The organism is Staphylococcus lloydii, assembly GCF_015775975.1.
GTDB lineage: Bacteria > Bacillota > Bacilli > Staphylococcales > Staphylococcaceae > Staphylococcus > Staphylococcus lloydii.
The window spans coordinates 1-115343 of record NZ_CP064056.1 but is presented as its reverse complement, the minus strand read 5'-3'; the positions used below and the strand labels follow the sequence as shown (position 1 = coordinate 115343).

Annotated in this window: 106 protein-coding genes, 2 tRNA genes, 2 pseudogenes, 1 riboswitch and 1 other annotated feature (1 of these 112 running past the window's edge); of the genes and pseudogenes, 35 read left to right on the top strand and 75 right to left on the bottom strand. The window is 32.5% G+C overall.

What is annotated here, in order from left to right; translation table 11 throughout:
* The 5 genes from ISP08_RS00530 to ISP08_RS00510 all read right to left on the bottom strand — a co-directional run.
* Positions 1-113 carry the 5' end (the start) of a DEAD/DEAH box helicase family protein gene (locus ISP08_RS00530; RefSeq protein WP_195718940.1) on the bottom strand. Its footprint begins 1948 nt before the window's first position, so the window shows 113 of its 2061 coding nt (coding positions 1-113); it begins with the start codon at positions 111-113; its stop codon lies beyond the left edge, outside the window.
* The gene (locus tag ISP08_RS00525) at positions 114-3134 is read right to left on the bottom strand and encodes a sigma factor-like helix-turn-helix DNA-binding protein (protein ID WP_195718939.1); all 3021 of its coding nucleotides are present in this window, start codon (positions 3132-3134) and stop codon (positions 114-116) included. It lies immediately after the preceding gene.
* A gap of 399 nt (positions 3135-3533) precedes the next feature.
* Positions 3534-4409: an HNH endonuclease gene (locus ISP08_RS00520; protein WP_195718938.1), complete on the bottom strand. Its 876-nt coding sequence runs from the start codon at positions 4407-4409 to the stop codon at positions 3534-3536.
* Positions 4402-5862: an AAA family ATPase gene (locus tag ISP08_RS00515; RefSeq protein ID WP_195718937.1), complete on the bottom strand. Its 1461-nt coding sequence runs from the start codon at positions 5860-5862 to the stop codon at positions 4402-4404. The genes ISP08_RS00520 and ISP08_RS00515 overlap by 8 nt, the downstream gene beginning before the upstream one ends.
* 164 nt (positions 5863-6026) lie before the next feature.
* Positions 6027-6371, bottom strand: a complete 345-nt coding sequence (locus ISP08_RS00510; protein WP_244138703.1) for a winged helix-turn-helix transcriptional regulator — start codon at positions 6369-6371, stop codon at positions 6027-6029.
* A 104-nt stretch (positions 6372-6475) separates the two neighbouring features.
* Here ISP08_RS00510 and ISP08_RS00505 point away from each other — a divergent pair, with 104 nt between their 5' ends.
* Positions 6476-7135, top strand: coding sequence for an MBL fold metallo-hydrolase (locus ISP08_RS00505; RefSeq protein ID WP_195718936.1), 660 nt, complete (start codon positions 6476-6478; stop codon positions 7133-7135).
* A gap of 513 nt (positions 7136-7648) precedes the next feature.
* Here ISP08_RS00505 and ISP08_RS00500 read toward each other — a convergent pair.
* Both ISP08_RS00500 and ISP08_RS00495 read right to left on the bottom strand, forming a co-directional pair.
* Entirely contained in the window at positions 7649-8767 is a 1119-nt protein-coding gene (locus ISP08_RS00500; RefSeq protein WP_229294144.1) for a glycosyltransferase, read from the bottom strand.
* A gap of 484 nt (positions 8768-9251) precedes the next feature.
* Positions 9252-11552 carry a CDP-glycerol glycerophosphotransferase family protein gene (locus ISP08_RS00495; protein ID WP_195718935.1) on the bottom strand — a complete coding sequence of 767 codons (2301 nt, stop codon included), beginning with the start codon at positions 11550-11552 and terminating at the stop codon, positions 9252-9254.
* A 375-nt stretch (positions 11553-11927) separates the two neighbouring features.
* Here ISP08_RS00495 and ISP08_RS12925 point away from each other — a divergent pair, with 375 nt between their 5' ends.
* From ISP08_RS12925 to ISP08_RS12850, 3 genes are all read left to right on the top strand, one after another.
* The gene (locus ISP08_RS12925; protein WP_279610845.1) at positions 11928-12053 is read left to right on the top strand and encodes a hypothetical protein; all 126 of its coding nucleotides are present in this window, start codon (positions 11928-11930) and stop codon (positions 12051-12053) included.
* 145 nt (positions 12054-12198) lie between these two features.
* On the top strand, positions 12199-12789 hold the full coding sequence (locus tag ISP08_RS00490) for a hypothetical protein (RefSeq protein WP_195718934.1): 591 nt from the start codon (positions 12199-12201) through the stop codon (positions 12787-12789).
* A 17-nt stretch (positions 12790-12806) separates the two neighbouring features.
* Positions 12807-13253: a hypothetical protein gene (locus tag ISP08_RS12850; protein ID WP_229294143.1), complete on the top strand. Its 447-nt coding sequence runs from the start codon at positions 12807-12809 to the stop codon at positions 13251-13253.
* 729 nt (positions 13254-13982) lie between these two features.
* Here the strand turns inward: ISP08_RS12850 and cntE are convergent.
* The 13 genes from cntE to ISP08_RS12845 all read right to left on the bottom strand — a co-directional run bounded on the left by cntE (position 13983) and on the right by ISP08_RS12845 (position 28807).
* Positions 13983-15173: a staphylopine family metallophore export MFS transporter CntE gene (gene cntE, locus ISP08_RS00480; protein ID WP_195718933.1), complete on the bottom strand. Its 1191-nt coding sequence runs from the start codon at positions 15171-15173 to the stop codon at positions 13983-13985.
* Positions 15174-15184: 11 nt separating this feature from the next.
* Positions 15185-15934, bottom strand: a complete 750-nt coding sequence (locus tag ISP08_RS00475; RefSeq protein WP_195718932.1) for an ABC transporter ATP-binding protein — start codon at positions 15932-15934, stop codon at positions 15185-15187.
* Positions 15927-16742 carry a staphylopine uptake ABC transporter ATP-binding protein CntD gene (gene cntD, locus ISP08_RS00470; protein ID WP_195718931.1) on the bottom strand — a complete coding sequence of 272 codons (816 nt, stop codon included), beginning with the start codon at positions 16740-16742 and terminating at the stop codon, positions 15927-15929. The genes ISP08_RS00475 and cntD overlap by 8 nt, the downstream gene beginning before the upstream one ends.
* Positions 16739-17608, bottom strand: coding sequence for a staphylopine uptake ABC transporter permease subunit CntC (gene cntC, locus ISP08_RS00465; RefSeq protein WP_196931183.1), 870 nt, complete (start codon positions 17606-17608; stop codon positions 16739-16741). The genes cntD and cntC overlap by 4 nt, the downstream gene beginning before the upstream one ends.
* A complete protein-coding gene (opp1B, locus tag ISP08_RS00460) occupies positions 17608-18540 on the bottom strand; it encodes a nickel/cobalt ABC transporter permease (protein ID WP_195718929.1) in 933 nt (310 codons plus the stop codon). The genes cntC and opp1B overlap by 1 nt, the downstream gene beginning before the upstream one ends.
* 15 nt (positions 18541-18555) lie before the next feature.
* A complete protein-coding gene (cntA, locus tag ISP08_RS00455) occupies positions 18556-20154 on the bottom strand; it encodes a staphylopine-dependent metal ABC transporter substrate-binding lipoprotein CntA (RefSeq protein WP_195718928.1) in 1599 nt (532 codons plus the stop codon).
* Positions 20155-20250: 96 nt separating this feature from the next.
* Complete coding sequence (gene cntM / locus ISP08_RS00450) at positions 20251-21549, bottom strand: staphylopine biosynthesis dehydrogenase (protein ID WP_195718927.1); 1299 nt, start codon at positions 21547-21549, stop codon at positions 20251-20253.
* Positions 21542-22360 carry a staphylopine biosynthesis enzyme CntL gene (gene cntL, locus ISP08_RS00445; RefSeq protein WP_195718926.1) on the bottom strand — a complete coding sequence of 273 codons (819 nt, stop codon included), beginning with the start codon at positions 22358-22360 and terminating at the stop codon, positions 21542-21544. Before cntL ends, cntM begins: the two co-directional genes overlap by 8 nt.
* A gap of 9 nt (positions 22361-22369) precedes the next feature.
* Positions 22370-23191 (bottom strand): histidine racemase CntK, encoded by an 822-nt coding sequence (cntK, locus tag ISP08_RS00440; RefSeq protein WP_195718925.1) that lies wholly within the window; start codon positions 23189-23191, stop codon positions 22370-22372.
* A 535-nt stretch (positions 23192-23726) separates the two neighbouring features.
* A complete protein-coding gene (locus ISP08_RS00435; protein WP_195718924.1) occupies positions 23727-24236 on the bottom strand; it encodes a DUF805 domain-containing protein in 510 nt (169 codons plus the stop codon).
* A 141-nt stretch (positions 24237-24377) separates the two neighbouring features.
* On the bottom strand, positions 24378-26171 hold the full coding sequence (locus ISP08_RS00430; RefSeq protein WP_195718923.1) for a solute:sodium symporter family transporter: 1794 nt from the start codon (positions 26169-26171) through the stop codon (positions 24378-24380).
* A 54-nt stretch (positions 26172-26225) separates the two neighbouring features.
* Positions 26226-27533, bottom strand: coding sequence for an LLM class flavin-dependent oxidoreductase (locus tag ISP08_RS00425; protein ID WP_195718922.1), 1308 nt, complete (start codon positions 27531-27533; stop codon positions 26226-26228).
* A 446-nt stretch (positions 27534-27979) separates the two neighbouring features.
* Positions 27980-28807 (bottom strand): poly-gamma-glutamate hydrolase family protein, encoded by an 828-nt coding sequence (locus ISP08_RS12845; protein ID WP_244138702.1) that lies wholly within the window; start codon positions 28805-28807, stop codon positions 27980-27982.
* Here ISP08_RS12845 and ISP08_RS12840 point away from each other — a divergent pair.
* Both ISP08_RS12840 and ISP08_RS12920 read left to right on the top strand, forming a co-directional pair.
* On the top strand, positions 28752-29663 hold the full coding sequence (locus ISP08_RS12840; RefSeq protein ID WP_244138701.1) for a hypothetical protein: 912 nt from the start codon (positions 28752-28754) through the stop codon (positions 29661-29663). The genes ISP08_RS12845 and ISP08_RS12840 overlap by 56 nt on opposite strands.
* 391 nt (positions 29664-30054) lie before the next feature.
* Positions 30055-32505 (top strand): YSIRK-type signal peptide-containing protein, encoded by a 2451-nt coding sequence (locus ISP08_RS12920; protein WP_195718920.1) that lies wholly within the window; start codon positions 30055-30057, stop codon positions 32503-32505.
* Positions 32506-33141: 636 nt separating this feature from the next.
* Here ISP08_RS12920 and ISP08_RS00410 read toward each other — a convergent pair.
* The gene (locus ISP08_RS00410; RefSeq protein WP_195718919.1) at positions 33142-33951 is read right to left on the bottom strand and encodes a MerR family transcriptional regulator; all 810 of its coding nucleotides are present in this window, start codon (positions 33949-33951) and stop codon (positions 33142-33144) included.
* 99 nt (positions 33952-34050) lie between these two features.
* Here ISP08_RS00410 and ISP08_RS00405 point away from each other — a divergent pair, with 99 nt between their 5' ends.
* The gene (locus ISP08_RS00405; RefSeq protein ID WP_195719362.1) at positions 34051-35580 is read left to right on the top strand and encodes an MFS transporter; all 1530 of its coding nucleotides are present in this window, start codon (positions 34051-34053) and stop codon (positions 35578-35580) included.
* Between the two features lie 243 nt (positions 35581-35823).
* Here the strand turns inward: ISP08_RS00405 and ISP08_RS00400 are convergent, their stop codons facing one another.
* Together ISP08_RS00400 and ISP08_RS00395 are read right to left on the bottom strand one after the other, a co-directional pair.
* The gene (locus ISP08_RS00400; protein WP_411847788.1) at positions 35824-36084 is read right to left on the bottom strand and encodes a DUF1643 domain-containing protein; all 261 of its coding nucleotides are present in this window, start codon (positions 36082-36084) and stop codon (positions 35824-35826) included.
* Positions 36085-36128: 44 nt separating this feature from the next.
* Complete coding sequence (locus tag ISP08_RS00395) at positions 36129-37322, bottom strand: hypothetical protein (protein WP_229294141.1); 1194 nt, start codon at positions 37320-37322, stop codon at positions 36129-36131.
* Positions 37323-37573: 251 nt separating this feature from the next.
* Here ISP08_RS00395 and ISP08_RS00390 point away from each other — a divergent pair, with 251 nt between their 5' ends.
* The 4 genes from ISP08_RS00390 to chrA are packed head-to-tail and all read left to right on the top strand — an operon-like array spanning position 37574 to position 40787.
* Positions 37574-37888, top strand: a complete 315-nt coding sequence (locus ISP08_RS00390; protein WP_046207818.1) for an ArsR/SmtB family transcription factor — start codon at positions 37574-37576, stop codon at positions 37886-37888.
* A complete protein-coding gene (gene arsB, locus ISP08_RS00385; RefSeq protein WP_196931191.1) occupies positions 37885-39177 on the top strand; it encodes an arsenite efflux transporter membrane subunit ArsB in 1293 nt (430 codons plus the stop codon). The genes ISP08_RS00390 and arsB (ISP08_RS00385) overlap by 4 nt, the downstream gene beginning before the upstream one ends.
* A gap of 17 nt (positions 39178-39194) precedes the next feature.
* A complete protein-coding gene (gene arsC / locus ISP08_RS00380) occupies positions 39195-39587 on the top strand; it encodes an arsenate reductase (thioredoxin) (RefSeq protein ID WP_046207817.1) in 393 nt (130 codons plus the stop codon).
* A 36-nt stretch (positions 39588-39623) separates the two neighbouring features.
* Positions 39624-40787 (top strand): chromate efflux transporter, encoded by a 1164-nt coding sequence (gene chrA / locus ISP08_RS00375; protein WP_046207816.1) that lies wholly within the window; start codon positions 39624-39626, stop codon positions 40785-40787.
* Between the two features lie 356 nt (positions 40788-41143).
* Here the strand turns inward: chrA and cstB are convergent, their stop codons facing one another.
* Together cstB and cstA are read right to left on the bottom strand one after the other, a co-directional pair.
* Positions 41144-42478 (bottom strand): persulfide dioxygenase-sulfurtransferase CstB, encoded by a 1335-nt coding sequence (gene cstB, locus ISP08_RS00370; RefSeq protein WP_046207815.1) that lies wholly within the window; start codon positions 42476-42478, stop codon positions 41144-41146.
* 28 nt (positions 42479-42506) lie between these two features.
* Entirely contained in the window at positions 42507-43574 is a 1068-nt protein-coding gene (gene cstA / locus ISP08_RS00365; RefSeq protein WP_046207814.1) for a persulfide response sulfurtransferase CstA, read from the bottom strand.
* Positions 43575-43711: 137 nt separating this feature from the next.
* On the opposite strand from cstA, the gene cstR reads away from it, so the two are divergent.
* Entirely contained in the window at positions 43712-43972 is a 261-nt protein-coding gene (cstR, locus tag ISP08_RS00360) for a persulfide-sensing transcriptional repressor CstR (protein ID WP_031869238.1), read from the top strand.
* Complete coding sequence (locus ISP08_RS00355; RefSeq protein ID WP_196931182.1) at positions 43972-44727, top strand: sulfite exporter TauE/SafE family protein; 756 nt, start codon at positions 43972-43974, stop codon at positions 44725-44727. The genes cstR and ISP08_RS00355 overlap by 1 nt, the downstream gene beginning before the upstream one ends.
* Before the next feature lie 555 nt (positions 44728-45282).
* Here the strand turns inward: ISP08_RS00355 and ISP08_RS00350 are convergent.
* The 4 genes from ISP08_RS00350 to ISP08_RS00335 form a co-directional block, all read right to left on the bottom strand.
* Positions 45283-45828 (bottom strand): YdhK family protein, encoded by a 546-nt coding sequence (locus ISP08_RS00350; RefSeq protein ID WP_046207812.1) that lies wholly within the window; start codon positions 45826-45828, stop codon positions 45283-45285.
* Between the two features lie 17 nt (positions 45829-45845).
* A complete protein-coding gene (locus ISP08_RS00345) occupies positions 45846-47909 on the bottom strand; it encodes a heavy metal translocating P-type ATPase (protein WP_196931181.1) in 2064 nt (687 codons plus the stop codon).
* 644 nt (positions 47910-48553) lie between these two features.
* The gene (locus ISP08_RS00340; RefSeq protein WP_231740047.1) at positions 48554-48982 is read right to left on the bottom strand and encodes an antibiotic biosynthesis monooxygenase family protein; all 429 of its coding nucleotides are present in this window, start codon (positions 48980-48982) and stop codon (positions 48554-48556) included.
* Positions 48983-49015: 33 nt separating this feature from the next.
* Positions 49016-50389: a cryptochrome/photolyase family protein gene (locus ISP08_RS00335; RefSeq protein WP_196931180.1), complete on the bottom strand. Its 1374-nt coding sequence runs from the start codon at positions 50387-50389 to the stop codon at positions 49016-49018.
* Positions 50390-50572: 183 nt separating this feature from the next.
* Between ISP08_RS00335 and ISP08_RS00330 the strand changes: the two genes are divergently transcribed.
* Positions 50573-50998 carry a pyridoxamine 5'-phosphate oxidase family protein gene (locus ISP08_RS00330; protein WP_041080228.1) on the top strand — a complete coding sequence of 142 codons (426 nt, stop codon included), beginning with the start codon at positions 50573-50575 and terminating at the stop codon, positions 50996-50998.
* Positions 50999-51173: 175 nt separating this feature from the next.
* Here ISP08_RS00330 and ISP08_RS00325 read toward each other — a convergent pair whose 3' ends face one another.
* The 12 genes and pseudogenes from ISP08_RS00325 to ISP08_RS00270 all read right to left on the bottom strand — a co-directional run bounded on the left by ISP08_RS00325 (position 51174) and on the right by ISP08_RS00270 (position 62643).
* A complete protein-coding gene (locus tag ISP08_RS00325) occupies positions 51174-52679 on the bottom strand; it encodes a phytoene desaturase family protein (protein ID WP_046207809.1) in 1506 nt (501 codons plus the stop codon).
* Positions 52676-53557 carry a phytoene/squalene synthase family protein gene (locus ISP08_RS00320; RefSeq protein WP_002510647.1) on the bottom strand — a complete coding sequence of 294 codons (882 nt, stop codon included), beginning with the start codon at positions 53555-53557 and terminating at the stop codon, positions 52676-52678. The genes ISP08_RS00325 and ISP08_RS00320 overlap by 4 nt, the downstream gene beginning before the upstream one ends.
* Before the next feature lie 55 nt (positions 53558-53612).
* Complete coding sequence (locus tag ISP08_RS00315; RefSeq protein WP_231740046.1) at positions 53613-54656, bottom strand: glycosyltransferase family 2 protein; 1044 nt, start codon at positions 54654-54656, stop codon at positions 53613-53615.
* A gap of 66 nt (positions 54657-54722) precedes the next feature.
* Positions 54723-56213, bottom strand: a complete 1491-nt coding sequence (locus ISP08_RS00310; RefSeq protein WP_046207807.1) for a phytoene desaturase family protein — start codon at positions 56211-56213, stop codon at positions 54723-54725.
* The gene (locus ISP08_RS00305) at positions 56214-56687 is read right to left on the bottom strand and encodes a glycosyl-4,4'-diaponeurosporenoate acyltransferase CrtO family protein (RefSeq protein ID WP_046207820.1); all 474 of its coding nucleotides are present in this window, start codon (positions 56685-56687) and stop codon (positions 56214-56216) included. It lies immediately after the preceding gene.
* Between the two features lie 4 nt (positions 56688-56691).
* Positions 56692-57192: a TspO/MBR family protein gene (locus ISP08_RS00300; RefSeq protein ID WP_196931178.1), complete on the bottom strand. Its 501-nt coding sequence runs from the start codon at positions 57190-57192 to the stop codon at positions 56692-56694.
* Positions 57193-57242: 50 nt separating this feature from the next.
* Positions 57243-58742, bottom strand: coding sequence for an NAD-dependent epimerase/dehydratase family protein (locus tag ISP08_RS00295; protein ID WP_002483583.1), 1500 nt, complete (start codon positions 58740-58742; stop codon positions 57243-57245).
* Between the two features lie 446 nt (positions 58743-59188).
* Positions 59189-59574: pseudogene (gene isaB / locus ISP08_RS00290) on the bottom strand (immunodominant staphylococcal antigen IsaB family protein); the annotation flags it as partial.
* Positions 59575-59889: 315 nt separating this feature from the next.
* The gene (locus tag ISP08_RS00285; RefSeq protein WP_196931177.1) at positions 59890-60255 is read right to left on the bottom strand and encodes a DoxX family protein; all 366 of its coding nucleotides are present in this window, start codon (positions 60253-60255) and stop codon (positions 59890-59892) included.
* Positions 60256-60264: 9 nt separating this feature from the next.
* Positions 60265-61269, bottom strand: coding sequence for an NADP-dependent oxidoreductase (locus ISP08_RS00280; RefSeq protein ID WP_002483586.1), 1005 nt, complete (start codon positions 61267-61269; stop codon positions 60265-60267).
* 3 nt (positions 61270-61272) lie between these two features.
* On the bottom strand, positions 61273-61938 hold the full coding sequence (locus ISP08_RS00275) for an SDR family oxidoreductase (protein ID WP_046207804.1): 666 nt from the start codon (positions 61936-61938) through the stop codon (positions 61273-61275).
* Positions 61939-61959: 21 nt separating this feature from the next.
* A complete protein-coding gene (locus tag ISP08_RS00270; RefSeq protein ID WP_046207803.1) occupies positions 61960-62643 on the bottom strand; it encodes a type 1 glutamine amidotransferase domain-containing protein in 684 nt (227 codons plus the stop codon).
* Positions 62644-62720: 77 nt separating this feature from the next.
* On the opposite strand from ISP08_RS00270, the gene ISP08_RS00265 reads away from it, so the two are divergent.
* Positions 62721-63068, top strand: a complete 348-nt coding sequence (locus tag ISP08_RS00265) for a MerR family transcriptional regulator (protein ID WP_046207802.1) — start codon at positions 62721-62723, stop codon at positions 63066-63068.
* A 128-nt stretch (positions 63069-63196) separates the two neighbouring features.
* On the opposite strand, the pseudogene ISP08_RS12820 reads toward ISP08_RS00265, so the two are convergent.
* Positions 63197-63499 (bottom strand): annotated as a pseudogene (locus ISP08_RS12820) (poly(glycerol-phosphate) alpha-glucosyltransferase); the annotation flags it as partial.
* Between the two features lie 269 nt (positions 63500-63768).
* Between ISP08_RS12820 and ISP08_RS00260 the strand changes: the two are divergent.
* The 14 genes from ISP08_RS00260 (at position 63769) to ISP08_RS00200 (ending at position 74991) form a co-directional block, all read left to right on the top strand.
* Entirely contained in the window at positions 63769-64278 is a 510-nt protein-coding gene (locus tag ISP08_RS00260; protein ID WP_230623012.1) for a Cthe_2314 family HEPN domain-containing protein, read from the top strand.
* A gap of 61 nt (positions 64279-64339) precedes the next feature.
* Positions 64340-65851, top strand: a complete 1512-nt coding sequence (locus tag ISP08_RS00255) for a hypothetical protein (RefSeq protein WP_046207801.1) — start codon at positions 64340-64342, stop codon at positions 65849-65851.
* A gap of 171 nt (positions 65852-66022) precedes the next feature.
* The gene (gene ssb / locus ISP08_RS00250) at positions 66023-66316 is read left to right on the top strand and encodes a cassette chromosome ssDNA-binding protein (RefSeq protein ID WP_031863540.1); all 294 of its coding nucleotides are present in this window, start codon (positions 66023-66025) and stop codon (positions 66314-66316) included.
* Positions 66316-68106 carry a cassette chromosome replicative helicase gene (cch1, locus tag ISP08_RS00245; protein ID WP_196931176.1) on the top strand — a complete coding sequence of 597 codons (1791 nt, stop codon included), beginning with the start codon at positions 66316-66318 and terminating at the stop codon, positions 68104-68106. Before ssb ends, cch1 begins: the two co-directional genes overlap by 1 nt.
* A gap of 62 nt (positions 68107-68168) precedes the next feature.
* Positions 68169-68426 (top strand): hypothetical protein, encoded by a 258-nt coding sequence (locus tag ISP08_RS00240; protein WP_058332293.1) that lies wholly within the window; start codon positions 68169-68171, stop codon positions 68424-68426.
* Between the two features lie 177 nt (positions 68427-68603).
* Positions 68604-69953: a cassette chromosome recombinase CcrA gene (gene ccrA / locus ISP08_RS00235; protein ID WP_196931175.1), complete on the top strand. Its 1350-nt coding sequence runs from the start codon at positions 68604-68606 to the stop codon at positions 69951-69953.
* Between the two features lie 21 nt (positions 69954-69974).
* Positions 69975-71600, top strand: a complete 1626-nt coding sequence (gene ccrB / locus ISP08_RS00230; protein WP_196931174.1) for a cassette chromosome recombinase CcrB — start codon at positions 69975-69977, stop codon at positions 71598-71600.
* Positions 71601-72074: 474 nt separating this feature from the next.
* A complete protein-coding gene (locus tag ISP08_RS00225; protein ID WP_196931173.1) occupies positions 72075-72413 on the top strand; it encodes an SAUGI family uracil-DNA glycosylase inhibitor in 339 nt (112 codons plus the stop codon).
* Between the two features lie 95 nt (positions 72414-72508).
* Positions 72509-72820 (top strand): DUF960 family protein, encoded by a 312-nt coding sequence (locus ISP08_RS00220; protein ID WP_196931172.1) that lies wholly within the window; start codon positions 72509-72511, stop codon positions 72818-72820.
* Between the two features lie 15 nt (positions 72821-72835).
* On the top strand, positions 72836-73342 hold the full coding sequence (locus ISP08_RS00215) for a DUF1643 domain-containing protein (RefSeq protein WP_069995840.1): 507 nt from the start codon (positions 72836-72838) through the stop codon (positions 73340-73342).
* A 20-nt stretch (positions 73343-73362) separates the two neighbouring features.
* The gene (locus tag ISP08_RS00210) at positions 73363-73809 is read left to right on the top strand and encodes a JAB domain-containing protein (protein ID WP_196931171.1); all 447 of its coding nucleotides are present in this window, start codon (positions 73363-73365) and stop codon (positions 73807-73809) included.
* A gap of 169 nt (positions 73810-73978) precedes the next feature.
* A complete protein-coding gene (locus ISP08_RS00205) occupies positions 73979-74518 on the top strand; it encodes a hypothetical protein (RefSeq protein ID WP_231740043.1) in 540 nt (179 codons plus the stop codon).
* A gap of 24 nt (positions 74519-74542) precedes the next feature.
* Positions 74543-74755: a hypothetical protein gene (locus ISP08_RS12815; RefSeq protein WP_229347794.1), complete on the top strand. Its 213-nt coding sequence runs from the start codon at positions 74543-74545 to the stop codon at positions 74753-74755.
* A gap of 56 nt (positions 74756-74811) precedes the next feature.
* Positions 74812-74991, top strand: coding sequence for a hypothetical protein (locus ISP08_RS00200; protein ID WP_196931193.1), 180 nt, complete (start codon positions 74812-74814; stop codon positions 74989-74991).
* A gap of 133 nt (positions 74992-75124) precedes the next feature.
* Here the strand turns inward: ISP08_RS00200 and ISP08_RS00195 are convergent, their stop codons facing one another.
* The 4 genes from ISP08_RS00195 to ISP08_RS00180 all read right to left on the bottom strand — a co-directional run bounded on the left by ISP08_RS00195 (position 75125) and on the right by ISP08_RS00180 (position 76803).
* Positions 75125-75262, bottom strand: coding sequence for a hypothetical protein (locus ISP08_RS00195; RefSeq protein WP_107529391.1), 138 nt, complete (start codon positions 75260-75262; stop codon positions 75125-75127).
* Between the two features lie 13 nt (positions 75263-75275).
* Complete coding sequence (locus ISP08_RS00190; protein ID WP_065865874.1) at positions 75276-76160, bottom strand: permease; 885 nt, start codon at positions 76158-76160, stop codon at positions 75276-75278.
* 89 nt (positions 76161-76249) lie between these two features.
* Positions 76250-76570 carry an ArsR/SmtB family transcription factor gene (locus ISP08_RS00185; protein ID WP_065865873.1) on the bottom strand — a complete coding sequence of 107 codons (321 nt, stop codon included), beginning with the start codon at positions 76568-76570 and terminating at the stop codon, positions 76250-76252.
* An 89-nt stretch (positions 76571-76659) separates the two neighbouring features.
* Positions 76660-76803 carry a hypothetical protein gene (locus ISP08_RS00180; RefSeq protein ID WP_196931170.1) on the bottom strand — a complete coding sequence of 48 codons (144 nt, stop codon included), beginning with the start codon at positions 76801-76803 and terminating at the stop codon, positions 76660-76662.
* A gap of 205 nt (positions 76804-77008) precedes the next feature.
* Here ISP08_RS00180 and arsR point away from each other — a divergent pair, with 205 nt between their 5' ends.
* From arsR to arsC (ISP08_RS00165), 3 genes are read left to right on the top strand one after another with little or no spacing between them, the layout of a single operon-like run.
* Positions 77009-77323, top strand: a complete 315-nt coding sequence (arsR, locus tag ISP08_RS00175; protein ID WP_065865872.1) for an As(III)-sensing metalloregulatory transcriptional repressor ArsR — start codon at positions 77009-77011, stop codon at positions 77321-77323.
* Positions 77320-78612, top strand: coding sequence for an arsenite efflux transporter membrane subunit ArsB (gene arsB / locus ISP08_RS00170; protein ID WP_196931169.1), 1293 nt, complete (start codon positions 77320-77322; stop codon positions 78610-78612). The genes arsR and arsB (ISP08_RS00170) overlap by 4 nt, the downstream gene beginning before the upstream one ends.
* 17 nt (positions 78613-78629) lie before the next feature.
* Positions 78630-79031 (top strand): arsenate reductase (thioredoxin), encoded by a 402-nt coding sequence (arsC, locus tag ISP08_RS00165; protein WP_037538721.1) that lies wholly within the window; start codon positions 78630-78632, stop codon positions 79029-79031.
* Between the two features lie 19 nt (positions 79032-79050).
* Here arsC (ISP08_RS00165) and ISP08_RS00160 read toward each other — a convergent pair whose 3' ends face one another.
* From ISP08_RS00160 to isaB (ISP08_RS00105), 12 genes are all read right to left on the bottom strand, one after another.
* A complete protein-coding gene (locus ISP08_RS00160; protein WP_115347145.1) occupies positions 79051-79392 on the bottom strand; it encodes an ArsR/SmtB family transcription factor in 342 nt (113 codons plus the stop codon).
* Between the two features lie 18 nt (positions 79393-79410).
* Positions 79411-80028, bottom strand: coding sequence for a CadD family cadmium resistance transporter (locus ISP08_RS00155; RefSeq protein ID WP_049426239.1), 618 nt, complete (start codon positions 80026-80028; stop codon positions 79411-79413).
* Between the two features lie 235 nt (positions 80029-80263).
* Positions 80264-80743 carry a 23S rRNA (pseudouridine(1915)-N(3))-methyltransferase RlmH gene (rlmH, locus tag ISP08_RS00150; RefSeq protein ID WP_195718918.1) on the bottom strand — a complete coding sequence of 160 codons (480 nt, stop codon included), beginning with the start codon at positions 80741-80743 and terminating at the stop codon, positions 80264-80266.
* Positions 80744-81280: 537 nt separating this feature from the next.
* Entirely contained in the window at positions 81281-82063 is a 783-nt protein-coding gene (locus ISP08_RS00145; RefSeq protein WP_195719360.1) for an MBL fold metallo-hydrolase, read from the bottom strand.
* Positions 82064-82683: 620 nt separating this feature from the next.
* Positions 82684-84174 (bottom strand): xylulokinase, encoded by a 1491-nt coding sequence (gene xylB / locus ISP08_RS00140; RefSeq protein ID WP_195718917.1) that lies wholly within the window; start codon positions 84172-84174, stop codon positions 82684-82686.
* Between the two features lie 250 nt (positions 84175-84424).
* Positions 84425-85213, bottom strand: a complete 789-nt coding sequence (locus ISP08_RS00135; protein WP_048792857.1) for a two-component system regulatory protein YycI — start codon at positions 85211-85213, stop codon at positions 84425-84427.
* Positions 85214-86554 carry a YycH family regulatory protein gene (locus tag ISP08_RS00130; protein ID WP_195718916.1) on the bottom strand — a complete coding sequence of 447 codons (1341 nt, stop codon included), beginning with the start codon at positions 86552-86554 and terminating at the stop codon, positions 85214-85216.
* Complete coding sequence (gene walK / locus ISP08_RS00125) at positions 86544-88373, bottom strand: cell wall metabolism sensor histidine kinase WalK (RefSeq protein ID WP_048792855.1); 1830 nt, start codon at positions 88371-88373, stop codon at positions 86544-86546. The genes ISP08_RS00130 and walK overlap by 11 nt, the downstream gene beginning before the upstream one ends.
* A gap of 13 nt (positions 88374-88386) precedes the next feature.
* Complete coding sequence (gene yycF / locus ISP08_RS00120) at positions 88387-89088, bottom strand: response regulator YycF (RefSeq protein ID WP_048792854.1); 702 nt, start codon at positions 89086-89088, stop codon at positions 88387-88389.
* A gap of 276 nt (positions 89089-89364) precedes the next feature.
* Positions 89365-89437, bottom strand: a tRNA-Asp gene (locus tag ISP08_RS00115).
* A 6-nt stretch (positions 89438-89443) separates the two neighbouring features.
* Positions 89444-89518 (bottom strand) — tRNA-Glu (locus ISP08_RS00110).
* A gap of 233 nt (positions 89519-89751) precedes the next feature.
* Positions 89752-90270, bottom strand: coding sequence for an immunodominant staphylococcal antigen IsaB family protein (gene isaB / locus ISP08_RS00105; RefSeq protein ID WP_195718915.1), 519 nt, complete (start codon positions 90268-90270; stop codon positions 89752-89754).
* 239 nt (positions 90271-90509) lie between these two features.
* Between isaB (ISP08_RS00105) and ISP08_RS00100 the strand changes: the two genes are divergently transcribed.
* Both ISP08_RS00100 and ISP08_RS00095 read left to right on the top strand, forming a co-directional pair.
* The gene (locus ISP08_RS00100) at positions 90510-90854 is read left to right on the top strand and encodes a VOC family protein (protein ID WP_195718914.1); all 345 of its coding nucleotides are present in this window, start codon (positions 90510-90512) and stop codon (positions 90852-90854) included.
* A 172-nt stretch (positions 90855-91026) separates the two neighbouring features.
* Entirely contained in the window at positions 91027-92229 is a 1203-nt protein-coding gene (locus ISP08_RS00095; RefSeq protein WP_195718913.1) for a macrolide family glycosyltransferase, read from the top strand.
* 72 nt (positions 92230-92301) lie between these two features.
* On the opposite strand, the gene ISP08_RS00090 is transcribed toward ISP08_RS00095, so the two are convergent.
* The 10 genes from ISP08_RS00090 to hutH form a co-directional block, all read right to left on the bottom strand.
* Positions 92302-93591, bottom strand: a complete 1290-nt coding sequence (locus tag ISP08_RS00090) for an adenylosuccinate synthase (protein ID WP_048794393.1) — start codon at positions 93589-93591, stop codon at positions 92302-92304.
* 285 nt (positions 93592-93876) lie between these two features.
* Positions 93877-95277: a replicative DNA helicase gene (gene dnaB, locus ISP08_RS00085; protein WP_048794392.1), complete on the bottom strand. Its 1401-nt coding sequence runs from the start codon at positions 95275-95277 to the stop codon at positions 93877-93879.
* 30 nt (positions 95278-95307) lie between these two features.
* Positions 95308-95754 (bottom strand): 50S ribosomal protein L9, encoded by a 447-nt coding sequence (rplI, locus tag ISP08_RS00080; protein WP_048794391.1) that lies wholly within the window; start codon positions 95752-95754, stop codon positions 95308-95310.
* Positions 95754-97718 (bottom strand): DHH family phosphoesterase, encoded by a 1965-nt coding sequence (locus ISP08_RS00075; protein WP_195718912.1) that lies wholly within the window; start codon positions 97716-97718, stop codon positions 95754-95756. The genes rplI and ISP08_RS00075 overlap by 1 nt, the downstream gene beginning before the upstream one ends.
* A gap of 15 nt (positions 97719-97733) precedes the next feature.
* Positions 97734-98645, bottom strand: a complete 912-nt coding sequence (locus tag ISP08_RS00070) for a DUF2232 domain-containing protein (protein ID WP_048794389.1) — start codon at positions 98643-98645, stop codon at positions 97734-97736.
* A 196-nt stretch (positions 98646-98841) separates the two neighbouring features.
* Positions 98842-99810, bottom strand: a complete 969-nt coding sequence (gene metX, locus ISP08_RS00065) for a homoserine O-acetyltransferase MetX (RefSeq protein ID WP_048794388.1) — start codon at positions 99808-99810, stop codon at positions 98842-98844.
* Between the two features lie 60 nt (positions 99811-99870).
* Positions 99871-99970: riboswitch (SAM riboswitch) on the bottom strand.
* Positions 99971-100079: 109 nt separating this feature from the next.
* Complete coding sequence (locus ISP08_RS00060) at positions 100080-100409, bottom strand: AzlD domain-containing protein (RefSeq protein ID WP_195718911.1); 330 nt, start codon at positions 100407-100409, stop codon at positions 100080-100082.
* Positions 100406-101101, bottom strand: coding sequence for an AzlC family ABC transporter permease (locus ISP08_RS00055; RefSeq protein ID WP_195718910.1), 696 nt, complete (start codon positions 101099-101101; stop codon positions 100406-100408). Before ISP08_RS00055 ends, ISP08_RS00060 begins: the two co-directional genes overlap by 4 nt.
* 199 nt (positions 101102-101300) lie before the next feature.
* On the bottom strand, positions 101301-102587 hold the full coding sequence (gene serS / locus ISP08_RS00050; RefSeq protein WP_048794385.1) for a serine--tRNA ligase: 1287 nt from the start codon (positions 102585-102587) through the stop codon (positions 101301-101303).
* Positions 102588-102646: 59 nt separating this feature from the next.
* Positions 102647-102833 (bottom strand) — a binding site (T-box leader).
* Between the two features lie 66 nt (positions 102834-102899).
* Positions 102900-104402, bottom strand: a complete 1503-nt coding sequence (gene hutH / locus ISP08_RS00045) for a histidine ammonia-lyase (RefSeq protein ID WP_195718909.1) — start codon at positions 104400-104402, stop codon at positions 102900-102902.
* 292 nt (positions 104403-104694) lie between these two features.
* Between hutH and ISP08_RS00040 the strand changes: the two genes are divergently transcribed.
* Positions 104695-105507, top strand: coding sequence for an NAD(P)H-hydrate dehydratase (locus ISP08_RS00040; RefSeq protein WP_195718908.1), 813 nt, complete (start codon positions 104695-104697; stop codon positions 105505-105507).
* Between the two features lie 141 nt (positions 105508-105648).
* Here the strand turns inward: ISP08_RS00040 and gyrA are convergent, their stop codons facing one another.
* From gyrA to dnaA, 7 genes are all read right to left on the bottom strand, one after another.
* Complete coding sequence (gene gyrA / locus ISP08_RS00035) at positions 105649-108306, bottom strand: DNA gyrase subunit A (protein WP_195718907.1); 2658 nt, start codon at positions 108304-108306, stop codon at positions 105649-105651.
* Positions 108307-108341: 35 nt separating this feature from the next.
* Positions 108342-110288, bottom strand: coding sequence for a DNA topoisomerase (ATP-hydrolyzing) subunit B (gene gyrB, locus ISP08_RS00030; protein WP_411847787.1), 1947 nt, complete (start codon positions 110286-110288; stop codon positions 108342-108344).
* A gap of 12 nt (positions 110289-110300) precedes the next feature.
* Positions 110301-111416 (bottom strand): DNA replication/repair protein RecF, encoded by a 1116-nt coding sequence (recF, locus tag ISP08_RS00025; RefSeq protein WP_195718905.1) that lies wholly within the window; start codon positions 111414-111416, stop codon positions 110301-110303.
* Positions 111413-111646, bottom strand: a complete 234-nt coding sequence (gene yaaA / locus ISP08_RS00020; RefSeq protein WP_172458996.1) for a S4 domain-containing protein YaaA — start codon at positions 111644-111646, stop codon at positions 111413-111415. Before yaaA ends, recF begins: the two co-directional genes overlap by 4 nt.
* A gap of 145 nt (positions 111647-111791) precedes the next feature.
* Positions 111792-112487, bottom strand: a complete 696-nt coding sequence (locus ISP08_RS00015; protein ID WP_195718904.1) for a DsbA family protein — start codon at positions 112485-112487, stop codon at positions 111792-111794.
* Positions 112488-112609: 122 nt separating this feature from the next.
* Positions 112610-113740 (bottom strand): DNA polymerase III subunit beta, encoded by a 1131-nt coding sequence (gene dnaN / locus ISP08_RS00010; protein WP_048794377.1) that lies wholly within the window; start codon positions 113738-113740, stop codon positions 112610-112612.
* Positions 113741-113987: 247 nt separating this feature from the next.
* On the bottom strand, positions 113988-115343 hold the full coding sequence (gene dnaA, locus ISP08_RS00005; RefSeq protein WP_195718903.1) for a chromosomal replication initiator protein DnaA: 1356 nt from the start codon (positions 115341-115343) through the stop codon (positions 113988-113990).

The window sequence follows — 115343 nt, the reverse complement described above, 5'->3', positions numbered from 1 at the left end:
CCTGACGCCCTATCATATTTAATTGCATTATTTAAACAAGGCTTATAAAAATGTTCAAATAAATTATCATGACTCGACCTATATTGTAATTTAAACGTTAAACTATCGAACATCTATACACCTCCTTCATTTAAGTAAAAAAAACCTACATTATCAAAAGTAAAATAATCACTTTCTTTAAGTGTGAAATATATTTGATCTGAATTTTGATTGATTAATTCATAACTTTTTAAAAATAATAATAAATTTTCTTCATTATATATATCTTTAAATTCTTCTTTAACAATTTTATATACAAATTCAGCATAAGAATTAAACCTTTCAACTGTGATAATTGGTAATTCATAGGTTGAACCATAATAAGCTTCAAGCAAATGATAACCATTTGTTTTTGCAACATTTGCTATGATTTCAGGAGTAACCATAAGTGAATCATCAAGTTCTATATCTATATCTTGAAGTTGCGACTTATTAATGTATGTTTTATCTTCGAACTTGCACTTTAGTATTTCCAATATTTTTCTTTCAACATCTAATGGAAAACTAAATTTTTCAAGATTCAGAAAATGGTCATTATTATAAGGTATAATTTTATTTTTTTCTATTAATATTTCTTTCGCTTTATAATAACGTTGTTCAGAATATCCTTTTTCAACAACAAAATCGCGTAACGTTTTAAAAGTCGTGATTTTAGGTAATTTAAATACCATAATATCTTCGATATTTCTATATTCGGAATATTTACTATATAAGAACTGGGAATATCCATGCATAAACATGAACTTAGATTTTACAAATTGCGCAAAACTATGAAGATCATTAATATTATATCTATTTATCAATACAGATAACTTGTCATCAAAAGCAACTTTCATATACAAGTCAGCAGTAATTATATATCCATTTTTTATTTCATTATTCACTAAATTATATAGGGCTTGATATTGTACTTCTTCCTCTATACCACTAATTTGAACAATTTCTTGGTTACCATTTACTATGACATCGCCAAGCCTCGGAATCATTTGTTCTAATTTGTTTCTCTTCCATTTTAGATCTTTTATTACTTCATCAATCTTTACAGGCGAATTTCCCCTTAGATAACTGCTCAATATATCTTCTGCAGTTAAATTATTAGAATCTTTTGGATAAATATAAAGTGTGTTTTGATGTCCAACTTTAAAGTCTTCTGAATAAAAATTTTTGATTATGGAATACAAATGGGAATAAGAATAGACATTGTTCTCTTGCATTAATTTTGAATTATACTTATAAATTACTCTAGGATCCGCATACTTACCTTGTGTAAGTTCTTCATTTACAAGTTGTTTAATTTCAACTAAAAACTCCCCATCAATATCTTCAAAATCTTCATATTTATAAGCATTTCTATCTATTAAAATGACATTTTTAGCATCAGCCACTCTTGAAAATAATGCTCTTGAATTAGAATTAATTTCCTTATCAAACAAAGTTTCGACTTGATGTTTTAAGGCTTCATATCCTTCATCATTATTTATAAATATTTTATCTTTGTTTAAATACATAACATACTCTAAGGCTGCTACAATTGTTATATTGGATTGAACAAAATTTTTATTCACTAATTTATAATTAAATTCATTCAACCATTTTGTAGCAAATTCCATGTTTTCTTCATAGATATATTCTAATTCATTCAAAGGTATTACCAAACTGCCATTTGAAACATACCATTCTATTTCATTTTTCATATTTCTATATAATCTATGTGAAATCAAAAGCATATATTCATCGTTTACTAAATATTTCGAATTTTCTTCTAATAAAACAGCAATTATAAAGCTATATTCTAATTCTATACTTAAATATTTTATAATTTGTGATAGTTGAATAATAGATTTCTTTCTAAATTTAAACAAAATGAAATTTATCATTTTACTAAGTTCACTAGAACCTTTCAGATTGCGTTTAGCTTTTACTTCTATTTGTCTTACTCTTTCTCTCGTAACATTAATTTCTTTCGCTATTTCTTCTAAAGTTTTACCTTTATTTCTATTTCTAAGCACTTTTAATTCTCTTTCAGATACAGATTTTAAAATCTCATTCTTAATTTTTGTAAAATCAGGTAATTTCTCTATAAATTCTAAAAGTATCTCAATAATAGCTTTATCATAAAATTCTATTCCTAACTCGTTTACCAATCTCGTTTCATTTAAAAATATATCTGATAACTCATAAAAATTTATAATGTCAGAAATAGGCATATCCTTAATATACATATAATTGACATGATTTTTTAATTCTGTCAATTTAGTATTAAAATTTAATAAATAATGGTCATGTTGTACATTGTTATTTTCGAAAATATCCCATATCACACTTTGTCCATACACATAGGGCCTTTTCGATAATAAATTATCTTCACTAAAATACATATCCATAAACTTCAAATAACTTTTATTATAACTACTTAATAGTTCATCTAATTCTTTATTGTGAAAATTGTATTTTAAAATACTATCATTTTTTATTAATTCTTTTTCAACACAGTATTGGTGTATTTTTTTCCATGTTTTCTTTCTAGTACCTTTTGCATTTTTATATTCTGCCAAGGCTTCATCAATTTCATTAATGGTATAGTCTTTATATTTACAATATTTAATAAAGTGAGAAAATAATTGATTAGGAACATAGTTAGATATATCAAGATCATTATGTGACCTTTTTTCAATAACTTCCTCTTGCTTATAAATTAATTCAAATCCATATTCTTTTAATTTTGACATAAATAACTCTTTTCGTTCGGGTATTATAAATTTATCAAAACCATTAACTGGTACATAATTAAAAAATTCATCTGAATTTATTTTTAAATCAACCACTATTTGTGTTAATCCAAAAAGTTCGAAAGGAAAAGATTTATATCTATCTTTATTATCATTAATGCTAATATATGGGTAAACGTTGTATTCTATACCTTTTAAAAAATTATTTTGCAATTCTTCTCTAAACCCAATGCCTCTAATATGTAATTCTTTCCGAAATTGATTCAACATATTTTTATCTTGTTTATATAGCTCCCTCATATTGTCTATTACCTTATCATTAAAGTATTTAGACATATAGAAGCTGTGCTTTTTAACCTCATCCAAATCAAAATAATCAGGAAAATAAAATATGATCTACACACCCCTTTTTAAAGAGTAGAAATACTATTTTTTTATAAAACAGTTCAAACTATACATTTATAATAATACACCGTGCAATATATTTCTAGATATATTAATGTAAAATTTTCATTTCATATACTATTTATTGTCATTATCAATTATTTATATAAGATTTAGTATATATAAATAATTGATAATCTTACTATATTTTCATTCGAGGCAATTTTTAATTATGTTTAGCACCAAACTAAGTTAATATTAGAATAGTTAATAATAAAATACTTTTACTACATGAAGGAGAGATTAAAAAACAGTTAAACTCTAATAAAATTAGTGCTAATGTCTATAGTATTATTGTAAATATTTCTACTGTACATTAATTTAGAAGTATTTAGTATTATTTAACAAAACATAAAATTCATCATTTTCAGATAATTCTTTATACAATGCAACTTTCCAAATATTTTTACTAGTGTGATTTTTAATGAAACTTAATAGATATTCTTGAAATTCATTTTTACTAGAGCATTGAGCAAAATGAATTAGATTGACAATTTGATCTTCCATTTCTGTAGTTGCTAATATTTCGTAAGTTTTTCCAATGCCAAAAACCTCAAATGTTCTCTTAGTTCTTTTATATAAAATTGGATCTTCAAATGCTAATTTATCTACGTAGTATGTAAAAGACAATGTATCAATATTAGTAATCTCTATGTTTAACCAATTTAAATTTTCTAAATCATCAAAATATAAATGAATTAAATTGTCATACTTAGAATTTGGTATATAATCAATTTTATTCCTATTACATTTACTACATATGGGTATTAAATTGATTGGGTTCAATGATAATACAGGATATTTTGCTTTAGGTAAATAATGATCTAAATTATCAACTTCACTAGTGTGACACATGGGACAAATCCTAAATTCATCATTAAACTTTATAGGACTGCTTGCTTTTTTGCTTTTTTGATAGTTAATAATTTTGTCATAATATAATCTAGCTTTTTCCTTTGGATTTACTAATTTATTTTTATACAATTTTCCAACTATATTTTCCGTTTCTGTATCAATTCTCATGTCAAATTTATGTAAATCATTTTCAATCGCATATTCATCATACTTTTTATAAATATTTTCAAGTTCTTCAATCGAATGACTAATTAAAAGTTTTTCATTCTCTCTTTTCAAGTTATATATACAGTCATGAAATAATTTTTTCACACTTATATCAGGTTTTTCAATTTTAATCATTGATATCGCCCCTATGCTTTATAAGTACTCGTAATATAGACTTGGCTTCTTTGCCTATAGAATCTTGATATTCTTCAACTAATTCTTCATAATTTTTTCCTGCTTCCACTTCTAATAGAAGTTGTTGATAGTATCCTGTTTTTTCAACTTCTAAACCAAAAACTTCTCTAATTAATGAACCGACATTTTCTCCATAAGTTTCAATTCTTGGCTTAGTAATTGTCCTTTTATCTTGAAAGCCTTTTACTATGTTTATACAATCACGTCTTAATTCCTGCATTACAATTGGAGAATGTGTTGCAATAATACCTACCCCATTCTGTTCAATTAACAGTTTAGAAATTGCTCTCATATATGATGCTAGTAAAGGTGGATGTAAATACATTTCTGGTTCATCTATTAATATTAGTGTTTTTTCAACTACATGTTCTATCATTTTCGTTAATGTTAAAATTACAATTTTTTGTCCTGAACTTAGAGCTTTAAAAATTTGTTCAAATTCCTCTTTATCATCCTTTTTAAGTTCATCAATATTACTTAAATTCAACTCAAGTTGCTCAATATTCAATAATTCTACTATTTTATCCCAACGTTCGTCACTACCATCACTTTTTTTTAAGATTTGTTCAACACTTTCACAAAATTCATTAGCCAGTTCCTCGTTACTCTTGTTCAAAAGTTTATCATCATTCCATTTTTGTACACCTATATAATTTAACTTCGTATTCTTATTATTATTTATATGTTTTAAAATATTGGTATTGTCATCAAATATACTAAACGATACTAATAACGCATTAGCAAAGATTAATTCATCTTCTGATTCTTTATTGTATAAACTTCCTGTATCGTTTTTTATGAAAGCTACTAATATATCTTTTAATAGCTTTGTTTTACCTATACCATTATTTCCAATTATCCCTTGTAAATTGGTCTGTGGTTTAGATTTTGGCTCTATTTCAAAATCAATTTTGAATTCATCATTATTAAATGTAAACTCAAATGAAGTCAATTCTACTTTATTTTCAATTATTCTATTAAATTGCCCTTTAATTGTTAGCGGGGAAACCCATCTTAATAATGACTCTTTTGTAATATCTAGATCTTTTATTCTTTCAAACAAGTCTAAATCATATGCAATATCATTCATTTCCTTTAAAATAAATAACTTTTTCTCGTTATTTAGTTTATTTAAATTGAGATAATAATCTTTACCATTACCTAAGCTGAAAACATTTTCATTGTTACCATTAATTAAGTCATTAATGTTAGTTTTTGAATTATTTTGATAATTCCCTATTTTAACTCCACCAATTTCTTTATTAGTTTCTCCATCATAATAATGTAAGACAAATAATGTTTCATAGCCAAAGTCATTCCAATTATCTTTTACCAAATAAAAACCTTCGCCATTACATGGTCCAGAAAAATAACTTCTTTCGTATAAATTCAAACTACTTACCTCCATTTTCATACTAAAATATAAACTATAGCAGCAATCAAATATGCGATACTTATTTTTATATAATTAGTATTTTCAATTTCAAACCTAAACACTGATAATACACTTCTACTTATCGATTAATGTTACAATTATTCAACTTATAAGATTTTTATCTACAAATTTTCATTTATTATATTTGTCATTTCTTGAATAATTGGGAATAGCGACTTTCCCTTTGGTGTTAATGAATATCTAACCTTCTTTTGATAATCATCCATTTCCTCTCTTTTTACAATCTGGAGCAAAATTAAATCGTTAAGTTGGTCCGTTAATGTTTTTCTACTTATCCCTGGTATATCTCTATGCAATGCATTATAAAAATGAGGTTCATGATAAAGTGCACTGATGATGATGCCTTTCCACTTACCACCTAATGCACGTAAGACTTTTTCAATTGGGCAACAGCGTTGAATCACTACGTTACAATCTCTATATTTTGTTTCTGTTTGCATCATCATATCACTCCCCTTAACCAACTAGTTACTTAATTGTGCCTTCTTGTGAAACAACAAATAGAATATTACACTTTTATCATATCAAATCTTATGAAGGAGTGGAAAATTTGGAACTGAAACAAGTATCACAACACATTTATAAATTAACTGTAGAAACAACCGTTGGCATTCCAATTATAATCAATACTTGGTATATCTTGGAGGATGGTAATGTATATATTATAGACACCGGTATGGCTTCTTACTCTAATACACAAATAAAAGTAGCTCTACTACTTGGCGCTCCTCAAGCAATATTTTTAACACATGGACATTCGGATCATATTAACGGTGCAAAACACCTCTCTGAATCTCTTAACATTCCAATATATGCACACGAAAAGGAACTACCATATATTAATGGTACGTTACCTTACCCAAATAAACACGAAATCGATGAAACAGGCGTTGCAAATAAAGTTCAACCATTAAACCTTTCATTAGATATACCTTTCAGCTATTATTTAACACCTGGTCATGCTCCAGGGCATGTTATTTACTATCACAATCAAGATGATGTATTAATTTGTGGCGATTTATTTATCTCAGATTCCAACGCATTACACCCACCAATTAATAAATTCACTTATGATATGATGCAAAATATTAATAGCGGAATTGTCGTTGATACAATTAAACCAAAATTAATTACCACTTCACATGGTGATGACATCGTCTATTCAGAAGAAATATATCCAATATATAAATTTAAATATGAGGTGAAATAGATGATGATGTTCTCCCTTAACAATAGCTCTGATCACTAATGAATTAAATACTTCACACGTATACTTATCATTCAAAAACACCATAAAACAGTATATATTTAATAAAACCACCTATTCTCTAGGTGATTTTATAGCATTATTTTCCAATATAATAAGTTACAAGAATCCAATTAATTGAATTTATATTACAACAGAAAGAAAAGTAAACTTAATTTCTACATATTACATGCACTGTTATACGCTCAAAATACCTTTATAAAGAAAATAAAATCCCCGCACTTATGGTACTTTTCTCCTTATTTGTGAGATTTCTAAAAATAAAGAGATGATAGCCCAAACAATCAAATAATTCGAAAAAGTAAAAGCTAGCCCGATATAAAGGGCTAGCTTTTAACATGTGTATGCGGGCAAAGTATTATTATTTATTTGATTTTATATATTCTTCTAAACCTTTTTCATACTCTATTCATTTTTATATTCCAATGAAGTTAACTCATCAAAATTTAACTAACTTTATTTATTCTTATTAAATGTACTTATCCATTTGTTCATAATATTATCAGGATCAAATTCTTTAAGAACTATTCTTCTTGATTCTTCGCCATAATCAACATATTTAGAATCATCTTTCATTATATCTATTATAGCTTCTGCCATACTTAGGGTGTCTTTATTTGGAATTAGATAACCATTTCTATTGTTAAATACAAATTGAGAAGGTCCATATTTAATATCGAAAGCAATGATAGGTTTACCAGCTAACATGCCTTCTATCATACTTAAACTTTGTACTTCACTTTGAGATGTTGATAAAACACATCTAAAATCACTCAGCGTTTCATATGGATTTGTTGTATAACCAAATAATTTCACATTATTTTCTAAGTTATTATTAATAATCATTTCTTTTATCTTCTCTTTATGACTACCTTCACCATAAATATGAAATTCTATTTCTGGATCTTTGTTTATTACCAATTTAGCTACATTGATAAGTAAATCAAAACCTTTACCCTCAACTAATCTAGATATACATCCTATTATTTTATTACCAGAGGGCTTATGATTTTCTGGTATCTCTTTTATAAAGTTAGGTATTAAATATGAATTTTGAAGATTATATTCAATTTCTACATCATTGATATAATCTTGAGTTAAAAAAACAACACCCGTTAAACTTTCACTATTATTCAAAACATTTTCCTCTACTTTTTTAATCTTACCTTGAGGAGTCTTATGGGTAGTGTGCATAACTGCATATTTTTGAATATGTGAATGGTTAGTACCGATAATTTTATCTAAACTGCCTGTGCCATCACATACAATAATATTATCGCTAGTATCTTCAATCAGGTTACTTAAAAAATAACTTCCTAATTCTTTGTTATTTTTGAAATGTTTATTTTCAGATAGAAGATATATATCTTCTATTGCATTAGTTTCTTCATTAATATTTCTTCTTAAAAAAGGTTGTCCTTTTCTATTATAAAAAACTTCAGCTTTAAACACCTTATTAAAATCGAATTCTTTAATTCTTCTAATCCAATTCCCCTCAGAATAAATTCTCTTAGTTCTATAGTTATTCTCAAATAAGTCTAATATATAATCTACATCGTTTTCTTTATATTTCAAAAGAGCAATTTTCTCACCAGTTGTTGAAGAAAAAATCTCAAACTTATTTTTTCCTTTTTTTACATTAATATTATTATTAAGAAACTGCTCATAGTGGTTATTAATATTATTAGGATTATCTATTAACTTTAAAGATCTTTCTTCAAAAAAATAAAATTGATTATGTACTTCAGTTTTATTATCTAATTTATTTATTTTTCTAAGATCATCAAGGATAACTTCATAGTTACTTTTATAATCAAAAGTAACTATATCCGTTTTTATATTATAATCATTGAAAACTTTTGCTCTTGTTAAAAGTGAAGTGGTTTTACCACCTTTTTTAATATTTAAATCAAAGATAACTAAATATACATGATTGATTTTAAAAACCCCTTATTCTTCATCGTCTACTGAATAATACTCTAATATCTTCTTAATTTCTTTATTTTTAATATATATAACTCCATATAAAACTATCGTAAAAAATAATGCTTTTTTCATATTAATCTCCCAATTTCTCACCAAAAACAGTTTTCACAACTCTTTTAGATGCATTACCATCTTCTAAATAGCAGAATTTTTTATAAAATTCTTCGTATTTATTTTTATATTCTTCATTAACTTTGTTGATATTTTTTATAGATTCTATGACTTCATCGTTTGAAAGTAACAGAGGACCTGGCAATTCCTTATTCACATCTATATAAAAACCTCGTAACATATTTTGATACTTATCCAAATCATATGTGTAGAACAAAATAGGTTTTCTAAGTATAGCATAGTCAAAGAATACTGAAGAATAATCAGTAATTAACATATCACTAGCAATATACAAATCATTTATATCATTATATTTTGAAAAATCATATGCAAACCCTTCATAACCTTTTAAATCCATATTATCTGAAATAAAATAATGCATCCTTAAGGCAATAACGTACTCTTTTCCCACTTCTTTTCTCAATTGATCCAGATCAATTTGTAATTTGAATTTATAATTCCCTACTGAATGGAATTCATCATCTCTCCATGTTGGAGCATATAATATAACCTTTTTTGAACTAGGTAGTCCTAATTGTTCTTTAATCTGCTTTTTATACTCCTCAGTGTGATTAGTTAAAATGTCATTTCTCGGATATCCATATGTAAGTATATTTTCTCTAGGATACATAAAAGCACTTTCAAATATATTTTCGCTGTACTTGTTTGCTGCAATCAAATAATCCCAATTTCTAGATTGATTATAAAAGTCTTTCTTATAATTTCTATTTGCTGAAGTTACATTCTCCATATCGAAAACTAGCCTTTTAAGAGGAGTTCCATGCCAAGTAGATAAAATAACCTGTTCAGCTTTTTTATATAGCCATTTAGGCTGTCTCATGTTTAATACAAAATACTTTGATACAGTTACATAATAGAAGTATTTCCAACTGAACCTGTTAATAATTTTTACATTATTATTTTTAAATTCTGGTTCTTTTTCTACGAGTTCTTTATTATTTAACACCCAAATATGTTTCCATTTGTTCGGTTCATTCTCTAATAAATATTTAAAAATGGACTTAGGGCTATCAGAATAATTTTTGCCTAAAAAACTCTCATATAATATTGTATTATCTTTTATAGGTAACTTAGTGAAAATATTCTTTTGTATTTTCTTTTGTCTAAACCTTTGATTTTTCGGTTTTGAAAATTGATATGTTTTATAACCCAATACTCTTGCTTTGCTTAAGTAGTATGCTTTTTTAAACTTCCCTTTTTTTATTGCACTGATTTCATAATCATGCCTTTTACTTAAAGTAAATTCTGTCGAAGGTCTATTTAATATAGAATTCAACTTTTTATATATTTTTTCTAATTCTGAATATGACTCAGAGAAGATACTACTCTTAACTACTTTATACAAATAATAATTAATAGCTGATAATTTTAATTTTCTAGCTAATCGAAGGTCGTAACAATAATTTAAACCTTCATTTAAAGCAGACATTCTCATTAACAATCGATCATTATGTTCTTCTTGAGTTAAAGATGGGTCATTAATGGTGTCATTGTGTATATATTTATAATAAAGCTTTGTAGTTGTTTGTTTTATGCTTTCAGTTTTATTATAAAGCTCTATTAAAAATGGTATATCACCGTATAAATTATTAGAAGATTTAAAATATAAATAATTATCAGTTAAAAATTTTCTTCTTATAATGAAACTATGTACTCTAAATTGATAATTTAAATCTTGTAGGTATCTACTAGGCTTAATATTATTAAATTTATGATTAATCATTTGTTTTTCAAATAAACCATTAATAATCTGCTTAACCTTTTTCTTATCAACATCGATACTAACATCCCTTAAAATTTCTTCTATTTTAGAAAATGACTCTCCTTCAAAAAAAGCTCTTTTTGACTTACTTAAAGTAGATATCTTATCTAAGTTAGTTTTAGCAATACCAAATTTAAATACATCGTTCTGATTTTCATTTTCTTTAATCATTTCATTTGCATACACTAACGCATTAGGATGTAAATAATCATCTGAGTCCAAAAAGATTACGTATTCACCTTTCGCCTTCTCAATACCTATATTTCTATAATCGGATAAAGTATCCGATTCATTCATATTGATAACACTCGCTTTTAATCCACTCTCGCTAATTATATTTTGAAGCTTTTCTGAGTCATCATGTACAAATATAGCTTCAAAATCAGTGAAGGTTTGCTGACATAAACTATCAACACAATTCTCTAAATACTTTTCTCTATATCCTCCATCTTTAAACGGAATAATAATTGAAAAAAACATAATATCCCCTCTTCCCAAATTTATAATATAATTGTTCCTTTTGCTCTTCCAATTTGTTTTCCTTAACCCTATATATTATAACTATTTTAAAAATTTAAAACAATAGATACTAACAATTTTTAATACAATTAAATATTAAAATTAATATCATAATAATATTTTTATGTATCATAAAAGTTTTCTTTATATTTTTTATTAACCATTATCCTCTCTCATTGTTCTTATGCTCGTTGTTATTCTTTTATATATTTAGCTGAAATAAAACATTTTGTATAAAGTGTTCCTAAATTTAACTTTATATTAACTATTCTGGTATCCACTTATAATCTAATCCATTCTTTAGGACCATATATAACTTTCCAGTTACAAAGACTATTGAAAGGACTACAAGTATGGCTAATGAATAACTTTGATGATATTCAAATAGAAGAGCAATTTTTGGTTTTAAAGAACGAGATTGTTAGTAATACTTTAGATAAACCTGCTGAAGTAAACGAATAAACCACTACAAATGTACAGTATCTAGAGATTCATTGAATTGATTAATACATTCTTGATTAATAATTTAAAAAATATATAGAAAAGCGTAGCTAAATAAATTAATATAATAATACAAAGTAAATATTAAATGAATGGGGAGAATAAATTGAAAAAATTTTTAGCTAGTTTGGGTACGATTTTATTAGTTGCAATATTGGGAGTTGCAGTTGTATTTGCATATGGTAGTTACAAAGATTTAGAACTAAAAAAAGAAAAGACTAAGTTAGCTGATAAAAAGCATAACACCATTGATAAGCAGGACAAGAATAATGATAATCAAACGAATACAAATCAAACGAACGGAAATCAGGAACAAGCAACATCTATAAACAAACAAAATATAGACAATTCATATGATCCGAATAACATTATGAAAAATGATACAAACAGTGATGGCGTTATTACTAGAGATGAAATGACTCCAGAATTAGAAAAATTAGAAAGGGAAGGTAAACTCCAAGTAGCTGTCAAAGGCATTGATACTAATGATGATAGTAATAAAGAAAACCAACCAAAATATACTGCTGAAGATGCTAAAAATATGTCCGATGATGAATTTCTAGAGGCATATAAAGAAGGTATGAGTGAAGAAGAAGCTGCCGCTGTCGATAGTAGAGCTGAAGGCTCTGGAGATTATATTGATTATTTAAGAGGTCAAGTAGAAGCTCGTGCAAATGGTCAAGGTGGAAATTATTAAATTTAGGGGGATAGGTTATGAAAAAATTATTAAGCATAATAACAATAATTGCCATTTTAGGAATATTAGCAGCTGTGGGATTTTTTGGATATACTAAATATCAAGAAGTAGAGTTAGAAAAAGACAAGTTACAATCAAAAGTAGATGCCAACAAAAATGATGAATCTACAAATGAAGAAAATAATGAAAATGATTTGAACAATAACACAACACAAAATACAAGTAATGAAAACAATACACAAGCGCAAAGTACAAAAGAAGAAAGTTCAAATGTAGTGAATCGTAATAATGTATTTGATTATTTATTAGACGATTTTAAAGCTAACGGTGGAGACCCAAGTTTAGTCACTTTTCAAGAACCAACTTACGAAAATGGACATTGGAAAATTTTAGCTAATAATAAAAGTGGTCATGGATCCTATGTTTTTATAGTTGAAGAGGATGGAACAGTTCATGATCAATAAAATACAGAATTGACCTAAATACACAAAATATACAGAAAACATAAAGTTAAATACAAGCAAGGAACTCAAAAGTAAAATATTATAATATTTTAATCATTTATTTTTGGGTATAAAGCAAATAAATTATAGTTTGTGAAAAAATAAATTAATTTTCAAAGACTTAGCTAAAAATCCTAAAAATGGGATATATAAATTAAATATTAAAACACAGAAAAAAGAATTAAACTCAAAGTTTATGCATTAGATACATCCAAAAACAAAAGTATAGTTATTTATAAAACAGTAAAATAATAAAGTTAGCAATTTTTTACACTAATATAGACAAATCATGACTACATTAAAATAGGGCATCCCTCACTCAATAGTAAGGGACGTCCTATTTTAATACATAATTATATTTAATTATCTTAATTTATTTCTTGCAAGGATAAATCATTATAAAAATTTAAACTGAACAACAAGATACACACAAAAATGGTTCTCTATTTGTCTTTAATGGTTTTGATAAGATAATACAATAATAGGCTAAACCCGCATAATTTATGGTACGTTTCCCCTTATTAACTATTTTACTAATAATCTTCCTGGCTCATTCTAAAATTAAGATAAATAACGTATAACACTATTTAGAAATCAATTTTTAGAGGGAAGCTTTGTATAGTCAACTTCATAATTATTATGATAATAATGAAATAAATCAACAAAGTGAAAACTTATTTGAAGAAGGCTTTATAATTTCCCATTATAGTATGCAGGACGTTTCATCACGCTTAAAATCATTACGCAAACTACAAGTAGCCCACAAATAATATACATACCTTTAAATCCTAGTAAATCAGATAGCGGGCCCATTATGACACTTCCTAAAGAAATGCCTAAATCTGCACATGCAATAAACAAACCTAATAACATGTTACGCCCTACTTTAGGTAAGACAAAGCTTAGATAAGACGTTAATATTGGGTATACCAATGCTTGCGTGATTCCGATTAAGATTGCGCTCGCATAGAAAATCACGACGCCTACTTGCGGGCCAAACGCCACAACAAAAGATGCAATCATTAGTAGCGATAATACAGTTACCATAAATTTTGGATGCCATAATCCATCCGAGGGAATATATTTCCTTAAATAAAATCTTGCTGCAACTACTGCTATAGCTTGAATAGTTAGGAATATACCCGAACTGGCAAAGTTATAATTCACAGTGTACAACGGCACAAAAGTACTTACCGCTCCAAAAACTATCGATGCTACAATCATGATTAAACCACTGTTGAACAATTCTTTGTTTTTGAAAACCTGAGCAAATACCGTAACAGCATTAAATGACATTTTTTCAATTTTATTGGATATGTCCGGTTCTTGTTCGGCAATTGTGACACGATAACCAAAGAACGTAGTGGATAACGCAATAAAAATAATAACTATCGCAAAAATAGATATATTATCAGCGTGCCAAATACCAATGGCTATAATAGGACCAATCAAATTAGGGATTGTCGAAAATAATGAATATAACGAAACTCCTTCTGAACGATGCTCTTCTGGTAAGGCATCAATAATTCCTAGTTGTAATGACATCGAGAAAAACGCTGTACATACACCTTGCATCACACGTGCCAAGAAATAGCCTTCTAATCCAGTAAAACCGTATAGAATTAATGCAACTGCATTAATAATTAAAATGATGCGTAATACTTTAATCGGACCTACACTTGCAATAATTTGTCCTGCCCAAGGTCTAAATACCATAGCAGTTAGCATATAAGCACCCATTACAATACCGATAACTGTATTTGTAGCTCCAATATCATGTCCGTGTAATGGTATAAAGACATTCAAAATAGCGTTAGCACTAAAAAACATTAATGTTAGTATATATAATCTCAAAAAAGGCCATGCCATAGCACCTTTCATTGTCTCGCTCCTTAGAATGATAATTGTTTTTCAATCAATGCTTTTGTATAAGCATTAACACTTAGATGTAAATCTTTGGTTGCAATTTGTTCTTCAATTTTACCGGTTTTAAAAATAATTAACTGCTCACACAAGTAAGTAGCAGCTTGAATATCATGAGTAATAAAAATATAACTTAACTGCCTTTTCGAGCGTAAATTTACTAACAAATCTAAAATTTGGATTTGAATCGACATATCTAATGAGCTGATTGCTTCATCAAACAATATATATTTAGGGTTCATGCATATGGCGCGTGCGATTGCCACACGTTGCGCTTCACCGCCGGATAACATATTTGGATATTTGTTCATGTATACTTCCGATAATCCAACTTCTTCTAATAATTCAATCGCTCGTGCCTCCATGACAGTCTTAGATTTATTGTCACACTGGCACATTACTTCTAATAATAGTTCTTTCACAGATTGGAATGGATGTAATGAAGATGTATAATCTTGAAAAACCGCACTTATTTGATGATTTCTTACCTTTTTCTTATACATTGGCTGATCATTCAACGTTACTGAACCTTTGTCAGGCTTCTCAATACCTAAAACCATCTTACTCAACGTTGATTTCCCACTACCGCTCTCTCCGATAATTGCAATTGATTTACCAACTGGACATTCAAAGGATACATCTTTAACAATAGGGTTCATGCTAAGCCGAAACATTTTTGAACGCGAATATGACTTTTCAACATTCATAATCTTAAGCATTTGATTCTCCCCTTAATACAGATTTAAAATAATCATTAACTTTTTTTCTTGTGGATAATAAATACTGAGTATACTCTTGTTGTGGTTGGTATAGCACCGCTTCTTTAGTGCCTTCTTCAATGAGTTGTCCTTTCCTCATCACAACTACTCGATCTGCGATATGGTTAATCACTGTTAAGTCATGTGAAATAAAAATCATGGCGCAATCGAAATTCAGCTTAATATCTTTAAACGCCTGTAACACATCATATTGTGTAATAGTGTCTAAAGTTGTCGTCGGTTCATCTGCAATAATTAGTTTGGGTTTCAATGCCAAAGCTAAAGCAATCATCATACGCTGTAACATTCCCCCAGATAACATATAGGGATACGACTTTAATATTTGTTTAGGCTTGTTTAACCCCATATAATCCATAAATTCTGTCAATGTTACTTCGATTTCTTGAATAGATAGTTGCGTATGAACTTTCATAGCTTCAATCAATTGCTTACCTACTGTAAAAGATGGATCGAATGCACGGCTACCTTGTTGCATAATCATCGCAATATCTTTACCTCTATGCTTCCTTAGCTGCATCTCTGACAAAGTAAGCATTTGTACATTATTAAATGTCACTTTCCCTTCAACACTTAAACGCTTAGGATTTAAACCTACTAAAGCTTTGCATGTAACTGACTTACCACTACCACTTTCACCAATAATACCTAGCACTTCACCTTTATCCACTGTAAAATTCACGTCGTTAACGATGGGCTGATTTGTCCAGCTATCTTTGATAAACAAATGTTGTACTGTTAATAGCGTCATGATTGCACCAATCCTTTCTTCACAGAGCGTAGTTGTTCCTTTGAAGATATTCTTGGATCAATCGCAATTTGTAATGCATCTGATAAAAAGTTAAATGCCATAACTATAATAACGATTGCAATACCCGGAGCAAACATCATTTCTGGGTGAGTAAACATTACTTTTCTAGCTTCATTGAGCATCATACCCCACTCAGCAGTCGGCGCTTTAACACCTAATCCTAAAAATGAAAAGCCAGATATTTGTAAAATCATAGAACACATAGAACTACTTGAGATTATTGCAATATCACCAAGTGTTAACGGCATAATATGTCTGTGAATAATTTTTAAGTCACTCATACCAATTGTCTGGGCAAATTTAACGTGATCTGAATCAGTATATTGCATAACACTTGTGCGAATCACACGGCAAAACCACGCCCAACGCGTTAAAATAAATGCCATAATAATATTTTCAGCACCCATACCAAATAACGCAATCAGTGCAAGTGTAACAACATAGCTAGGAAAAGCTAACATCACATCACACATACGCATGATGAGCGCATCAATATAACCCAGGAAATAACCAGAAACAAAACCTAATATGGCACCCAACAAAACAGAAATAAAGAGCGCTACAAAAACATATAATAAGCTTGGCCTAATTGCATAAATTAACCGCGTTAAAATATCTCGTCCTAAATGATCAGTTCCTAAAAAGTGTTGTAAACTTATGCCACTATATTTGTTAGCTGTATCGATATGATTAGGGTCATGCACTGTTACAAAAGGAGCTGCAAAACCTAACACAACATATAAGATAATAATAGCTAGAGCAATAACGGCACCTCTGTCTCGTAACAAACGTTTTAAAATAATCATCACGATGCCTCCCTTAATCTTGGATTCAAGAGAGCATTAATTATATCTGCCAATGTATTAAACACAACAAATAGTATAGCCACAATTAATACATAAGCTTGTATGACAGGAAAATCATGTTCTAATATGGCTTTCAAGCTTAATTGCCCTAATCCTGGCCAAGCGAATATATACTCGATTACTACTAAACCACCCATAATCATTGGTATAGACATACAGAAGATTGATACGGCAACTTGTAATGCATTACGTAATACGTGCAGCATTAAAGTTGTCGATTTAACACCACATGCTTTCAAATAAAGTACATAGTCTTCATTCAATTGCTCAACAATTGAACGCCTAATAGTTCTAAAGTAAATACCAGCATATGCGATTGTAATAACAACAACTGGCAATATGTAACTTTCAGGACCTGTCATTCCAGAAGTTGGCAATAAATTTAAATTTACAGAAACGTAAATGATTAATATCGAAGCAATCCAATAAGATGGTAAGCCTGTTAGAAAGAAGGCGACAGAACGTATCGCACGATCTGTAAATCGTCCTCTTGTTAAGGCACTGACAATACCTAAAATAATTGATGTAATCATTACCATAATGCTAGAAATAACAGTTAGTTTTAGGGTGTTTAAAAATGCAGGACCAATACGTTCTGCAACTGGATCCCCTGTAATATAACTAGTACCAAAATCTAACTGCAATGCTTGCAATAGCCAATTCATATATTGAATCAATAACGGGTCATTGAATCCGTACTTCTCATTTGTTTCTTCAATTAATTGGGGTGAGACATCCGGTGTGCCTTGCGCATGTAAAATTGTAACCGCCGGATTTTCATCTGTTATATAAGTTAGTAAAAATGTCATAAAACATACTACAATCATAAGTGGAACCATAATCATCATGCGCTTTAAAATAAATTTGAACATGATAAATGCACTCCCTTATTTAAATTGCATTTCATTAAACGGCAATTCATATTGCGATTGTGTAAATGATAATTTCTCTAAATCATTAGGGGCAACGACTGTCATTCTGCCATGTGATATAGGAATGAAAATACCTTCATCATCTACTTGTTTTAAAATGTCTTTATATGCATCAGAACGTTGTTTACTATCTTGAATTTTAAATGATTCATCAATATTGTGGTAAAGCTCATTTTTATTAGTGATACCTGATGTTGCACTTTCATAACCATTACGTGCTTTAAATGCGCTTATTGTACTTTGTGGGTCATACAATAATCCCCATGTTTGATTAAACATCAAGTCATAATCACCAGATGTACGACGTTCTGCAACTTTGTCTGATGTATCACCATTAATTTGTAATTGGACACCCATTTTCTTAAATTCTGCTTGTAAAAACTCTGCTTGTTCTTTTTGACTAGAAGAACCTTTGTCATAATACATAGTCATTGTTAATTCTTTACCATCTTTTTTGCGGATTTTACTATCTGCTGTTTGTTTCCAACCCGCTTCATCTAATAGTGCTTCCGCCTTTTTCACATCATATTTACGTGTAGGCATGTCAAAGTTAATATCTGTTGTATTCTTCGCGAATAGTTGTGTTGCCGGCTTTTCTTCGCCATCTAAAATCTCTTTTGATATTTTATCTCTATTTACCATATGACCGATAGCTTGCCTTACAGTTTTATCGCTCACGGGACTGTCTTTTTTACCAGAATTTGCCACTAACATTTTTGTATTCATGGGTTGGCTATATTTAACTTGATAATCACCAGTATCTTTCAACTGTTTTAAAGCGTCTTTGTCTAAGCTATCTGTACCTCTATCATCTGTGAAAGCAAAGTTTGTCTCACCCTTTTTCATTGATAAAAAGGCAGTCTCACCAGCTGGCATTACTTTTGCTTGTATTTTGTTTAACTTAGATTTTTCGCCCCAATAATCATTGTTTTTATTAAAATCGGCTGACTCGTCTTTTTTATGTTCACCAAGTTTAAATGGTCCTGTGCCATCAAATGATTTCACGCCATTCTTAGTTTCACCGTCTTTAAAATCCTTTGGTGATACAAATACATATGGTCGTGGCATTGCCAATTCTGCTAAAGCAGGCTGATATGGTTCTGTTAACTTAAGTGCAACGGTATATTTGTCTTTCACACTGACATTATCAATTAAAGTTGAAATCTTTAACCATGAATGCAACTTTTTATTTTGTTGAACTGCGTCAATATTTTTCTTAACAGCCTCAGCGTCAAACGGTGTACCATCGTGGAATTTAACATCATCACGCAAATGGAAAGTATACGTTTTACCATCATCTGATACATCCCAACTTTTAGCTAATAATGGCTTGATACCGTCTTTAGTATTACGTACAAGTGGCTCATAAATCATACTTTCTGCAGACATAGATCCACCATAGACATGTGGATTCATATCTCCAATATCTTTCACTGTTGTATACGTTAACTGCTTATTCTTTTTCTTCTCCTCTATGCCTTTATCGTTTCCACATCCCGCTAAAATAGCACCTGATGTAAATATTAATGCAGTTATCTTAGTTAGTTTGTTCATTATTTTTCCTCTTTCTCATTTAAAAATTGTAGTATCACTTATAATCGTGTGGCGCATACCTATTATTTAATATTTTTATATTACAAATCCCTGTCACTAAATCTTACCTTTGGTATCTAAAAACGCTTCTACCAAAGATTTATCATCATTAAATAAGTTCATGTTGAATTGTGATGATAGTTGTTGGTTATGGTTGTGCTTTTTATAGTCCTGACAATATTGTTCATAACGCTTCATAAATGTATCAATCATTGGTGTCTTAACACCCAACAACTTGCCAATATGTTGAATAATTGAAGTACGATAATAATCCTCACTTGGCATACGTGGTATATGAACCACTCCTTGTTCATTTTCATAAAGTTCCTTAATCGGTACCGCCGAAAAATCAAAGTAGCGCCCGTGTTGATCAGGATCTGAAAACGGGTCTATTAATATTGCTGTGTATCTCACATATAGTAAGTATTCTTGATGGATGGCTGGTAACTTTTCAAACTTGTAAACATCACCATCCGCTAATGTCTCAGGCCGCACAGGATAGTTTTCTTTCACCATAAATTCCAAAAGGTTGACTGACGGCACACTAAATTTCGCTAAAATAGTCATCATCTCTTTCCACATTAAACGCATTTCATGAATGAGTGTCATCGTAATGGGACCTTCTGGGAATAACTTATATATATAAACAGGTATCTCTGCCCCTTCAAAAATGACTTTTAATGAAAAATCATTCATAAATAATGGTGGGTGTACATATAAAGAACTATTGCGTGTTTCAGCATGTAGAGGCGTTGGCATATCTTTCAAAACTATGTAAAATTGCTTGAACACATCTTTTAAAAAAGCAATTGTGGCCGAATGATCACGATTAGAACCTACGTATAACTTGGACTTCACCCCAGTTGTTACAACATGATTAGGTTGCTCAGTATCATAGCAACGTGTGTCACCTAGATATGTAGAAAATGATATAACTTCAATGTCTTTATTAAAGTTAGCCATATACTGCGCTACAATCATTTGTGAACCAAATGTAGGTGATACTAACAAGATATGTTTTACTTTTTCTAATATTGCAGTTGATAGTTGTGCCAATGTACTATGATATGCATCTGCAGTACATGCCATAATAATCGTGTCATATATCCCTTCAACATCTTGTATATCTGCATATAAATGGTTAATTTGAAAGCGACCAGCCATTTGTTTATGTGCATCATTTTGTGTCGTGACTTCAAAGAATTTATCTCTTTGATATGCTTGAAGTAATTTTTTTGATTTCAATGAGGTTGAGGCACGACCTACCATATCTATTTGTTTGTCTGTCGTTAGATGGCACAGATTGGCCAATTGAATTGCAACTGGCCCTGTACCTATAATTAATATTTTAGACATCCGCTACACCCACCCCTATTGCTGCCTTACGATATAAAGCAATATCAAAAATTTGATTAGGTTGTATACGTTTATCTACACATTGCCATTTTCCTAGGCTAGTTTCCTTAGAAGGATAATTAAACAGTGCTTTGATGCCATCACCAAATCGCATTGCAACAACTACATTTTCATTCGTTAAATCATAGAGTTGCTCTAATATGTCATATTTAATTGGAATTGTTGAACTAAATATAATATGCGTCACTGTTTTGATATCTACTAATTGATTTACTGTCCGTTCTGTAATCTCTATATCTTCATTTGGTGCTAATACTTTAACAATTCTTTGCCCTAAATCAACCGCCGTTGGATCAATATCAATACCAATAACAGAAGCGCCAGTCTCTTTAGCTACTTGAATGAGCGTCATAGGATATGCCCCAGATCCAACTAACAATAATTTGTCATTTTCAGTTATATGACATTGTCCAAATTCCTCATTAATACAGTGCTCGATGTTATCAAAGTAGCCTGAAGTAGAAGCCTTACCGTCTAATAAACGTTGCGCTCGAATAACTTCTACTTGTTTAACGCATTGGGCTGATATGAATTGAAGTCTCTTCGTAAGATGTGCTTTTATCACTTCATCTTCCCAATCTTCATACAACCTTCTAAAAACTGGATTTAATATAAACTGACTATACTCATCCACTAATGCTTCTAATGCATCAATGCAGTCACTATTTTCTAAGACTTTTTCATATAGTGTTTCAAAATTTAATAAATATTTATGTAATATAACGCTAATCTCTTTCTCTAAATTATTCATTTCAGTCTCCTATTCTATAAATGCTTTTCCTGTTGCGACAGTTGAGACTCGCCCTTTAATGGAAGTTTGGAACCCAAACTTTGGACATTTCCTAGATGTTACTAATATGTTGCCACCTGGCTGATGAACTATAAAATCCTCGCATGCACTTTCAATTTTATAATTTTTAAAAATACCTATCGACGCAGTACCAGAACCACAACTATTTTCCCACACTAAACTTTTCATTTCTGGTATAAAAATAAGTGGTTTAAGAAACTGACGTTGTTCATCAAATAGCATGATACCTATCGTTTTATATTCATTACTCCATGTTTGCTGAAGGACAAATTTTTCAACCTGATGTTGCAATTTTTTAGTCACTTCAGTGACAGGAATAACAAAATGCACATAAGACTCATATACAATTTCTATCGCATTCCATTGTTGCCGATCAATATTAAGCTTTATTGCGGATACGTGCTGTGCTTGGGGCATACTGACTTCATAATGTTGATTGCTATGTACTTCACACTCAACCAATCCCGAACATCCTGAAACTTTTATTGCACATTGCCTTTTTTGTAATATGTTGTTTTCTTGTAAATAATGTATGTATGACATTGTGGCATTACCACAAAATTCATTTCCGCTCATAACTAAATGATAATTTCTATTCAAATCCGTATTGGTGGACTCTATAAATCCTACTTGCTCACAACAAACATGATTCGTTGTCATTAATTGGTTAGCTATGTTTGCATAATCTCTTGAATCATGTTTTGAATGCACGAGTATCGTCATATTCCCCGATGGATTATACTTAGAAAATTCTATAACCTTTCGATTCATATAACTCTCCTTCTATTTAAAATTGATTTATATAAGCCTGCTAACAATGATTTAAAACTTTAAATTATTGCACAGTCAAAATAAATCGAAATAGTTACGATTTGATTAATATAATATATCGAGTTTTTATGCTTGTCAATACAAATGATAATATTTTTCAATTAAGAATTATTTAAAATCTTGATTTACTTTGTCAGCATTTAGTCTAAATTATGAATAAATTTCTTGTATGTTATGTACTTTTTTAGATTTACATAAAAAATAAAGCTTCAATCATTCACTTATACTTAAAAAGTACTGTAAATGATGAAGCTTTATAGATTTTGATTGTTAAATACAATCTATAATATTCTTAGTTAATTAGATTTATCACAGTTGTCATAAATTTACTTGCGCTCAATTATACTTTTCCATATTTGCGAAAAATAGTGACTAATATTTAAAAATAAGATAAATAACATATAACACTATTAAGTAAACAAAAAAGCTGGAACATAAACCCTTTGAATATGTTCCAGCCATCAATATTTAATATTTATTGTTGTGTATATACTTCAATATCAGTTTCGCAACTGCCTCCTGTGCCGTACTTATTTGGTTCTTTATTACCTGCAAGTATCAGTACAAACCAAGTATAAAGTGTGACCAATCCTGCAATTACGGTACCGAAAATACCAGCCATAACTGTAGTGCCGAGCAAACCATGACTTTCTGTATTGGCAACAATAATAATAACACCTATTATAAATAGCGTTGTAGCAATCATTGTAATAAATCCACTAATATAAGAAATGATAGCAAGGATCATAGTACGATTTGTATCATGTAAGCGTCTTACCATCACAGTAAAAGTAGGAATAATAATAACTATTGCAAATAAGCCACTAAGTAAACCACTTGATACAATTCCTAAAACAGAAGATATTAAAAAATTTATCCAGAAAGGATGCCAAAATTCAGGGCGTGTTGACCTTCCATTAACATCAATAAAACGTGTCCAAAATGCCTTGTAACTCTCGATAACTTGATTCTGTGAACTGTCCATTTAAACTCCCCTATAAGTTTGATAATTACAGTGTACTAAAATAAAGTTGTAGATAGCAATCAGGTTTTAAAATATTGTATACATATTAAAAATAATATATATGTTTACAGTCTTAAATTTAGTATAGCTATATAAATCGAATTAACTGTTCTCTCCAGATAACTCACTTTCGTCCAAGTCTCTAAATAATTCTTTATTATACTGTTGCTTTAAGGTTGTTTCGTATTTCTTACTCCATTGTCTTAATCCTATATAATAAAAGGTTACAACAATTATCGCTAATAATACTATAGCTGGCCAAAACCATGACGATACAATATGATGTTGTGCTGCTAAACCAATTGGTGAAAACAATATAAATGTAAAAACAATAGACCCTAACAAGAGAACTGTAACTGGTATTGTATATTTCCATGGCCTCATATCTACTTTAGGGTTTGGACTAAATTTAAATGGTGTATCTAATGGATTTGTCATTCCTATAATCAACATTACTAGCACTTCTATTACAAATAAGAGCCCTTGTATGTATATAAAATTAATCGTCATTTCATATTTAAAGAACATTGGTAATCCCCATATCAATAAATAATAAACAATTACGTGTGAAATAATAATTATTTTAGGTGCAATGGGAGGAACTCTTTTTGCAAATATACCAACCAATACAATCGCTATAATTGGTATGTTGAAGAAACCTGTGAATTGGCGAATGATTGTCCATAATCCTTGTGGAGCATTCATTAACATTGGCGAAATAAAGAAAGTCGTCAATGCCAAAATCACACCAAACCATTGGCTTGCCCTTATCATTTGTCTATCTGTAGCTTTTTTATTAATTAGTATTTTATAAATATCGTAAACAAATAACGTTGATGCACTATTTAATAATGCATTAAAACTAGAAAATACAGCACCTAGTAATACGGCTAAGAAGAAGCCATCTAAAAAGGTAGGAAATACATCTTTTACTAACGTAGGATACGCTAAATCCATATTCTTTAATCGTGACCCATATAAATGATATGCAATGACACCTGGAATCATCATAAGAAAAGGGACTAGTATTTTTAGAAACCCGGTAAATAATGCTCCCTTTTGGCCTTCAGCTAAATTCTTTGCCCCTAATGTTCTTTGAATAACATATTGATTAGTGCCCCAATAGAATAAATTAGCAAATATCATTCCTGTAAAAATCGAACCAAATGGTACATCATCTTTGTTAGAACCAATGGCATTTAATTTTTCAGGATGATCTGTCGCAATTGTCTTCATACCTTCTAACAAACTACCATTACCCAATGCAATAAAACCAAGTACTGGTACTAAGACGCCCACTATCAAAAGCCCTATACCATTTAAAGTATCTGAAATAGCAATAGCTTTTAAACCACCTAAAATAGCATATAACATACCGATAATGCCGATAACCCAAACAATAACCCATATAGATTGCTCGTATGTTATATGAAACATGTTTGGTATATCAAATATTTGTAATACAGCTAAAGAACCTGAATATAGTACAGATGGTATAGTTATGAAACCATAGCCAACCATAAACAACAAGACAATTAATAAGCGAGTCTGTTTATCAAAGCGATTATTTATAAATTCTGGAAGTGTGGTAAATGCACCACCCAAATATTTTGGTAGTAAAACTGCAGCTAATATAATAACAGAGAAACCTGCTGTAACTTCCCAACCCATACTAGATAAATTGTTTTGATAGCCCTGTCCATTTAAACCTATTAACTGTTCTGCAGATAAATTAGTTAGTATTAATGCACCTGCAATAAAACCACCTGTTAACCCTCGACCTCCTAGGAAGAATCCTCCTGAACTACTAATAGTATTTTTAGTCTTATAATAGGAATACCAAGCTACGATACCAATAAAAAATGCACATGATATTAATGTAAATGCTATATACATATTTCTCCCTACCTCCTAAAGTATTCACTCCATCTTAATTGAAAAGACCACAGGTTAACTATGAGCTTTATTAGTGTTTAATCCTAACTTTTCTCTTAATGTACCTGCATTATATTCCGTTTGTACTAAACCTCTTTCTTTTAATATTGGAACAACTTTATTCACAAATAGTTCAAATTGCGTAGGGTTTAACGGAGGCATTATGTTAAATCCGTCAGCGGCACCGCGGGTAAACCATTCTTCCATCCTGTCTGCCACATCTTCAGCCGTTCCTACTATGATATGATGGCCTCTTGCGCCAGCAACATGTTTCATTACATCCTCCAACGTTGAATTATTTTTCTTAGCTGTGTCCTTAATTAGGTCTACGCGACTTTGAATATTATTACCTCTATCTATATGAACATTTTCAAATGGGGTACTTAACTCATAACCGCTTAAATCTGTGTCACCTAAATAAGAAGACAATAATTCTAATCCCATCTCTGGAACTATCAAATCTTGTAATTCTTTATAGTGGGCTTCAGCTTCTTCTCGTGTTTCTCCAACAAATGGGAAAATACCTGGCATAATAACAATTTCTTGTTCTAGACCCCGTTTTTCAGCAACTTGCTCTTTTAAATTATGAGCAAAAGTAACTGAATTATCGATATCATTTTGTGCTGTAAACACAACTTCTGCATGTATTGAGGCAAATGCAGTTCCCTTTTTAGAAGAACCAGCTTGAACCAGAAGTGGATAACCTTGAGGTGATTGTTCTATATTTAATGGTCCTCTAACACTATAAAAATTTCCTTCATAGTTAATCGGTTCAGGTTTTTTTTCATCAAAGAACCCTCCAGCAGAGTGAAGTCGCTCTGGGCTGACATCTCTCCATGAATCCCACAATTGCTTAGATATATCGACAAATTCTTCCGCTTGATCGTATCTTAAGTCATGATCCACGTTATTTACTCCACTAAAATTTTTAGCTGTATTATTAATACCTGATGTCACAATATTCCACCCGGCTCTGCCATCACTGTAATGATCTAAAGATGAAAAGACTCTAGCTAAATTGAATGGCTCTGAAAAAGAAGTAGAACCCGTCACAATTAGACCAAGATTCTTTGTTTCTCTAGCTATAATCGACATTAACGAAATTGGCTCGAAAAATGTAAACATATCTGGATGTGTTTTCTCATCAAGATATAAACTATCTGCCATAAATAGAAAATCAAATTTTGCTTGTTCTAAAAGTTTTGCTTGTTCAATTGTCTTCGTTAAATTCATTCCTCCATGTGCTAATGCATCTGGATGTCTACTGCTTGCAACATGGTGACCAAAGCCCGTTAAAAAGTATCCTAATTTCATTCTTTTCATCTTTACCCCTCCATAATTTATTATTCCGATTGGATTAATAAGGATTATAGTATCATTATATTTTTATAGAGTCAATTTACAATTTTAAAAAATAATTATTTCAAAAGTAAAATTTACCTATAAAATTTGTTGATAATTTTAATGGGTATTTTATATAAATATGTGCTAATTAAAAAACTGTTGATGCAACAAATATTGTTTCATCTTCATACTCATATCAAGAATGGAAAAAATTAAATAACATTGCTGATACATTCTCTACATAAAAAAACACCTTCGAATAAATTCATTTTATATTATGAATTCAACGAAAGTGTTTTTATTTTATTCTGAGAAAATGAGGGCACCACAATAAATACGCATTGAGGTCCTTATCTTATTAAAAGAAGTCTGCTTATTGAAATTAAAAACTTGAGACGTGCTACTTTATCAATAAATCCAATGTATTATCCTTGGTTTTCTGGATAGACTTGTTTGATTGCAGCATTAAGCGCTTCAGCAAAGTCATACATAGTGGTAGTCCAATTTTCTATTTTTTTTCGTGATGCTGTGCTCGTGTCTTCATTTTTGAAAAATGCTTTTCTTAAAGCAGTCGTTAGCTCTAATTGAACGCCTGTGCTTTCCTCTACTTTATTAATAAAATTATTATTACCCAGTCCACCAAGGTATTCTGGCGGAATTTTCACTACGAATCCTTTAAGTTCAAGTTGGCTTTGGATGGCATCTCTAAGCGATGATTGATAACCACCTAAGTATACGAGTTGTTCTTCCCCTTGGGCGCCATGTATTGAAATTGTAGCTGTTCGATCTTGAATCATGTCATGCAAAGTTGCATCATCATAATTTGTAGATGTTACATGTAACTGAGTATTGTTGGATGGACGTATCGCTTCAAATGAAAAATAATCAAAATCACCATTATTTGCCACTAATTTTGTTAATTCTGAAGTCCCTTGTTCAAGGTTTCCGCCATGTGGTGCCACTATCAATACTGGTTTTCCAACATTTCGCGTATCTTTCTTCCAGTCGATGCCTTCTGTCGTATCATTGTATAATTCTGTCATAGACTTATAATAATCTTGTTTACGCGTTGCATTACCTGTCTCTGTACCCGTTTCTGGAGTTGCTTTTATTGTTCCTTGTGACTGCAATGTATTATCTTGAGTGTTCGTATTTTCGATTTTGGGAGTTACTGTGTTTTGTGGTTCTTCACTTGTCTTGACTGGTGATTTTGTTATTGTGCTTGGTTGTACTGGTGCAGATGGTGTAGGCACTGTCGATGATGTGTTTGGTTTTGTGGTCGGCGGCGTTGGTATTGTATTTGAAGGCTGCGTCTTTGTTGTTGGTACTTTTGTTGTTGTACTCGGATTCGTCGTTGTTGTTGTTGGTACTTTTGTTGTTGTACTCGGTTTCGGCGTTGTTGTCGTCGGCGCTTTTGTTGTCGTGCTCGGTTTCGGTGTTGTTGTCGGCGCTTTTGTTGTCGCACTCGGTTTCGGTGTTGTTGTTGTCGGTGCTTTTGTTGTTGCACTCGGTTTCTTCGTTGCTGTCGTCGGTGCTTTTGTTGTTGCACTCGGTTTCGGTGTTGTTGTCGTCGGCGCTTTTGTTGTTGTGTTCGGCTTCTTCACCGTTGTCGTCGGTGCTTTTGTTGTCGTGCTCGGTTTCTTTGTTGTTGTCGTCGGCGCTTTTGTTGTCGCACTCGGTTTCTTTGTTGTTGTCGCCGGTGTTTTTGTTGTTGCACTCGGTTTCTTCGTTGTTATCGCCGGTGCTTTTGTTGTTGTACTCGGTTTCTTCGTCACTGGTGCTTTTTGCACTATAGGTTTTACTGTTGCTTGTGATTTTTTAGTCGTTACATTTGTAGCTGCTTTTGTTGTTGTGTTTTTTACCGCTACAGGCTTTACTGTTTTCATCGTTGTCGTTGGTTTAGTTGTTTTTGCTACTATTTGTGATTTTACTGTTGAAGTACTCGCATGTGCATTTTCACTTACTAAAGCAATTGTGCTAATCCCAATAACAGTCGTTACAAGCCCTAGCACTAATTTCTTACTAGAAAAAGTACGTATATTCGTATTCATTTTCATTCTTTTCCCCTTAATGTTTTCTATAATTTTAATAATACACAATGCTTTTTAAAAAGCAATATTTAAATTATTGTTTAACTTAAAATTAAGAACTTATAACATTAGTAAAAACATACAGCAACAAAGCAATAAATTACTTATCACAAGTATATTTAAAAATATACTGAAGACACTAAATATATTATTACAATAATAAAAGTTTAAAATGGCTAATACCATAACTACTCATACTCTCATCTATATATTTTTCATATATTTAATGAGACATAATAATATTATTTATTCAACTATCAAAATGTAAAGAATTAGTATCATTTGTTAAAAAATTATAATAACTATTGAAATTTAATAAATGGTGCAAAATTTTGTTGCTTTTTTATTTATCATAGGATATAAATAGTTAAGAAACATGTAATTTTATATTAAAGAATGGGGATGTATATATGAAAAAAGGTAATTTTCAGAGGTTTTCTTTAAGAAAGTTTAAGGTTGGGACAGGGTCTATTTTATTGGGGACATTTTTAGTAATAGGTTTACATAATGAAGCACATGCAAGTGAAACAGATACTTCAACTACGAGTGATCAAACAACAGTTAAAGAAAATACAGTCAATGAAGATGTTTCTGAAGCGAAAGAAACATCAAAACAAAACGACGATGAAACTCCAACTATAAAAAAAGAAATTACAGAAAAAACAGATGATAATGTAAACGATTCAAATGCTACAACTAATGACGAAGATACAGCGTTACAAAATGATACAAATTCAAAAGAAACAAATACAACTGAAGAAACTACAAAAGGTAATGATGAAGTTACAGAAACATCTGATGACAAAGAAGCCGATTCAAATGTTACAACTAATGATGAAGATACATCGTCACAAAATGATACAAATTCGAAAGAAACAAATACATCTGAAGAAACTACAAAAGGTAATGAAGAAGCTACAGAAACATCTGATGATAAAGAAGCCGGTTCAAATGCTACAACTAATGATGAAGATACATCGTCACAAAATGATACAAATTCGAAAGAAATAAATACATCTGAAGAAACTACAAAAGGTAATGATGAAGCTACAGAAACATCTGATGATAAAGAAGCCGATTCAAATGCTACAACTAATGATGAAGATACAGATGAACAAGACAATACAAATACATCTGAAACACCAAGTTATGCTGAAAAACAATATCCAAATCAAAGTACAATTTCAAGTGAAGCTGAACCAAATAGTAACAATGATCAAGATAAAGATGGAAAGCTTACTTACTTTAAAGATCAAAATGGCTATTTACCAGAAACTACACAAACGGTTAAAAAAGGAGTTAAGACATCAGAGAATTGTACTGCTGATGAAGTAACGATTGAATATACAAATAAAGTTGACCTAAATGCAAAAAGTGTTATGGACACTAACTTGGATGACTATTCTAATAATGGTTATATAGAGAAAGTGAAAAATCCAAATAATCATCCTAACGCAACGGATAAAGAAAATTTTGGACCAGGTAATTTAGAGGTACAACATTGGCAAGATGGTCCTAATGAAGCTACTAAAGCACAATATTGGAGAGCTGTATTTGCGACTGACCACGCTATAAATAATGCAGAATTAAGAGTGACTTTACCTTATGAAGATGTAACAAAAGAAGATGTAACAGACTGGGTAGTTAACAGATATTATCCTGCTGTTTCAAATAACGGTACAAGTTATTATACAAAAAAACTCATACCACAAAATATAAGATTTGAAGGTAATGTAGCTATTATTGATTTTGGTGATATAGAAGCCAATAGTGCCTTTGGTATGATATTTACTAAGAAATTTGATACACCACAAAACTTTAGCGACAACTTGCTTTCCACTAGTGCACATGTAAGTGGCACGTGGAATGAAGAAGATCTTCAAAAACAATTAGAACTTAAAAAGGAAACTATGCGCGCACAAGGAATGTCTGAAGAAGTAATTAACAATGCACAATTAGATTATGTGAAAAGTAGTCTATCACCTAAACAAGTTTCCTATATAAATGAAGTTTGTGAGGTACCAAACAATCCGAATAACCCAGATAATCCAAGCAACCCAGATAATCCAAGCAACCCAGATAACCCAAGCAACCCGGATAATCCAAGCAACCCTGATAATCCAAGCAACCCAGATAACCCAAGCAATCCAGACAATCCAGGTAACCCGGATAACCCAAGCAACCCGGATAACCCTAACAACCCAGACAATCCAAGCAATCCAGATAATCCAGACAACCCAGATAATCCAAGCAATCCAGACAATCCAAGTAATCCAGATAATCCAAGCAACCCAGATAATCCAGACAACCCAGATAATCCTAGCAACCCAGATAATCCTAGCAACCCAGATAATCCAGACAACCCAGATAATCCAGACAACCCAGATAATCCAGACAACCCAGATAATCCAGACAACCCAGATAATCCTAGCAACCCAGATAATCCTAGCAACCCAGATAACCCAAGCAATCCAGACAATCCAGGTAACCCGGATAATCCAAGCAACCCAGACAATCCAAGCAATCCAGACAATCCAGGAAACCCGGATAATCCAAGCAATCCAGACAATCCAAGCAATCCAGATAATCCTAGCAACCCAGATAATCCAGGTAACCCAGGAAAATCAGACAATACAAACACGATGGGCAACACAGAAACTACAAATATGACAAGTAATTCTCCAAGCATGATAGCGAATACAAGCGATGCCAAAATGACCAAACCAAAAGATAATATTGATAAATTACCAAGTACTGGTGGCTATAATGAAGATAATTACTCCATATATGGTACTCTTATAGCAATAGTAGGTGCAATACTATTATTATTTAGACGAAAAAAATCATTCAAGAAAGATTAATAGTTACTTAAGTAATTTCAGCATAAGTAAAGTGGTTATAAAAGTGAAAAAATAACTTTTCTTTACTTAATATATGGAGTTTATATTAGCGAGTTTTTAATAAGAGAAATGTGAATATTTAATATATTTTGTCGGTTTTTATCAATAATGAAGAGCAACCTCTAGACACAGAGGTTGCTCTTTTAAGTTAAAAGTTTTTGCTTCTAAGTCGGTTCCTTTATATTGACGAACAACTTAGTCGTAATACCTTTAATCTTTGTTTATTATGTAAACTGACAATATGATTATCTACAATGCTATTACCTCTAAGTGAAGCAATTTATTAATAAAGGGTTTGAGCTCTATAAACATTTTTACCATGAGTGATAACCTTGTCAAAAACCTCATCATTTGTGATACGCTTCCCCTTATTAGTTAATTTGCTAAAAAACTAACTGTTCATTATTCAGTTAGTCTTTTTTATAAATCAATTATTTTCATTAGGTGTATATTTATATATCAATGTACTTAGTGTTTCTGCTTCTTCAAAAACTATTTCTTCTATTTTAAGCGGTTGACTTGTATGATTATAGGATGTCTTATTGATAATCTCTATTGATTCATCATGAAAGATAGCATTTACTTAAAATTTTATAATTATAAACATTTTCGTACAGGTATATTGATTTTAGTCACATAGTCAGTACTTTGTTGAACTGATAGAATATCATATATTGGATCTTCATAGCTGAAATTAATAATTTCTAACTGGTTATTTTCAATATAATCTATCATTCTTTTATATGTTTCTATTATATTTTCATAATCGCCAATGTGATAGGCTATTAATTCTAATCCTGCACTTTTGAGTACGCTTGTATCGCTATTCATGCGGATATATAAATATTTATAATTATAATCACCATTTGTATTTTGATATATTTCCTCTTTATTTAACATAATACCAATAGATAATGCTAGTCCAAATTTTTCTCTACACAACAAATAAAAATCAGCTATGTTTTCTTCTAAATTATTGACATCTTTCAATGGTTTACTGATAAAGAGAGGTTCATCAGGCACTTGTTCAAGTTTAATTTGAGAAAAATCTATCTTTTGCGCAAAATCTAAAACACTTATTTGATGTTCTAATCCCTGTTTCGCTTTTTGTAAATTATCAATTTTCAAATCAATATTGTAACTTTCCTCTAATAATTTATTTTTGGATTTCTCAGGATTTAACTCATTAATGAATGATTTAATTTCTTTTAACGACATGTTCAAATCTTGGAGCACTGATATTAAATATACAGTTTCAACTTGTTGTCTATGGTAAAAACGATATCCTTTTTCATTTTTATAAAATGGTAGCAGTAGTTCTAACTCTTCATAATGGAATATTGTATCTTTAGAAACCTTACAGACTTTGGAGAAGGCACCTGTTTTTAATAAATGTAAAGTATTCATGAAATTATCTCCTTTTTTATTTTAGTATTGACTCTAGTGTAACACCATAGTTTAAAGTCTGTAATATATCACAAAAAGGAGATTATTATGAGCGAAAATATGGGTATGACTAATCCGAACATTTTACCAACTAAACAGCGTTGGAGTGCTTTATTAGTATTATCAATAAGTTTATTTGTCATTGTTATGGATATGACCATTCTTATCATGGCATTACCTGCAATTGTGGCAGAGCTTCAGGCTACGGCAATTGAGCAGCTTTGGATCGTTGATATATATTCATTAATATTAGCTGGTTTAATTGTAACGATGAGCTTCATTGGAGATCGTTGGGGCAGAAAAAAAATATTATTATTAGGTTTTTTAATTTTTGGTGTTACTTCACTAATGGTTGTATTTGTCACTAGTGCAACTCAAATTATTGTTATTCGTGCCATACTGGGAATGGCTGGAGCGATGATTATGCCGACAACATTATCTATGATTCGTACTATCTTTGTAGATGCGAAAGAACGAGCCATTGCTTTATCTGTGTGGGCAGGAATTACAGGTTTTGGAAGCGTGCTAGGTCCAATTATAGGGGGTATATTATTAGAGAAGTTTTCGTGGCATTCTACCTTTTTAATCAACGTACCTATAGCTATTATAGCAGTCATCGTTGGATTATTTGTATTACCAGAATATAAAACACGGCAGAGTAAATCATTTGATTTGCTATCAGCAATATTGTCTCTATTTAGTATGATGGCAATTGTGTGGAGTATTAAATCATTTTCTAAAGAAGGATTAACACACGGTTTGACGTGGGTTATATTCTTACTAGGGGTAGGATTATTGATTATCTTTATTCAAAGAAATTTACGTGCGACACATCCGTTATTAGATGTATCTTTATTTAAAAACAATATATTTACAGCAGGTATACTTTCTGCATTGATTTCTATCTTCGGAATGTCAGCGCTTATTTTGTTAATATCACAGTGGTTGCAATTAGTACAAGGATTTTCACCTTTACAAACAGGGATTTATATTTTACCGATGGCAATAGGTGAGATTATTGCAACAATTATAGCTCCGTGGTTAGCACAGAGAATTGGAGCTAGATCTGTAATTGTTGGTGGACTTATTATTTCTGGGTTTGGATTGATTTATATGTATTGGTTACCAGTTACCTTTAATTATAATGATATCATTCCAACATTAGTGATGGTTGGTACTGGAGTAGGATCCTTAGCAGTAGCATCTACATTAATTATGTCTAGCACGTCAGTAGAGAGAGCTAGTAGTGCTGCAGCGATTGAAGAAACGGTCTATGACCTGGGCAATGTATTAGGCGTAGCAATTTTAGGTAGTATAGCCACATTGATATATCGATCTAGTTTGAATATACAATCATTTGAAAATCTTAATTTAAAGCCAAGTGAATTGAATTATGCGAATGAATCAATAGCTAACACATTAAATTTTGCAAGTAAGCATAATTTAACAAAGATGTATGAACAAGCAACACATTCATTTAATATTGCATTAATGGATACAGCACTAATTGGAGGAATTGGTATTGTAGCTATCGCTATCGTTATTTATTTCCTTATTCCAAAAAAATATGATATTACTAAAAATCACTAAATATAAATAAAACTCTCGATAATTTTATAGTTATCGAGAGTTTTGCTTATATATATCTTCTAATTTGATATTTTTGTTATTGATTAAAGATAATTTTAAATAGGTTAAATATGTTTAGTATGTGAACAAATATAATTTCTCAAAACCATTATTTCGAAAATAATAGTAATGTATCTGATATTTACTAAGAAAATATTAACTAAATACCTTTGGTATAACCAGTGGATGCATAATTTCATTGGTTTATGAGTTGATGAGATACTTCACTTTCTTTTTATGTGGTTTCAACATCTCTAAGGCTTCATTAACCCTCATTTCAACAACTGGCTTCTTAGCATAGGCTCCCCAAGCTAATATTACTTCTTCTAATTCTTTGACTGCTTTCATAATTTGAATATCTGTATACTTATCATAAGCATTTTCTAGATGCTTTAGGTTGGTTGGTGTCGATATATTGGAGTATAGGTTCGATTCATAGTTGTCTAATTTTTTAAAATTCACCAATTTATCACCTCAGCATTTATATTGAAATAGCAACGTTATCTAATTTATAGTTGTTTAGTGGGTGCATTTCTAAATCCTAAATAATCAATTTTCATTATATTATTAAATAAAATTTTGCTTAGCGTCGACTCAGGAAGATTATAATCTCTATTATATCCTGTTAAACTCCAATTGTTTGCTAAAACTCTTTCACTATAGTTTGATATTTCTCTTTTGACTATATTAATAGCATGTGTCTTGGAATATTCACCTGATTGATACAATTTAGTACCATTAGCTATAGATTTATGGATAATGTAGAAAATTTCAGAAAGCGAAAAATACTCCACAATTCTTTCAAAAGTTCTTCTTGTCTTCTCACCAATCTCTGTATTAAATTTAACTTTATTCATATGATGTTTAAAATATTGTATAGACTCAGCAAGATTAATTTCCTTCCATAATTCATAACAAAATTCGTTATTAAACAACGATTCATCAGGATAAAGCAACCTTTTAATCATAAGACCATAATCATCGTCATAAGGAGTTATATTTAGCCTATACTTAACTTTATCAACGCTAAAACTTGTAATTATCTCGTCATCCAAATCAAAAGTGAACGCTTCTAAAGGTGATTGTTCATCTATTGATATAACCTTCGTATTATACAAATATTTAAAAATATCAATTGTAAAATTAAAACTTGGGCCTATAAAATCTATAATTTCATCTATTGGTTTCAATTTCTTAATATCTTCTGTCAATCTACAATGCAATACCGAAGCTAAATATAAACGTTGTCTCATATTAAGATCATTTTCTTCTATGACTTCTTTCTTTGACTCATCCATTATCAATTCTTTTAGCATATTATTTTTTAAAATATACAATCTCTCTTTTTGTCTATTTTCCATCTCTCTACAATTTTCACATCTACAATTTTTATCTAATGTATGACTACATACATTACAATTCTTAATTTTCAGTATTTCTTCATTAGTTCGTGAGACAAAAACAGCAGTCATATACCCTTGACAGTAGGGACATTCTATATCAGTTAAATAGACTGGAAAATAAGGTACAATATTAGTGATCTTTAAATCTAACCTATATTTTTCTAAAAGTTCTTTTATTTTCATGCCCTCATAATAGTTTTTCATTAAATTATAAATTTCATCTTGAGAAAGCTTATCAAGAGCAAAGTGCATAGACTTAAAAATCAAACGTTCTTTACTGATTATATCTTCGAACATCATTGTCAATCCTTTCTAATCAAAGATTATTTTCTATAAGTATATAATAATTATTTTACTAAATTATTCATCGCTTTGCTTTATTTGTATTTATTAAAATAATTAAAAACCGCATCACTTATGATACGCTTCTGCTTATCAGTAGATGATGCGGTTTTTTTTCTCATTCCCCAATCCTATAGATTCACAAGAACAAAAACATAGACTATCATCTATATAGATGATAGTCTATGTAGTATCTAGGAGGTATAGTTATGTCTTATCAAGAAGTAGCAACAATATTAAAAGTTTTATCTGATCCAAGTAGATTGGAAATAATAGATTTACTTTCATGTGGTGAACTATGTGCTTGTGATTTACTAGAATATTTTCAATTTTCACAACCTACCCTAAGTCATCATATGAAGTCATTAGTTGATAAGAAATTAGTTCTTTCACGAAAAGAAGGTAATAAACATATGTATCGACTTAATCATGAAATTTTTGATCATGTTAATCACAACTTAAACCTTATTAACACATCTAACGAACGATGTGTATGTGAAAATATGAAACAAGGTGAGTGTTGATGACAATATTAGCAATTGTGATTTTTCTTTTAACTTTAACCTTTGTAATTTGGCAACCAAAAGGTTTAGATATTGGTATTACAGCTTTAATTGGAGCTGTCGTTGCGATCATTACGGGAGTTGTAAGTTTTTCCAATGTATTAGAAGTAACAGGTATTGTTTGGAATGCTACCTTAACATTTGTAGCTGTTATTCTTATTTCATTAATATTAGATGAAATTGGATTTTTTGAATGGTCCGCGATACATATGGTCAAAGCTTCAAACGGTAACGGCTTAAAAATGTTTGTTCTTATTATGTTATTAGGATCAGTTGTAGCAGCATTTTTCGCAAATGATGGTGCAGCTTTAATCTTAACACCCATTGTATTGGCGATGGTAAGGACTTTAGGGTTTAATAAAAAAGTGATTTTCCCCTTTATTATTGCCAGTGGTTTTATTGCAGATACGACATCACTACCTTTAATTGTTAGTAACTTAGTGAATATTGTTTCTGCAGATTACTTTGATATTGGGTTTATTGAGTATTTTAGTCGAATGTTTATTCCTAATATATTCTCTCTGATTGCTAGTATTCTCGTCTTATGGTTATATTTCAGAAAATCTATACCTAAAAGGTTCGATACAGAAAATCTTTCAGATCCTAAAAATGTAATCAAAGATCCTAAATTATTTAAGATTTCATGGATTGTATTAGCCGTACTACTCTTTGGATATCTTGTTAGTGAGTTTATACCAATACCTGTATCAATCATTGTTGGTATCATTGCTCTTATTTTTGTAATATTAGCTCGTAAATCTAAAGCAGTTCATACAAAACAAGTCATTAAAGGAGCACCATGGAATATTGTTGTATTCTCTATTGGTATGTACCTTGTTGTATTTGGGCTAAAAAATGTAGGTATTACAACGATTCTTGGGGATGTCCTAACAAATATTTCTGGTTATGGGTTATTAAGCAGTATCATGGGTATGGGTTTTATAGCTGCATTTCTATCCTCTGTTATGAATAATATGCCAACTGTTTTAATAGACGCTATTGCTATTGGACAATCTAATGTAGTGGGTACTATTAAAGAGGGAATGGTATATGCGAATGTCATAGGTTCTGATTTAGGACCTAAAATTACACCAATTGGTTCGTTAGCAACACTTCTCTGGCTACATGTCTTAACACAAAAAGGTGTGAAGATTTCGTGGGGGACATACTTTAAAACTGGAATTATCATTACTATTCCAGTCCTATTTGTAACACTCTTAGGTTTATACCTTACACTAATCATATTTTAAGAAAAGAGGCTTTAATTATGGATAAGAAAACAATTTATTTTATATGTACAGGAAACTCTTGTCGTAGCCAAATGGCTGAAGGTTGGGGAAAGGAAATATTGGGTGAAGATTGGAATGTCTATTCTGCTGGTATTGAAACGCATGGTGTTAATCCTAGAGCAATAGAAGCTATGAAAGAAGTAGATATTGATATATCAAACCATACGTCAGACTTGATTGATAATGATATTTTAAAACAATCAGATTTGGTCGTGACGTTATGTAGCGATGCAGACGATAATTGTCCTATTTTACCACCAAACGTTAAAAAAGAGCATTGGGGTTTTGATGATCCAGCAGGTAAAGAGTGGTCAGAATTTCAACGCGTTAGAGATGAAATTGGCAAAAAAATTAAAGAATTTGATAGTTAAGTAAAAAATTAATCAACGAAATACAAGGAGCTTTTTATGTATAAATATATAAATATATTTTTAGTTGCATTAAAACTTGGATTACTATCATTTGGAGGACCAACTGCCCACTTAGGTTATTTTTATGATGAGTATGTTAAGAAAAGAAAATGGCTTGATGAAAAAGAATACTCAGATTTAGTAGCGCTATGCCAGTTTTTACCTGGACCTGCAAGCAGCCAAGTTGGTATTGGTATAGGAACTATTAGAGGAGGAATTCTGGGCGGAATTATTTCTTTTATTGGTTTTACACTTCCTTCTGTGATTATACTTATGGTTTTTTCAGCATTAATTATTAACAATGATTCTAGTTTAACTTGGATGCAAGGATTAAAACTAGTAGCTGTTGCCATTGTTGCCCAAGCCGTAATAGGTATGGGTAAAAAATTAACTAATACTAAAAGTACCATTACATTGGCATTATTTGTTCTTATATTATCTCTAACAATCGATAATCTTTATATTCAAGTAATCGCATTATCTATTACTGGTATATATGGTCTTATCTTTTTAAAAGAAACCTCTACAGATAAAAATTATTTAAGAGTGAAGACATTTAAATTACCTAAAATGTTAGGTTTTATTTCAATTTCATTATTTTTTTTACTATTAACTGTATTACCTATAGTTAGTTCTATGACGAATAATTTATGGCTTAGAATGTTCGATAGTTTTTATAGATCTGGTTCTTTAGTGTTTGGAGGTGGTCATGTCGTATTACCTTTATTAGAAAATGAGTTTGTACCACAAGGTTTAATATCACCTGATAGCTTCATAACGGGTTATGCTGCTGCTCAAGCTGTACCCGGACCATTATTTACGTTCGCTTCATATATTGGCATGTCTATAGAAGGTATTGGAGGAGGAATTTTGGCTACTATCGCTATATTCCTACCAGCATTTCTATTATTATTTGGAGTGTTACCATTTTGGGATGATATTAAATCTAACACTTATGCTGAAGGTTTTTTAAAAGGTATAAGCGCGGGTGTAGTAGGTATTCTTATCGCTGCATTTTATAATCCGATTTGGGCTTCAACTATTAAATCAGAATTAGATTTTGTTCTAGCTAGCTCATTATTCGTATTCCTAGTTTATTATAAATTACCTTCCTGGTCTATTGTGCTAATAGGCATTATAATAGGTATAATGTTTTACTAATCTTTCTCGTTCATAATCAAAGAATAAATTTTATAAGTATAGTTATTAAAGTAACCATTATAAATTAAAATAATTGATTTCGTGTAATTATAGTATCTTATCTCAATGTAAAAGATAGTAAAAACCATTAATTATGTAGTGAGCCCAAAAAGTAAAACTTATTGGGCTCACTACATTTCCACTAGAAAGGGGTTTATATTAATTTTATAAATCTATTGCTATTATGACTAATTAGGAATCATATCTATATTTCTTTTAAACTTCTATTTATTCTAAATAATCTTGGTGGTATTATAATATCTGATTGTCTTACAATAACAATTTCATAGGATTACTCACTTTTCCACATCTTTAAATTATTTTAATGATTCTGGGAAATCTTGATAGCCTTCTCTAATATTCACGACATTTTCATAGCCTTTGTTTTCTAATATACCCACTGCGATTGAACTTCTAACACCTGACTGACAATGTACATATATTTTATCTTCTTTATTAAATGGAATATTTTCATTTAATAATTTACCATGCGGAATATTGACTGCTTGATCTAAGTGCCCATTATTCCACTCTTCATCATTACGTACGTCAAGTATATATTCTTCTTTACCAGTCATATCAACGCTATGGATGGATTGGGTTAAAATTTCTGATTTTGGTAAACGATAACCTGCTACATTATCAAAGCCAATTAATTGTAAAGTATGTGTTGCTTGCTCAACGGTAGATTTATCACCAATTAAATCTATACTGTTTTCATAGTCTAAATACCAACCGATTTGGTTAATGAAGTTTTTGTTGTAAGGAATATTGATTGTACCTTCAGTATGACCGCCATGAAAGGCTTCTTTACTACGAAGATCAAAGGCTATTCTTACATTATCTAAACTAGGAAAAACGTTGTATGGTTGATACATGTTCATACCAAACTGATTAATTTTTTTCATCTGTGCAAAGTGATGGGGTGGCGCTGGTTGATTTGATGTTAATGTTTCAACAAATTTAGATTCATCTGTCACATTAAATGCCCAGTTATTTATTTTTTCGTAACCTAGCGTAGACATTGGTATAGCACCTAATGCTTTACCACATGGGCTGCCAGCACCGTGTCCAGGCCATATTTGAATATAATCTGGTAAATCTTTAACACCTTCTATAGATTGGTACATCTGTTTTGCACCAATCTCTGTAGTACCTTCCATTTGTACTGATTTTTCTAGTAAATCAGGTCTACCGATATCACCAACAAAAATAAAGTCACCACTAAATAAACCCATTGGAACACTTGAGCCGCCACCTTCATCTGTGAGTAAGAAACTAATACTCTCTGGGGTATGACCAGGTGTATGCAAGACTTCTAATTTAATATTACCTACTTGAATAATATCTTGATTTTTAACAAAATTTGTATGTTCCGGCATATTTTGATAACTTAATTGATCATCACCTTCGCCAGATACATATATATTGGCGTTTAAACGTTCTGCTACGTCCCGAATTCCAGAAGCAAAATCAGCGTGAATATGTGTTTCTGCAGCTTGTGTAATTTTAAAACCTTCGCTATCTGCAACTTCCATATATTTTGTTAAATCACGAACAGGATCAATTACTATTGCCTCTCCTGTACGTTGACAGCCAACTAAATAAGATGCTTGAGATAAATGATTATCGTAAAATTGTTTGAAAAACATTATAAAACTCCTTTTTTAATAGATTTAATTAGATGAATAAATTATGATTCGCATTTTCTGTATCACCAATATAAGTACCTACTCCACCGTACTCAACTTCGTCTCTGAGCTCTTCTTTCTGAATTCCCATAACATCCATGCTCATCGTGCAAGCGATTAATTTGATATCTTGGTCGATTGCTTGGTCAATGAGTGACGGTAAGGAATCAACATTTTTCTTTTTCATTACGTAGCGCATCATGATATTACCTAAACCAAACATATTCATTTTAGATAGCGGCATGCGTACAGGTGTTTTTGGCAACATCAAGTCAAACATTTTTGCGATACCTTGCTTTTTAACATGAACGGATTGGTTCTTTTTCAACGCGTTGAGTCCCCAAAAAGTAAAGAAAATAGTTACGTCTCTGCCTGCAGCCTTAGCGCCATTCGCAATAATCATTGCTGCCACTGCTTTATCTAACTCACCACTAAATAGTACAATTGTCGTACCTTTGGCAGTATGGTTCACTTCCAAGTCTTTTGGTTTTTCTTTTTGAATAATGGCATTAATTCCATTATTACTTTCATCCAGTTTAACTAACGTATGTCCTGTTTGTTTGACCCAGCTTTTAATGTCACTAAAGAACCCAGGATCTGTAACTGTAACCTCGATTTGCTCGCCTACTTCGATATTTTTCACTTCTTTACTGATGTTTACAATTGGACCTGGACATTGAAGACCACTATAGTTAAATTGTTTACGCTCTGCTTTAATTGCTACATTAGTATTTTCTTCAAATGTATTATCATCGTCGTTTTTTGCTTCATACGCTTTATAGCCACCGTCTAAATTAACAATGTCGTAGCCTTGTTCAGCTAAATATTCGCTCGCTTTAGCACTTCTGGTACCACTTTTACAGTGTACAAAATAGGTTGTGTTTTTATCTTTATTGAACGATTCAATCTTATCTACAGGATGTAATGTCGCACCATTTATGTGTGCAAGCTCATATTCTTCTTGTGTTCTAACGTCAATCAGTTGACCTTGTGCACCCAATTTTTCTAATTCTTGTTTACTGAAATTGTTGATATGGTTTTCGTTATATTGTTTCATAATATCCTCCTAATAAATACCTGTAGGGGTATATTAACAGTTTGTTTACGCCGTGTCAAATACCGTATGGGGTATTTGACATTTTCGATTCTATCTATTATTATGATTTTAATCAATTAAAAGTGGAGGAAATAACTATGCATTATGATAAAAAAATGATTAATCGTATTAATAGAATACAAGGGCAACTCAATGGCGTTATTAAAATGATGGAAGAAGAAAAAGATTGTAAAGATGTCATTACTCAAATCAGTGCATCAAAAAGTTCAATCCAACGTTTGATGGGAATTATCGTTAGTGAAAATTTAATAGAATGTGTAAAAGCAGCAGAGGATAATGGTGAAAATTCAGAAGAATTGATTAATGAAGCCGTTAACTTATTGGTAAAAAGTAAATAATGGATATTTCAACTGTTATTATGATGTTACTTATTGGAGTGTTCGGAGGCTTTATTTCGGGTCTAGTAGGTATCGGTGGTGCTATCATTATTTATCCAGCTATTTTATTATTACCGCCACTATTTGGTGTTCCTCCATACAGTGCATACATCGCTTCAGGACTTACTTCCAGTCAAGTCTTTTTCAGTACTTTAAGTGGGTCATTAAAAGCGCGAAAAAAAACAGAATTCTCCCCGCCATTAGTTATTTATATGAGTGGAGGTATGATTACAGGGAGCATGTTAGGCGCATTCCTAGCAAATTTATTTAATGCTGCATTTGTAAATACGATATATATTATCATTGCTTTACTCGCATTAATTTTAATGTTTATTAAAGTCGAATCTCGTTCAGGCGAACCTGCTTTTAATAAACCTTTACTAGTTATTATAGGTCTTTTCGTTGGTATTATTTCGGGTATAGTTGGAGCAGGCGGCGCTTTTATTATTATTCCTATATTGCTAGTTTTATTCAAATTACCAATGAATATGGTAGTTGCTAATAGTATAGTAATTGCTTTTATATCTTCAATTGGCGCCTTTATCATTAAACTTATACAAGGTTACATTCCTTTAGAAGACGCGTTATTTTTAATAATAGGAAGTATTATCTTTGCTCCCTTAGGTTTAAAATTAAGTAAAAAGATCCCTAACTTCATACAAAAATGGATTATAAGTATTTTAATCATTGTTGCAATTATTCAACTTATCTTTTAATCAATGAAATTTGTCAGGCAACTCCTGATATTTATAATTATACACACCAAAAATTAAGTATTAGTATCAAAAAATAGCATTCAATAACTATGGATATCGTAAAGGGATTAGAAAAGAGAAACATAAAATCAATAATAAAGAATTCGATTATTCAAAAGACCTTTGTGACATTGTATCAAAAAAACAAAAAGCCTATCATTATCTATTTAAATCTTAGTGATAAAGTACAAGAATTAAATCGCTTTACAAGTGTCATGTTTATTATCTTTATATTATTTAACCTAAACTGAAAATCCACCCAATTAATCTTTAAATTGGGTGGATTTTCAGGATTATTTATTATATGGCTCTGCGTATTGGCTAATGATGCGGTTTTTAATTATATAATTTCAATTAATAAGGCAATGAACAATTTTTTGATAAATGTTATTCTTCTAAAATTCTTTTTAATTTACACACTAAAAATATTCTCCTTAACAATAATAAGTTTTTTAAATTATTGATTAAGGAGAATATTTTTTATATCTATTTATTTCTCAATTTAGAATTAGATTTTTAGCGTGCTTCCAATTCATTTCCTGTCATCCATTTATGATTTTTAATGATTTTACCATTATCTTTGGATTTGTAATCAACCACGTAAACAGTAGTCTTTTTCACGTTATCTATATTGGCTGTAGCACCTTTCATACCAGACATATGACTTGCTTCTAATTTAACAGTATCGCCCTTACTAAATCCATCTTTAGGTGCATCTTTGATCTCTTCGTTTACAACCCATTTATGATTGTTTACTTTTTTATTTCCATTTGTGGGTTTATAACTTACAACATAGGCATATGTTTTATACGCACCTTTTACAGTAGCTTCTGCACCTTTCATACCTGGCATATGCCCTGCTGTAATCGTTACTTTATCTCCCGCTTTAAATTCACCTTCATTAGTCGATTTCATATCTTCAGGAACTTTAATTTCATCATTATGCTTCATATGGGTCTCACTTTTTTGATCTTTAGTATTTTTATCTTTTTCATCATTATTGGAGCAAGCTGATAATATTAGTAATGATCCTAATATCATAAAAAATAATTTTTTAATCATAATAAAACTCCTATCTTTTATTTTAATTTTAATGTAAAGGCATTAATTGCAACAATAACCGTACTTAGTGACATTAAAATAGCACCTATTGCAGGTGATAAAATCAAGCCGATAAATGCTAAAATACCAGCTGCTAAAGGTACAGCAACAATATTATAACCTGCACCCCACCACAAGTTTTGCACCATTTTTCTCATAGTATTATTTGAAAGGATCAAGAAATGAATAATATCTGATGGATTACTTTTAACAAGTATGATATCACCTGAATCCACTGCAACATCTGTGCCTGCACCAATTGCTATACCAATATCGGCTCTTATAAGACTCGGCGCATCGTTGATACCGTCTCCGACCATCATGACTTTATTACCGTCACTTTGATAATCTTTTATAATGCTTTCCTTATCTTCTGGCATGAGTTGTGCGTGGACATCACTAATACCTAATTCTTTTGCGACAGCGTGTGCCACTTCATTATTGTCACCTGTAAGCATGACTGGTGTAATATTTCTTGATAGTAAATCAGCTACCATTTGTTTTGAGCTTTCTTTAATTTGATCTCCTTGAGCAATCATGCCAATGACTTGTTGTTCATCAATTAAATAGCTGATTGAATTGCCTTGTTGTGCTAATTTTATAAATAAGTCATTGTCATAATTAAGCTCATGTTTATCAAGATAAGAAACATTTGTTATTTTATATGTTTTATTATCAATTAGACCTTCTAATCCGACACCTGGAATGTTATTGACATTTTGTGGATTAGCAGATGAAACATTTTTACTTTTTGCAAAATCAACAATACTTATAGCTAATGGATGGTTAGACTGACTTTCTAATGAGGCGAAAAGGCTTATTATAGTATCGTTGCTTAATCCTTCTTTAAAACTTTCATAATGATTCACAGAAAAGTTACCCTCAGTTAAAGTACCGGTTTTGTCCATCATTACATAATCGATATGTTGAGCCATTTCTACAGACTCTCTATTTTTAATAATTAAACCATTGTGGGCAGCTATAGAAGTAGAACGTGCAGTAACTAAAGGTATTGCCAGGCCTAAAGCATGTGGACAAGCAATGACTAATACAGTTACGAGACGTTCGAGTGCAAAATCAACATCTTTTTGAATGAGCATCCAGACGATAAACGAAATTACGCCGACACTTACAGCAAAGTAGAATAAATAACCCGCCACTTTATCAGATAACAATTCAGCACTAGATTTATCATTTTGTGCTTGATTAACAAGTCTCATAACTTGAGAAAGATATCCATCTTCTCCAACAGCTGTAACCTTGACTTGTATTGTTCCAGATCCATTAATAGAACCCCCAATAACGTTGTCATTTTGATTTTTTTGTACTTTTTTTGATTCTCCAGTGACTAGGGATTCATCTATGGATGTTTGTCCTTGAACAATAATACCATCTGTTGGAATGCTTTCTCCGGCTTTTACTTCGACGACATCATCAGTCATGATCTCTGATATTTTAACTTCTTCGCGTTGACCATTGTCCATAACTTTAATAGCACTATTAGGTAAAAGTTCTGCCATTTTCTTTAAGGCATCTCCAGCATTTCCGACAGCATTCATTTCTATCCAATGTCCTAATAACATAATTAAAATTAAGGTAGCTAATTCCCAAAAAAAGTCCATTGTATGACCAGTTGCACTACTAAAGTTATTCATATAAAAAGCATACAAGCTATAAATATAAGCTACCGAAATGCCTAGGGCAACTAAGGTCATCATGCCTGGTTTTTTTGCAGCAATTTCATCTTTACCACCAGACAAGAACGGTTTACCACCATAAAAGAATAAAATTGTACCTAATATTAACACTACCCATTCAGAACCTGGAAATGTGAATTGAAAAGGTAATTTAACGCCCATCATTGGCGATAAAAAAATGATAGGTATTGCAAAAATTAATGAAACAAAAAACTTAGCTTTAAAATTCCCATGATGATGTGCATGGCCACTATGTTGATTATGTGATTCATGGTTATCATGATGCATTTGATTGGAATGATTCATGTGATTTTGATGCTTAAGCTCTTCACCATTATTCTTCAAATTAACTCCTCCTATTTATGAAAATATTATATTAGCTATACTTATACTATAACACATACCCCTTAGGGGTATAAATGTTTTCGATTTATCTACTTTTATGGATTTATATAATTCCGAAACTTATGTCTACACGTCCTACATTAGACCTTGTCATCGATATTTAAAACAATGTTTTAATTAAAAGATCTAATCTTAACTATCGCATGACAATACACTCTGACCAAGGTTATCATTACCAAAACAAGTCATATATTAATATTCTTAAAGAAAATAACGCATTTCAGAGTATGTCTAGAAAAGCAAATTGTCTAGATAATTATTTAAAGAAGCCAGTAAATGAATTTATAATAAACTCATTTACTGGCCATTTTTCTAGTATTTATGCTCAGTCTCTTCAAACTATATTAATCCTTTTTTGATTCTCAAATTCTACGCCACAATAGCTGTATTTTATTAAAGATACTATATATTCAATCAATTTCAAAGTGAGTTACATACAACCTATTTTTTAGTTTTATTTGTGATATGTCTCTGCTTATCAGTGATTTTGCTAAAATTTTTATATCGCTTAAAAAATAGGCAAGTTAGTATTTAAATAACTCGCCTATATGTTTGCAGAAATATCATTTAATTCAAAAATTATGTTATTTAAATTCTAAACTAATATTAAATGATAGGTTTCTGTTTACAATAGATTTATCAGCACCTTGCTTGGTTCCTCTATTTTTATGGGATGCTTTATATTCCTGAGACTCTTGCCAATGTTTGTAAGCTGCTTCGTCTTGCCAAAACGTAATGATAACATGATGTTCATGTGTACTATGTGGCTTTAGAAATAATAGATTTTCAAACCCTTCAGTATTCTCTAGATGTTTATCTCTATTTAAGAACACACGCTCGAAGTCTGCCTCTAAACCAGGATTAGCATATAAATGGTTTAAAACTGCATAACCATATTGTGGCAAATCATTAATTTGTTCTAATATAGTATAGTGATATGTCACATTAAATCTATTAATAGTTACCTCATTATTATTTTTGTCTAAATAAATACGATGTATTTCATTTTTCAACAAATGAATCACTCCTTTTTATTGGATGATATGTCAAAATTGCTTAAATTTATCCATAACATAATCTCTACTATTTTTATGATTCACGATAGTCTGTGGATAATCTTTTCCAATTTCAATATGATAAATTTCTTGTAACTTGTCTTTATATTTAGTTGGATCATGAATGTATTTACTGCTCACATCATTAAATATTTCTAGCTGTGTTTTAATAAAATACCCTTGCGCATCAAAACGCTCACTTTGACGTATAGGATTAAACATTCTGAAATAAGGCACTGCATCTGTTCCAGTTGATGCTGACCACTGCCATCCATGTACATTAGATGCATTATCATAATCTATCAAATACTGTCTAAAGTACTCCTCCCCCCAAGTCCAATCAATAAATAAATTTTTCGTTAAAAATTGTGATACGACCATTCGTAAGCGATTATGCATATATCCTGTACGATTCAGCTTCTTCATTGCAGCATCAACGATTGGGTAACCAGTTTGACCTTTTTTCCATACTTCAAAATGTGTTTTATTATACGACCATTGCATGTTTCGATATTTTTCAGAAAAGGATTTAGTTGCCGTTTCTGAATACTGTGTCATTAACACATAATAAAATTCACGGAATAGAACCTCTCTTATAAAAGCTTCAAAATTTTTTTCATCGCTCTCATAATCTTCAAGTAAATCATTTATAATTTCACGAATATCGAGTAGTCCATATGCTAAATATTTACCTAATCCACTAACAAAATCCTGCGACACATCGTCAGTCAATTTATCATAATGAGCTATGTCACCATTTAAAAAATCATCCCAAGCTTTACGCGCTAACTTTTCTATATCTTTATTATTTTCAAATTTTAAGTCACTTTGATTTGAACCCTTTTCCGCAATTTGAGACAACTGCTTAAATTGATAACTTTTTTTAGGGGTGTGTACTAAGTCCTGACGATTTGCTTTATAAAAACTAGTAAATACTTTATAAGGCTGTTGCTGTTTATTAAAAGTCTTTGTTGGCACAAAATAATGATTCACGCGCTGTCCAATTACTGTAACTTGGTGATTTTCAAAAGCCTTTTTTACATGAGGATAGTCATATATTTCTTTGTGATAACTCATAATATCTTTTGCTACTAATACGTGAGATAACGCCAATGTTTCTGCTAATTCACCTAGCTTTTCGTATGTGACAATATAAGGTTGTATATCATGCTTATCTAAAGCATTTACAAATCCTTTTACAACTTTATAGTAATAGTTACGTTTTACTTCTGATGCGTCAGTTAAATCTTCTAAAGGTAAGATAAAATACAATTTATTTATCTCATTTTGATACTTCACTATATATTGAAAAAGTGGATTATCTTTCGTTCTAAAAACTCTGTTAAGTATGACTCCTAAATGCATTTTATTGCCTCCCAGCTTGTTTCATACAAATTCACTTTATAATTGTCCTTTAACTTAAGATTGTGTTTTCAATCATATACCCGTTTTAACTTTTGTATAATTCACTAAAAAATAAAATAAATTTTAATACCTTACATATTATAGGCAACTTCAGGGTATATTATTATCAGAGGTGATTAAATTATGAATAACAAACAATTACAAAATGAAATTGAAAATATATTAAATACATCAAAAATAGGTGTCCTATCTACTGCACATAACAATACACCTAATAGTAGATACATGGTATTTTATAATGATGGACACACACTTTATACTAAGACAAGCATTGAGTCTAAAAAAATTGCTGAATTTAAAGATAATCCCAAAGCTCACGTACTTATAGGTTACGATGAAACGAATAATCGTAGTTTTCTAGAAATTGATGCTAATGTTGAAATACTGAAAGATCAAGAGACTATTGATTGGATTTGGAACAAACAAGATAAGTCCTTTTTTGACTCTAAGGATGATCCAAACTTGTGTGTAATTAAAGTAATACCAAAATCCATAAAAATTATGAACGATAAAAAATTAGACGCACCACAAACCATTACGTTCGATTAGTTAAAAAGGCGAGCCTAGGACATAAATAGATGTCTCAGGCTCGTTTTCAATTTGGCAGTAGGTGACTGAATTGAAAATGCGATTATATCAAGCTTTTTTCAATCCTAGTCACCCTTGCCGGGGTGGGACTACGAAATCTATATTAGAAAATTTGATTTCTGTCCCACTCCCGTTTTTATATACCATTATTAATATCTTCTAACATAGCATCAACTGTAATTTTAGCACTCGTCAGTACAATTGGCACTCCTGCCCCTGGATGAACACTAGCTCCAGCAAAATACAAATTTTTGTAATCTCTGCTCACATTCGGCGGTCTGTAATAGTTACTTTGCGCTAAAGTAGGCATTAAACCAAAGGCTGCTCCAAATTTAGCATTATAATCTCCTTCAAAATCCTTAGGCGTATAAATAATTTCTGTCACAACTTGCTTTTTCAAATCTTTTAACGCTTTAATCGTAGAAAGCTTATTGTAAATAATATCTTTCACTTGTATGATTGTTGACTCATCAGACCAATCCGTATCACCTGTTTTCAATTCTGAAACGGGCATCAGCACATAAATACCTGTTTGACCTTCTGGCGCTAACGACTGATCTTCCACACTAGGAGCGTATACATATATTGATGGATCTTGGGATATTTCCCCGGAAAATATTTCATTGATATTATTATCAAAATCCTTTGAAAATATAACATTATGTAACAAGATATCTTCAGATAAATCTTTATCAACCCCTATGTACATTAAAAAGGCTGAGCAAGAATAGTCCATGTTATCAATTTTCTGTGTCGTATACTTCTTAGGATGATGTTCATTTTTAATTAAAGATGAAGTAGCATATGGAAAATCAGCAGTACAAATTATTTTGTCATACTTTTCTATATGTCCGTTTACTTTTAGTCCCTCCGCACGCTTATACCTACTATCAATGATAATTTCTTCAACGTTTGCGTTGGTATAAATTTGAGTACCTAATTCTTCATTTAGCGTTTGAAGCGCTCTGACAAAGCTATACATACCACCTTTTATAAAGTGAACACCAAACATTAACTCTATCATGGGTATAATTGAATACAATGACGGGCTTCGTTTAGGGTCGATACCTATATATAATGTTTGAAACGCTAAAATCTTTTGGATTTTTTCATTATCAACATATTTTTCAATTAAATTATCTGCTTTATCAAATGTTTTGAGTTTCATACCCTGATATATAGTAAAAGGATTATAAAAATCCGTAGGTTTTCTAAACGTACGTTCTAGAAAATATTTTCGTGCTATTTCGTATCTTTCGTATATATCTGTTAAAAAGGACATAAAACCATATGTAGAGTTAGGTTCAATACCTTCAAGCATATTTCTTAATTGAGCAAGATCTGTAGGAACGCGAATTTGATCTGTTTCACTAAAATAAACATCATATATATGTGATAATTGTTTAATTTCCAAGTAATCATTCATATTTTTTTGAGCGTAATTAAAAACGTCTCGATAAATCTCAGGCATCATTACGATGCTTGGTCCCATATCAAATGTAAATCCATCTTGCTTGATCTGATTCATTCTGCCACCTATTTGTTGGTTCTTTTCATATAAATCTACTTGGTGACCGTTTGCTGCTAATCTTGAAGCTGCAGCTAAACCTGAAACACCGCCGCCTATAACTGCAATCTTCATAATGTTTCACTCCTATTATATTTCGCACTAAGTTCACGATAAATTTTCATTTTTTTCAATTTGCTTACATATACTTTCTTATGCAACGTATAGTTTGCCTTCCTTACTTCCACAAGTATTTCATGATAAGCTATCGCAGCTAATTCGATAATGTAACGTACCTCTTCGTCAAAATAATTAATACCGTTTAATGCAATATCATATAACCTAACTGCCTCTGTAGCGTAACTTTCCCACAGTTCTATATAATTTGGCGTAACTCCTTCATAATATATAGAATGTAGATTAACTCGATATTGAGCTAATTTTTCTACACTTAGATAAATTCTTCCATTTTGAAAATCTTCGCCGACATCTCTTAAAATATTAGTTATTTGCATTGCCTTGCCTAAAGCAATCGCAGCTTCTTCAGCTTGCTCGAAATTATTTTCATTTGATGAAGTTAATATAGGAGTTAACAATTCACCGACAGTACCTGCCACACCATAGCAATACTCATATAAATCTGAATCAGTTTTCATTTCTTTTAAAACTAAATCTTCCTTCACATATTGAATTAAAGATTCAAAAGGTTTTTTAGGTATTGAATATGTATTCAATGTATTACTTAAAGCATTCATAATAGCTGCATCACTTTGATACGCTTGAATATAATCACAATCGCTATAAATCACATCTAAATCTCTAGCTATGCCGTTTAATTGCTCAAGGTCTTTGTATTTATCAATACTGTCATCTATAATTCTGCAAACTGCATAAATAGCCCAAATTGCTTTTTTCCTTTTTAAATCCAAAAAATCAAAGGCATATGAGAACGTTTTTGAATGTTCTTTCATTATATTGTGACAATGGTTATAATCTCTCTCTAATTGATTCATTTATTGGCCTCCTCAGTAAGCCTAGAACTTCTTGACATTTGTATAAAAAACTAAGCTATAAATCTATTCTACGGCCTTTCCAATATATACGTTTGAATACATTGATATCTAACCATGATTTAAAAAATATCACGACAAAGCATATGAAGAGCAGTGGATGACACAAACTCGCAACGATATTAAAATTTCCTGTTCTTCGAATAAATATATGAAATTGTATCGCATATATAAAATATAGAGTAATAGCTAATAATATATATAACGAGCCTAAATTAATTGAAAAAATTATCGCTAAAACTGTTGTAAGTGAACCAAATAGCCATAAAAATACAAACGTAAGCGTAGACTTTTTAGTTACTTGAGAGCCAAGTGCAAAGTGTTTACTCCAACCCTCTAGTAGCGCTTTATATCCTTGAGAATACATTCTAAAATTCACTACGCCTTGGCCTTCATGCAAACTAACTGGCAAACCTTGCTGATTATATGCTTTATTTATTGCAAAGCCTTCAATGATTTGATTTTTAGCTTTCAAATGTCCTTGTGTCAATTTATAATCTTGCTTATTTGTCACAAGGACTGGTCCAAACGCGCCTTGCTCATTATTTGCTGATTTCGTGATTGAAAATTGATTCATACCTACGATTGTCATTAAATTAAAAATCGCCGATATATTTTCATAGAGCTTTTTTATCTTGTGATAAGGTTGTATTGACAACAAACCTTTACCACCTTGTAAATCATATTGATTGGCTATATTTTGAATACTATCATCACAAGCAAACTGAACATCAGCATCAACAAACATTAATAAATCATGCGTTGCATATTTGTTACCTTGCCAACAAGCATGTGACTTACCTTGCCATGTAGTATCATTTTCAACAGTATATACGCTCGCACCATAATATCTAGCGACAACTTGTGTCTCATCAGTTGAACCATCATCCATAACAATTACTTCTATTTCTTGCTCTTTACTTATACTGTTAAGTAATTTAGGTAAGTTCTCCGCTTCATTTCTAGCAGGTACAATAATACTGACGGCTGTCTGACCTCTTCCTTTTCCGGAGTTATTTATAATCGCTCGACGCGCATACATACACATTCCACTTATTAGTGATAGTATCGTCAATACTATTGCTATTATATAAAGTATCATTCAGCCTCAACTACTTTCTCCATTAATAATAGCTTCTGCTACTTGCATACCACTCAAAGTAACCATAGGCATACCAGCGCCAGGATTTACAGAACCACCTACAAAGTACAAATTTTTGAAGTACTGACTTTTTTTAGGAAATTTAAAACCTTTATTTTTCTTCTTATTGGATACTACACCATATATAGCTCCTTTATTAGAATTGTATGTATTTTCTATATCATGTGGTGTCCATACGTCTTCATATACAATGTGCTTTCTCAAATCTTTCAAGCCCATGGACTCTAATTTATCCAATATACGTTCTTGGAATTGCAGATATTCTGCTTCACTAAATGACTTACTCTGAATGTACGGTATGTGTGGCAATATTTTTATATTCTCGTGTCCCTCTGGCGCCTGTGTCTTATCTGTTTTATTTGTATTCACTACATAAATAGTCGGATCTTCAGGCAAAACATACTGGTGAAAAACTTGATCATAATTAACTTTAGAATTACTTGAAAAGAAAAAGTTATGATGTTGAAGCTCTGGATAACTTTTGTCCACACCAAGATGCATGACATAACCTGAACTAGCTGGCTCAAATTTACGTTCCAATTTGTTTATTTGGTTTGCATCAAAATTCAATAAATACTTATAAACAGGGATTACTTCCATATTAGATATAATGTAATCTGCATATATTTCCTTATTACTTTCTATTGTTATCCCTGTCACCTTATTTTGACTATTATAATTGATACGTTTTACAGGGGTGTTAAAATGTATGCCCACACCTAATTTTCTCGCTAATTGTTCCATCGCTTCCGCTAACTTATGAATGCCACCATCTACGTACCACAAACCTTCCTCATGTTGCATTTGAGGTAATAAACTCAATACAGCCGGAGCATCATAAGATGAGGAGCCGACATATTTTATGAAATAACCTAGCATTTCTCTTAAATATGGGTTATCTACCCTTTTATTAATGGCTTGTTGCATTGTATGAAAATAGTCGAATTGTTTTAAAGCTGAAAATGGACCATGATAACGAATGATTGCATACATCGTATCTAACCCCTTATCAAAGTAGCTTTTTTCAGCAACTTGATGTATCTTTTGTGCGTAACTAAAAAACGAAGAAAGTTGCTCTATATCCTTATTTGTTAACGATTCATTATTTGTTAACATATCTTCCATGGATTCATATAAATCTAAAATTTGACCATCTGGATAAACGTTTCTAATCTGTAAACTTAACTTACGAATGCTAACATAATCTTCTAGCCTTTCATCACATCGTTGAAATAGGCGTTGAAATACTTTAGGCATGGTTAAAATTGATGGACCGAGATCAAATCCATAGTCATCTATGTCTAACCTATTTACCTTTCCACCGATATGCTTATTTTGTTCATATAAATCCACTTGATAGCCTGCTTGAGCCATACAAATTGCACTGGCAATCCCTCCCAAGCCACCTCCTATGACAACCACTTTCTTATTTCCCATTTAATCACCTTTTCTTTTTTGTAATTTATTATAAATACGTATTAACTTAGGGCGATTATAGCGCTGAACAATCATACAAGGCACATTAGCTATAATGACATATATAAAATTAATTATTTTAACGCTTTTTGACGCTTTAAAAAACGCAATAACAGGAAATATGGATAGCAGATGAACCACCTCTGCACGTCTAGTTTCTAATATAAATCGCTGTATATCATTCATATTTTTAGATAAATCGAAAGTCGCTTTACTACTGATATTAGGGTTAAGATTTTGACCGTCTGGCAAATAATCTTTCCAATATTGCACTTTAACTAATTGTTGCCATAATTGACCCTCTTGTTCAATATTCCAACTTCGAAAATACTTATTATCTTTTTCTAAGAACTTATAACTAATACGAGTACCAAGTTGAGCAATAATCATTTGAACTATAAACCAATATAGCGCAATATATATAATCTTTTTTATCAATTTAATGCTCAGATTTCGCTGTATAGCTTGGGTTATCTTTATTTAAATACCAATTACCAGCTGTTAAATAAGTAGCAAAAGCGCTCCAAAGCATATATGGAACTAGTAAAATGCCAGCAACTTTTTTTACATTGAAAAATTTTACAGTTGTTGTAACTACTGCGCCCAGTAATACAACACTCTCTATCAACGCACTAAAGCGTAATTTATATTTGAAGTATAATATCGACCATAGATAATTCAGGCTTAATTGTGAGTAATAAGCACCTTTCAAAGCCTTACTAGTAGATTTATTAGTCACTAATGCATAAGCTACGCCCATCGTTGTATAAAGTATTGGCCACACAATTGGAAAGACATAGCCGGGTGGTGAAAAAGGTGGTTTAACATTATTTTTATAATCTTTTCTCGCGTTTTTCACTGCAAATTTCCCTATAAATTTACCACCTGTAATTGGTGTTATAACTTTTATAATTTTTTTAATTATCCCGTTTGCTTTCATAGTTGATCCCCTCTTTTTTTGAAAAAGTAACTAGCTATTATATCTAATAGCTATAGTTCGGCATTAGACATGTTATTTTTTCTAGCTAAATACTTTTTCAATCCATATACTTTCAAAACAATTGCACCTGTAATAACAATTGGCAAAATAAACTTCTTCATATTAAAGTATTCTCCTTTATTAGTTTTTTGGCTATTAATCTTGAATTTAAAAAGATTCATTACACTTTTATGAACTTTTGCTTGGGTATACTTATATACCCACCAAGGTAACGTCGGTTCATATTCTTGTAACGCTATGATACATGCGTCACTATTAGGTAATCTTCTAAACTCTAATCTCGCATTACCACCATCTGAATCTAAAGCGAAATCTCCACCAACAATTCGATATAAAATTCTCTCGTTATTAGAAGCTTTAAAATCTTTACTTAATAATAATAAGTCCTTATTTAAACACGGCACACTAATCGTAAAGTTATCTTCGTTAAAATCACTATTAACGACATTTAATGTAATTCTATTTAAAAAATTTGCATATGATTCTGCCAATTGAATCATATTTACATCTTTAGGTAAGACTACCCTTGATATTGCTCTAACATCTTTAATATCGCCCTTACGTGATGACTTCCCTTTCTTTTGTGTCTTAGTTTCTTCTTCCAAGGCATTACGCACACTTTCCTTATAATCAATCTTGCCTATAGAAATGTCCTTCACAATATTTTCATCATTTCTAATCATATCATGAATTAAGCTATCCATTAACGGATAGACCATTTCTTTTGGAACACCTGAAATAAGTTTCACCCAATATTTACTTAGCCAAATGGGAATAATAGGCAAATCTATCGTAGGTAATCGTTTATCTAGTACCTCTGCAGTTTGCTTGAATAGATCTTTATAAGTCATATGACTAGGTCCACCAATATCTATCGATTCGTTCTCATTTGGATTACGCTCTACAATTTTATATAAACCGTCAATCACGTCGTCTATTGCAACTGGCAATGTTGTATTATAAGCCCATTTTGGCAGTAACAGGCCAGGTAATCTATCCACTAATTTTTTTAATATAGGGTAAGAACTTCCTTTAGAGCCTATAATCAAACCCGCTCTTAAAGTACTTACTGGTACACCATATGATCCTAAAATCTGTTCGCACTCTAAACGGCTTCTTAAATGTGGTGATAATTCACTTGTATTAGGTATCAAACCACTCATAAATACAATATGCTGAACTTTGTTATAACTTGCGGCTTTAGCAAAATTATCAGCTAATAATGCATCCATATCTTCAAAGCTCGCCTGCGTCAACTTAGCTGAAGGCATCATAGAATGGACAAGATATATAGCGATATCAATATCCTCCATTACCTCAGTGATTTCATTTAAATCAAACAAGTCAGCTGCCTTCCAAGTAACATTGTGTTCATTTGATTTATTTTCTATATTTCTAGAAATAGCTATAATTTCATAGTTATCTTTTAATTTATTCATTAAGTGACTACCGATATATCCCGAAGCGCCTGTTAATAATATTTTTTTCATATATTTAGCCTCCAAATAGAAAAAGATGAGCAGGTAAACTTTACCTCAGCTCATCTTTAACTTAACGAGCTCACTTGCTCATTATCTTAATTGACAAGAGCTCCAAGTCTCTTATTTAAAATTATACCCTTCTTAAAGCTTTTCAATCTTTATTTATAATAATTAATCAATAAATTTATCAAACCACAAGAATTTGACTAAAAAAGGAATAATCTTACTTGCTTTAATGATGTCACTAGTATAAAAAATTCTTTATCTTTTCCTGTATAATCTGGAATTAGTACCATATTTGCTTTGGTACTATATAATCACTTTCGATTTAATATATATCTTGATATTATTGAAAAGTATTTGAGCAATTTAAGTTTATTTTTACAATGTATCTACTACAACTTTATATTTTAAAAGTCATCATTTCCAATTTTATACATATATTCTTTGGCTCAGGCTGATGTAGATGTATACTTTGCTTCACCGTAATGATTCAATAATTATTTTTGCTCACTGACTTACCGTCTAATAAAAAGAAAACACCATTCGTTTTATGATTAGAAACCCCGTAATATGTTGGATCGTGTAAATCTTTATAATTTTTAGCTAATGCATTTTTAGTAATCTTGTGATTATTAATCTTGAAGTTATCAGCTTTTTGAGATGTTTTAAAATTCTTATCTAGAATAAAATTACTTTGATTTGCTGTATAACCACTGTAACTATAATAAGGTTTCACAGATTCTTGCGCATGTGCTTGAGTGATATTAAATAATTCGGGCGTTACGAAAAAGCCCAAAACTAAACTACTAGCTAAAATAAAGTTAGAAACTTTTTTCATAAAAACCCTCCCCTCATATTTGTCTTACAGGTCACGTTATTACATTAATGTTACAATGTTGCGATAGCATCACATGATAAAATACATTTTTTATTTCTTCTTACACTCATACAAGCAAATTAACTTATGCTTTTCTTAATTTAGAAGCTTATCACTATAGAAAAATTGAAAAGTAAATGTCTGATATGAGCTTATTTAAACAAAGAGCACATAAGCGTTGTCAAGAGAATCATTTGATATACGTCGATTTTAAGTGTAAATATTAAAAAATCGCCTGGAACAAAAGTAATGTTCCAGGCGTGGCTATGATAAGTCTTATAATAGTTTCGCAAGTGCGACCATGACAAATTGTGATGGTAAACGAATGACATGCTGCTTAACACTATCTGTTTCATCTCTTTCATCTTTATAAGAGATGTTCTTACGTGCAGCGTAAATATTTGCAGGAAATACGAGCCAAAGGAATCCTTGTACTACTTTTCTTACGCGTGATCTATTTTTAGCACCGAGTACATAAAAAGCAATTGTAAATTCTAATATGCCCGAATACTTAACTATTGCGTGTTTGAAAGGTAAATAGGACGGCACGATTTTTAAAAACATATCTTTATTTTTAAAGTGTGCAACACCACTTTTATAAAACAGTAAACTAAATATGAGTCTTACGATGATATTTTTCATAGTCTTCTGCTATTCTTCAGCGACTTTGACAACTTGTTTACCAAAATTCTCTCCTGTGAATAACTTTCTAAATGCAGAAGGTAAATTATCAAAACCTTCATCTATCGTCACTTCAAATTTAATTTTACCTTCAGACACCCATTGTGCGAGTTGTTCGCTTGCTTCTTTAAAATGATCAGCGAATTGTGCTACTACAAAACCTTGCATCAATGCTTGATTTTTAATCAACGTTCCTTGGATACGTGGTCCAATATCGTCTTTTTCATTATTATATGCTGAAATTGCACCACATACCGGAACGCGTGCAAATCGATTTAAGTGTTTAAACACTTCATCAGAAATTGCGCCGCCTACATTTTCAAAATACACATCAATACCATCTGGTACAGCCGCTTCGAGTTGTTGTGCGAAATCATCTTGTTTATAGTCAATGGCCGCATCAAATCCTAATTCATCTGTTAAATATGTTGTTTTCTGCTTACCACCAGCAATACCGACAACTTTTGCGCCTTTAATCTTAGCAATTTGTCCTACGACAGAGCCTACTGCACCTGATGCAGCTGACACGACAACCGTCTCGCCAGATTGTGGTTGACCAATTTGAAGCAATCCTGTATAGGCCGTCATTCCCGGCATGCCTAAAACACTCAAATATAAATGTAATGGTACATCTTTTGATGGCACAGGGGTCACATCGTCTCCATTCACTGTATTTATCTTTTTCCATGGTAATATGCCTGTGACATAATCGCCGACAGATAGACGTTCATCGTTCGATTGTGTGACTTTTCCAACAATATGACCTTGTAATGGCTCATTCACTTGGAAAGGTTGAACATAACTTTTTGTATCATTCATTCTGCCTCTCATGTAAGGATCTACAGATACATAAATGGATTCTACTTGAACCTCACCTGCATGTGGTTCTCGAGTTTCTATTGTTTCAAATCTAAATACATCGTCTTGAGGGATACTTTGTGGTCGTTTTGCAAGTACAACTTGTTGATTATTCATTTATTATTCCTCCAGATATTTAGTCGTAGCGTCTGATAATGACAAATCACCATTGATGATTTGGAATTCGTGACCTTTTAATGCTTCATCAGTTAACACAGAAACAAGCACTTCTGCTACATCTTCTCTTGTAATAGACGGATTTTGTACATTTTCAAATTGCGCACTCATATTGAATTGTTGCGTTTCATGATCGTTAGTTAATGCGCCTGGATGCACGATGGTATATTTTAAATTTGAATGTCTTAAGTAGTCATCCGCATAATGTTTTGCAATGGTATATGGTTTCAAGTCGCCTGACGCATCAAACGCTTCTCGACGTGAGTCGTACGTTGATACCATAACAAAGTGTTGACGACCGACGTGTTCACTTGCTTTAATTGCTTTCACTGCACCGTCTAAATCTACTATGATTGTTTGATCGTCACCTGTGCTTCCACCAGAACCGACGGAAAAAAGGATTTGATCATACGGTTTAAATAATTCTATTAATTCATCAATAGATTGTTTTGCAACATCAATGTAAGTTGCATCAATACCATCTGCTTTTAAAACTTCAACTTGTTCTTCTTTTCTAACACCGGCAGTAAAATCAACATCTCGTGCTTTCAGTTTACGTATAAGATGTTGACCGACGCCACCATTAGCGCCAATAATTAATGATTTCATGTGTATCGCTCCTTTATGAAATTATTGATTAGCTAAGATTTTTAAAGCACGTTCAGCAACAGCATGTCCTGATTGAGGATTTTGACCAGTCACAATGCGACCATCTACGACTGCGAAATTGCTCCAGTCATCCTCTTTTTTAAAATGTGCACCGTTACTAATAAATTCGTCTTCTAATAAATATGGCATGTATTCAGTTGTACCATTTGCTTGTTCTTCACTATTTGTAAAACCAGTCACGTCTTTATGACGAACGAGGTAATCGCCATTTTCTTTAATATCGAGTAGACCAGCCGCACCATGACATACAGAAGAGAGAACGCCTTGATTATTGTAAATACTTAACGCAATGTCGTTAAGTTCTTTGTTATTTCTAAAATCCCAAATCGCACCATGTCCACCTGCAAAGTAAATGGCTTGATAGTCGCTAGGATTAACCTCTTTTGGAGATAATGTTTGTCCAAATTTATTCATATAATCATGATCCGTGTAGTATTCCCAGTCCTCAGCTCCCATCATTTCAGGGCTAAGACTGATAGGATCAAGAGGCACATATCCACCGTTCGGACTTACGAAATCAACATCATAACCTGCGTCATAGAAATCTTTCGCAAAGTGCGTAACCTCTGAGAACCACGCACCCGTAGGTCTGTCTAAATTATCGTATTTCGCAATGTTTGTTACAACAATTAAAGCTTTTTTCATTGTATTTCCTCCTCATTCATGTTTATATAGAGTACAATATCAGTTAAACCTTGGTTTAAGAGAAAGGATATGCTTACATGAAACAATATTACATTGAATATGTCTCAGATTATTGCAATATACCTAAAAGCAAACTGCGTTATTACGAGAAAAAGAATATCTTGAAACACATCGACAGAGATAGCAATAACAAGCGTTTATACACAGACGACGATATCGAAATGATTAAATTTATCCAGTGCCTAAGCAATTTGAATATGCCATTAAAAGAAATCCGAAAAAACACAGATATGCTTTATCAAAACCAAATAGATGTCCCAAGCGTGTTACGCGCACACCTAAAATTCTTGAATGAACAACGGAATTTGATCAGTACACATATCGACTTAATTGAACAAAAATTACAAACTGCCATGACCGAGTGACGAGGGAAAAGGGGTGTGTGAATTAAAAGAACGATAAGAAGAGTGTGGAGGGATAGTGAATGAATAAGCATAAAGAAATTGTAGATTTTAAAGGTTGAGTGCGTAGATAAAGGCGATAGGTGAATAGGCAAAGCTGGAATGAGTTTTTCTTCATTTACATAAGTTTCAATAAGTTCAGCATAGCCTGTCTTTTTTGCTTTTTCTACTAAGTAATAAGTCGCCATTAACATTTCTAAAAATATTGGGAATGACGTTTCCCTTTGTTGCATATAATCTAAATAACTGGATACGGTCTGAATGCCAAATTTATAATATTTCTCTTGTGGGTCAATTTGTATCAATTCATTTGTACAATATCCTAACCAGTGATCATGATATTTCCAGTATTTTTTCTCTATAAACATTTCAAATAACATTTTGACAGTATTCAACAATTACATTCTTAGCTATCCCACAAACATTTTTTAAATATATAAAATTTTTGTTTTTCCCTATATAATGTGCTTTAGCTTTATCATTTGTTACTAAAGATGACTCATTACTAAAGTTAAAGATATCTATCTGTATGCTATTCTTTACAAAGTCCTCACTTAATTCCTATGAATATTTAGTGCTATCAAACAAAAATAGTAGGGTGTTTGAAATTCTTTTATGCTCTTCAGCTTTACCGTTATAATACATATTCGTCAAAAATGTAAGTATGGAAATCACCAAAGAAAATCCTGACATATACTTTGCTGATTCTGGCTTAATAAGCATGAAAACCATTAATAAGATTAAAAATATAATGACTTGGGTATTTTATTATCACAACATAGCCCTTCATTTTTTACATACTTTACACGATTTAATGTATACATTAGTAAGAGAATTAACCCATTCTTATGAAGTTAAATTAGAATTAGGTTTTAAAAGAGAACTAGTAGCTAAATTAAAGTCTTCTGACAATGAAACTTTTAACAAATTAGGGAATATACTTAATAAAAACAGTCCTATTCGTACCGTAAAGTATAGAGATGAATATACTCATAACATAACTCCATACCGATTAAATAGCCATCCCGAGAAAGATGATTATGGAAATGCTTTTTTTAAAGCTAATAAACCAATGATTAATGATATTGAGGAAGCTATAAAAGACATAGAGTCAGATTTGGAAAAACTGCAAAAAAAGGCTAAGCATATTAAAACAGCACTTACCATCTTATAGTAGTTATACCATTCTAAATTCACCCAAAAACATTAAAATTTTATAGAAATGGATGATTAGTATGATAAAGAACAAATGGAAAATAGAATTATGGTTTCAGAAATTCAACTATTTTATACATAAAATCAGCAATGAGTTTGAGCCAGAAAGCATCATATTTGATAAAAATAACTTAATTAAAGGAAGATCATTACCTAATGAAACAGTTTATATTAGTTACTTCGTAAATCAACCAGATCAAATTATTGAACAACATACAGTGAAATCAAATTCAAACGGTATCTTTACTGACAATGTCCCAAATATATATCAATCAGAAATTTTTAAAAATGATAAATTATCATTTTTTATAGATAGTCAAAGTAAAATCGATATTGATGATATATCACAAGAAATCGTTGAAGAAGGCTCTTCCGTTCTCCTATCCTTAGATTTAAAAACAATAGAATCATACTTTGATGAATTCTTACTTGCCATTTCAGACAAAACAGAATTTGCTAAACAAACTGCTGAAAATGTAAGAAGACAAATAATGGGTGAGATAAATCTTAAAAAATGGGATATTCAAATTAAAATGAATAAAAACAAAGATAAATTAAATTCATCTTCAGAATTCAACAAACTTAAAAATGAAATTATAAAGAACCATCAAGACTTAACTGCAGAATCATATAATGACATTTTAATAAGTGATTTCTTAACTAAATATCTTGTATATAAAGAAAAGCAGGACTCCTATCTGGAAAAAGGCATATTAAGTCAAAATAAGTCAAACTATTTTATAAAATTAATTAATAAAAACTTAATTAAACAACGAAAAAGCGCCTCCCAATATTTTGAGATTGCAAATAGTATTAAACCGTCAACTCATAAAAATGGTTCTTTAGAACAATCTGACAATATCGATCAATTCAGACAAGCTGCTATTGGTGTTTCACTTTATTTATACGATAAAAATGACCCTTACTTTAAATTTATTCGCAGCATTGCAAATGAAAGCTTGCGCAGAAAAACAATAACTGTTGATGACATTATACAGTCAAAAGAAAAAATTGATGAATTCATGGAGGAGGAAAATCTAATCAGTTATAATGAACTCTATTATAAGACAACTATTGAAGATACATTTCATTTTACCCTATTTACTGCTATTTCAGATTTATTAGACGAACTAGTTCAAACTGTGAGTACCATAATGCAAAAAGCAACAGAGCAAGACATACTAGTATCTTTACATATAATAAGTAATCTTAAACAGGACTTAAAAAGTTGGATTGAAAAATACGATCAAAAATCACAACATATAGAAAATTTAATTAATGGCTATGCTAGAAATTCAAATCTAAAATCGGTAATTGCTGAAACCATTCAAATGAATCGCAAGCTAACTTCAACTATTGAAAGTGAACTACTTTCAACACTTGCTGACTATGACATAAGCACATTTTATAGTAGATATGGTTTGACCTCTAATCCTAACGATTTTCGTGATACATTAATGACTCAACTTATTAGTAAATTTTATGAATCACGTTTTAAAAACAGTAAAAAGCATAGAAATATTTATTTTTAATAAATTAATTGCCTATCGAATACATGTATTCGATAGGTATTTTTTCTTTTAAATCCCTTTATATCAATGTCCTAAAATTCCCCTTGAAAATTTGAAACTAAGCCTACTTGTGAGGGATTAGTATGTAATTACATCAAATTTGATGATTTTAATTATTAGGAGGAATTTTATATGAGCAAAAAAAGTTATTGCTTTCTTTTGTTAAAAAGACGCGCTTGTGGTGTTGCTTTTAATTTAGCAATTGGTAAAGATTTTACGTTTAACGATTTAAATTTGGCGTCCAACGTTACATGTTCAACTGACGTACAACAAGATGTTGGTCGCTGGTTTGCATACTTTGTAAAGAACATGCCAAATGTCCCATTTGTCATTATTGGTAAGAATAGCAACGGGAACTTAGTTTATCGTAAGACAGGACCTAATCCAATGCTTCACAAACATAACTGGAAAGGTGGTAACAACTAATGACTAACAACATCTTCGAGCAATATCCATACTGGTTAGATTCAACTGCATGGTATGAACTTATTCGAGCAAAAAACAAAAATGACGAAGATAAGATAATTCGTTTATCTAGTCCAATCATCATAGAAAACAAATTTCTCGACCCTACTACAGGGGTTGAGAAATTGACTATCACGGATGGCAAAAATATTGAACGTATTGAAACGTCAGATATTCTAACGACACAAAAGTTACCTAGACTGGTTATGTTTGGGTTCAGCATCAATGAAAAGTACATTAAATCGCTAGGTAATGCACTACAATTAATGCGTCAATCACTGCCCATTTCTACATTGTATACAGGTGTAGGTGTCTTAAGTACTGATGAAGGTACTGTCATTTCATTAGATGAACCATATCTTTCAAAAGACATCGAGCAGTCTCAGGCTGATGAAATCATTTGTGAAACAAAGTATGACTTACAACCTAAAGGTACATTTGAAGGCTGGTGGCAAATGTATCTTGATGAAGTAAAAGGAAACTTGTTACTGGAGCTTGCTGTGATATTTGGTGTTTCTTCATTAGTGACTGCGTTCTTAAAAACAAAGCATGAAGTCGAATATTTTGGCACGATATTTTCATTTATGGGGAACTCTAGTACGGGTAAATCGACTGCAGCGGCATTAGCAGTTTCAATAGCAGGTAATCCATCTAAAGGTGACCAAACATTATTCAGAGGTTGGAACGGCACCCGTAATGCAATTGAAGGATACTTAAGTAACAACTTTGGTGTTCCTATTGCCTTAGATGAATTATCAGCAGCTACCTTTAAAGATACAAATGGTTTACTTTATTCCCTAGCAGAGGGGCAAGGTCGTCTACGTGCTAATCGAGAAGGAAATGTAAAAAATCCTCACCACTTTGGATCTAGTGTGATTAGTACAGCAGAACACACAATATTCAAAGATGCTAGTGCAAATGATGGTTTGAGAGCAAGATGCATCGAAATATCTGAAGCCTTTACGACAAGCGCTGACAATGCGGACGCCATTAAAAAAGGAACATCAAAAAACTATGGACACGTAATGCCGTTAGTAGCTGAATATCTTCTAAATCGTGAATCTGAAGTAATCAAGTGGTTTCATAGAGAACACGATTGGTTCAAAACTCAGCTTAACAGTGAAACAAACAATGTAGGTATTCGAATGTTCAAACGCTATGCAACAATAACGACATCAGCAAGAATATTAGAACGTGTAATTGCAACCCCTATCGATTTGGTCGCAGTTAGAGAGTACCTAGTTAGTTATCATGTAGATTCCGTAAGTGAACGCAGTTTGGCGGCCAAAGCGATTGATAGTGTGGTTCAATTCGTGGCACGCAATCGTAGTAAGTTTGCAGAAAGTAAAAAACTCTCCATAATGACTGAAAATTATGGCCTTATTGAGCTGAAAGACGATCACATTCAAGTCAAGATGCTTAAAGATGTTTTTAAACATATGTTAGAAGAAAACCAATACCAAGATGTAAAAAATGTAATAGATAGTTTAAGAGCAGAAGGATATATCCAGATGGATTCCGATCGGATAGCTATCAAACGTAATGTCAAAGATACTCAAGGCAAAACAAAAACGATCTTGTTCTACCATCTTGTATTGCCTAGTGAGTTTGCACCTGTTCTCGGTTTAAGCTCAAATTCTGAACCATACACACCACCGCAATTTGATAATAATATAACAAATAAGGAATTACTCAACAAATTTGTTAAAGATGGTAGAGAATGGGAAGAAAAGGGCGATTTAGAACTCTAAATATAAATATCGCTACAACGCGCTATGCGTTGTAGCTCATTAAATTAATCGGAGGCATAAAAATGAAAACAAACGTCAACTTATTAAATTACACAATTGATTCAGTAGAAGTCGATGATCATCAAAAACCTATTGTCGTTAATTATATCGACAGATACTACCATATGCAACAATATGTATTAACTGAAACGGAACAGAAGCTACTAAAATTTTATCACTTGTACCCTGAATTCATAAATGAAAAAGAGATAACTGAACATATTGTTCCAAGTACACAGAGTGAACGAATAACAATGCAACATGTTATCAATTCAATATAATTTGATATTTGGAGGTTGAACCATATGGACGAATTAATCACATTACTCGCTGATTTAGTGATTGAAGAAATCAATCACTTTGATGACTAATAATAACGCCCAACACCTCACTGGTGTTGGGCTCATCTATAAATTCGTTCATAAATATATATTATCACTGTGGAAGGAGGAAACAGGATGAAACAAGCAATTGGTTACTTACGACAGAGCACTACAAAGCAACAATCCTTAGCAGCACAAAAACAAACCATCAAGGTATTAGCCGAAAAACATAATATTCAACACATTACCTTTTATAGCGATAAACAATCAGGACGTACTGATAAGCGGAATGGTTATCAACAAATTACTGAACTAATTCAACAGGGACAATGTGACGTATTATGTTGTTATAGATTAAACCGACTTCATCGCAATCTTAAAAATGCATTAAAACTCATGAAATTGTGTCAAAAATACCATGTCCATATCTTAAGCGTTCATGATGGCTATTTTGATATGGATAAAGCATTCGATCGGCTCAAACTCAATATTTTCATCAGCTTGGCCGAACTAGAATCTGATAATATAGGCGAACAAGTCAAAAATGGAATCAAAGAAAAAGCTAAACAAGGTAAAATGATTACAACACATGCACCCTTTGGGTATCACTATCATAATGGTACTTTCACAATAGACACAGTAAAAGCACAAACAATAAAAGCTGTGTTCAATTATTACCTTCAAGGCTATGGTTATAAAAAAATTGCACAATATTTGGAAGAAGATAATAAGTTAATCAACCGAAAACCATATCAAGTACGTAATATTATCCTTAACCCTAATTACTGTGGCCGCGTTATCAATCAATACGGACAATATGAAAACATGTTCCCAGCTATTGTCAGTACAACGATATACGAAGAAGCTCAAGTTACCCGAACTCAGAAACAAGTAGAACGTAAGCCGTCAGAAAATCAACTCAAACAAAAAATCAAATGTCCCTATTGTCATTCGACACTCACAAACATGACTGTCCGAAAACCAGATCATTCATTGCGTTACTATGTCTGTCCGCAAAATATGAATAACGCTCGCTTTGTTTGTAAATTTAAAGGAATCAACGCACAGGAATTAGAAACAAGTGTTTTAGCGACTTGTCAGGACTTCTTTCAAAATCAACAGCTCTATTCAAAAATAAACCATACTATTCAACAACGACTCAAAAGACAAAGAGATATAGAAACTAAAACTACACTCAATCACGAGCAGCTGATAGAAAAATTAGCCCAAGGCAAAATTGATGCAGAAACGTTCAGAGAACAAACGCAATCATTACATCAACAATCAAAACCTATATCATCAATCAGTGCGTATCAAATTCGAAAAGCTTTCCAAAACATCATTCAAGAACGTTTCACGCTAAACATGTTGTACCCCTATATTGATGAAATTAATATTTCTAAAAATAAAAGCCTCGCTGGCATCTATTTCAAAAACGAACCACTGAATATTGTAAAGCAGACTATGAAATTATCAATTGTATAATTAAAGAAAGGATAGATTATAATGGATAAAATGAAGAAAAAGCTTGTAGGAGGCTACATTCGCGTGTCCACAGAGAGACAAGTAGAGGGTTATAGCATCGAGGGGCAAATTACACAAATAGAGCAATATTGCCAATTTAACGGCTATGAACTCGTTGATATATATGCAGATCGGGGTATATCAGGAAAATCTATGAACCGTCCTGAATTACAGCGCATGTTAAATGATGCTAAAAATGGAAAATTAGACTGTGTTATGGTTTATAAAACAAATCGTTTGGCACGTAATACTTCCGATTTACTTACAATCGTCGAAGAACTTCATCGCCAAAATGTTGAATTTTTTAGCTTGTCTGAACGCATGGAAGTCAAAAATTCAACAGGCAAGTTAATGCTCCAGATACTTGCAAGTTTTTCCGAATTTGAAAGAAATACAATTTTAGAGAACATTTACACCGGACAACATCAAAGAGCTTTAGAGGGCTATTATCAAGGCAATCTTCCATTAGGATATAATAACATACCTGATAATAAAAAAGAATTAATTATTAATCAACATGAAGCTAACATCGTTAAATATATCTTTGAATCTTATGCCAAAGGTCATGGTTATCGTAAAATAGCCAATGCACTCAATCATAAAGGTTATGTCACTAAGAAAGGTAATCCATTTAGTATTTCAGCTGTTACTTATATTCTCTCAAACCCATTCTATATTGGTAAAATTCAATTCGCGAAATACAAAGATTGGAATGATAAACGACGTAAAGGCTTGAATGATAATCCAGTGATCGCTGAAGGCAAACACACACCTATTATTAGTCAAGATTTATGGGATAAAGTACAAGCACGTAAGAAGCAAGTAAGCAAAAAGCCACAAGTGCATGGTAAAGGAACAAATCTTTTGACAGGAATAATTTTTTGCGAAAAATGTGGTGCGGCATATGCAGCTTCAAATACAACCAATACACTCAAAGACGGTACTAAAAAACGCATTCGGTATTATTCATGTAGTAACTTTCGCAACAAAGGATCAAAGGTATGTTCAGCCAATAGTGTTAGAGCTGATGTTATCGAAAAGTATGTTATGGATCAAATACTCGAAATAGTCAAAAGTGATAAAGTTATCAAACAAGTTGTCGAACGTGTCAATCAAGAGAATCAAGTCGATGTAGCTGCACTTAACCATGATATTGCTTATAAACAACAACAATTTGATGAAATAAACGCTAAATTAAAAAATCTAATTCAAACCATCGAAGACAATCCAGACTTAACATCTGCACTCAAACCAACCATTCATCAATATGAAACACAACTGAATGATATTACAAACCAAATTAATCAACTAAAGCAGCAACAAAATCAAGAGAAACCATCTTATGATACGAAACAAATCGCTCTCCTATTACAACGAATATTTCAAAACATAGAATCCATGGATAAATCACAACTCAAAGCATTATACCTTACGGTCATTGATCGTATCGATATTCGTAAAGATGGGAATCATAAAAAGCAATTCTATGTCACACTCAAGCTCAATAATGAGATTATTAAACAACTTTTCAATAATACCTCTCTCGACGAAGTGCTCCTCAGCACTTCGTCTTTATTTTTACCTCAAACGCTCTTTCTTCAAATCTAATATCTATGTACTGTCCTTTCGTCATTCAATAACACCTATCTAATAAACATCTTCAGCATCCTAAGCAGTCATAACTCAATGTGAAGCTTATATTGATATGACGAAAGAACATCCCAAAACAAAATACAAGTGGGATAGTAACGGGATTGGCTAACTTCATGTAGGAGAAGGATTACGCAAGCGTAATCCCAAAATCCCGTTATTATTTATAAATAAATAATATAAAAAGAAAAAAGTAAATCATAACCACACCTACAAATCCAAATGATATATAAATATATAGCTATATTTCCCGAGAAATGAGCGGGATAACGGGATTTCCTTGTCATATCAACAATTGTGATGATTTTCGATTGGGATATTCTCTGTATTTCAGTGGGATTTCTAAGCGAAACAAACATTATTTCAAACTTATATTATCAAAATGATGTATCACATGCATACATCTATCAAACACATTAGGAGGTCATAACAATGACACTAGAACAACAACTCAAGCACTATATAACCAACTTATTCAAACTGCCAAAAGATGAAAAGTGGGAATGTGAATCTATCGAGGAAATCGCTGATGATATCTTACCTGACCAATATGTAAGGCTTGGGCCACTCAGTAATAAAATACTTCAAACCTATACCTACTACTCTGATACACTTCACGAAAGTAATATCTACCCTTTCATTCTCTACTATCAGAAACAGCTCATAGCCATTGGTTATATTGATGAAAACCACGATATGGATTTCTTATATCTACACAACTCGGTCATGCCCCTTTTAGATCAACGATACTTACTAACAGGAGGACAATAATATGCATAAATATATCAAAATTACACAATTAGCAATCACTATCCTAAGCGAAATCATTACATGGATGAAAGAATCAGAACGAAAGGAGATCTCTTATGAATAGATATATCACTCGTGGTATTGCCAATAGCTTACCTATCATCTTACAAAAACAATTATGGCAACTTGTAGCACGACGAGAAAAAACACAATCAAAAGGCAAGGAATCATTGGATTATTTTCATATATTCCAATTCAATATGCACAATAACCAACTATATATCAAACACAAACAAGAACGTCCTGAGTATGTCAAAACGCATAAGGCAAATGTCAAACAGTCTATCGATATCAATAAGGTCTACATTATCCGAGAAGATGATGTAGACCTTTCTTATTACGTCATGTTATTACCAGAAGAATACTAGAGGAGTGAATATTACATGAAAACAATAAAAAATACATTAGAAACTGAAGCCATATTCAGTGATGACCAACAACATCGCTATCTACTTAAGAAAACATGGGACAGTGAAAAACAAACACTTACAATCATTACAATGTATCCAAATTTTATGGGCCTTCTTCGTATAGACTTAACAACTCAGCTCATTATGAACAAAGTTTCAGAAATGGATGCATTTGGCTCAATCAATTTTGTGAATCTATATTCCAATATTACAACACCCCTCAATCTCAAACATCTAGAAAACGCCTATGATAATCATACCGATATTCAAATTATGAAGGCAGTGAAAGAATCGGATGAAGTAATATTAGCCTGGGGTGCTTACGCTAAAAAGCCCGTTGTTGAAGCACGTGTCAATGAAGTATTAGAGATGTTGAAACCACATAAGACGAAAGTGAAACAACTCATGAACCCAGTAACCAATGAAATTATGCACCCCCTTAATCCAAAAGCAAGACAGAAATGGACTTTGAAAGCATAACCCATATATGGAGGTAAACGATGAAAGAAATCAATATTGTTTCACTACAAATGATAAAAACAGATACATTAAATTATCTAAAAAATCGTATTTCAAACCCTGGGGATGCGACAGAAATTATGCGTTCATTCATTGGAAACAGTGATCGAGAACATCTCATACTTATATGTATGAATAGTAAAAACGAAACTACACATATTCAAACACTATCGATAGGTTCTATTAACCAAACAGTGATTCACCCCAGAGAAACATTCAAAACAGCGATGCTCAGTAACGCCAACAGTATTATGCTAGGACATAACCATCCAAGTGGAGATGTAACACCCTCTCCTGAAGATATCAATATGACCGAACGATTAATGCTCATCAGTGAAATGATGGGCATTTTATTTTATGACCATGTTATTTTCTCAAATAGTAACGCCTATTCCATTAGAAAACATAATTTAAAAGTAGAGGTATAGCCGTATTTTGTCATTACCGCTATTTCTTCACTTATCAATATTTATAAAATCTCTTTATATCAATGTATTTATCTAAAAAATATTTTTCACAACTTTTATTAAATATACGGAGGATTGACTTATTGTGACAAACCTATTTTGTAATGTATAACTTAAAGGAGGTGACATATTGGATCGTGCATTTCGAATATTAACAATATACCATCGTTTACTACAGAATAAATCCGTCAACAAACAATCACTTACATTAGAACTCTATACGAGTCCTAGGACGATACAAAGAGATATCGACGATACCAGAAACTTCTTATATGAAAGTAAATCGTGGATCAGTACACCTAAAGCAATCACGTACGATTATAAATCAGAAAGTTATAAGCTCGAACAAGATAAGCATGAAAATATGCATTTTATGTATGATATTTTGACTGCTTTATACCTGACGACACCCAAATTAAGTCATTACTTTTATCAATATCTTAAATTATTAATCATCAAACATCATTCAGGTCATCGAACTACATTACTAAAATATCTTGACCGCTTTGAAATTGATAAAAATCAAACAGGTATTTTGCCAGCATCATTAGTTGTTCGCGCAATGAATGAAATTTATATAGATGATATTAATCAAATGAATCTGAGTTTGTCTGAAAAATCCGTGGATATACAAGAAAAATCAAAGTTACAAACCTATATCACGTTTTAAATCGGTAAAGATGTGTGGTCAAAAATGCATCGATTTTATCAAATTCATGTAATAGAAAAATATGATGCACATTATCTTATTGTCACTTTCAAGATGACAAGAGTCGAAGCTATTCAACTCCGTTTTATATATCAATCCAATATACGTATCATTTCACCCCCTGATTTAAGAGAACAAGTGATTGATGAATTACTTTTACTACAATTAACATATTTAAAACAACAAGTTCAAAAGTAAACCAAGCAGACAATGTTTTACAAATAATATTAATTATAATGAAAGGAATGATAATCATGAGTAACATCATAAAAACGATAGGCAAAGGCATTGGAAAAGGTGTCGGTGCAGCAGCAGGTCTAGGTATTTTAGGTTCTTATTTCAAAAAAACTTTCACAATAAAAGGACCACTAGGTAAAGAAATAACAAGAATTATAGAAAATCACTTTAGTGAACCTGTAGAAATCAAAGCATAATATAGAGGTAACCATTTTCAAAGACACATTGATTTCAAAATATGTCCTTTTTTAATTATTGTAGAATAAATATAGAAAAGCGTAGCAAAATAGATTAATATAAGGGCCTGGATATAAATTCCAGGCCCTTATATTACTTGTTACAGCAATTGTTATTATCTTCTTGCTCTTTTTCATCTTTTTCTTTTTTTTCGTTCTTTTCCTCAATTTCTACCGAACAACATGACTGTTCTTGAGGTTTTATTTTTTTTAATGCGTCTTTAATACCCATTATTTCACCTCCTTTAAATAATGATATTCACAATCAAACCTGTAGCAATGGCTACAATTAAAATTGCAATAATGAATGATATTACAAATTTTTTCTTGAATAGCTTAGATAGCAATACGACCTCTGGAATACTTGCGCCAGCACCACCAATTATTAATGCAACTACTGTTCCTAGCGACATACCTTTTGATACTAATGCTTCGGCTATAGGTAACATTGTTTCTGGTCTGATATACATAGGGATACCGATAACAGAAGCAATAAACACCGATATAAAACCATCACCACTTGCATACTTAGTTATAAATTCTTCAGGTATGAATCCATATATAAAGGCACCAATAAATACACCAATAAATAGATAAGGTAACATTGGGTATAAAAATGCCCACGCATCGTTTAATGCTTGTTTAAAACGAGATCCTGTTTTATTAGCAAAAAAGCCATCACCTTTAACATTGACCCCTTTATAACTTTCAGCTAAATTCATTTTTGAAAATACTAAACCTGTTAAAATACTGAAAATTGCTAGTACTACAAAATAAACAATGGCTACTTTCCATCCTAATAAAGCCCATAACATAAATATCATTAATGGGTTCATTAATGGTGAAGCAATCAAAAAACTCATAGCCGGACCAAAAGGAACTTTGGAATTTAATAGACCTGCAAGTATTGGAATAGTTGAACAAGAACAAAATGGTGTAACAGCACCAAACACCATACCTAATATGTAATTGACAGCTTTATTAGGTTTGCTCAAAAGCTTTTTAATTTTTTCTTCTGAAACAACTTGTTGAATCAGACTTACTATAAAACTCACTACTATAAATAGTAATAATAATTCAAAAAATAACATCAGAAATGTTTTTATGAATTCCATAATTGAATCTATCATTAGTATAACGCCTCCGAATTCATTTAATCAACTTTTCTTGATGTATTAATCAAAAAAATTTGATTAATTCTATGTTATAAAGAAGATACTTAAAGTATCTTACAGCAAGTATCTTCATTTAAAACCACCTGTATTTGTTGCTCATTAATTTTATAATAATTCCATGTGCCATGCTTTTCAGCAATAAGAATATTTGCATCTACTAATTTTTTTAAATGATAGGAAAGTTTAGATTGTTTTAACGCTAATAATTCTTCTAGATCACAAACACATAAAGATTTTGAATCGCTTTGACGTATTGATTGTAGAATTTTAAGCCTGATTTTATCAGCTAGCGCATTAAACATCTGTTCATAAAAGTCTAATTTTTCTTCCTCACTTCTATTAGGACTGGACTTAATAATTTCCATTAAATAATCACCTCTCTTATATATAGATATTTCTATTTTTGTTTGAGTTCTTGTATTGCTTGATTAAAATGAGTTTCTGTTATTTTACCCTACATGTCAGGTTCTCCTTTAAAGAATTCATTTTTCATATATGATATAGCTTCTTTTAAAGAAACTTCTCTTGATATCATAATTAGATTTAAGTAGCTAACAAAATAATCAACAGATAATGTACCTGCATGATTTATTCTCATAAAATCGAACTCCTTTATAAAATACTAAAATGATACATCAATTTTTTTTGATGTATTAAATATAAATTATTATTTCAACTTTTGCAAGATAATAAAACTAGTTATTTAGGACGCATTCTAATCTAATACTAAAATTAGTCAAAAAACTACATAGACATAAAACTATATAGATGTTAATCTATGTAATGAAAAGGAGGTATTATTTATGTCTTATAAAGAATTATCAGCAATATTAAAAGTTTTATCAGATCCAAGCAGGTTAGAAATATTAGATTTACTTTCTTGTGGTGAGCTATGCGCTTGTGACTTATTAGAACACTTTCAATTCTCACAACCTACACTAAGTCATCATATGAAGTCATTAGTAGATAACGAATTAGTTACAACACGAAAAGACGGCAACAAACATTGGTATCAACTTAATCATGCTATTTTAGATGATATTATTCAAAACTTAAACATCATTAATACATCTAATCAAAGATGTGTATGTAAAAATGTGAAATCAGGTGACTGTTGATGACCATTTTAGCAATTATAATCTTCTTGTTAACTTTAATCTTTGTGATATGGCAACCAAAAGGTTTAGATATTGGTATCACAGCTTTAATTGGAGCTATCGTTGCTATCATTACGGGAGTCGTAAGTTTTTCCGATGTATTAGAAGTAACCGGTATTGTTTGGAATGCAACTTTAACTTTTGTAGCTGTTATTCTAATTTCATTAATATTAGATGAAATTGGTTTTTTTGAATGGTCTGCAATACATATGGTCAAGGCTTCAAACGGTAATGGCTTAAAAATGTTTGTTTTTATTATGTTACTTGGGGCAATTGTAGCAGCATTTTTCGCAAATGATGGTGCGGCTTTAATCTTAACTCCTATTGTATTAGCGATGGTAAGAAATCTAGGGTTTAATAAAAAAGTTATTTTCCCATTCATCATTGCCAGTGGCTTTATCGCTGATACTACATCACTACCCTTAATTGTAAGTAACTTAGTTAATATCGTTTCTGCAGATTACTTCGATATTGGATTTATTGAATATTTTAGTCGAATGATTATTCCTAATATATTCTCTCTGATTGCTAGTATTCTCGTTTTATGGTTATATTTCAGAAAATCTATACCTAAAACGTTCGATACAGAAAATCTTTCACATCCTAAAAATGCAATTAAAGATTCTAAATTATTTAAGATTTCATGGATTGTATTAGCAATACTACTTGTGGGTTATCTTGTTAGTGAGTTTATACAAATACCTGTATCAATCATTGCTGGTATTATTGCTATTATCTTTGTACTGTTAGCTCGCAATTCCGAAGCTGTGCATACGAAACAAGTAATTAAAGGTGCACCATGGAATATTGTCCTATTTTCAATTGGTATGTATTTAGTCGTATTCGGCTTGAAAAACGTAGGCATCACCACAATTTTAGCTGATGCATTATCCAATATTTCAAGTTATGGACTATTCAGTAGTGTTATGGGCATGGGCTTTATATCTGCTTTGTTATCATCAATTATGAATAATATGCCTACAGTTTTAATAGATGCAATTGCTATCGGACAATCGAATGTAGTTGGAACAATTAAAGAAGGTATGGTTTATGCGAATGTCATAGGTTCTGATTTAGGACCTAAAATAACACCGATTGGTTCTTTAGCAACATTATTGTGGCTACATGTCTTAACACAAAAAGGTGTGAAAATTTCGTGGGGAACATACTTTAAAACTGGAATTATCATTACTATTCCGGTCCTATTTGTAACACTCTTAGGTTTATACCTTACACTAATCATATTTTAAGAAAAGAGGCTTTAATTATGGATAAGAAAACAATTTATTTTATATGTACAGGAAACTCTTGTCGTAGCCAAATGGCTGAAGGTTGGGGAAAAGAAATATTGGGTGAAGATTGGAATGTCTATTCTGCTGGTATTGAAACACATGGTGTTAATCCTAAAGCAATAGAAGCTATGAAAGAAGTAGATATTGATATCTCAAACCATACATCAGATTTGATTGATGGTGATATCTTAGAACAGTCAGATTTGGTCGTAACATTATGTAGTGATGCAGACGATAATTGCCCTATATTATCACCTAATGTTAAAAAAGAACACTGGGGCTTTGATGATCCAGCAGGAAAAGAATGGCCAGAATTTCAACGTGTTAGAGATGAAATTGGAAAAAGAATACAAGAATTCAAAGAAACGCTCGTTTAATGTGAGCGTTTCTTTATATTTAAGTCATACATTTTATTAATAATGATTTCATTTCTATATCTTTGATATAATAGTATGCCATTTTCCCATCCTTGTAAAAATTCAGCACGTCTCTTTTATACAGGACTCTCAAATGATGTGATGTTGAAGCTATACTCAAACCTAATGTTATAGATAAGTCACAAACACATAATTCTTTCTCTTTAATTAGAGCTAATATAATTTTCAGCTTATTCTCATCACTTATCTTTAATAATGTATTGATAAGTCGTTGAGTTTTTTCTTCTTTTAAAAATCTTAAAGCATAATTCACTTTTTCCTCATGAACACAAATGACGTCACAAATTTTATTGTTACTCATATTAAGTCACACCTTAATTTATAATATAAATCCTAATATTGTTTGTATGGTTTCATTTTCAATAATAATAAATAAGCCCAATGCTATGTAAATAACAGCCATAATCCAACGACTGAATTTCTCAACAATTTCACCCACACCAGGAATTCTAGCTAGTTTTTGTGCTGTGAATACTAAAAAGAAAATTAAAACTAAAAATACAATTAAGGTAGTCAGTAATTCAATAATATCCAATGCTACAAAATAAGGGACAAATAAACCAATATTATCTGCACCACAACTTGCAATTGTCACTAAAGAAACAGTTCCTACTAATTTGGACAAACCTTTTTCGTTTAATTCTTTTTTTGCTCTTTTTTCACCTTCACAATCATCATAAATAGCAACTTTTATACCTAAGTAGATGGGGATCAAACCTAATAAACCTAATATCCATTTCTCTGGAACATAATTTAACACAAAAGCTAAAAATAAACTGACTAATATGAGGATAATCGATCCTAAATATTGACCTATATAAATATCCCTATATTCTTTTCTAGTCTTTGCTCTAGCAAAAAATATTAATAAAATCACTAATAAATCTACCGCAGTTGCAATATAAAGTATTGCCGCAGTTATAATAGTCTGAACCATAGAGCACCTCATTCAAATATACATTTGAATGAATTGTATCATATATTGCATATCTTATGAATAATAAATATTAGAACCGAAAAGTGACACTTTAACTGATAGTAAGGGGCTGTGTACATACGAGTGATTTATAGATTCTTTGAGAATACGACTTAAAGCGATTTTAATTTGTCAATTCATTGCATTTTGTTTTTTTAACAATTTCACCAATAAGAAGAACCTTATAAAAACCGCATCATTTATGATATGCTTCGCCCCTCATTATCTTAAATGCTCGATAAACTTGTTCTATCAGCACGACGCGCATCATTTGGTGGGGGAAGGTCATTTTGCTAAATGACAGGCTGTAGTTACTTCTATTTAGGACGTCTTGGTGTAGGCCATGGGATCCGCCGATAACAAATACAAAGTCGCTTTGGCCTTGGGTCATGCGACGTTCTATTTCTTTAGCTAGGCCTTCTGATGTCAGCATGTTGCCTTTAATCTCTAGTGTGATGACGGTGGCTTGATCTTTGATTTTGCTAAGTAGGCGTTGGCCTTCTTTGGCTTTTACTTGTTCAATTTCTTTGTCGCTCATGTTTTCAGGGGCTTTTTCGTCGGCCACTTCAATGACTTCTATCTTAGTGTAGGCGCCGAGGCGTTTTTCGTATTCTGCGATGGCTTGTTTCCAATATTTTTCTTTCAGTTTGCCTACGGTCAGTATTGTTATCTTCATAATATCCTCCAAATCTATTGAATAAACACAAGTTATTAGACTTATCCACAAGTTATACACTTATTCACACATCTCCGTCTAATTATACCATTATTGAATAAACATACTTTACACATTTTACAATTTTTTAATGATTGTTCTGGGGATAACTTGTGTATTTGTGGATAACCCTGTGCATAATGTGGGTATTTCTCTGTGAATTGTGCACAACTCTGGATAACTATGTACAAAACAGTGGATAACTTCGTGGTTGTCTTACATAGTTATACACAAAGATTTACAATTCCTTAATAGCCTATTACAAAGCATCTTATAAAATTTGTTTCTTTGTATTATAAAATTATGACTAACTTATCAATTTCATACTAAAATAGTTCTATCACTAAATTAATATAATGCTTTATTTTTATTATATTGTACCTTGTTTATAATTTAAATTATGATATTAAAAAAGCTGAGACATCCCATTATGTCCCAGCTTCATTTTTATATTGCCCTCGCAGCCAACTCCAACCAACCGGTATCTTCATCTCACTACTATAAGGTATAAATTGGTGTTGCTTCTGCCTTATCTGTATCGCATAGTACAACTTCACGATCTGTATCGATATCGTGTTCGTTCAATACTTGTGCAACGCTCATGCGTGCTAAGTCTTTCATATTATTATCTTGTGATAAATGTGATAAATAGATGCGTTTCGTACTTCCTGTGATTACGTCGGTCATGGCATGTCCTGCATCTTCATTCGACACGTGTCCCATATCGCCTAAAATACGTTGTTTTGTTTTCCAAGGATAACGGCACATACGTAACATATCTACATCGTGATTGCTTTCGAACATAAATGCATCGCTGCCTTGAATCATGCCTTTCATGCGGTCTGACACGTAGCCTGTATCTGTTAAAATAGTAAATTTCTTATAATTGTTATGGAAAATGTAAAATTGAGGGTCAATCGCATCGTGAGACACATTAAATGACTCTATATCAAATCCTGCAATAGATTGTGTATCGTATGGGTTAAAAATAAATTTCTGTTCCATAGGAATTTTACTGTCTTTCTTATCTATTGCCGTCCAAGTTTTTTCGTTGGCATAAATTGGTAATTTATACTTACGTGCTAACACCCCTAGACCTTTTATGTGGTCGATGTGTTCATGTGTAACAAGTATGCCATTTAAATCTTCTATTTTTTTGTCTATTTGTCCAAATAGTTCTTCCATTTTTTTACCAGTTAGACCTACGTCTACAAGTAAACTACCTTTATCACTTTCCACATAAGTGGCATTTCCTGTACTACCACTCGCTAATACACTCATTCGTATCAAGCGATTTCACCCTTTCTAATCTCTAAACTACTACATTTTTTAATTTCTACACTACGTGCAATCTTACTGCACTGTTCCTGTAGTCTTCCCTTTTAAACGTACATATCGTACAACCGCTTCGACTGTTAACATTCCACGGCTACCGTATGTGATTCTTGTATATCTATAAGTTCCCAGTATTAATATTAATCCGTTCTTTAAAAACACTATTACATTATACTATAACAATTTACTTTATGCCTATACAATAACTACACTTTTGTAATTAATGTTTTTTCAAAACTGCGCTACTTATTCACAAAAAAAGCTAAGACATCCAAAGATATCTTAGCCTCTAATATTTTAATCGACTCATGACCACATCAAAATTCCCTTTTCCAAAAACACAAAACCTTAATTTCTGTCGCTATCAAATCTTATGTTATAGATGTATACTCATAACTTTTATTTGTACATACTTATTTTGCATCTTCAAAATTGTATTCATCAGTATAACAGATTTACAGCTGTTGGATTAAACATTGCTACAGCCATAAACATCATGTACTCCAATTTCTGGTACGTCTACTTCTTTTAATGCCATATCGCCATGTGTATATGGCTCGTTCTTCTTAATTTTGTTCTATGGCTAACAGTTGTCGTGATAAATCTTTAGTTTGTGCATAAACTTGGCGATAAATTTCAAAATACTTTGTATAACGTTGATGATTATCTTCGTTAGGCGTATATGTGGTACTGGTACTTATAAATTGCTTAACGCAATCTTCAAATGATTCGAACCAACCTAATCCTACTGCTGCTAAAATGGCCGCGCCCATGCTAGGGCCATCTTCATAATTTAATTTACTTACTTTGGTATTAAAGACGTCTGCTTGGAGTTGTAGCCAAAATTCACTTTTAGCGCCTCCACCAATAGAAATGATATGATCGATTGATTTACCTGCCTGACGCATAAAGACAATCGCTTCATATAGTGCATAGGTGATGCCTTCAATCGTTGCCCGTGCCATTTGATCAGACGTCGTAGAACCACTTAAACCGATAAAGCTACCACGAACTGTAGCATCGCCATGTGGTGTACGTTCGCCTTGTATATAAGGTGCGAAAATTAATCCATTAGCACCGATATTTGTTTTTGACGCCTCTTCAATCATGTCTTCAAATGATGTTTCTGGGAACACGGTTTCTTTGAACCAATTTAAACTGTATCCTGCACTAAGTGTCACGCCCATTGCGTATGCAGTGTGTGGTAAAGCATGTTTAAAATAATGGATATTGTGACCGTAATTTAATCCTTCATTATTTTCTGGTGCTAGAATGACGCCTGACGTACCGATACTACATAGTGTTTGGTCTTCATTAATGACACCTGCACCGAGTGCTCCACAAGCATTATCTGCGCCTCCTGCAAAGACGGCTATTTCTTCTGCTAAACCTAATTCGGTCAATAACGCATCAGAAACTACACCGACACGACAATGAGATGCTACAAGTGGTGGAAAGATATCACCGAGTTCAAGGTCGTTCGCGATATCTTTTGCCCATTCGTTTGTATCAGGATCTAATAATAACGTTCCTGCTGCATCGCTATATTCCATATGTAGCTCTCCGGTTAAACGGTATCTTACGTAGTCTTTAGGTAAGACAAATATATCTAACTTGTTCCAATTAGCGGGTTCATGTTGTTTCAGCCATAATAATTTTGGTAAAGTAAATCCTTCTAAAATAGGGTTTTTTAATAATGTATCACCGTAACGTTTTGCTAGTTGTTCACATTGTTCTGTTGTACGTGTGTCATTCCATAAAATGGCATTACGTATGAGATTGCGCGATTTATCGAGTGGTACAAGACCATGCATTTGTCCTGAAAATGATATGCCTGCTATTCTTTTATCCTTCATCGCTGAATCTTGCACAATTGCTATGATCGTTTTTTTAGTAGCTTCAAACCATGCCTCTGGATCTTGTTCATTATATCCCGGGAAATTTTGTATAAGTGCTAATGGTTCACTTACTGTAGCAATAACTACGCCTTGTTGATTAACGGCTATTGTTTTAATTGAACTTGTACCTAAATCGATACCTAATACGACGTTTTCCATTATATCCCTCTTATCTTAACGATTAATTTGATGTGTACATTCGTGATGTATATGAGAAGTTCTTCCTGTTTTTTCCATAATTGCTTGCTAAATTTTAATAAAGCACGTAATGATTGTTCCTATAAAGTAACATATTGCGAATACCCATAACTAATTATAGAACTATTACTAACAGTCTTTTGTGAAAATTTGGGTACTTTTATTTAACTAAAAAGCGAAGCATATGTGCTATGCTTCGCTCTTACTTAACTTATTCTTCTATGATTTTAGGGCTTTGGCTAACCGCTTCGACGTAATATGTTTTTGTTTTGTCTTGCCCTTTATGTTTCACTTTAATTTCCCAGTTACCTTCTAAAACTTGGACATTAGGTTCTTTTACGACCGTGTAATAGCCGAGTCTCACTTGAGTTACTTCATCTTTACGTTTCAAATAACGGTTATAGTATAATGCTTCGATGGCTGATCTTGCACTGATGACTTGTTTCTTTTCGTTATTTTCGCCTTTGGAAGGTTTGATAGATTCCATAGCTGTTTGTTTATATTTTGTTGCTTGTTTACTCTTGTTTAAATCAAACGTCAGCTGAGCTTTACTATTATTCATAATAGGGAAAGCATTATACGTTTGTTCAAGGGTAACTTTGTCATCTGTTACATTGCTCATCGCATAACTATCGCCTTTATACACGTTATTTTTAATATAATTTTTCAAGTGCGTGAAACTGTCTTTGTTGATACTGATATGGTGGTCTAAGTCGGACTTAGCGACATCACCATTTGACGCACTTTCTACGTCTTTTTTATTTTTCGCGTAGTTTGTGAAATCTTTTGTGCGCGCGGTTATAAGTTGCATTTTAACGCCTTTCGCACTTTGAAGATTGTGCGGTATAGCGATTTCTTCTTGTTTAAAATTAACTTTGTTGTCGCTATCACTTTCATTAATGTGGGATTTATTAACTTTATCGATATAAATTATGATTAAGCTAATATTTACTAGAATAAATACGAAGATAAATAATGTTTTTGCGCGTTTCCAGTTCATTTATTCTAGCCCCCCATCTTTAGAGTATGGATGCCATTTGCCGTTATATTCAACATACCATTGTGGTTTAAACTCACTATTATGTTGAATTTCGATGTCTTTATTATCTGGTTTATCGTTCATCGTATAACCGAGCGCGATATTCGTTACTTTTTCAAAATCAAGTTGTGGATTATTAGCTAAAGAAGCACGAACTTCTTCGGCACCTGGAAGTGAAATCTCACTATCGCCACCACTATCAATTGTAACGTTCGTTTTTAATAACGCTCTTGCATAACCGAATATACCTTTTTTACCCCAAGCTACTTTTATTTGGTTTAAATTATCTGTGTTAAACGTTGGACGTCCATTTAAGAATAATTGGTATGTTAATTCTCCAGTGTCGTTGTCGGTACTGAACAATCTAAAGTCATCAGTAAAACCACCATGACCATTTATATAATTAAATGTACTCGGTATCGTTTCTTTCATGTTTTTCGACTTGTCTTCATCTTCAGACAAGTTCGTGTAACGGTACTTTTCTGATTGATCATTATAGTTAGCTACACCCGTGTTGTTGTTGTAAGTTGTCGTGCCGCTGGTAGCGCTTCGTACGACGACAGAATCATTAAATAAAATAGAGTTCATCGCATCTACACTGATACGATTGTAAATCGTACGATACGTTTTTAATTTCTTAGGCTTTTCTGGCGCAAAGATATGCGTAGCTTTATCGATAGTGTCTTTATTCGTGATGATGTCTGAGTATGGTCGCATCGCCTTGTCACTCTCTGCTAGCGCCTGTATCATCTTAGAGCTTTTGGCCGTCGTTGTCATACGCACGACGTCGTGTCTATCTTTACTAATCGCATATAATTTTAATTTACCATTATGATCCTTATCAATCAGTAACCGGTTGAAATTAAAATGATTGGGTACTTTCGCGTTAATATTTAAGACTTGACCTAAATATGTTGCTAATGGCATTTGATACGTAAAATCAAGAACGACAAAGTTATTGCTTAAATCAGGAATAATTAAATTATGCTGACTGTGCATACGTTCAGAATGTGTTACTTTTTGGTCTTTCAACGGTTTAATCAAAGTTTTCACGTTATTTTTCGTTGCACCCATACCTTCCGTTTCATCTCCGTTGGAATGGATAATTTGGTATGGCGTAATCGCTTGTGACATGCCGCCTTTTAAAGTCTTACCAATCGTATTCGTATGCTTATCTTTACTATCGTGACTATTCACGTTAGCTAAATCTGGTGAAAAGTTCCATGTCATATATGTTAGTACGGCACTCATTAGGACAAGTAGCGACAGGATGATTGTTTTAAATAACTCTTTACTCCGCATCCCAATCACCATCTTCGATTACTTCACAAGGAAGTGTTATAAAGATTGACGTACCTTGGCCTTCAACACTGTTAGCCCATATACGACCATTATGTGCCTCGACAATTTCTTTTGAAATCGCAAGACCTAAACCTGTACCACCCATTTTACGTGTACGTGCTTTGTCTACACGATAGAAACGGTCAAAAATTTTATCTACTTTATTGATAGGAATACCGATACCATTATCTTTAATGCGAATCGTCATACGATTATAAAGTGCGTTTTGTTTCACGTGGAACTCGACGCGTTTATCACCACGAGAATATTTCATTGCGTTAGTAATAACGTTATCGAAAACTTGTGTCATCTTATCTGGATCGATTTCAGTAAAGATTGTTTCATTTGGAATTTCACGTACAAATGAAGTATCTTTTGCTGCCATCTCATGTCGATTAATAATCTTATTAATATACATGTTAAAGTCGACGATTTCTTTCGTAATTTGATCTGATTCGTTGTCCATTTTAGACAGTTGTAACAAGTCGTTAACGAGTCGAATCATACGTTCTGTTTCTTCTCTTGTTACGTTTAAGAATTGTGGTGCGAGATCATCATCTTTCCATGCACCTTCTTCTAACGCTTCGATATAACTGTTCATAGAAGTTAATGGTGTACGTAGTTCGTGAGAAACATTAGCTACGAATTCGCGACGTTCACGTTCAACTTGTTGTTGTTCGGTAACATCATGAAGAACGGCAATGTAACCTGTCACGAAACCAGTCTCTTGTACAATCGTACTGAAGTTCACTCGGGCAATAATACCCTCCGCTTCATTAATATCTAATAAGAAGCTATCGTTACTTTCTTGAATTTCGTCGAGTGAAAAGTCTTCTTCTAACCCTAAAACGTTCAACATAAAGTAACCTATAATATCTTCTTTAGTCGTACCTATCATTTTTAATGCCATGTCATTGACGATACGTATACGACCACGTCTATCAGTGGCAATAATACCATCACTCATGTGCGTAATAACGGAGTCCAGTCGCCGTTTTTCACTTTCGGTATTCGCCTGAGCTTCTTGTACTCGCTTAGATAAATTATTAAACGCTAAGGCGAGCTCGCCGATTTCGTCATTACCGTATATTTTCACACGTTGTGTATAGTTACCTTTGGACATCTCTACTGTTTGGTTACGCATATCTGTAATAGGTTTCGTAATTGTTCGCGCAATAAAGAAACCAAGAATAACCGTAATTAACAATGAAATACCTGTACCAATGATAAAGATTTGGTTAATACTATTTAATTGATTATAAACGTCGTTAATGTCTGCTTCTATGTAAATGACACCGATCGTGCCTTTAGACGTTTTTACCGGTAAATTGTACACCCACATACGTTGCTTACCATTTCCATAGTCTTTCAACATGGTATGGCTGTTTGCTTCACCGAGGGATAACGCTTTTTGAATAGAGTTGTCATTCACTTTTTGATTTATTAGACTACGGGTAGACTGCTTAGAAGTAGCCATAATGATTTGATCCTTATCAATGAACCGAATTTCTCCGATTTCTTGACGGTTGGCATACTCATTTAATAAGTTTTGGACTTCTTTCTGTGCATTGACAGAATCATCATCATCGTAGACTTTTTCTATATTAATTTCGATTTGTTTTGCATATTGTGAAATATTATTTTTAAATGTTTGTGTTAACTCTTTTTCTAGACTATTGGTAAAATACAAACCGATGATTTGCATACCGATAACGATTAACAATACATAGACAATAACAAGCTTCGTGTGTAAGGATTGAAAATGTTTCAGCCACTTCATTAATTATAGGCCTCTATTCGTGTTGTTGGAGGAAATATCCAACGCCACGACGTGTCACAATGTACTCTGGATGTGATGGATCGTCCTCAATTTTTTCACGTAAACGACGGATTGTTACGTCTACTGTACGTACGTCACCAAAATAGTCATAGCCCCAAACAGTTTGTAATAAATGTTCACGTGTCATTACTTGACCCATATGTTTTGATAAATAATGGAATAATTCAAATTCACGGTGTGTTAACTCGATGTCTTCACCGCGTTTTTTAATGGAATATGCATCTGGATAAATCGTAATATCCTTGATAGCAATTTCATTTGTTTCATCATTTACCTCTTGTGCAGGTTGTGAATAATGACGACGTAAGTTTGCTTTCACACGTGCAATTAATTCACGTGTACTAAATGGTTTCGTCACATAGTCATCTGCACCTAACTCTAAACCTAAAACTTTATCAATTTCAGAGTCTTTCGCAGTTAACATAATGATTGGCATTTCGAATTTTTTACGTACTTCACGACAAACTTCCATGCCATCACGACCTGGTAACATAATGTCTAATAGTACAATATCTGGTTCTTCATCATATATTAAGTCTACTGCATCATTACCATCGTAAGCGCAATATACTTCGTATCCTTCTTTTTTTAAGTTGAATTCTAGAATATCAGCAATTGGTTTTTCATCATCGACTACAACAACTTTTCTAGCCATATATATAGACCTCATTTCTCAATTGTGTAATTATTTTCTTTGTCTACACATTACTCTATTATATAATTTACCATTTATGACGTGCTAATTCTATTTATACAAACAAAAAAGTAAATTTATAGATTATATAATAATAGCATTACATGTTTCATTTCTAAACTATTTTGCAATTTATTGCAAATTCACCCTACATATTTATGCTCAATACTGTTATAAATATGCCTGATTATTAAAAAAGAGTATAAAAAAATGCCCATCCTATTGGATGGGCATATACGGTCTCGACGGGAATCGAACCCGCGATCTCCTGCGTGACAGGCAGGCGTGTTAACCGCTACACTACGAGACCAAAAAATGGTGACTCCTACGGGACTCGAACCCGTGTTACCGCCGTGAAAGGGCGGTGTCTTAACCGCTTGACCAAGGAGCCTGTCGTAAGCACAAAAATAATTATAGCAACTCTCATTAATGATGACAAGCTATTTTTTTAATTTTTTTCTTTAAATTTTTCATGATCATAAATCGTGTAACATAGTACAATTTTTTACTACTATTTAAACCTATAAAATGAAAAATAATGCATTACGACTTTGTCATAGTTTTTTTACCCATAAAATATTTAAGGCTAAAACACACTATGATGTTTCAGCCTAAGTAGATATATTAATTCGTACCTATATGTGTACCTAATTGCGTTTGAGTTACATATCCATCTTTAACGATAAAACGTATATTATTACCTTTTAATGAATAGTCGATTTGACTACTGCCATTTTTTAATTTTACAACTTTACCGTTACCGTAATGTTTAACTAAAGCTTTTTCAGAAACTGATTTTTTCGCTACCGGGAATGTTACTTGTATTGCTTTATGTTTTTCAAAAGTATTGATTTTTTGATCATATACCTTTTTTTCTTTTGCTAATTTTTGATATTTTTCGGCACTAGGTGTATCAGCATAAATGTGATAACCATTCATTGTGACGTTGTTTGCTTTTACTGCGTTAATGAAATTTTTATCTAAAATGAAATTACTGTGCTTACCTATTGTGCCTGTGTAATGATAGTAAGGTTTTGTTGCTGCGTGAATTTCATTGTGTAGTAATTGTGAACCTACTGTTGTACTAAAAAGTGTCGTTACTACTAATCCTGTCGCAATGCTAATTTTTGATAGTTTATTCATGGTTTTGTCTCCTTTATGTTAAGTCATTACCCCGTTATATTACGATGACTTTATATAAAGTTCAATTAATATTGTGCTAAATAACAAAAGATACATCTTGAGTAGTATAAGGCATACTTACCTAAAGCATGAGTGCTATAAATAATTCATATTTTTCAATAACTCCATCTATTTACGGATTGTTCATTAACATGGTCTCACTTAAAATATCCATATATTCATTTCTAGGAGGTCAGTTTGTGGAATTAAAACATTTAAACTTAACAGTCGAAGAAATAGCACCAACTCGTGATTTCTTGTTAGATTATTTTGATTTTGAGATGAAAACTGAACAAGGCAGCAATCCAGAAGTTTTAGTGAGTCCAGAAGGCTTTATTTTAACGTTAATGCAAGGAAAAGATGTAACGTATCCTAAAACTTTCCATATTGGTTTCCCTCAACCTGACACGTCAGATGTAGATCGCATCCATGAACGTATAAAAGCAGATGGTTTTAAAGTACCGTCACCTAAACAAACACCTCATGGCTATACGTTTTACGTTAAAACGCCTGGTAATTTTATGATTGAAGTATTATCACATTAAACGTAGGGTAGTCTCCCTACTGACAAACTTCTGACTCACCCTATGTCAGAGGTTTTTGTTGTTTAATGCTTAAATTTAACTATGAAATACAAATTAATAAAATTAAAATCTTTTTTGTTTTCAATGACATTTGATAAACTTATTGAATATTACATCTTAGGAGGCATTATCAATGGCAAGAGTCTTATTCATAAATACCGGTTCAGAAGGTCACATTAATCCCACTATAGCGTTAAGTAAGGCGCTAGTAGAACGAGGCGAAGAGGTCGTCTATTATATGGGTGACCAGTACGTAGATAAATTCAAAGATACCGGTGTCGAAATTCGTACAATACCCACAGATAAATTAGTTTCTGCTTTTACTTCTTTTGGGTTAACTCATTTGTTTCATGTTATTAATGGTTTATTAAAAACTGCAGATGTCATTATGCCTCAAATTTTAGAGGAAACTAAAGACGAGCATTACGATTACTTAATTTATGATTCAATGTTCAGTTGCGGCTATTTAATCGCCCAAAAATTCAATATCCCTACTGTTTCAGCAATTACTTCGTTTGCTAAAACTAAACCTATGTTTGATAGTTTTGCAGATTTCATGGCTTCAAATTTAGAACAAGACGAACTAGAATCTGCCAATCTTGTATTCAATACATTGAAAGAACATGTCGAACAAACGTACAACGTAAAAATTCCGTCACGTCACGAAGTGGTGAATAATCCTGGCGATTTTAATATTTCATTCGTCACGAAAGGTTTTCAACTCGATTATGATGCCTTCGACAGTACTAAATTTAACTTTGTAGGGCCTTCAGTATTACCGCCTAAACCTTCAGGTTTTATGGATAATGTAAATACAAACCGTCCGCTTATTTATGTATCTTTAGGCACTGTATTCAATCAAAACGTTGCCTTTTTCAACAAATGTTTCTCTGCGCTAGCCAATATTGATGCGACAGTTATTGTTTCAATTGGTAAAACAAATAACGCCGAAGATTTCGATACAATACCAGACAACGTTATTATTAAAGACTATGTACCTCAGGTTGAAGTGTTACAACATGCAGATCTTTTCTTAACACATGCGGGAATGAATAGCACAAACGAAGCTATTATGTTAAATGTACCGTTACTTGCATTTCCACAAAGTGCAGATCAGCCAGTGGTAGCTAACCAAATAGAAAATTTAAAAATCGGACAACAACTAGATGCAGATTCAATTACAGCCGAACAATTAGCAAACACTGTAAAAGACATGTTAGCTCATCGACAAACTTATCAACAAAACATTGAACAAGTAAAAAATGTACAAACTCATAAGCAACCAGGTTATGAACTAGGCGCACAAGCCATTTTAGACTTCTATAACAAACATTAACCAATAACATAATAAAACCCTGTAGATGCGTCGTTAAACGTCATTTACAGGGTTCTTTATGTTAATTAAAACTTATTTTTCCCAAAGTGGTTGAAGTAAGTTTGTTTGATTACGGTCTGGACCAACAGAGAAAATAGAAATGCGTACGTTACATAATTCAGAAATACGTTCTAAATAGTTACGTGCATTATCAGGTAATTCATCTAAAGTACGGCAGCTTGTAACGTCTTCAGTCCAACCTGGTAATTCTTCAAAAATTGGTTTACAACGTTGTAACTCATTTAAGTTAGCTGGGTATTCAGTGATTTCTTGGCCATCTAACTCATATGCTGTACAAATCTTAACTGTGTCTAAGCCAGTTAAGACATCGATTGAGTTAATTGAAAGGTCAGTAATACCACTTGCACGACGAGAGTGACGTAATACTACTGAGTCAAACCAACCTACACGACGAGGACGTCCTGTAGTCGTACCATATTCACGACCTACTTCACGGATGTGTTCACCATCAGCATCAAATAATTCTGTAGGGAATGGACCATCACCCACACGAGAAGTATAGGCTTTACATACACCAATTACTTTAGATACGAATGTTGGACCAACACCGCCACCAACAGTAACGTTACCAGCAACAGGGTTACTAGAAGTTACGAATGGATATGTACCATGATCGATGTCTAACATGACACCTTGTGCACCTTCAAATAAAACTTTTTCGTCAGCTACGAATGCATCGTCTAACACTTTAGCTGTATCAGTAACGTATGGTGCTAAACGCTGACCTGCTGCATAATATGCTTCAAAGATTTCATCAAATGATGGGCATTCTTTACCGAACATCCCTTTGAAATAAGCATCTTTATATTCAATATTTGCTTTCAAAAGTGCTTCAAACGTTTCTTTATTTAATAAATCTGCGACACGGATACCGATACGTTGTGCTTTATCTACATAAGCAGGACCGATACCTTTCTTAGTTGTGCCAATTTTGTTGTCTCCACGGCGCTCTTCTTCATACTCATCTTGTTTTAAATGATAAGGTAAAATAACTTGCGCACGGTTTGAAATACGTAAATTATCAGTAGAAACTCCTCTGTCATTTAGGCCATCTAATTCTTTTAATAATGCAACTGGATCCACTACAACACCATTACCGATAACTGCTAATTTGTCTTTATAAAAAATACCAGACGGTACTAAGTGTAATTTATAAGTTTCTCCATCGAACTTAATTGTGTGACCTGCGTTATTTCCACCTGAAAATCGTGCAATAACATCTGCTTGTTCTGCTAAGAAATCTGTAATTTTACCTTTACCTTCGTCTCCCCATTGTGTCCCAACGACTACGATTGATGACATATGAGCACCTCCAAGTTTTTCTCGTTTAACCATTAAGTATTCTACCAATAGAATGATCATAATGCAAACAAAAATCGAACATTAAAATTGGACACATTTTAAAATTTCGGTAAAGCCTAACACTCCAATTAATGAGCTAAAAGTGTTGATCTATCAACATTCAAAAGCAATAACTAAGAAAACTTCGATACATACTTCTATATCAAGCGTATCTCTGAATCCAATTAAAAACCGTACAATAAAACAAAATAACATTTTATTGTACGGAAAAATATTTTTATTTAATTATCCAAAATCTGCGTGGGCGTAATCTATATCTGTGAATTTATTGTATTGTTTCATGAAGTGTAATTTTACTGTGCCTGTCGGGCCGTTACGTTGTTTTGCAATGATTATTTCAATTTCGCCGTTCTCATCATTGGTTTGTGGTTCAAACCCTGCATCATCGTCGTCTTCATCTTCTTCACCACGATTATAATAGTCATCACGATATAAGAACGCAACAATATCAGCATCTTGCTCGATTGAACCAGACTCACGAATATCACTCATCATTGGTCGCTTATCTTGACGTTGTTCCACACCACGAGATAACTGACTTAATGCAATAACAGGACATTCTAGTTCTCTCGCAATCGCTTTTAATGTACGTGATATTTCAGATACTTCTTGTTGACGGTTATCTGAAAAACGTGACCCACTACCTTGAATAAGTTGTAGATAGTCAATAACAATCATATCCAAACCGTGTTCTTGTTTTAAACGACGACATTTAGAACGAATATCTGTAATTCGTATACCCGGAGTATCGTCAATAAATATTTTAGTACGTGATAACTTACCAACTGCAATCGTAAATCTATTCCAATCCTCTTCCGTCATTGTACCTGTACGCAGACGGTTAGAATCCACGTTACCTGAGCTACAAATCATACGCGTCGCTAGTTGGTCTGCACCCATCTCGAGGGAGAATATACCAACAGAAAAGTGATCTTCATGTGTTGCTACTTTTTGAGCAATATTAAGAGCGAAGGCAGTCTTACCAACAGAAGGACGTGCCGCTAAAATGATTAAATCATTACGGTTAAACCCTGCCGTCATTTGGTCTAAATCTCGATAACCTGTAGGTATACCTGGCGTTTGACCACTATTTTGATCAAGTAATTCTGCATTTTCATAAACGTCACCTAAGACGTCTCTAATATCTTTAAAGCCATCGCTTTCACGTGTAGAAGATAGTTCAAGAATACGACGTTCAGCATCGTTAAGTATTGTATCTAATTCAAGTTCATCATTATAACCATCGTTTGCAATACTATCAGCAGCTTGGATTAATTTACGTTTTAAGGCATGCTTAAACACAATATCCGTATAATACTGTACATTTCGAGTCGTCGGTACATTACTAGATAATTCTGCTAAGTATTGTGGTCCACCCGCTTCACTCAAGCGACCTTCTTGTGACAGTTGATCCATTATAGTGACAACATCGATTTCTTTATTATCTTCGTTGAGATTCATCATCGCACGGAAGATATGTTGATGTGCACCCCTATAAAATGACTCAGGAAGTAATACTTCCTGAGTTGAGTTGACTAATTCTGGATCAATGATAATGGCACCTAAGACAGATTGTTCAGCCTCATTACTATGGGGCATTTGATTTTGTTCATACATTCCATCCATGTCGATTACACCTCATATTTCAATCCATAATTATTGTTCAATTGTGTGTACACGAATCGTACCTTCGACTTCTTTATCTAATTTAACCGGTACATTTGTATAACCCAATGCATGGATACCACTTGGTAAATCCATTTTACGTTTATCAATTTTAATATCATGCTGTTCTTGTAAAGCTTGTGCAATTTGTTTCGTGCTTACTGAACCAAATAATTTGCCGCCTTCACCAGTTTTAGCTGAAACTTCTACTTCAAGGTCAGCTAATTTTGATTTAAGTTGTTTAGCTTCATCGATTTCTTTTTGACGTTCTGCTTTAGCTGCTTTTTCTTGTTGTTCTAATTGTTTCAGATTGCCTGGTGTCGCTTCAACAGCTAATTTATTTTTTAAAAGGTAGTTATTAGCGTAACCTACTGGTACGTCTTTGACTTCGCCTTTATTACCTTTACCTTTAACGTTTTGTGTGAATATTACTTTCATCAATTTTCACTCCTACTCATTTGTTCTGTTATTGCTTGTTGTAATTGTTCGATCGCTTCTTCGACCGTGACATCTTTAAGTTGTGTAGCCGCATTTGTTAAATGGCCACCGCCACCGAGTGCTTCCATTGTTAATTGTACGTTAACTGCTCCTAGAGAGCGGGCAGACATACCAACAAGTGAATCTTCTCTTCTAGCGACAACATATGATGCCTCTACACCATCTAAACTTAACAGCTCGTCTGCAGCTTGTGCAACTGTAACAGGATGATATATTTTGTCATCTGGACCGTGAGCGATGGCAACGCCATTATCTTGTAATTCTACCGTACGGATTAATTCTGTACGATTAATATACGTATCGATATCATCTTTCAAGAAGTGTTGCGTTAAAATTGTGTCGGCACCATGCGCACGTAAATAGCTTGCGGCATCAAACGTTCTTGAACCCGTACGTAAAGTAAAGTTACGTGTATCCACGATAATACCTGCGAACATTACAGTAGATTCTAAACGTGTTAAACGTTGTTCTGTTGGTTGATATTCTAGTAATTCTGTCACAAGTTCTGCCGTTGAACTAGCATATGGTTCCATATAAACAAGTAACGGACTAGAAATAAAGCTTTCACCACGTCTATGGTGGTCAATAACAACTTTTCTATTGGCTTTGTTTAAAATATCTTCATCTATAACCATCTCTGGCTTGTGCGTATCGACAATAACGACAGTCGTTCTTGATGTCATATTGTCCCATGCCTCTTCGGAAGTAATAAAACGTTCTTTTAATTCAGGTTTTTCATCGATAGAATCCATTACACGACGTAATGTCGGATCGATATCTGAATCATTTAACACGATATGTGCATCTAAGTTATTCATCATTGCAAAACGAGATACCCCGATTGCTGCACCAATTGCATCTAAATCAGGACGCTTATGTCCCATGATAATAACTTTATCGCCTTCCATAAGTATATCTTTCAGTGCATGTGAAATGACACGTGCTCTTACACGTGTACGTTTTTCCATTGGGTCAGTCTTACCACCGTAGAAACGTACGTTACCATTTTGGTTTTTAATTGCGACTTGGTCACCACCACGACCTAAAGCTAGATCTAGTCCAGATTGTGATAATTCACCAAGATCGATTAAACTATCAGAACCTTCACCTACACCTATACTTAATGTAAGTTGCGCTCTGTAACCGACACTTTTTTCTCTTAACTGACTTAAAATATCAAAGTTTGAATCTTCAATTTCATCTAATATATGTTGATTTAAATACGCGACGAATTGATCGGTACTATAACGCTTAAAGTAGATGTCATATTCAGATGCCCAACGGCTAATGACACGCGTAACCATTGAGTTAATTTCCGAACGTTGTGTATCGTTCATATTTTGTGTGATTTCGTCATAGTTATCTAAAAATAACGTTGCGATAATCGGTTTTGATTCGTTATATAATTCATTAATGCGAACTTCTTCAGTGATATCAAAGAAATATAAAATATGTTCTTTTTCAGAATACCTTACACGATATTGATAATTTTTATCTTCTATATCAATTTCTTCAGTTTTTTCTAATTGCTTCAATATATTAGGATAAACTTCATTTACTGGATCAGAGATTACATTGCGATCCAAACGCTCTGACATAAATTGGTTCATCCACTCAATATTTTCATTTTCATCAATAACTACCATACCAATTGGTAAATTTTTAATTGCTCGATTACTACCGGCTGATATGTGTCCGCTCAAATTATCAACGTAGTTGTCCATCTTTTGTAAAGCTTGCCTTACCATTAAAGCAGCAATAATAATTACGACTATCAAAACCGCAGCAGCGATACCAGCAATGAGTTGGTTGAAAATAAACCATACTGCGACTAAAACTACTGCCATAATTGCCATAATGATAAATGGTAAAACTAATGCTTTTTTAGTGGATTGACGGTTCATTTTGTCCACCTCACATTATTTTTTAATGATACGTTTTAAGTTAAATGCTAAATCAATAAACCCTAATAAAGCTACAAGATGTGTAAATGGCGTTAAAATTGTCCCGATAACCATTAACACGACTGTTAAAGCTGTTGGCATCCCTTTCGCTTTGCCAAAGAAATGTATTAAACTCAACCCTTGTAAATACATACATAATGATAACACAATTTCAAAATTCAATACGATACTTTGGAAAGTACCCGCTTTAGACGCAAACATAACACAGAGAAGCGTAATAACGTATAAAATAAGTAAAACTTTATTCATTTGCCATGCAAATAACGGTTTAAAAACTGGTGTTGCTACTTTAAATTTGCGTAATATTGGAAATGTAATAATTAGGTTAATTAAAATAAGTAGAAATATCGTTATAATAACGAAGCTAGGTAGTTGGACTGCAAATTGGCGAAAGCCTTCACCTATCGTATTTTCGTAGCCACTTTGCATACCACTCTGCTCAATTGTTTGTAACATTTGAGTTCTTAATGGTTTGAATAGCGTATCTACTGTCGGTATTTTATTAAACGCTTGTAAAATCATAAAAGCGACCAATGAGATGATACTGATAAATGTTGTAGTTACGTATAATATACGCTCTTTGGATGTACGTTCTTTTAATAATTGGCCTACTAAAAAACTAACAATTAATATTAAGACCATCGCACTTAATACAAATATATTACCTAACAAAGTGGTTAAAATTACTGTAATAACAGCGGCCAATCCAAATGATTCTTTAGATTTATGCCATAGTACAATGCCTGGTATTGTCGCAAACAAGCATAATACAAAACCAAGTGGCGGTAATATATGTAAGACTAAAGCAACGATGATGAGTGAGATAATACTCAAAATAGTAGCTTTAGGTTCAATTTTTGAAAACAAATTTTGCCACTCCCATACTTTTTGACTGTATTACTATTCTAACCTCTTTAGAAATTTTATACAATTATTGATAATTTCAATTGATTACCTCAAATTTCATTCATAATATGAATAACTATAATCTTTAATTATCATTTAAATAAAATAAGCTCTAGATTAACTTGTTACAGTCAATTTAGAGCTTTATTTACGTACATTATTTACGTTTAAATTTTGAAACTTTTAAGAAATGATACAAATTAGGTGCCCAATCATTAAAATTAAGTAAAAATCCATCATGACCTACATTGTCAGGCACAAAGAAATGACGGTGATACTTAAATCGTTCTCCTACGGCACGTACCAAGTCATCCGGATATAGTAAATCATCCGTAAAACCCATTGTTAAAACTTTAGTATCTAAAGATTTAAATACTTCCGTAACGTCCGTACGATCTCTATCGATATCATGACTATCTAAGACATCCAGGAGTGTTAAATAACAGTTACGATTAAAGTTCTCTTTAAATTTGTTACCTTGATGTCGTTGATATGCTACGACTTGATCTGGTGAAAATCGTTTATCATAACTTTTCGATGACCGATAAGTTAAAAACCCTAGTTGTCTCGCAATACTCATGCCTTCTTTGCCAGCTAACTGAATTGATTGACGTGCAATTTCATTAAATGCGCGACTATAAGAGGAAGTCTTATCCGTAGCGGCAAGTATGACCGCCTTCTTCACATCAAATTGTCTATTGTATAACAATTCCATCGCTTGCATGCCACCAAGTGAACCACCGATTAATATATCAATGTGGGAAAACCCTAACGCTTTTATACCCACTTCTAATGCTCGAACAACGTCTCTTAAAGTTAGTTTTGAAGGAAAATCATCATCAATTAATGCGGAACTTGAACCAAATGGACTACCGATAACATTAAAAGTTAGAAATTGGTAGTCGTTAATTGGCATATAACCACCATCAATAATTTCGCGCCACCACCCATGGTTTTCATCCGTTCCATACGTCACATGGTTACCTGTCAGAGCATGACATACTAAAACGAGCGGTTGACCTTTGAAGCCTACATGTTCATAACGTAATTTTAAATTTGATATTGTTTCACCTGATTCTGTTTCAAACGGTCCTAATTCTAACGTGTCCACAGTATAATTTGTCATGTTTGACCTCCTACTAACTTAAAAACCCTCTTACTCGATATAAGTAAGAAGGTTCATGGTTACTTATCATTCGAATATCTTCGTTGGTTTTAGCACCGTACTCTATAGCCGGTTGCTGAAGCATCTATGGGCCAAGTCCCTTAGCTTCTCAAAATAAGATTTGATTTAATTTATAAGATTTAACATTTCGAAACATCAATGTTGTAGATGTCGAAATTTTCTATTAATTTCATTCTAACGAATAACGCTTACTACTTCAATGCTTAACATCAAAATAATAAACGTATAAGTGCCATAATAAAAATACCGGCAATAATAGTTATTGTAAGGCTTTTAGATATGAACGCCACTAAAACTGTCGGAATGATTGTCACTAAAAATGGAACATTAATAGTATAACCGAATTTTCCACTATGTTGTTCGATGACGCCATCGATAATGAGTGCAGTAAACAATGTAATCGGGATAAACGACAGCCATTTTACGACTTTCTCTGATAAGTGAACGCGTGTAATCAACATAAATGGTATAACTCTGGTTAACCACGTAACTACACCACATAAAACGATGATAATTAGCATATGTATCGTTATACTCATTTGGTCATCACCACCCCTAACGTTGCCGCAAGTATCGAAGATAAAATAATTGCTACATATGTAGGCATAAATAAACTAAATAAAAACATCATTACGATGACACAAACGATTAATACGATGTAAGTCATAATTTGAGAACGCTGTACAGTTTCAAATTGTGAAATTGCTAAAAAGATAAACATACCAGTAATAGCAAAATCTAAACCTAGTGCATCTGGATTATGGATATATTTACCGAAAATAGCTCCCACAATACATGATACGGTCCAGAATAAATATGCCGTTAAATTAAGTCCATGTAACCAGCGATCATTTATCTTCTCCCCTTTTAAGTGAGGTGTTATGGCGACGCCAAATGTTTCGTCTGTAACTAACGTCGCTAATCCTAAACGATTGAGCCAACCATAATCTTTATATTGGGGAGCTAATGTCATGCTTAATAAAAACATCCTCGAGTTAACTATAAATGTCGTAAGCACAATTGCAGTTATAGGTGTTCCAGCAATCACTAAACTACAAATGATAAATTGTGCAGCACCTGCATAAACGAGTAAGCATAATAAAACTATTTCTAGCAGACTAAATTTAGATGCTACCGCAACGATGCCAAAAGAAAGTCCAACACCTGCATAACCTAATAATGTAGGCACACATTCTTTAACACCTTGCCTAAATGTTAAATGCGAAGCCATATACTACCCCTCCCCTACCTGAAAACATATTATTGACAGTCTAATACAGAATATTTAAGCGAGCAATAAGGTTAGTCTTCCGTTTGTGTTAAGTTAGACAAACGGAATGCTAAAAACAACTATCCTCTAGACTCCCCTACCCTATTAAAAATGCGTTCCATCTCATAGACGGAACGCTAGTTATTACTTTAATTTACGGTTATTTAACTACTGGACCTATTTTAGTTTTACCACCCATAAATGGTACGAGTGCTTCAGGAATTGTAATTGAGCCATCTTCATTTTGATAGTTTTCAACGATAGCTGCAAAGGTACGACCTACTGCTAACCCACTACCATTTAATGTGTGAACTAATTCTGGCTTAGATGCTTTATCTCTTTTGAAGCGGATATTTGCACGGCGTGCTTGGAAATCTGTAACGTTTGAGCAAGAACTTATTTCTTTATAGTCATCATAGCTTGGTAACCAAACTTCTAAATCATAAGTTTTACTTGCACCGAAACCTATATCTCCAGTACATAAAATCACGCGACGATAAGGTAATCCTAATTCTTCTAAAATAGCTTCTGCGTGAAGCGTCATTTCTTCTAATGCATTCCATGAATCTTCAGGTTTTTCATAACGTACCATTTCTACTTTATCAAATTGGTGTAAGCGAATTAGACCTCTTGTATCTCTTCCTGCTGAACCCGCTTCACTTCGATAACATGCTGATTGTGCTGTAAATTTCTCAGGTAAGACATCGGGACCAATAATTTCATTTCTATAATAGTTAGTTAAAGGCACTTCAGCTGTTGGGATCGTATATAGACCTTCTTTTTCTACTTTAAATAAATCTTCTTCAAACTTAGGTAATTGACCTGTGCCGTACATTGATTCTGCATTAACTAATTGTGGTACCATCATTTCAGTATAGCCATGTTGTGTCGTATGTTTAGTAACCATATAGTTCATTAATGCACGTTCTAATTGTGCGCCTTCGCCAGTTAAAAATATGAAACGTGCGCCTGATACTTTTGCGGCACGTTCAAAATTAACCAATTTTAAGTTTTCCACTATATCCCAGTGAGGTTGAGCTTCAAAATCAAATGTTCTTGGCGTGCCCCAGCGTTTTAACTCGACATTGTCTTCATCTGAATCGCCAACTGGCACATCATCGTGAATTAAGTTAGGGATAGTAGCTAAATGATTCGTTAATTGTTCATCGACATCATTTAATTGTTCATCAAGTTGTTTAATCTTGTCTCCTAAATCTCTCATTGCAGCAATTACATCATCCGCATTTTCTTTATTACGTTTTTTCTGAGCAATCTCACCACTTACTTTATTACGTTCTGCCTTCATTTCTTCAGATTGACTAATTAATTGACGACGTTTTTCATCTAAATTAAGTACCTCATCAACAACACTTTCGCTCATACCACGCTTAGCTACTTTGTCTTTAACTAATTGAGGTTCTGTACGAAACATTCTAATATCTAACATATCATTCAATTCCTTTCGATGTTTATTTGAGTAGAACAAAAAAAGACCACATCCCTAACACAAGGGACGTGGTCACGCGTTGCCACCCTATTTAACAGCCTAATTAAGACTGCGCTCTCACTAAAATAACGGTTAAACCGATTGTTCTCAAATATAGGTAGATTCATTTTAATGCTGATACTTGTTCGCACCAACCACAAGTTCTCTGATATCAAGCGTCTTAAAATTACTTAGCCTATGAACAATGCTCTATTTACTTAAATTAAATATAGCAAATTCAAATGTTATTTTCAAGCAACATTGTTAAGCTGATTAAGCATTATAAGCTCTATCACGTAAATGTTGTGCAACCGCTGCAATGTCTTTATGGAATTGTCTATCTTCAGTAATAGTTGGGATGATATGTCTTAATTCATCATATTTCGCGCGTGTCTTAGGTGATAATTTTTCAATGTCTTTATGCTCCACTGCTTGTAGCGCAATAATACATTCAATCGCAATGACACTTCTCGTGTTTTCAATAATATTATAACCATGACGTGAGGCTATCGTACCCATTGAAACATGATCTTCTTGGTTCGCTGATGAAGGTATAGAATCCACACTAGCAGGGTGGGCTAATGTTTTATTTTCTGATACTAAACTGGCTGCAGCGTATTGCATAATCATTGCTCCACTTTGTAACCCTGGTTGTGGACTTAAAAATGCTGGTAGTCCATTATTCAATTGCGGGTTAACGAGACGTTCTAAACGACGTTCGGCAACGTTACCTAATTCGCTAACGCCTATTTTTAAGAAGTCTAAGGCAAATGCGATAGGTTGCCCGTGGAAGTTTCCACCTGAAATAACGAGCGTTTCATCATCTTCATCAAAAATAAGTGGGTTATCGTTAGCTGCATTCATTTCAAATTCTAATTTCTCTTTAACATAGTTAAATACTTGGAAACTCGCACCGTGAATTTGAGGAATACAACGTAAAGAGTAAGCATCTTGAACTCGAATCTCACCTTGTCTCGTTGTTAATTGCGAGCCGTCTAACCAGTCCAACATACGTGCTGCTACAGCAGTTTGTTCATCAAAGTTTCTGACTTTATGTACATTTTCATTATATGCGTCTGTAATACCATTTAAAGCTTGATGCGTTAATGCTGCAATCCATTCAGCCTGTAATGCTAAATCTTCCGCTTCAATATAATTAATCACGCCTTGCGCAGTCATTGCTTGCGTACCATTAATTAATGCTAGTCCTTCTTTAGCTTGTAACTGTAAAGGTTGTCTATTTAAATTACTTAAGACATGTCTGCTATCAACTTCTTCTCCTTGGTAGAAAACATTACCTTCACCAATTAATGCCAAAGCTAAATGTGCTAATGGGGCTAAGTCTCCTGAAGCACCCAATGAACCTTGTTGTGGAATGACCGGAATAATACGTTGATTAATAAAATAAATAAGTTGGTCAATCAGTTCTACAGTTGTGCCTGAATGTCCTTTTAATAAAGTATTTAAACGTAAAACCATCATCACTAATGACACTTCTTCTCCAAATGGTTTACCTACACCACAAGCATGTGAGCGAATTAAGTTCGTTTGTAATTGTTCATATTCCCCTTGATCAATTCTGATATCACTAAATAAACCAAATCCAGTCGTAATACCATATACTGTTTTTTTATTAGCGATAATATCTTCAACTGTTGCACGACTTTGCTTAACACGTTGCAGTGCTTCATCTGTAATCTCTACAGTTTCTCTTTCATTTAAAAAGTTTTTAATCTCTGCAATCGTTAAATCATTTCCTGTTAATTGTAATACCATTATCCCATCTCCTCTCAATAATTAGCATGCAACTCAAAGTATACGCTTTCATTTTTTGAGTAACAATAGTTATAGCAATAGTCGTAACGTATTATCAGATTACTGATTTAACAGGATAAAGCAGGTTATCCACATATATGTAAAATTATTGTGCTTATTATTAACTTTTAACTATTGACTTAACGTACTTGCAGGTATATTATTTTCTATTGTATTTAAAATAAAGTAACGACAAAACAATGACTAAAACAACGATTTATATAAAAGCATTAACTAAAAAGGAGGTTTCGTAATGGAAACTTTATCATCAGTTAGTATTCCTAAACGTAAAGATGATACTCATAAAGGGGACTATGGTCGAATCTTATTAATTGGCGGGAATGCTAGTTTGGGTGGAGCGATTATTTTAGCAGCTCGTGCATGTGTATATAGCGGCAGTGGCTTAATCACAGTAGCTACACATCCTAACAACCATGCAGCTCTACATTCTCGTTGTCCAGAAGCAATGGTTATCGACATCAACGATACTAAAATGCTTACTAAAATGATTGAAAACACAGATTGTATTTTAATCGGTCCTGGACTTGGTTGTGATTTCAAAGGAAATAATGCTATTACTTTCCTATTGCAAAACATTCAATCTCACCAAACACTTATTGTTGATGGTGATGCGATTACAATCTTTAGTAAATTAAAACCACAAATTCCTACGTGTCGTGTTATTTTCACGCCACATCAAAAAGAATGGGAACGTTTAAGTGGTATTCCTATTGATGAACAGGAATACGAACGTAACCGTCAAGCTGCTAACGATATAGGCGCAACGATCGTGCTTAAAATGCATGGTACCGAAATTTATTTCAGAAATAATGATTATAAATTACCAATTGGTACACCTGCGATGGCTACGGGCGGTATGGGCGATACACTTGCTGGTATGATTACAAGCTTCGTTGGACAATTCGATAGTATCGAAGAGGCTGTTACAAGTGCAACGTACACACATAGTTATATAGGGGATTCATTGGCTGAATCTATGTATGTTGTGCCACCATCAAGATTAATTAGCGAAATCCCACATGCTATGAAAAAATTAGAACAATAATATAAAATAACGCCTCTAATTTTGTAATTAGAGGCGTTTTATTTATAGTGTATCAAGAGGGTAGGTCGTCTAAAGTATATAAAAAGCCTAGCAGATTAATACAATCTGCTAGGCTTTTTTGATTTATTATTTTATAGGAACTTATTCTTCTGAGTCATCGTCGTTATCGGCGTTGTCGATATCTTCGTTAACACGATCCATAAAGTCTTGTCTTAACTCTTTAGGTTCGTCGTTTTCTTCTTCACCTTCAGTATGAATTGCATTACCAGGTGTATTGTCTTCAACTACAGTTTCATTTGATGCTTGAGTTTCATCACCCTCTGCAGATTCTACACTTTCTTCTGCTCTAGCTGTTTCTTCCTCTTCGTCTACTTTAGCAACAGTAGAAACAAATTGATTGTCTCCTAGACGTATTAAACGAACACCTTGTGCAGCTCTACCATTTTGTGAAATATCATGAACATCAATTCTAATAATCACACCAGAGTTAGTTACAACCATTAAGTCTTCACTACCTGATACAGTTGTAATACAAACGATATCACCGTTACGTTCTGTAATAGTGGCTGTCTTGATACCTTTACCACCACGGTTTGATAATCTATATTCACTTACTGGTGTACGTTTACCGTAACCATTTTTAGTTACAACAAGTACTTCATCTTCACTTTCAGAGTGAGCGACGTCTAAGCCAACGACTTGGTCACCTTCACGTATTGTAATACCTTTAACACCTGCTGCCGTTCTACCAAGTGGTCTTAATGACTGCTCTTGGAAACGTATTAATGATGCATGTGCAGTACCAATAAGAACGTCTTGAGAACCATCTGTGAGACGTACGGCAATAAGTTCGTCTTCATCTTTGAATCCAATCGCAATTTTACCGTTCTTATTAATGTGAGAGAAGTTATTTAATCTTGAACGTTTGATAATACCTTTCTTCGTTGCAAAGATTAGGAAATTATCTTCACGTTCTAAGTCTTTAACGGCTATCATCGTGCTAATGCTTTCGTCATTATCTAATTCAATAGCATTAACGATTGGTATACCTTTAGATTGACGTGAAAGCTCAGGTACTTCATAACCTTTCAATTTGTAGACGCGACCTTTATTCGTAAAGAATAGGACGTTATCGTGTGTACTCAACGTTACAAGTTGACTTACGAAGTCTTCTTCTAACGTATTCATACCTTGAACACCACGACCACCTCGGTGCTGAGCACGATATGTAGAAACTGGTAATCGTTTAATATAGTTATTATGACTTAATGTAATAACGATTTGCTCTTCAGGTATTAAATCTTCGTCTTCGATATTATCGAAGCCACCTAATTGTATTTCTGTTAGACGGTCGTCACCATAACGTTCACGAATATCTATTAATTCATCTCTAACGATTTGTAGTAGTTTTTCTTCATCTGCAAGAATTTCTTCTAATTCTTTAATGTAAGCAACTAACTCATTATATTCATTTTCAATTTTATCGCGTTCTAATCCTGTTAAACGTCTTAAACGCATATCTAAAATAGCTTGAGCTTGGCGTTCAGTTAATTTAAAACGTTCTTGCAAGCTATCCATGGCTACTTTGTCAGTTTCTGACTCACGAATTGTCGTGATGATTTCATCGATGTGATCTAATGCGATTCTTAAACCTTCAAGAATATGTGCACGATCTTGTGCTTTTTTCAGGTTATATTCAGTACGACGTCTTACAACAATTTTTTGATGCTCTAAATATTCTACTAGGGCTTCTTTTAAGTTAATAAGTTTAGGTCTACCATTAACAAGCGCAATCATGTTCACTCCAAATGATGTTTGTAATGGTGTTTGTTTATATAAGTTGTTAAGAATAACGTTCGCATTGGCATCTTTTCTAACGTCAATTACGACTCTTACACCTGTACGTAAACTTGTTTCATCACGTAAATCAGTGATGCCATCAACTTTTTTATCTCGAGCTAATTCAGCTATTTTTTCAATCATACGTGCTTTGTTAACTTGGTAAGGAATCTCTGTAACGACGATACGTTGACGGCCGCCACCACGTTCTTCTATTTCAGCACGAGAACGCATTTGGATTGAACCACGTCCTGTTTCGTATGCTCTGCGGATTCCACTCTTGCCCATGATAAGCGCGCCAGTTGGAAAATCTGGTCCTTGAATATCTTCCATTAACTCGGCAATCGTTACATCAGGGTTATGGCTTACTTTTAAGACGCCATTAATCACTTCAGTTAAGTTATGAGGTGGGATGTTTGTCGCCATACCTACTGCGATACCTGAGGCACCGTTAACAAGTAAGTTAGGGAAACGAGCAGGTAAGACTGACGGCTCCCTTTCATTACCATCGTAGTTATCTATGAAATCAATCGTATCTTTATTGATATCGCGTAATAATTCAAGCGTTATTTTAGACATACGTGCCTCTGTATAACGCATAGCCGCTGCGCCATCACCATCCATTGAGCCAAAGTTACCTTGACCATCAACTAAAGGATATCTATAGCTGAAATCCTGAGCCATTCTTACCATTGCTTCGTAAATAGATGAGTCACCATGTGGATGATATTTACCCATTACGTCCCCAACGATACGTGCTGACTTTTTATATGATTTATCAGGTGTCATACCTTGTTCATTTAATCCATATAAGATACGACGATGTACTGGTTTCAAACCATCTCTAACGTCTGGTAGGGCACGAGATACGATAACACTCATCGCATAGTCTAAAAACGACTCTCGCATCTCACTAGTAATATTTCGTTCATTTATTCTTGATTCAGGTACTTCAGCCATCAAGATATCCTCCTTCAAAAATTCAGTTCATTGTTTTAGAAATCTAAGTTAGCATAGACTGCATTGTCTTCAATAAACTGTCTACGGTTTTCCACGACGTCACCCATTAACATTTCAAATGTTTGATCGGCGTTAATTGCATCTTCCAATGTCACTTGTAACATTGAACGATTTTCTGGATTCATTGTAGTTTCCCACAATTGGTCCGCATTCATCTCACCTAAACCTTTATAACGTGCTATAGACCATTTAGGTGATGGATCTAGTTCAGCTTTAAGCTTATCTAATTCACGCTCATTAAAGACATAATATTTTTGTTTACCTTGCGTTAATTTGAACAATGGTGGTTGAGCGATATATACATAGCCCGCTTCAATTAACGGACGCATAAAGCGATAGAAGAATGTTAATAATAACGTTCTAATATGTGCACCATCGACATCGGCATCTGTCATAATAATAATCTTGTGATAGCGTGCTTTACTTAAATCAAATTCGCCACCAATACCAGTACCAAATGCAGTAATCATTGAACGAATTTCATTATTATTTAAAATTCTATCGAGACGTGCTTTTTCAACGTTAAGAATTTTACCACGTAAAGGTAAAATAGCTTGTGTTTCGGAGTCACGACCTGATTTAGTAGACCCCCCGGCAGAGTCACCCTCTACGATAAAGATTTCACTGCGGTTAGGATCTTTACTTGAACAGTCTGCAAGTTTACCTGGTAAGCTTGAAACTTCTAAGGCAGTCTTACGACGTGTAACTTCACGCGCTTTTTTAGCAGCAATTCTTGCTCTAGATGCCATAATTCCTTTTTCAACAATAATGCGTGCTACATTAGGGTTTTCATAAAGGAAACGTTCAAATAGCTCAGAGAACAATTTATCAACAACTTGACGTACTTCAGAGTTACCTAATTTCGTTTTGGTTTGACCTTCGAATTGAGGATCACCGTGTTTAATCGATACAACGGCAGTTAAACCTTCTCGAGTATCTTCACCTGAAAGTTTATCTTTATCTTCTTTGATAATTTTACTTTTAATGCCATAACTATTTAATACACGAGATAACGCACGTTTAAAACCATCTTCGTGTGTTCCACCTTCATACGTGTGGATATTATTAGCATAAGTTAATAAGTTCGTTGCGAAACCATTGTTATATTGTAAAGCTATTTCAACTTCGATATCATCTTTTGCTTCATGTACGTATATAGGTTCTGGATGAATAGGCTCTTTGTTTTCGTTAAGCATTTCTACGTATGATTTAATTCCACCTTCGTAGAAATAAGTATCTTCACGTTGTTCACCATCTTCGTCCGTCTCACGTTCGTCTCTTAAAGTAATTGATATACCTTTATTTAAAAACGCTAGTTCTCTTATACGTTGTTGTAATGTTTCGTAATTATAAACAGTTGTTTCTGTAAAAATTGTAGGGTCGGCTTTAAAACGAATAACAGTACCTGTATTATCATCATCTGTTTCTCCAACAACTTTTAAGTCAAACTGTGGAATACCTTTTTTATAAGCTTGGTGATATATTTTATTGTCTATGTGTACATAAACTTCTAAATCTTCGGATAAAGCATTTACTACAGAAGAACCTACACCATGTAGACCCCCTGATACTTTATAGCCGCCACCACCGAATTTACCGCCGGCGTGAAGTACGGTTAAAATAACTTCGACTGCTGGACGTCCCATTTTTTCTTGGATACCTACTGGAATACCACGTCCGTTATCAGTTACTTTAATCCAATTATCTTCTTCAATCACAACTTCAATTTGGTCTGCATAACCAGCCAATGCTTCGTCAATACTATTATCGACGATTTCCCACACTAAGTGGTGAAGTCCTTTTTCTGCAGTAGAACCAATATACATCCCTGGTCTTTTACGTACCGCTTCTAGACCTTCTAATACTTGAATTTGCCCAGCATCATAATTTTCCGTGTTGTTCACATCTGACAATGTGTTCACCTTCACTTTCTGTTACTTAATAATTTCACCTTGATTAATACGATATGTTTTCGCATTCGACATTATTTCATGGTCTATACCATCTATCGATGTCGTAGTAACGAATGTTTGTACTTTGTGCTGTATTGTACTTAACAAATGTGATTGACGAGAATTGTCCAATTCACTCAATACATCATCTAGTAATAATATGGGGTATTCACCCACTTCAATACGCATTAACTCTATCTCTGCTAGCTTAATTGATAAGGCAGTCGTTCGTTGTTGACCTTGAGAACCATACGTTTGAGCGTCCATACCATTAACGTCAAACGCTAAATCATCTCTATGTGGTCCAAAAAGGCATACGCCTCGATCCTTCTCACGCTCCATATTATCGTTGAGCATTGTTAAGACTTCCTCGGTCAGGTCAGTCTCACTTTTACTAACATCGGATAACTTTAAACTTGGTAAATAACGTAAACCTAGTCGTTCTCGCTCATCAGTTATACCAGCATGAATAGGTTGCGCAAGTGATTCTAATTCTTCAATAAACTTTTCACGACGCAAAGTGACTTTCAACGCATATGTAGCAAATTGTTGGTTTAAGACTTCTAGCATAGTGCTATCTGTTTTTTGCCCATATTGTAATTGTTTTAAGTAATTATTTTTTTGTTTGAGAATACGTTGGTATTGAGCTAAGTCATTTAAATAAACGGCTGAAATTTGTCCTAATTCCATATCGATAAATCGGCGTCTGATCTGTGGAGACCCTTTGACGATGTTTAAGTCCTCAGGCGCAAATAACACCACATTTAAATGACCAACATATTGCGTTAGTCGACTTTGTTCTAAGTGATTGATTTTAACTTGTTTACCTTTTTTGGTAATAAACATCGTAAGTGGCATTTCACCATATCTGTAACTTAACTCTCCCTCTATTTTAGCATACTCCTTGTCAAAACGTATGAGTTCTCTGTCATTAGATGTACGATGACTTTTAGCGAGCGCTAAAGTATAAATGGATTCGAGTAGATTCGTTTTGCCTTGTGCATTTTCCCCAATTAAAATATTAACTTCTGGATGACAATCTAGCGCAATCTGCTCGTAGTTACGATAGTTTTCTAGTTGGAGTGAGGTTAATTTCATTCTGCACCTTGATGTAAAATGAGAAATGAACCTACTTCCGGTATATCAATTCTATCTTGGTGGTTCAGCTTTTTACCACGACGTGTCTCTAACTCATCGTTAAGAAATACTTCGAATTCATTTAAAAACCATTTAGCTTGGCCTCCAGATTCGATAATACCTTCAGTTTTGAGAAATTGTCCTAAAGTGATGTCACCATCAACAACTATTTCTTCAACCAAATCAATCACTCCATTTCATTTCTTTAAGGTCATCTACTTATTATACCTTTTTTTAAGCAAAATTTCATGTAAAACAAGGCTAAAATGAATAGTTATTTTGAATTTTAATTTATTGCGCTTAATATGTGCCGAAAACATTGATGATTAATGCATTTCAACGATTTTTTGTCGTATTGTTCAACGTGGAAATTATCTCTCTTTTTAGCGCTTTGTAGTCTGTTATATTTTCGCTACGTCTTTGGTTAATATATAAAACCGGTACATGATCTATGTTAAGTTGATGCGCCAATCCATGAGTACGATTCAGAGCTTTGGGTTTCTTAATTAACTCTTGTAATTTTTGCGTAGTTGATTGATCTAATTTTAGTTGATCTATGAGTGGTAACAAATGTTGTTGATAATGTGCTGTCGTTGTTTTATTTAATTCAGAGGCTTTTGGAGAAGCAGTAAACATTTTGTGATGTAAATCCCAGTATTTATATTTATTAAGCGTATATAGCTTCTGAGACACATTAGAATTAATTTTTGATATTTCATTGGAGAATGGAACATCTATGTATTGAAATTGTACTTGGGGATTATTTTTAAAATCCTTTTCTAATCGTAAAACAATATCACGATCAAATCGTTTACAGTGTGAACATAAATAATTACCAAATTGCGTTATAGTTACTCTTGCTTTGTTATTCCCCCACGATGGAATCACCTGCTTTGTCGTATTAATCGCTTGAGCAAAGCGTTTACCTTCTTTGTTAAGATCCACATGCTGTTTAGATTGAAAGATGACAAGTACCGATAAAATGACTGCTGTAACACTTAAAAATAAAGTTACTCGTTTTCTAGAATACAATTAAAATCACCAACTTTAATCACTTATTTTATTTGTTACACGTTATAGCGATTTGAATTACTCTAAATAAAAAAAATAGCGCTTCAAAGTGTTAACTTCGAAACGCTATAGCATATATCAAATTAATAAGTTCTAATTGGTAAAATCAATTGTGTTACTGAATCATCGTCTTTAGGTTTTAAAATAAATGGTTTCATAGTGCCAAAGAATTCAACTTCAACTTCATCATTATCGATTGCTTTAAGCGCATCCATCATGTATTTAGAGTTGAATGAAATTTTTAAGTTGCCACCATCTACATTGCTAGCCTCTACTTCTTCTTTTACGGTACCTATCTCTGGTGAAGTTGATGATAATTCAACTAATTCATTACCAGTGCTTAATTTAATAACGTTATTGCCGCCTTCTCTTGCTAGTAATGAAGCACGATCAATGGCATGATAAAAGTCACCGTTGTTTATACCTAATTTGATTTCAAAGTTCTCTGGGAATAAACGAGAAGTATCTGGATAATGACCTTCTAATAAGCGTGAAATGAAATTCACATTGCCAACTTTAAATAATACTTGGTTGGATGCGAAGAATATATCTATATCATCGTCGCTATCACTCATAATTTTATTTAATTCAGATAATGCCTTACCAGGAATGATGACATTTTTATTTTCACTCTCTTCTTCTAAGCCCACTTTTCTTACTGCCAAGCGGTGTGAGTCAGTAGCTGTGCATATTAATTCATTATCTTGTATAAGCCAGTTCACACCAGTTAGTACTGGGCGTGTTTCTGAGGTGGACACTGCGAAATTTGTTTGCGCAATGATGTTTTTTAAGACTTTTACTGATAATTGAATAGCATCTTCGCGTGATACTTCTGGTAATAAAGGATATTGATCAGGATCTAAACCACTTAAATTAAATTCAGAATGACCTGAAGTAATTAATGTTTGGAATTGTTCATTTGTTGATAATTTTACTTCTTTGCCTGGAAGTTTTTTAATGATATCAACGAAGAAGCGGCCTGGTAATACGACTGAACCTGTTTCAGCAATAGTAACGATATCTTCTCCATCGACTTGTTTAGGTATTGTGATTTCGATAGATATTTCTGAATCAGAACCTGTAAGTATTACGTCGTTTTCTTTAGTGTCAATTTTAATACCAGTTAATATTGGTAATGTTGTTCTTGGTGAGATGGCTTTTAGTGCATCATTAAGTTGGTTTATGAAATAGTCTCTTCTAATAGTGAATTCCATCTTTAAATTAAACTCCTTCCAGTCGTTTATATATAAATTATATAGGTTTTAAAACCGTAGTAATAGTAGTAGGGCCTGTGAATTAGTGGATAAGTCTAAAAATCTTATTGGTGACAAAGTTTAGCTTGTGTGGATAAACTGTGTACACTGTGTATGACTTATTCACATTACCCACAGATAACAAAATTATTAATACGCTATATTTATTCCTCAAAATAGGTTTTTTAATCTGTATTAGTACAGTTTTTTATTGATTTCTTATTTCTTTTTCAAGATTTTCTACTTCTTGTTTAAATGTTGGATCATTTTTTGTGTCGTTGCTAATTTTTTCATGTGCATGGATAACAGTTGTATGATCACGTCCACCAAATTCTTCTCCAATTTTAGGAAGTGAAAAATCGGTTAATTCACGTGACAGATACATTGCTATTTGACGAGGATAAGCGATAGATTTAGTACGTTTTTTGGCACTAAAGTCCTCGATACGCACGTTGTAGTAATCACCGACGACTTTTTGAATATCCTGAATCGTAATCTTCTTAGATTTAGGCGCTTGAATAATATCTTTAAGTGCTTCAGCAGTTAATTCAGTAGTGATTGATTGGCCGTGTAATTTTGAAAAAGCTAATACACGTGTTAACGCCCCTTCTAGCTCACGAATATTTGATTGAATTTGATTTGCAATATAAGTTAATGCCTCTGTAGGAATATTTAAGTTTTCTTCCTCAATTTTCTTTTGCAATATTGCCATTCTAGTTTCGTAATCCGGAGGCGTGATATCAACGATTAAGCCCCATTCGAAACGTGAACGTAAACGATCTTCAAGCTTTGAAATTTCTTTAGGTGGTCGGTCACTAGAAATAACAATTTGTTTATTAGCTTGATGTAATTCATTAAAAGTATGGAAAAATTCTTCTTGAGTTTGTTCTTTATTTTGAATAAATTGAATATCATCTATAAGTAACACATCAATGTTTCTATACTTTTCTCTGAAACGTTCTGTTTCGTTATCACGAATAGATTTAATGAACTCGTTCGTAAATTTTTCACTTGATGTATAGATAACTTTTGCATCAGGATTGTTAGCTAAAACGTAATGCCCAATAGCATGCATTAGATGGGTTTTACCAAGACCAACGCCCCCATAAATAAATAATGGATTATACGCTTGAGCTGGCGCTTCAGCTACTGCCAAACTTGCAGCATGTGGGAATCTATTCCCTGGTCCTATTACGAAAGTATCAAATGTATTGTGTGTGTTAAATTGTTCCCCACTCACCGTTGCAATATCAACGCTTTGAGGCTGTTTTTTTTCTTCTTTGTCAACAACAGTTGTTTTGTCGTCCATCGATTCAAGTTGATTTTTTGAATAGAATTTTGGTGTAATTTCTTCGCCAATCGTTTTATATAGTAATGATTGAACTATTTCAGCATATTTCGTATTTAACCAATTTGCTACGAAATCCTCGTCTGTCACGATAATAGCTTCATTATCACGTAGAGCGTGAATTTCAGTATCTTTTAAAAATGTAGTGTAACTTGTTTCACTAATTTCTTCTCGAGCTAATGAAAGTACTTTCTCCCAGATTTCTTGTTCTGACAT

Bases quoted from the DNA above. Each gene is read 5' to 3' on its own strand.
- ISP08_RS00520 (WP_195718938.1), bottom strand. From the start codon at position 4,409: ATGATTAAAATTGAAAAACCTGATATAAGTGTGAAAAAATTATTTCAT.
- ISP08_RS00510 (WP_244138703.1), bottom strand. From the start codon at position 6,371: ATGATGATGCAAACAGAAACAAAATATAGAGATTGTAACGTAGTGATT.
- ISP08_RS00495 (WP_195718935.1), bottom strand. From the start codon at position 11,552: ATGTTTTTTTCAATTATTATTCCGTTTAAAGATGGAGGATATAGAGAA.
- ISP08_RS12850 (WP_229294143.1), top strand. From the start codon at position 12,807: ATGAAAAAATTATTAAGCATAATAACAATAATTGCCATTTTAGGAATA.
- cntE (WP_195718933.1), bottom strand. From the start codon at position 15,173: ATGAAAGGTGCTATGGCATGGCCTTTTTTGAGATTATATATACTAACA.
- ISP08_RS00475 (WP_195718932.1), bottom strand. From the start codon at position 15,934: ATGCTTAAGATTATGAATGTTGAAAAGTCATATTCGCGTTCAAAAATG.
- cntD (WP_195718931.1), bottom strand. From the start codon at position 16,742: ATGACGCTATTAACAGTACAACATTTGTTTATCAAAGATAGCTGGACA.
- cntC (WP_196931183.1), bottom strand. From the start codon at position 17,608: ATGATTATTTTAAAACGTTTGTTACGAGACAGAGGTGCCGTTATTGCT.
- opp1B (WP_195718929.1), bottom strand. From the start codon at position 18,540: ATGTTCAAATTTATTTTAAAGCGCATGATGATTATGGTTCCACTTATG.
- cntA (WP_195718928.1), bottom strand. From the start codon at position 20,154: ATGAACAAACTAACTAAGATAACTGCATTAATATTTACATCAGGTGCT.
- cntM (WP_195718927.1), bottom strand. From the start codon at position 21,549: ATGTCTAAAATATTAATTATAGGTACAGGGCCAGTTGCAATTCAATTG.
- cntL (WP_195718926.1), bottom strand. From the start codon at position 22,360: ATGAATAATTTAGAGAAAGAGATTAGCGTTATATTACATAAATATTTA.
- cntK (WP_195718925.1), bottom strand. From the start codon at position 23,191: ATGAATCGAAAGGTTATAGAATTTTCTAAGTATAATCCATCGGGGAAT.
- ISP08_RS00435 (WP_195718924.1), bottom strand. From the start codon at position 24,236: ATGGACAGTTCACAGAATCAAGTTATCGAGAGTTACAAGGCATTTTGG.
- ISP08_RS00430 (WP_195718923.1), bottom strand. From the start codon at position 26,171: ATGTATATAGCATTTACATTAATATCATGTGCATTTTTTATTGGTATC.
- ISP08_RS00425 (WP_195718922.1), bottom strand. From the start codon at position 27,533: ATGAAAAGAATGAAATTAGGATACTTTTTAACGGGCTTTGGTCACCAT.
- ISP08_RS12920 (WP_195718920.1), top strand. From the start codon at position 30,055: ATGAAAAAAGGTAATTTTCAGAGGTTTTCTTTAAGAAAGTTTAAGGTT.
- ISP08_RS00410 (WP_195718919.1), bottom strand. From the start codon at position 33,951: ATGAATACTTTACATTTATTAAAAACAGGTGCCTTCTCCAAAGTCTGT.
- ISP08_RS00405 (WP_195719362.1), top strand. From the start codon at position 34,051: ATGGGTATGACTAATCCGAACATTTTACCAACTAAACAGCGTTGGAGT.
- ISP08_RS00395 (WP_229294141.1), bottom strand. From the start codon at position 37,322: ATGATGTTCGAAGATATAATCAGTAAAGAACGTTTGATTTTTAAGTCT.
- ISP08_RS00390 (WP_046207818.1), top strand. From the start codon at position 37,574: ATGTCTTATCAAGAAGTAGCAACAATATTAAAAGTTTTATCTGATCCA.
- arsC (WP_046207817.1), top strand. From the start codon at position 39,195: ATGGATAAGAAAACAATTTATTTTATATGTACAGGAAACTCTTGTCGT.
- chrA (WP_046207816.1), top strand. From the start codon at position 39,624: ATGTATAAATATATAAATATATTTTTAGTTGCATTAAAACTTGGATTA.
- cstB (WP_046207815.1), bottom strand. From the start codon at position 42,478: ATGTTTTTCAAACAATTTTACGATAATCATTTATCTCAAGCATCTTAT.
- cstA (WP_046207814.1), bottom strand. From the start codon at position 43,574: ATGAAACAATATAACGAAAACCATATCAACAATTTCAGTAAACAAGAA.
- cstR (WP_031869238.1), top strand. From the start codon at position 43,712: ATGCATTATGATAAAAAAATGATTAATCGTATTAATAGAATACAAGGG.
- ISP08_RS00355 (WP_196931182.1), top strand. From the start codon at position 43,972: ATGGATATTTCAACTGTTATTATGATGTTACTTATTGGAGTGTTCGGA.
- ISP08_RS00350 (WP_046207812.1), bottom strand. From the start codon at position 45,828: ATGATTAAAAAATTATTTTTTATGATATTAGGATCATTACTAATATTA.
- ISP08_RS00335 (WP_196931180.1), bottom strand. From the start codon at position 50,389: ATGCATTTAGGAGTCATACTTAACAGAGTTTTTAGAACGAAAGATAAT.
- ISP08_RS00330 (WP_041080228.1), top strand. From the start codon at position 50,573: ATGAATAACAAACAATTACAAAATGAAATTGAAAATATATTAAATACA.
- ISP08_RS00325 (WP_046207809.1), bottom strand. From the start codon at position 52,679: ATGAAGATTGCAGTTATAGGCGGCGGTGTTTCAGGTTTAGCTGCAGCT.
- ISP08_RS00320 (WP_002510647.1), bottom strand. From the start codon at position 53,557: ATGAATCAATTAGAGAGAGATTATAACCATTGTCACAATATAATGAAA.
- ISP08_RS00315 (WP_231740046.1), bottom strand. From the start codon at position 54,656: ATGTATGCGCGTCGAGCGATTATAAATAACTCCGGAAAAGGAAGAGGT.
- ISP08_RS00310 (WP_046207807.1), bottom strand. From the start codon at position 56,213: ATGGGAAATAAGAAAGTGGTTGTCATAGGAGGTGGCTTGGGAGGGATT.
- ISP08_RS00300 (WP_196931178.1), bottom strand. From the start codon at position 57,192: ATGAAAGCAAACGGGATAATTAAAAAAATTATAAAAGTTATAACACCA.
- ISP08_RS00295 (WP_002483583.1), bottom strand. From the start codon at position 58,742: ATGAAAAAAATATTATTAACAGGCGCTTCGGGATATATCGGTAGTCAC.
- ISP08_RS00285 (WP_196931177.1), bottom strand. From the start codon at position 60,255: ATGAAAAATATCATCGTAAGACTCATATTTAGTTTACTGTTTTATAAA.
- ISP08_RS00280 (WP_002483586.1), bottom strand. From the start codon at position 61,269: ATGAATAATCAACAAGTTGTACTTGCAAAACGACCACAAAGTATCCCT.
- ISP08_RS00275 (WP_046207804.1), bottom strand. From the start codon at position 61,938: ATGAAATCATTAATTATTGGCGCTAATGGTGGCGTCGGTCAACATCTT.
- ISP08_RS00270 (WP_046207803.1), bottom strand. From the start codon at position 62,643: ATGAAAAAAGCTTTAATTGTTGTAACAAACATTGCGAAATACGATAAT.
- ISP08_RS00265 (WP_046207802.1), top strand. From the start codon at position 62,721: ATGAAACAATATTACATTGAATATGTCTCAGATTATTGCAATATACCT.
- ISP08_RS00260 (WP_230623012.1), top strand. From the start codon at position 63,769: ATGGAAATCACCAAAGAAAATCCTGACATATACTTTGCTGATTCTGGC.
- ISP08_RS00255 (WP_046207801.1), top strand. From the start codon at position 64,340: ATGATAAAGAACAAATGGAAAATAGAATTATGGTTTCAGAAATTCAAC.
- ssb (WP_031863540.1), top strand. From the start codon at position 66,023: ATGAGCAAAAAAAGTTATTGCTTTCTTTTGTTAAAAAGACGCGCTTGT.
- cch1 (WP_196931176.1), top strand. From the start codon at position 66,316: ATGACTAACAACATCTTCGAGCAATATCCATACTGGTTAGATTCAACT.
- ISP08_RS00240 (WP_058332293.1), top strand. From the start codon at position 68,169: ATGAAAACAAACGTCAACTTATTAAATTACACAATTGATTCAGTAGAA.
- ccrA (WP_196931175.1), top strand. From the start codon at position 68,604: ATGAAACAAGCAATTGGTTACTTACGACAGAGCACTACAAAGCAACAA.
- ccrB (WP_196931174.1), top strand. From the start codon at position 69,975: ATGGATAAAATGAAGAAAAAGCTTGTAGGAGGCTACATTCGCGTGTCC.
- ISP08_RS00225 (WP_196931173.1), top strand. From the start codon at position 72,075: ATGACACTAGAACAACAACTCAAGCACTATATAACCAACTTATTCAAA.
- ISP08_RS00220 (WP_196931172.1), top strand. From the start codon at position 72,509: ATGAATAGATATATCACTCGTGGTATTGCCAATAGCTTACCTATCATC.
- ISP08_RS00215 (WP_069995840.1), top strand. From the start codon at position 72,836: ATGAAAACAATAAAAAATACATTAGAAACTGAAGCCATATTCAGTGAT.
- ISP08_RS00210 (WP_196931171.1), top strand. From the start codon at position 73,363: ATGAAAGAAATCAATATTGTTTCACTACAAATGATAAAAACAGATACA.
- ISP08_RS12815 (WP_229347794.1), top strand. From the start codon at position 74,543: ATGCATCGATTTTATCAAATTCATGTAATAGAAAAATATGATGCACAT.
- ISP08_RS00200 (WP_196931193.1), top strand. From the start codon at position 74,812: ATGAGTAACATCATAAAAACGATAGGCAAAGGCATTGGAAAAGGTGTC.
- ISP08_RS00195 (WP_107529391.1), bottom strand. From the start codon at position 75,262: ATGGGTATTAAAGACGCATTAAAAAAAATAAAACCTCAAGAACAGTCA.
- ISP08_RS00190 (WP_065865874.1), bottom strand. From the start codon at position 76,160: ATGATAGATTCAATTATGGAATTCATAAAAACATTTCTGATGTTATTT.
- ISP08_RS00185 (WP_065865873.1), bottom strand. From the start codon at position 76,570: ATGGAAATTATTAAGTCCAGTCCTAATAGAAGTGAGGAAGAAAAATTA.
- ISP08_RS00180 (WP_196931170.1), bottom strand. From the start codon at position 76,803: ATGAGAATAAATCATGCAGGTACATTATCTGTTGATTATTTTGTTAGC.
- arsR (WP_065865872.1), top strand. From the start codon at position 77,009: ATGTCTTATAAAGAATTATCAGCAATATTAAAAGTTTTATCAGATCCA.
- arsC (WP_037538721.1), top strand. From the start codon at position 78,630: ATGGATAAGAAAACAATTTATTTTATATGTACAGGAAACTCTTGTCGT.
- ISP08_RS00160 (WP_115347145.1), bottom strand. From the start codon at position 79,392: ATGAGTAACAATAAAATTTGTGACGTCATTTGTGTTCATGAGGAAAAA.
- ISP08_RS00155 (WP_049426239.1), bottom strand. From the start codon at position 80,028: ATGGTTCAGACTATTATAACTGCGGCAATACTTTATATTGCAACTGCG.
- rlmH (WP_195718918.1), bottom strand. From the start codon at position 80,743: ATGAAGATAACAATACTGACCGTAGGCAAACTGAAAGAAAAATATTGG.
- ISP08_RS00145 (WP_195719360.1), bottom strand. From the start codon at position 82,063: ATGAGTGTATTAGCGAGTGGTAGTACAGGAAATGCCACTTATGTGGAA.
- xylB (WP_195718917.1), bottom strand. From the start codon at position 84,174: ATGGAAAACGTCGTATTAGGTATCGATTTAGGTACAAGTTCAATTAAA.
- ISP08_RS00135 (WP_048792857.1), bottom strand. From the start codon at position 85,213: ATGAACTGGAAACGCGCAAAAACATTATTTATCTTCGTATTTATTCTA.
- ISP08_RS00130 (WP_195718916.1), bottom strand. From the start codon at position 86,554: ATGCGGAGTAAAGAGTTATTTAAAACAATCATCCTGTCGCTACTTGTC.
- walK (WP_048792855.1), bottom strand. From the start codon at position 88,373: ATGAAGTGGCTGAAACATTTTCAATCCTTACACACGAAGCTTGTTATT.
- yycF (WP_048792854.1), bottom strand. From the start codon at position 89,088: ATGGCTAGAAAAGTTGTTGTAGTCGATGATGAAAAACCAATTGCTGAT.
- isaB (WP_195718915.1), bottom strand. From the start codon at position 90,270: ATGAATAAACTATCAAAAATTAGCATTGCGACAGGATTAGTAGTAACG.
- ISP08_RS00095 (WP_195718913.1), top strand. From the start codon at position 91,027: ATGGCAAGAGTCTTATTCATAAATACCGGTTCAGAAGGTCACATTAAT.
- ISP08_RS00090 (WP_048794393.1), bottom strand. From the start codon at position 93,591: ATGTCATCAATCGTAGTCGTTGGGACACAATGGGGAGACGAAGGTAAA.
- dnaB (WP_048794392.1), bottom strand. From the start codon at position 95,277: ATGGATGGAATGTATGAACAAAATCAAATGCCCCATAGTAATGAGGCT.
- rplI (WP_048794391.1), bottom strand. From the start codon at position 95,754: ATGAAAGTAATATTCACACAAAACGTTAAAGGTAAAGGTAATAAAGGC.
- ISP08_RS00075 (WP_195718912.1), bottom strand. From the start codon at position 97,718: ATGAACCGTCAATCCACTAAAAAAGCATTAGTTTTACCATTTATCATT.
- metX (WP_048794388.1), bottom strand. From the start codon at position 99,810: ATGACAAATTATACTGTGGACACGTTAGAATTAGGACCGTTTGAAACA.
- ISP08_RS00060 (WP_195718911.1), bottom strand. From the start codon at position 100,409: ATGAGTATAACGATACATATGCTAATTATCATCGTTTTATGTGGTGTA.
- ISP08_RS00055 (WP_195718910.1), bottom strand. From the start codon at position 101,101: ATGGCTTCGCATTTAACATTTAGGCAAGGTGTTAAAGAATGTGTGCCT.
- serS (WP_048794385.1), bottom strand. From the start codon at position 102,587: ATGTTAGATATTAGAATGTTTCGTACAGAACCTCAATTAGTTAAAGAC.
- hutH (WP_195718909.1), bottom strand. From the start codon at position 104,402: ATGGTATTACAATTAACAGGAAATGATTTAACGATTGCAGAGATTAAA.
- ISP08_RS00040 (WP_195718908.1), top strand. From the start codon at position 104,695: ATGGAAACTTTATCATCAGTTAGTATTCCTAAACGTAAAGATGATACT.
- gyrA (WP_195718907.1), bottom strand. From the start codon at position 108,306: ATGGCTGAAGTACCTGAATCAAGAATAAATGAACGAAATATTACTAGT.
- recF (WP_195718905.1), bottom strand. From the start codon at position 111,416: ATGAAATTAACCTCACTCCAACTAGAAAACTATCGTAACTACGAGCAG.
- dnaN (WP_048794377.1), bottom strand. From the start codon at position 113,740: ATGGAATTCACTATTAGAAGAGACTATTTCATAAACCAACTTAATGAT.
- dnaA (WP_195718903.1), bottom strand. From the start codon at position 115,343: ATGTCAGAACAAGAAATCTGGGAGAAAGTACTTTCATTAGCTCGAGAA.